A 115343-nucleotide genomic window follows, 5' to 3' on the forward strand; every position below is an offset into this window, starting at 1 on the left:
GCTCGCCCTCCGCTCGGGTCTGGGTCTCGTGAGTGGCGATGGTCGTAAGAACCACCAGCGCCACTCACGAGACCCAGCCCCCACCGGAACCGCAGGTGCTCGTCGCCAGGGGGACCACAGTTTCAATTGAAACTGCGGTTCGTCGGGGTGCAGTTTCAATTGAAACTGTGGTTTTCCGTGCGCCCGGGGAGGGCGGAACCATGCGGGTGGGACCATGCGGGGGAGGGCTGTCGACCGGGTAGGGGAGTTGCAGTGATCGGTCTGTTCGCGGTGACCGCGGCGGGACGGCGGGCCGCCGCTGAGGTCGCCGGACGGCTGGGGCCGGACGCGGTCGTCGCCGACGGGCCGATCGGATCCGCCGTGCGCCGCCTGTGGGACCACCTCGACGCAGCGGTGTTCTTCCTGGCCAGCGACGCGACCGTGCGATTGGTCGCACCGCTGCTGCGGGACGAGCGCGCCGACCCGGGCGTCGTCTGCGTCGACGAGGAGAAGCGCTTCGCGATCGCCCTGACCGGCGGCCAGGCCGGCGGCGCCAACGCCCTCGCCGAGCAGGTCGCCGACGTGCTCGACTGCGATCCGGTGGTCACCACGGTCACCGGCGCCACCGGTGTCACCCCGCTCGACGAGCTCGTCGAACAGCTCGACGCCACTGTGGACGGTGACCTGGCGTCCTGCGGTGCGGCGCTGCTCGAGGACCTGCCGGTGCTCCTGGTCAACCCGCACGGCTTCCCGCTGCCCGCCCTGCCGCCCAACGTGTCGCCGGACGTCGAAACGCCGCTGTGGACGGTGGTGATCGACGACCGCCGCCCGACCGAGGAGGAGGAGCGGACGCTGCGGCTGATCCCGCGCACGCTGGTGGTCGGGGTCGGCTCGACCAGCGGGATCTCCCGCACCGCGGTGATCGAGACGATCGCCCGGCTGGACAGCGAGCACGGCTTGGACCCGCGCGCGATCCGGGCGATCGCCAGCGTGGACCTCAAGGCCGACGAGGACGGCATCCTGGAAGCGGTGCAGGACCTCGGGTTCTGGCACTCCGCGGACGGCGGCGACGAGCTGTCGCTGCTGACCTACCCGGCCGAGGTGCTGGCCGAGGTCGAGGTGCCCAACCCCAGCGAGGCGGTGGGTGCGGAGGCCGGTACGTCCAGCGTGGCGGAGGCGTCAGCGCTGCACGCGGCGGCCGAGCTCGGTTACGGCGCCCAGGTCGAGCTGGTCGCGCCCAAGATCAAGGGCAACGGCGTCACCGCGGCGGCCGCCCGGATCCGCCCCAGGGGGCGGCTTGCGCTCATCGGCATCGGCCCCGGCGCGGCGGACCTGCGCGTTCCGCGCGCCGACGCCGAGCTGCGCCGCGCATCGGTCGTGGTGGGCCTGGACCAGCACGTCGACCAGGTGCGGCACCTGCTGCGACCGGGCACCGAGGTGCGGTCCACCGGCCAGGGCGAGGAGGAGGCCCGCGCGACCGAGGCGGTCGAACTGGCCCGCGAGGGACGCGCAGTGGCGTTGATCGGCTCCGGCGACGCCGGGGTGTACGCGATGGCGAGCCCGGCCCTGGAGCAGGCCGACGTCGACATCGAGGTAGTCGGGGTCCCGGGCGTGACCGCGGTGCTGGCGGCATCGGCCCTGCTGGGCGCTCCGCTCGGCCACGACCACGTGCTGATCAGCCTGTCCGACCTGCGCACGCCGTGGGAGGTCATCGAGCGCCGCGTGCGAGCGGCGGCCGAGGGCGACCTGGTGGTCTGCCTCGGCAGCCCGCGCCCCGACCAGCTGGGCCGAGCGCTGGAGATCCTGGCGGAACACCGCCCGGCGACGACCCCGGTCGGCGCGGTTCAGCACGCGACCCGAACGGGCCAGCGAATCTGGTGCGCCCCGATCAGCGAGTTCGACCCGGCCGACGTGGACGCGCACACCACGGTGGTCGTGGGCTCCTCCCAGTCCACAGTGGTCGGCCACCGGATGGTCACCCCCCGCGGCTACCGCTGGATGGCCACCGAAACCCCCTGACCCGAACCCCGGCCGCCGGATCTCCCGCCAGCTCTGGTCTGGGGTGGTCCGCGGTGAGAGGGTGGCTGGGTGGTTGGGCACATGTCACCCGAGGAGTTCCGGGCTTTCGGCAGGCAGGTCGTTGATTGGGTCGCCGACTACTACGCCGGCGTCGAGTCGCATCCCGTTCGGTCGCAGGTGCGGCCCGGGGAGGTTCGGGCTCAGCTTCCCGCGCACCCTCCTGAGCAGGGCGAACCGTTCGAGGAGGTGCTCCGCGATCTCGACGCCGTGCTGGTTCCCGGTGTGACGCACTGGCAGCACCCCAACTTCTTCGCCTACTTCCCGGCCAACGCCAGCGGGCCCGCCATCCTCGGCGACCTGCTCTCCAGCGGGCTCGGCGTGCAGGGCATGGTGTGGGCGACCAGTCCGGCCTGCACCGAGCTGGAGACCGTCGTGGTCGACTGGATGGCCGAGCTGCTCGGGCTGCCCGAGCACTTCCGGACCGATGCGGTCGGTGGCGGCGTCATCCAGGACTCGGCGTCGAGCGCCGCGCTGGTGGCGTGCCTGGCCGCGTTGCAGCGGGTCAGCGGTGGTGCCGTCGCGAGCAAGGGCATCACCCGGCGCCACACCCTCTACGTCTCCGAGCACACCCACTCGTCCTTGGCGCGGGCCGCGCGGATGGTCGGCATCGGCGCGGACAACGTCCGGATCGTCGACGTCGACCCGGACACCCTGGGCATGGACCCCGCGCACCTGGACGCCCTGATCGCCGAGGACCTCGCCGCCGGGGCCGTGCCGACCCTGGTGTGCGCGACCATCGGCACCACCTCGACCACCGCGATCGACCCGGTCCGCGCCGTCGGCGAGGTGTGCCGGGCGCGCGGCGTCTGGCTGCACGTCGACGCGGCTTACGCGGGCGTGGCCGCGGTGTGCCCGGAGCTGCGCTGGATCAACGACGGGGTCGCCGAGTTCGCCGACTCCTACTGCACCAACGCGCACAAGTGGTTGCTGACCAACTTCGACTGCAGCCTGCTGTGGATGGCCGACCGGGCGCCGATGATCGATGCGCTGTCGATCCTGCCGGAATACCTGCGCAACCCGGCCACGGCGTCCGGCGAGGTGATCGACTACCGCGACTGGCAGGTGCCGCTGGGGCGCCGGTTCCGGGCGTTGAAGCTGTGGTCGGTGCTGCGCTGGTACGGGGCCGAGGGGTTGCGCGAGCACATCCGCACCACCGTGGGACTCGCGCAGGAGTTCGCCGGGTGGGTGCGCGAGGACCCGCGGTTCGAGCTGTTGGAGCCGCATCCGTTCGGGCTGGTCTGCTTCCGGCCGCTGCTCCCGGAGCAGGACGACGAGCGCGTCTACCAGCTCATGGAGTCGCTGAACGAATCCGGTGAGCTGTACCTGACGCACACCAAAGTGGACGGTCGCACGGTGCTGCGGTTCGCGGTCGGCTCGCCGCAGACCGAGCGGCGGCACGTGCAGGCGGCGTGGAAGCGCATTCAGGAATCGATGGGCTGACGTACCCGGCGTTCGCGCGGGCGCACCGGGGCTGCTCGGTCCGGGCGGGTGCCGAGCACGCAGGACGCGGCGCCGAGCGCGATGCCGAGCGCTGTCGCGATCGTCGGGGTTTCGCCGAGCAGGGGCCAGGCCAGCAGCGCGGCGACCGGTGGCACGGCGCTGAACAGGGCGCTCGCCCGGCTCGCCCCGCCGACGCCGACCGCTCGCAGGTAGCACGAGATGCCGATGACGGATCCCGCCAGCACCAGCCACGCCAGCACCGCAGCGGCCTGCACCCAGTGCGTGACGTGTCCGTTCTCGAAGAGCGCGAGCACGCCGACCGCGGCAGCCGCAGCGGCGGACTGCACCGCTCCGCCGGCTCGCGGATCGATCGGCCCGCAGAACCGCTGCTGGTAGAGACCGCCGGCGGAGAAGCCCAGGAGTCCGACCAGGGTGAGCAGGATGCCCGGGTTCAACGTGCCTTCGGCGAGCACCTGGCCGCCGAGGGTGACGACCACGGCGAGCACGCCGACGACGAGTCCCGCCAGGCGGACCCGGCTCAGCCGCTCGCGCAGCAGCACGGCCGCCAGCGCTGCGGTGAGGACCGGGTTCATGGCGATCACCAGCGCGGTCACCGACGCCGGAACGCCGACGCTCATCCCGCCGTAGCAGCCGCCGAACTGCGCCCCGTAGGTGAGGATTCCGGACGCGGCCGCGTGCCCCAGCTGCCTGCCGCGCGGCCAGTCGGCGTGGGATGCGGTCGCGATCACCGCGAGCAGCGCGGCGGCCATCGCCAGGCGCACGGTGGTCAGCAGGAACGGGGGAGCGGCGGCGACGCCCAGCTTCCCGGTGGGGAATCCGCTGGCCCAGATGAACACGATCGGCGCTGCCAGCGACAGCGGGATCGAGCGCGCGGTCTTCATGATCCCAGGTTCGCCGCCGTCCCCCAGCCGCGTCCAACGACGATAAGCAATCGCGATCGATTGCGGACGCTTATCAGTTATTCTCGGAAGCATGAGCGCTGTGCTGGACGTCGTCGCGCTGCGGAGCCTGGTCGCGGTGGCCGACTGCGGCGGATTCCACCGGGCCGCCGCCGCGTTGTCGCTGACGCAGTCCGCGGTCAGCCAGCACGTGCGCAAGCTGGAGCGGGTGGTCGACCGGAAGCTGGTCAGCAGGGAAGGGCGGCAGGCGAGGTTCACGTCGTCCGGGGAGCTGCTGCTGGCCGAAGCGCGGCGCATCCTCGACGTGCACGACTCGGCGCTGCGCCGCCTCGGTGCTGAAGAGCCGCACACGCTCGTCTTCGGCTCCACCGAGCACGCCGCCGACCGGCTGCTCCCGGAGCTGGCCACCCGGCTCCGCGCGGCCTTCCCGGAGTGGGAGGTGCGGTTCCGGCTCGACCGGACGGCCCGGCTGGCGGACGCGGTCGACCGCGGCAGCATCGACATCGCGCTGCTGATCGACTACGCCAACAGCGGCCACGACCGCGAAGCCGGGCAGTTCCGCTTGGAGTGGTACGCCGCCCCGGACTGGGAACCGCCCGCGGCCGGCGAACCGCTGCCGATGGTCGTCTTCGACGAGCCGTGCATCACGCGGCGGCTCGCGGTCCGAGCGGTGACCGACACCGGTCAGCAGCCGGATCTGGTGTGCGAGGCCGCCGATCTGGCCGGGGTGCTCGCGGCCGTGCGCTCCGGACTGGGGGTGGCGCTGCTGCCGTCGGCGAAGCCGCGCCTGGAAGGGCTCGTCGTGCGCGACGACCTGCCGCGCCTCGGACCTGCTCCGCTGCGCGTCCGGGTTCGCCAGGGGTTGGGCGAGGACGTCGTGGACCTGGCTGCGAAAGCGGTCGGCGAAGCCCTCGCCGTGCACTCGTGAGGGTCGGCGATCTCACGCGAGAACGGCGCTCCGCGCGGGGTTCTCGCGTGAAATCGCCGTCGGTGTCAGGCTGGTAGGTGCACGCGGCGGTGGAGGCGTTCTCCGATGTCCTTGGCCGCGTTGTCCAGCAGTTTGTGCGCCAGTTCGAACAGGGCGCGGGCGATCGCGATCTCGTCGCCGATCTGCGGTACCTCCGGGTCGTCCGGGTGGCGTCGCGCGGTTCCGTGGCCGTGCAGCGCCTGACCGGCCGGAGTGGTGAACCCGACGTCGGCGGTGGTCTTCGACCCCGCCTCCACGACCTGCAGGTTCAACGTGATCGTGTGCGTCTCGTTCATGGTGGCCTCCTGGTCCCCGTCGGCCCGCTGGTGCAGGCCGTTTCAGGTCGCCGTAACCCCCAGCATGCGCGCGCTCCCGGGCCGGCGAAAGGCCGATGTTCATCCGTTCGGAGTAGTCGTGGACCACAGTTTCAATTGAAACTGCGGAAACCCGGTGATCGCATCCGCGGTACCGCCACGCACGGTAGGTCTGGAAAAACCTCACTTGAAACTGCGGCATTCCGGTGATCGCGGTCACCGGGGTTTGACCCGGGGGTGGTGATCGCGGAAGGATTCCGCCGCCGACAGTGCAGGAACCCGGTGCGAATCCGGGACGGTCCCGCCACTGTGACCGGGGAGCGGCCCCCGCTCGAGGCCACGGCTGCCACGCAGCTGGAAGGCCGGGGTGCCGCGTCGATCCGGGAGTCAGGAGACTGCGCGCCGGCCCCGCGTCGCACCGCGGCGCGCGGACACCGAGCCCCTCGGGCGGGAAACCCAGGAGGTCGGAGAACCCATGCACGGGGAATCCGGAACGGAACAGCAGCGCGCCGGTTGGGGCGCGGCGGAGCGGCGCAAAGCGGCGGTCGTGCTGGCCGCGGTAGGGGTGTTGCACCTGGTGGGCTGGGGTGCCTACCTGCTGCACCACGACAACTTCGGCATGGCGGGCGGGCTCGCCGCAGCGGGCACCACGGCGTACCTGCTCGGCCTGCGCCACGGCTTCGACGCCGACCACGTCGCGGTGATCGACGACGCCACGCGGCTGCTGATGCAACGCGGACGGCGTCCGGTCTCGACCGGCATGTGGTTCGCGCTCGGGCACGCCAGCGTCGTGCTCTTTCTCGCGTTCGCGGTCGCGTTCATCGCCGGGCCCGCCGCGCAGGAGTGGGCGGAGCAGGCCGGGGTGCAGGTCTCGACGGTCGTGGACCTGATCGTGATCGCGGTGCTGACCGCGCTGGCCGTGCTCAACGCGCTGGTCCTGCGCGACGCGGTGCGCCTGCTGCGCCGGGCGCGGCGCGGTGACGTCGACGAGGCCGAGGTCGAGATGGTGCTCGGTCGGCGCGGGTTGCTCGCGCGGCTGCTGCGCGGGCGGACGCGCACCATCGCCCGCTCCTGGCACCTGTTCGGGATCGGGCTGCTGTTCGGCCTCGGCATGCAGACCGCGACCGAGATCACCGTGCTCGCCATGGTCACGCCGGGGCAGCTTTCGCCGATCGCGGTGCTGAGCCTGCCGCTGCTGTTCGCCGCGGGGATGTGCACTGTGGACAGCGTGGACGGCATGCTGATGTCCCGCGCCTACACCTGGTCGCTGGCCCAGCCGCTGCGGCGGCTGTGGGTGAACGTGACCACCACCGCGTTGACCGTGGTGCTGGCGGCGGTCGTCGCGCTGGTCGTGCTCGCCGGGGTGCTCGACGAGCTCGGCGTGCCGAACACCACGCCGATCGCGGCGATCAGCGACCACTTCGAGCTGCTCGGCTATCTGACGCTGGCCGTTTTCATGGCAGTATGGGGCGGCGCCGCGCTCTGGTGGAGCCTGTCCTCCCACCGCGATCGGGCGGAGCGCGCGTGACCGACGTCCACGGGTTGGTTCGGGGTGGCGCCGAGCGGCCGGACCGGTGATCGTGAGCCACGACGAAGTGGCCAACCGCCCCTGTGAGCACGAATCCCCGGCGATGGCGTCGGGCGAGCACGACTGGACTACGGACATGACCAAGCACCTTGAGCACCACTACTTCGCCGGCCTGGACCTCACCGGGAAGCGGGTGGTCGTCGTCGGCGCGGGCACCGTCGCGCAGCGCCGGGTTCCGCGCCTGATCAACGCCGGTGCGCGGGTCGAGGTCATCGCGCCGGAGGCGACTCCCGCCGTTGAAGCGATGGCCGAGGCGGGCGAGCTGATCTGGCACCAGCGCCCTTACGCGACTGGTGATCTCGACGGCGCTTGGTACGTCGTGGCGTGCGCGACCGGAACCGAGGTGAACGCGGCGGTCGCGGCCGAGGCCGAGCAGAACCGGATCTTCTGCGTGCGCGCCGACGACGCCTCGCAGGGCACGGCAGTGACACCGGCGGTGGCGCAGCACGGCGGGCTGCTGCTCGGCGTGCTGTCCGGCGGCGAGCACCGGCGTTCGGCCGCCGTTCGCGACGCGCTCGTCGAGGCGTTGCGGACCGGCGTGGTCGACGAGCGCTCCGAGCCGCCGTCGCCGGGGGTGGCCCTGGTCGGTGGCGGGCCGGGCGATCCGGACCTGATCACGGTGCGCGGGCGTCAGCTGCTGGGGCGCGCGGACGTGGTGATCACCGACCGGCTGGCGCCGCGCGAGCTGCTCGAGGAGCTCGGTCCGCACGTGGAAGTGGTCGACGCTTCGAAGATCCCGTACGGGCGGGCGGCGAACCAGGACGTGATCAACTCGCTGCTGATCGAGCACGCCAAGGCCGGGAAGTTCGTGGTGCGGCTCAAGGGCGGCGACCCCTACCTGTTCGGGCGCGGCTTCGAGGAGCTGCTGGCGTGCGTCGAGGCCGGTGTCGCGGTGACGGCGGTTCCCGGGATCACCAGTGCTTTCGCGGCTCCGTCCGCGGCGGACGTGCCGGTGACGCACCGCGGTGTCGCGCACGAGGTCGTGGTCGTGTCCGGACACGTCGGACCGCACGACGAGCAGTCCCTTGTGGACTGGCCGTCGCTGGGACGGCTGCGCGGGACCATCGTGCTGATGATGGGCGTCAAGCGGATCGCGGAGTTCGCGGCGGTTCTGGTGGAGCACGGCCGCGACCCGAAGACCCCGGTCGCGGTGGTGCAGGAAGGCACCACGCGCAACCAGAAGACGCTCCGCACGACGCTGGGCGAGGCCGCCGAGGCGATCCGCGAAGCCGAGATCAAGCCGCCGGCGACCATCGTGATCGGCCCAGTCGCCGACCTGGCCCCCGAATCGCGCCGGTAGTTCTCGCTCGTCGACTGCCGCGTGTTCGACGGCTCGGCGCGAGCCTTCGCTTCTCCGCCGTTCCGGTGCCGGTGCCTGGGAGTGGATCGCCTTGCGGTCAGACCAGCCACTGGCCGGACTGCATCAGGGTCCTGCCGCTGAGCTCGGCGAAGGAGCGCCACGCTTGCAGGCGAGTCGGGGTGAGCTGGAGGTAGACGAATCCGGGTGTGTGCCGCGGGTCAGGACCGCCGCGCAGCAGTGCGGCGAACGGGTCGGCGATGGCCGGATCGATCGCGTCGGGCTCGATGATCTCCATCGTGCCGTCGATCATGACCACGTCGTAGTGCTGGCCGATGGCTGCCCGTGCTCGTGCGGTGGCGGCCACGTTGGTCACCGTGCGGCTGTTCGCGGAGGTCGCGAAGGTGAGCACCTCGCCGTCGTGGTGGAACAGGAGCGGGACGAGGTGCGGGCCGTCGGCATCGCCCGTGGCCAGCCACGCGGTGGTTTCCGAGCGCATCAGTTCGAGCGCATCGCTCTTGCGTTGCAGGGGTTCCCGGGGTGGTGGCATCGCGTCGCTGGTAGTGCCCGATGCCGCCATCAGCGGTCCCCGGGCAGCAGCTGGGCGTAGCGAGCGAGGTACATCGGCCAGCCGCCCTCGCCTCCCACGCCATCGCTGACGGCTTGCCAGCCAGGTCCGTGGCGATCGAGCTTGCGGTGTTCGAGTTCCACGCGCGTGCGCTGCGCAGCTTCGGCGATGAAGCGGACCTCGACCTCGCTCGTGCGCTCGTGGTCGGGTTCGATCTGCCATCGGGGGCTGATGTCCCAGCTGAAGACGACGCGGTGCGGGGGCTCGTAGGCGAGTATTCGGGCCCAGCGGCACTCGCTGCCGTCGGCCCCGCGGTCGAAGATGTGGCCGCCGACGTGGGGTTCGAACACCGTCTCGGTGATCTCGGCCTGGAGCAGGTTGTGCTCGGGTGGCTTGAAGTCGCCGAACCGCTCGGTGAAGACGGTGAAAGCTCGTTCGATCGGGGCGTTCACGACGACTTCCTTGCGGACCACCGTGCTCGCTGCCTCGGACATCGCTCAATCTCCTTCGGGCTGTTCGACGGCGTCCTCGTAGGCGGCCAGCGCACGGCTCCAGAAGGCGTCGAGCTGATCGCGCAACGCGCCCACGGCTGTCGGGTCGAGTTGGTAGATGCGCTTCGTGCCGGCGGGGCGGTCGGTGACCAGCCCTGCGCCTTTGAGGGCCTTGAGGTGCTGGGAGACCGCTGGTCGGCTGATCGGCAGCCCATCGGCGAGTTCGCGGACCGACTGCGGCCGCTCGGCCAGGCACTCGATGATCGCGCGCCGACTCGGATCCCCGAACGCGTTCCACGCGGCATCCGAGATTCGGTAAGTGTCCACGAACCGTAAGCGTAGACTTACGGAACAGCGGCGGCAACACCGGAGGACGCAGAATCGACTGGAGCCGGAGCTTCCTCGTGCGCGGACAGCCGTTCGGCAACTTCCGGGAGGCAGGAGCGTGGAGGGGAAAGCTCGCGCGCTGCACGACGCCCTGAGGTGTCGTGCAGCGCGCGGGATTCAGCGCTGGGGGCCGTCTTCCAGGTCGCCCTCGGCCTGCAGGTAGACCTCTTGGAGGGCCTGCAGGGTGTCCGGGTTCGGTTCCTGCCACATCTCCCGGTTGGCCGCTTCCAGCAGCCGCTCGGTGATGCCGTGCAGCGCCCACGGGTTGGACTCGCTGAGGAACTGCTGGTTCTGCTCGTCCAGCACGTAGGTCTCGGCGAGCTTCTCGTACATCCAGTCCGCCACGACACCGGTCGTCGCGTCGTAGCCGAACAAGTAGTCCACAGTGGCCGCGAGCTCGAAAGCGCCCTTGTAGCCGTGCCGGCGCATCGCGGCCAGCCAGCGGGGGTTCACCACGCGGGCCCGGAAGACCCGCGAGGTCTCCTCGGTCAGCGACCGGGTGCGGATCGAGTCCGGGCGGGTGCTGTCGCCGATGTAGGCCGCCGGTGCCTTGCCGGTCAGCGCGCGCACCGTGGCGATCATGCCGCCGTGGTACTGGAAGTAGTCGTCGGAGTCGGCGATGTCGTGCTCGCGGGTGTCGGTGTTCTTCGCCGCCACCGAGATCCGCTTGTACGCGCTCTCCATGTCGACGCGCGCCGGTTCGCCGTCCAGCTCGCGCCCGTAGGCGAAACCGCCCCACACCGCGTACACCTCGGCCAGGTCGGCGTCGTCGCGCCAGTTCCGGCTGTCGATGAGCGGCAGGATCCCGGCGCCGTACGCGCCCGGTTTGGAGCCGAAGATCCGCATGGTGGCGCGGCGTTCGTCGCCGTGCTCGGCGAGATCGGCCTGCGCGTGCTCGCGCACGAAGTTCTGCTCGGCCGGCTCGTCGAGGGCCGCGACCAGGCGCACCGCGTCGTCGAGCAGGGCGACCACGTGCGGGAAGGCGTCCCGGAAGAACCCGCTGATCCGGACCGTGACGTCGATGCGCGGGCGGCCCAGCTCCTCGAGCGGGATCACCTCCAGCCCGTTGACGCGGCGCGACGCCTCGTCCCAGGTCGGCCGGACGCCGAGCAGCGCCAGCACCTCGGCGATGTCGTCGCCGGAGGTGCGCATCGCGCTGGTGCCCCACACCGACAGGCCGACCGAGCGCGGCCACTCGCCGGTGTCGGCGCGGTAGCGGTCGAGCAGGGATTCCGCGATGGCCCAACCGGTTTCCCACGCGAGCCGACTCGGCACCGCCTTGGGGTCGACCGAGTAGAAGTTGCGTCCGGTGGGCAGCACGTTGACCAGTCCGCGCAGCGGCGATCCGCTGGGGCCCGCGGGCACGTAGCCGCCTTCGAGGGCGTGCAGCGTCGCGGTCATCTCGTCGGTCGTCGCCGCGAGCCGCGGCACCACCTCGTTCGCGGCGAACTCCAGCACCTGCACGACGGCGTCGTTGGTCTCGCCGAGGACCTCGCGGCAAACCTCGGCTGCCGCAGCGGTTTTCCAGCCGCGGTCCTCCATGCCCTGGACCAGGGCGTGCGCGCGGGTTTCGACGTCGTCGACGTGCTCGCGCGCCTCGCTGCCGTCCTCGGAGAGCCCGAGCGCTTCGCGCAGACCGGGCAGCGCGGCGCTCTGCCCGCTCCACATCTGGCGGGCCCGCAGCATCGCGAGCACGAGGTTGACCCGGGCTTCGCCGGTCGGGGCGTCGCCGAGCACGTGCAGGCCGTCGCGGATCTGGGCGTCCTTGACCTCGCACAGCCAGCCGTCGACGTGCAGCAGCATGTCGTCGAACTCGGCGTCGTGCGGCCGTTCGTCCAGCCCCAGGTCGTGGTCGAGCTTGGCGGCCTGCATCAGCGTCCAGATCTGGCTGCGGATCGCGGGCAGCTTCGCCGGGTCCATCGCGGAGATGTTGGCGTGCTCGTCGAGCAGCTGCTCCAGCCGCGCGATGTCGCCGTAGCTCTCCGCGCGCGCCATCGGCGGCACCAGGTGGTCGACGAGGGTGGCGTGCACGCGGCGCTTGGCCTGCGTGCCCTCGCCGGGGTCGTTGACCAGGAACGGGTAGATCAGCGGCAGGTCGGCCAGCGCCGCGTCGGGGGAGCAGGAGGCGGACATGCCCGCGGTCTTGCCGGGCAGCCACTCGAGGTTGCCGTGCTTGCCCAGGTGCACCATCGCGTGCGCGCCGAACTCGTCGATCAGCCAGCGGTAGGCGGCCAGGTAGTGGTGGCTCGGCGGCAGGTCCGGGTCGTGGTAGATCGCGATCGGGTTCTCCCCGAAACCGCGCGGCGGCTGCACCATGAGCACGACGTTGCCCGCGCGGACGGCGGCGAGCACGATCTCGCCGTCCGGGTCCTGGGACCGGTCGACGAACAGCTCGCCGGGCGGCGCTCCCCAGTGCTGCTCGATCTCGCCGCGCAGGTCCTCGGGCAGCGTCGCGAACCACTCCGCGTACCGGCGCGCGGGGATGCGGACCGGGTTGCCGCTCAACTGCTCCTCGGACAGCCAGTCGCGGTCCTGGCCGCCAGCGGCGATCAGCGCGTGGATCAGCGCATCGCCGTCCTGCTCGGCGACGCCCGGCAGCGCGTCGGGACCGTCGGCCGGGCCGATGTCGTAGCCCTGGTCGCGCAGCTCCCGCAGCAGGCGGACCGCGCTGACCGGGGTGTCCAGCCCGACCGCGTTGCCGATCCGGGAGTGCTTGGTGGGGTAGGCCGACAGCATCAGCGCCAGCCGCTTGTCCTGCGGCGGGATGTGCCGCAGCGCGGCGTGGCGGACCGCGATGCCCGCGACGCGGGCCGCGCGCTCGGGATCGGCGACGTAGACCGGCAGGCCTTCGGCGTCGTTCTCCTTGAACGAGAACGGAACCGTGATCAGGCGGCCGTCGAACTCGGGCACCGCCACCTGGGTGGCCATGTCCAGCGGGGACAGGCCTTCGTCGTTGTCCTCCCACGCGGCGCGGCTGCTGGTCAGGCACAGGCCTTGCAGGATCGGGATGTCGAGTTCGGCGAGCGCGCCGACGTCCCACGCCTCGTCGTCACCACCGGCCGAAGCGGTGGCGGGCTTGGTGCCCCCGGCGGCGAGCACGGTGACGACCAGCGCGTCCGCCTTGCCAAGCTGTTCCAGCAGTTCCGGGTCGGGTGCGCGCAGCGAGGCGCAGAACAGCGGCAGGGCTTGACCGCCTGCGTCCTCGATCGCCTCGCACAGCGCGTGGGCGAACGCGGTGTTGCCCGCCATGTGGTGCGCTCGGTAGTAGAGCACCGCGACGGTCGGGCCTTCGGTGCGCTGCGGGGTCCGCTCGAGCACGCCCCAGGAGGGCGTTTCGGCAGGCGGTTCGAAGCCGTGGCCGGTGAGCAGGACCGTGTCGGAGAGGAATCGGTGCAGCTGGGCGAGGTTGTCCGGGCCGCCGTGGGCGAGGTAGCGGTGCGCTTCGGCGCACACCCCGGCCGGCACCGTCGAGCACTCCATCAGCTCGGCGTCCGGGGCCTGCTCGCCGCCGAGCACGACCACCGGGCGCGGTCCCGCCAGCAGCGCGTCCAGGCCTTCTTCCCAGGCCCGGCGGCCGCCGAGCAGCCGCACCACGACCAGCTCGACGTCCTCCAGCAGCGGCGGCAGGTCGTCCACGCCCAGCCGGGCGGGGTTGCCGAGCCGGTAGTCCGCGTCGGCGGCGCGGGCGCTGAGCAGGTCTGTGTCCGAAGTGGACAGAAGCAGGATCATGCGGGGCGCTCCTCGGCTCGGCGAACGGCGACGCTGGGCCAGGGCGCGCTTGCGCGGCGCATGACGGCACCTCTCTCGGGGTTCCTCGCCCCGGTCGGCAGGTCCAGCGGCGACCGGAGTCTCCTGGCTCCCGGATCAGCGCTCGCTCCGCCTTCCCGTCCTGTTAGGACAGTGGCATCGTGGAGTTCGCTCCCCGGTGACAGTGGCGGGACCGCGCCGGATTCGCACCGGCTTCCTCCGCACATCGCCGCATGATGCTGCGGACCACTTTCCGCAACGGGGTGATCCTACGTCAAGGTTCGCGAGCATGACGCGCGTCGCACCGCGTTTGGTTTGCGTCCGCAACTACCCGGGTCCGTAGTATCTGCCGCGTGGTGCGAAGAGCTGAACGGGATGCGTGTCCTGGCGCGTTGCGGGTGCACGAGGCCGCCGACGGCGGACTGGCCCGGATCCGCGTCCCCGGCGGCGCGCTGAGCCCGTCCCAGGTTCGCGCGCTGGCCGAGGTCGCGGCGTTGGGGGACGGCGGGCTGGAGCTGACCTCGCGGGCGAACCTGCAGGTCCGCGGCCTGCCGGCCGGAGCGGCGCAGGAGCTCGCCGCGCGGTTGCGCGAAGCGGGGTTGCTGCCGTCGGACACCCACGAGCGGGTCCGCAACATCATCGGTTCGCCCTCGGCGGAGGGGCGCGAGCTGGTGGACGTGCGAGCGGTGGCGGCCGAACTCGACGCGGCGCTCTGCGCGACCCCGGAGCTGGCCGAACTGCCCGGACGTTTCCTGTTCGCGGTCGACGACGGCAGCGGCGACGTCAGCTCGCTCGGCGCCGACGTCGCGCTGCGAGCGGTGTCCGCGGACACCGTTGCGCTGCTGCTCGCCGGGGTGGATTCCGGTGTTCGAACGACCCCGCGGCGAGCCGCTGGAGCCGCCATCGCAGCCGCCGAAGCGTTCCTCGCGGAGAAGGCGGCGCAGGGCTGTTCGGCATGGCGATTGGCCGAACTCGACGGCGGGGCGCGACGGATCGCTGAACGGCTGGGCGCCGAGGTCGCACCAGCCGAGCCGACGCCCCCGGCGCCGACCACGCATGCGCAGGTCGGGCGCGTGATTCGGCGCGACGGAACGGTTTCCGTCGTGGCGGGCGCACCACTGGGCCGTCTGGCGCGGGACCAGGTGGATATCATCACCGCCGCATCCGACGCCGCGGGCGAACTGCGCCTGACGCCTTGGCGGACCGCGGTCCTGCCCGGCATGCGACCGGGCGAAGCCGGTCGGTGGGCGTCGGAACTCGGGGCGCGCGGCCTGCTCACCGACCCCGCTTCGGCCGGGGTCGGGGTGACCACGTGCGCTGGTCGGCCCGGGTGCGCGAAGGCGCTGGCCGACGTCCGGGAAGACGCCCGGCGAGGGGCCTCGCTCGGTGACCTGCCGGTGCACTGGTCGGGGTGCGAGCGGCGCTGCGGCCGTCCGCCGGGACGCGTCGTGGAAGTGCTGGCCACCGGAACCGGCTACGAGGTCGGACTCGACGGGGCGACGTGGACTTCCGAAGCCGATGTCGACCAGGTATCCGCCGCGCTCGGCGCGGCACGGAGGAAAGTGTGAACGAGAACAGCTCCCGCTACCGCGGGGTGCCCGAATACGTCCGGGAAGGCGCGGAGATCTACCGCCGCTCCTTCGCCACGATCCGCTCGGAAGCCCGGCTGGACGGCTTGCCGCCGGACGTGGCCGGCGTCGCGGTGCGGATGATCCACGCCTGCGGCATGGTCGACCTGGTCGAGGACATCGCGTTCTCGCCGGACGTGGTGGCCGACGCGCGTGCGGCGCTGCGCGGAGGTGCGCCGATCCTGTGCGACGCCGCGATGGTGGCCGCGGGCGTGACCCGGCGGCGCCTGCCGGCCGACAACCCGGTGATCTGCACGCTGTCCGACGAGCGGGTTCCGGACCTGGCCCGCGAGCTGGGCACGACCCGCAGCGCGGCGGCCCTGGAGCTGTGGCGCGATCAGCTGGGCGGATCCGTGGTCGCGATCGGCAACGCGCCGACCGCGCTGTTCCGGCTGCTGGAGATGATCGAGGACGGTGCCGACGCGCCCGCCGCGGTGCTGGGCCTGCCGGTCGGGTTCATCGGCGCGGCGGAATCCAAGGACGCGCTGGCAGCGCACCCGAGCGGTCTGGAGCACCTGGTGGTGCGCGGCCGCCGGGGCGGCAGCGCCATGGCGGTGGCCGCCATCAACGCGATCGCGAGCGAGGAAGAGTGAGCAGCAACGGCAAGGGCACGCTCTACGGCGTGGGCCTCGGTCCCGGCGACCCGGAACTGGTGACGGTCAAGGCCGCCCGGCTGATCGAGCAGGCCGAGGTGATCGCCTACCACAGCGCTCGCCACGGCCGGAGCGTCGCGCGGTCGATCGCCGAACCGTACCTGCGGGCAGGCCAGGTCGAAGAAGCGCTGGTCTACCCGGTGACCACGGAGACCACCGACCACCCGGGCGGCTACCAGGGCGCCATCGACGAGTTCTACGCCGACTGCGCGGACCGGCTCGCCGCGCACCTCGACGCCGGGCGGGACGTGGTCCTGCTCGCCGAGGGCGACCCGCTCTTCTACGGCTCCTACATGCACATGCACAAGCGGCTTTCGGGTCGCTTCCGCGCCGAGGTGATCCCGGGCATCACCTCCATCAGCGGTGCCTCGGCGACCCTGGGCCGGCCGCTGGCCGAACGCGACGAGACCTTCGCGGTCCTGCCGGGCACCCTCCCGCCGGACGTCCTCGCCGAGCGGCTCGCCCGGACCGACGCTGCGGCGGTCCTCAAGCTGGGCCGCACCTTCGAAGGCGTCCGGGAGGCGTTCGAGAAGGCGGGCCGCCTGGACGAGGCGTGGTACGTCGAGCGCGCGACCACGGATCGCCAGCGCTACCAACGCCTGGCCGACGTCGACCCCGAAACGGTCCCGTACTTCTCGCTGGCGCTGCTCCCCGGCCCGGCGAACAGCGGTGTTCCGGTTACGCGGGAAACCGTCACGGATGCCGAAACCGCAGGTCAGGGCGAGGTCGTCGTGGTGGGGCTCGGACCGGGTGGGCGCGAGTGGGTGACGCCGGAGGTTCAGGCGGCGCTCGCCGAGGCCGACGAGCTGGTCGGGTACGCGCCGTACCTCGCGCGCGTTCCGGACAATCCTCGCCAGCGCAAGCACGCGTCCGACAACCGCGTCGAGTCGGAGCGGGCGGAGTTCGCGCTGGAGCTGGCTCGGCGCGGGTCGAAGGTCGCGGTGGTCTCGTCCGGGGATCCGGGCGTGTTCGCCATGGCCAGCGCGGTGCTGGAGGTCGCGGCGGAGCGCGCGGACGTGCCCGTGCGGGTGATGCCCGGGATGACCGCGGCGCAGGCCGTGGCCAGCCGCGTCGGCGCACCGCTGGGGCACGACTTCTGCGTGCTGTCGCTGTCCGACCGGCTCAAGCCGTGGGAGGTGATCGTCGAGCGCCTGCGCGCCGCCGCGGCGGCCGACCTGGTGATGGCGATCTACAACCCCGCGTCGCGCAGCCGGACCTGGCAGGTCGCGGCCGCGCGGGACGCGGTCCTCGAGCACCGCTCGCCGGACGTGCCGGTGGTCATCGGGCGGGACATCGGTGGCGCGGAGGAGAGCATCAAGGTGGTGCGCCTCGCCGACCTCGATCAGTCCGATGTGGACATGCGGTGCCTGCTGCTGATCGGCTCGTCGACCACGCGGATCGCCAGCGGTGCCAACGGCGAGGACGTCGTGTTCACCCCGAGGCGCTACCCGGCGTGACCGCGCAGCACCTCGTCGAGCCAGGCCACGGCCTGCTCGACCGTCCCGGCCGACGGCGCGTCGGGCCGGGGCGGTCGCTGCACCATCACCACCGGCAGCCCGAGCTCGCGGGCCGCGACGAGCTTCGCGCTCGTCATCGAACCGCCGCTGTTCTTGCTGACCAGCGCATCGATGCGGTGCTCCCGCAGCAGCGCGAGCTCGTCGTCGACGGTGAAGGGCCCGCGCGCGAGCAGCACGGTCGTGCGCGGGGGCAGCGGTGGTTCGGGCGGATCGACGGTGCGCACCAGGAACCGGAGGTCGAGCTCGGCGAAGTGGGCCAGCCCCTGCCTGCCGGTGGTCAGGAAGATCCGTTCGCCCAGCTCCGGCAGCAGCGCGGCGGCCGCGGTCATCGAGGGCACCGATCGCCAGTCGTCACCGGCCTCCGGCTGCCAGGCGGGGCGGCGCAAGACCAGCAGTGGGCAGCCCGCGCTCCGGGCCGCCGCCACGGCGTTGCCGGTCATCGTCCGGGCGAACGGGTGGGTGGCGTCGATGACCGCGCTGACCTGCTCGTTCCGGATCCAGTCGGCCAGCCCGTCCGGACCGCCGAACCCGCCCACCCGCACCTCGCCGGGCGGGAGCTGCGGCTCGCGGACCCGGCCGGCCAGGGAGGATGTGACGTGCAGACCGGACCGCTCGACGAGCCGTTCGGCGAGCTTCCGGGCGTCGCCGGTGCCGCCGAGGATGAGCACGCGGGTCATCCGACCCACCCCGTTGCGAACCGCATGAGGAGCATTCTCCCGGTATGAGTGGACGAACGGAGGGATCGGGCCTCCGGTACGGCTGGACGACCGGCGCCTGCGCCACGGCGTCCACGGCCGCCGCCTACACGGCCCTGCTGACCGGGGATTTTCCGGATCCGGTGGAGATCCTGCTGCCGAAGGGGCACCGCCCGGCCTTCGCGCTCGCCCGGGAACGGCTGGGCGACGGGTTCGCGACGGCAGGAGTGGTCAAGGACGCCGGCGACGATCCCGACGTGACCCACGGCGCGCTCGTGTCGGTGACGGTCCGGCACGCGGAACCGGGCGCGGGCGTCGTCTTCCGCGCTGGTCAGGGCGTCGGAACCATCACCAAGCCGGGGCTGCCGCTGCCGGTCGGCGAACCGGCGATCAACCCCGTGCCGCGGCAGCTGATGAGAGAGGTCGTCGCGCGCGTGGCCGCGGAGCACGGCGGCAGCGGGGACGTCGTCGTCGAGGTGTCCGTCGACGGAGGCGAGGAACTGGCCCGGCGCACCTGGAACCCGCGGTTGGGCATCCTCGGCGGGCTGTCCATCCTGGGCACGACGGGCGTTGTCGTGCCGTACTCGTGCTCGGCGTGGATCGACAGCATCCGCCGCGGGGTCGACGTGGCGCGCGCGGCAGGCCTCGAGCACGTCGCCGGATGCACCGGCAGCACTTCGGAGAAGGTCGCCACCCAGCTCTACGACCTGCCCGACGAGGCGCTGCTGGACATGGGCGACTTCGCCGGTGCGGTGCTGAAGTACCTGCGGCGGCACCCGGTTCCGCGCCTCACCGTCGCCGGTGGCATCGGCAAGATCTCCAAGCTCGCCGACGGCCACCTGGACCTGCACTCCAAGCGCTCCCAGGTCAACTTCGCCCTGCTCGCCGAAATCGTCCGGGACGCGGGCGGCACCGCGGACCTGACCACCAGGATCACCGGCGCCAACACGGCCCTCGAAGCCCTCCAGCTCTGCACCGAGGCGAACCTCCCGCTCGGCGACCTCATCGCCGCCCGGGCCCGCGACTTCTGCCTCGAAACCCTCCGAGGAGCCCCGATCTCCGTGGACGTAGTTGTCATCGACAGAGCCGGAACCATCGTCGGCCGAGCCGGGGCCTAGCCCGGCGCGCTCCGACCCCGACGCAAATTCAATGGAAATCGGATGTTCGATTTCCATTGAATTTGCGGGAAGTCGTCCACAGGTCGGTGTGTCGTGCACCGACACACCGGCGGGTCGCAACATCGGTTGAACCGATGCGTGCGTGCTGCGCGACGGGTCAGTCCCGGCAGCGGTTCGGGGAGTAGAGGTGGCTGTCGGGGAACTCCGAGGCCGTCAGGACTTCGCCGACCACGACGACGGCGGTCCGGGTGATGCCCGCTGCTCGGACGTGCCCGGCGATGTCGGAAAGCGTTGCCCGGAGCACGATTTCGTCCGGTCGGCTCGCGTTCGCCACCACGGCGACCGGACAATCCGCACCGTAGTTGGGCATGAGTTCTTCGACGAGCTCCTCGATGCGGTTGACCGCGAGGTGCAGCACCATCGTCGCCCGGCTCTGGCCGAGCGTGGCCAGGTCCTCGTGCTCCGGCATCGGCGTCGCGCGGGCCGAAGTCCGGGTCAGCACCACGGTCTGCCCGACCCCGGGCACGGTGAACTCCCGGTTCAGCGCGGCCGCCGCAGCAGCGAACGCAGGCACGCCCGGCACGACCTCGTACGGGATGCCGGCGGCGTCGAGGCGGCGCATCTGCTCGGCGACGGCGCTGAACACCGACGGATCCCCGGAGTGCAGGCGCGCCACGTCGAGTCCGGCCTCGTGCGCGGCCGACATCTCGGCGAGGATGTCGTCCAAGGTCAGCTTGGCCGTGTCCACCAGCTTGGCGTCGGCGGGGCAGTGCTCCAGCAGTTCGTCCGGCACCAGGCTGCCCGCGTACAGGCACACCGGCGACGACGCGATCACATCGCGGCCCCGCACGGTGATCAGGTCCGCAGCACCGGGACCGGCACCCACGAAACGAACTGTCATCGCTTGCTCACCACCCACTGAGTCACCGGCATCGAGGGCCGCCAGCCGGTGAACCCGCCGATCGGCGCCGCCCGCTCCACCGAGATCCGGACCAGTTCACCGCCGACGCGGCGGTACCAGTCGGCCACCAACGCCTCCAATTCCAACGTGACCGCGTTGACCACCAGGCGTCCGCCCGGACGCAACGCGGCCCAGCACGCCTCCAGAACGCCTGGTGCGGTTCCGCCGCCGCCGACGAAGATCGCGTCGGGTTCGTCCAGGCCGTCCAGCGCGCGCGGCACAGCTCCGGTCACCACCTGGAGCCCGGGAACGCCCAGCGCTGCCGCGTTCGCGGTGATGCGCTGCGCCCGGTCGTCGCGGTGCTCGACGGCGACCGCGCGGCAGGACGGATCACTGCGCATCCACTCGATCGCGATGCTACCGGCGCCCGCACCGACGTCCCACAACAGCTGGCCCGGGGTCGGAGCCAGCCGCGCGAGCGTGACCGCCCGGACCTCGAGCTTGGTGATCTGCCCGTCGTGCTCGAACGCGTCGTCCGGAAGTCCGGGCGTGGTAGGCAGAACCCGCGCATCGGGAGCCGGTCGGCACTCGATCGCGATCACGTTCAGCGGACCCACCGACGATTCTTCCCAGCCATCAGCGGTGGAAGTGATCCGCTGCTCGTCCTCGCCGCCGAGATCGGACAGCACGGTCATGCTGCTCGGCCCGTACCCGCGCTCGCGCAGCAGCGCCGCGACGTCGTGCGGGGTGCTGCCGTCGGAGCTGAGGACCAGCAGCCGGTTTCCCGGCTGGACGCGGGGGTGCAGCAGTTCCACCGGCCTGCCGACCAGGCTCACGACCGCGGTCTCCTGCACCGGCCAGCCTATCCGCGCGCACGCCAGCGACAGCGACGACGGGTGCGCGACGATCCGAACCCGGTCCGGGCCCAGCAGCTTCACCAGGGTCGCGCCGATTCCGTAGAACATCGGATCGCCGCTGGCCAGCACGCAGATCGACCGGTCGGCGTGCTCGGCGAGCAGGCCGGGCAGCGCCGGCAGCAGCGGGCTGGGCCAAACCACCCGCCGACCGGCCGCTCCGGGGACCAGGCCGAGCTGGCGCGAACTGCCGAACAGCACCTCGGCGGAGTCCACAATGGACCGCGCGGTCGGGGACAGGCCCGCCGCGCCGTCCGCTCCGATGCCGACGACGTGGACCAGCTCCGGCTTCTCCTGCTGAACGTTCACCGCACCACCTCACCACGTCGTGGTCAGGCGTTGCCGAGGACCTTCGTCACGGAGATCTCGATCACCACGCGCGCCGGGTTCTCGCGGGGCTTCTTGTAGCGCTGCTCGTACCGGCGCTCGGCGTCGGCCACCGCTGCGGGGTCGTCGCGCACCACGGCGACCCCCTCCAGGGTGGACCAGCGCCGCCCGTCGACCTGGCAGACCGCGACCTTCGCCCCGTCCGGACCGGCCGCCCGGATCTGGCGAGCCTTGTGCGAGGTGCCGGAAGAGATCACCCGCGCGGTCGCCGTCTCGACGTCGAGGGTCACCCCGACCGGGACGACGTGCGGCGTGCCGTCGGCGCGCACCGTCGTCAACGTGCACAAGTGGCGTTCCCGCCAGAACTCCAGGAACTCCTCGCTCGCGTTGTCCAGCCTCCGGCTCACTGGATTCCTCCTCGTGCGGATCGTCGACGTGCCACCCATCGTCCAGGTCGGTCCGGGCGGGACCCCGTCACGCCCGGCGGGCTCCACCGCGATTGCCGCCGCGCCGGGCCTGGCCCTGTCCACGCCGGTCGCCGCCCTCCGAGCGCCTCCCGTCGTCCGACGGGCGCCGACGCCGGTTGCCCTGGGGCTCGTCGCGGCGCTTGTTGTTCCTTGGGGCATCGCCGCGCTTAGGACCGCGGTTGCGCGGGGTTTCGCGCGGCTGCTTCGGCGCGGCGAGCGAGACACCGCTGGGCTCGCGGGCACCGGTGACGCGGACCAGCTCAGCATCCTCCGGACGCACCGACGTCGTCTTGGCCTTGACACCGGCCTGGTTGGCCATGGTGCGGAAGGCGTCCCGCTGGTCGTCGGTGACCAGGGTGACCACCGTGCCCGTCGCGCCCGCGCGCGCCGTCCGCCCGGCGCGGTGCAGGTAGTCCTTGGGATCGGCCGGGGGCTCGACGTGGACGACCAGGCTCACGTCGTCGACGTGGATGCCGCGGGCCGCGACGTTGGTCGCCACCAGCGTCGTCGTCTCACCGCTGCGGAACTCGTCGAGGATGCGGGTCCGGGCGTTCTGCGCCTTGCCGCCGTGCAGGGCACCGGCGGGGATCCCGGCCGCGCGCAGCTTCTTGGCCTGGCGGTCGGCGTGGTGCTTGGTGCGCACGAACATGATCGTGCGGCCCTCGCGAGCCGCGATGCGCGCGAGCACGGCCTGCTTGTCCGTCGTCGACACCAGGAACTGGTGGTGCTCCATGCTGTCGACGCTGGCCGCGGGCGGCGCCAGCGAGTGCACCACCGGGTCGGTCATGTACCGGTCGACGAGCTTGTCGACGTCGCCGTCCAGGGTGGCGGAGAACAGCAGCCGCTGGCCGTCCGCCGGGACCAGGTCGAGCAGCTCGCGGACCTGCGGCAGGAAGCCCATGTCGGCCATCTGGTCGGCCTCGTCGAGCGCGGTCCGCTCCACTTCGGACAGCACGCAGGTGCCCTGGCGGACGTGGTCGGCGAGCCGTCCCGGCGTCGCGACCAGCACGTCCACGCCGCGGCGCAGCGTGTCGACCTGACGGTTGAACGAGGTGCCGCCGACGACCTCGCGGACGTAGAGCCCGAGGGCCTTGGCCAGCGGCTTCAGCGAATCGGTCACCTGGGTGGCCAGTTCGCGGGTCGGGACCAGCACCAGGCCGCGCGGGTGCATCGGGCGGGCGCTGCCCTGCTGCATCGCCAGCAGCGGCAGGCCGAACGCCAGCGTCTTGCCGGAACCGGTCTGGCCGCGTCCGAGCACGTCGCGGCCGGTCAGCGCGTCGGGGATGGTGGCGGCCTGGATCGGGAAGGCCTCGGCCATCCCGTTGTCGGCCAGCGCGCGCACCAGCCGGGTGGGCAGTCCGAGATCGGCGAACGGCGCGGGGGCGACCGCGGTCACACCGACCTCGTCGAACAGGCTGCGCTTGGTCTGCTGCGGCTTGCCCTGCGGTCGGCGGCGGCGCGGACGTCGAGACGAGCGCGCGGGCGTGGCGGACGAGCTTGATGGCACGAAGAACTCCCGGAAATGGCACGTCACGGGGAGGCTTCGCGGGAAGTCCGCGGGCGATCACGAGGACGAGCCCGGCGCGTCGGCGCCGATAGGTGGTCAAACGTGTCGCTGCGGACACGGGCCGGTGATCCCGGCTCTCGTTCTGGATTCTACCCTGATCGGCCCGGATGCCCATGGTTGGCGTCCGGGCCGACCGGGACGGCCTCATCGAGGCAGATTCCCCGCTGCGGCAAGGATTTCGACCAGCGCGTCCGGATCCGTCCGGGCCTCGTCGGCGCCGCGGGAGCGGAACCAGGCGGCGATGTTGTGTGCATCACGTCGCAGGTAGTCCCGGCCGAGCGGGTTGGCCACCAGGTCGACCGCCTGCGGCAGGTCGATCAGCACCAGCCGCCCGTCGTGCACCAGCACGTTGTACGCGGACAGGTCGCCGTGCGTGAAGCCGTGCTGGGCGAGCACGACCAGGGCCTCGACCAGCTGCGACCAGAGCTCGTCGAGCTCATCGGCATCCGGTCGCAGCGCCGCCAGGCGGGGCGCCGCCGTGCCATCGGGGGCGCCGAGGAATTCCAGCAGGATCTCGGTCCCGACCCGCTGCACCGGGTACGGCACCGGAGCCCCGGCCAGCCACAGCGCGGACAGCACGCGGAACTCCGCCACCGCCCACTGCTGGGCGATCATGCCGCGCCCGAACGACGTGCGCTGCTGGATCGCCCGCATCTCGCGGGATTTGCGCAGCCGCCGGCCTTCCAGGTAGCCGGCATCGCGCTGGAACATCCGGTGGTCGGAATCGCGGTACCGCTTGGACGCCAGCAGGCAGGACTCGGCGCCGGGCAACGAGCGCCGCAGCAGGTGGACGTCGGCTTCCTTGCCGGTCTTCAGGACGCCGAGCTCGTGGTCCACCGCCGCCAGCTCGGTCACCAACCAGGTCGGATGCGGTTGCGGGCCGCGCTCTCCGGTGTCCCAGGTGGACCAGCGGTCGGCACCGTCGGGCAGCGGCTGCGGTTCGGGCTCGTCGCGCAGCGCTGCGAGCCGCTCGCGTTCCTCCTCGGTGAGCCGACCGCGCCGGACCGGCTCGTCGTCGAAGCGCCGCCGCTTGGTGGATTTCGGTTTGCGTGCCTTGCTCTTCTTGGTGTTGCGGAACAGATCCGCGTCGTACTGCTCGTACGAGGACAAGGTCGAGTGCTCCTTCAGGGCGGACCTCCGCCCGAGCACCGAAGTTCAGCGCACGCGTGGCGGAGGGCAAGAGGTTCGAATCCATCGGTGCGCGAAAACGGCGCGCACAACCGTCACAACGGCCACCACGGCGAACCTCCCTTCCTCGGCGTGCTTTCGACGAGCACCAGCTTGACCGATCAGCACCTGCGGCGACAACCGGTTTTTGACCTGCGGTTTCGCGGTCGAGTTCAGGCCTGGACGACGACGCAGAGCTTGCGGTCGGCTTCGCGTTCCACCTGGAGGCCTGCGTCGCTCGCCACGGCGAGGACGTCCTCGATCGACTCGGGCTCGTCCGAGAACTGGGCGAGTGCCCGCGCGAGCTTGCCCTTGTGCGCCTTGTTGTGGTGGCTGACCACCTTGCGCTTGCCGGTCGCGTCCTCCGACAGCACGCGGACCTCCACGGCCCCCGGAACCTTCGCCAGCGCGGCGTAAGCCCCGGAGCGCAGGTCGACGACGAGATCGTCGGCAGCCGCCAGAACCGGCTCCAGCACGGGCCGCCACACGCTGCGCAACGTCCCCAGGCCGGGCAGCGAACTGCCGCCGGAGAGCCGGTAGGCGGGGATCGAGTCGGTCCCGCGCACGATGCCGAACAGCGCCGAGGCCACGGCCAGCCGAGTATCGGCCTGCTTGCGCTCGATCGCGGACAGCGACTGGACGTCGAGGGCGTCGTAGAGCACCCCGGTGTAGCGCTCCAGGGCCGGCGCGGTGGGCGCGGCCCAGAGCTCGGCGTTGCGCTGGACCTCCTCGACCTGGCGCTCGGACAACCCGAGCGCGTCCAGGCTCGCGGGCACATCATCGGCCAAAGTGGACAGTGCCTCGGCCAGCTGCTGCCGGGTGCCGGTCAACTCCGGATGCGAAAGCCCGCCCAAGTCCAGAGGCGCACCCGAACCACCGACCGACTTGGTCTCCGAAGGAGGCAGCAAAACCAACACCCCACCAGGGTAAGCACCCGCCGACCGAGCTCGACGACCCCTCACGGGGGACCGCAGTTTCAATTGAAACTGTGATCCCGTGCGCCTGGGATCTGCAGTTTCAATTGAAACTGTGGTTCTGCCGACGGGCGAGCGCGGAACGAATCGTCGTGGCGAGTCCGTCCAGCGACCCCTGCATGTCCTCGTTGGTGACCGTGATGACCAGCCATCCCGCTTCCCCCAGACGTCTCCGCCGGGCCTGGTCCTTGCGGATCTGGACCGGATCGGAGTGCCACTGCCCGTCGTACTCGACGGCAACCCGTTCAGCGGGGAAAGCCAGATCCACCCGAGCGACGAACCGGCCGCGGAAGAACACCTCGAACTGGGGGAGGGGCTCGAGGTTCCGCAGGTTGAGCTCGACGCGCAGCACGGACTCCGGGATCGACTCGGCGCGACCGTCCAGGTACGGGATCCGGAACCGAGCCCGCACCACACCGTTGTCACCGCGGCCGGAGAGGAACTTCGCGATCCGTTCGGGCGTGATCAGGCCTGCGTGCACCAGCGCGTCGCAGTGCGCGACCGACAGCGCGATCGATCGGCGTTTGATCAGGTCGAATGCGGTTCGTTCGATCCCCGCCAGCCGGATGTCGTGCCACGGGGTGTGTTCGAAGTCGTACATCCGCACCGCTGAGCAGTGAAGCCCCCGCCGGCGGTGCATTCCGGACTCCCGGGGCACGATCACGTCCACCGGTGTGGAGAAGTCGGCTATCGGCACACCGTGGAGCATCGCGGCCGAGAGCCCGGTCAGCATCGCAGTCGGGGGTAGTCGCATCGCGGCGGCGTGGCACTTCAGCTTGTGGGTGAGCGGAGTTTCGCTGCTCGTGTACACGCCGTGCAGGACTCTCCGGAACAACGGACTTCTGAGCTGGTTGTCCGTGAGCCCGGCGGCCAGTGCGTCGGCGCGGAGGAACAGTCCGTGCTCGTTCCCGATGTGAGGCATGTTGATCTCGTTCATGCCTATAAGGAGGAAGATCCCCTGCGCATGGATACACCGGACACCGGATCGGGTGGGGCAACTTCCTCCCGTGGTGGTCACCTAGACCGCAGTTTCAATTGAAACTGTAAATCCCAGGCACGGCGGATCGCAGTTTCAATTGAAACTGCGACGTGCCCCAGGTGCCGATCGGGGGATGGCGGGGACCGACATGGGCTGGGGTCAGGTGGGGGTGAGGGTGTGGTTGGTGGTTGCTGGGAGGGTGGCGAGGCCGTGGATGAGGGAGGTCGGGCGGGGCTTCGGGGCTCCTGCTCGGCGGAGGCCGGGGAGGCGGGTGGCCAGGTTGCGGAAGGCGATCTCGGCTTCCAGGCGGGCCAGCGGGGCTCCCAGGCAGTAGTGGATGCCGGAGGAGAACGCCAGGTGTTCGGCGCGGTCCGGGCGGTTGATGTCGAACCGGTCCGGGTCGGGGTGCACCGCCGGGTCGCGGCCCGCGGCGGCCAGCAGCGTCAGGACCGGGGTGTCCAGCGGTAGGTGGCGACCGGCCAGGTCGAGCGGTTCGTGGGCGATGCGCATGGTCATCTGGACCGGCGGGTCCCAGCGCAGGGTTTCCTCGACCACCGCCGGCGCCAGGTCCGGATCCGCGCGCAGCTGCGCCCACTGCTCCGGGTGCCGCAGCAGCGCGTGGGTGCCGTTGCCGATCAGGTTCACCGTCGTCTCGAAACCGGCGACCAGCAGCACGTCGCACAGCTGCACCAGCTCGGTGCCGGTGAGCTTGTCCTCGTCGAGCGCCGCGACCAGATCGCTGACGACGTCCTCGCCGGGGTTCGCCCGGCGCTGCTCGATCAGCCGGTCGAACATCGCGTCGAGCTCGGTGAACGACTCGCGCATCTGCCGCAGGTGGCGCGGCGAGCGGATCCCGTCCAGCGCTCCCGCCAGGATCCTGCCGTGGCGCGCCAGCCGTTCCGCGTCCAGCGGCGGCAGCCCCAGCAGCTCGCAGATCACCCGGATCGGCAGCGGCCCGGCGAAGTCGCGGACCACGTCGAACTCGCCGCGTGCGACCGCCCGGTCCAGCAGCTCGTCGGTGATCTGCTCGATGCGCGCCCGGTAGGTCTCCATGCGGCGGGGCCGGAACGCGGGGGCGGCGAGCTTGCGCAGCCGCGAGTGGTCCGGCGGGTCCAGCTCCAGCAGCGACAGCTGCAGCTCGACGGCCGACGCGGTGGGATCGCCGTACGCGCCGTCGCTGGTGCGCACGCCGAACCGCCGGTCCCGCAGCACCTCGTCGCACAGCTCGTGCGTCGTGGCGAGCAGAACGCCCAGCTTGCTGCGCACCAGCGGCCCCTGCTCGCGCAGCAGGCGGTGCTGCGGGTACGGATCGTTGCGCCACGGGGCGTGCAGCAAGCGCGCCATCGGGTCGCCGCGCTGGGCGAAGACCCAGGTCATCGCTCCCTGCGCGAACAGCCGTGCGCCCAGGGACAGTTCGGCCAGCCGACCGTGGCCGTCGCGGACGTGCGAAGCGGACATCGGGCCCCCTCGGTGGATCGGACCTGCCATCGAGGTAACCGCAGGGCGGGCGGCGCGGCAATGACCTGATCGGCTCAGTGGCCGCTGGCCACGCAGAACTCGTTGCCCTCCGGGTCGGTCAGCACGGTCCAGCTCAGTCCGCCCGGCGCCTCGTGCTCGCCGACTTCGGTCGCGCCCAGTTCGACCAGCCGGCGCACCTCGGCGGCGCGATCGGTGGTGCCGAGGTCCACGTGCACCCTGTTCTTCCCGGTGCGGGGCTCGGGAACCCGCTGCAGCCCGAGCGCCACACCGCCTTCCCGGTTCGGTGCGAGCATCATGAACTCGCCGACGTCGAGGACCACCGATGTGTCCAGCGCCCGGGTCCAGAACTCGGCGAGGGTCTGCGGTGAGGCGCAGTCGATGGTGACCATGCCGATGCTCAGCGTCATGATGCGAAGCTAGCGGCGATCACCGACACCGGCCCGCGAACCGGTAATCCGCTGGTGGTGACCCCGGGGGCACTCGATACGCTGCCGGTGACGAATCAGCCCGGATGAGGAGCCAGTAGCCGTGATCACGAGGATGTCGACGTTGTTCCTGCGTACCCTGCGCGAGGATCCGGCCGACGCCGAGGTGCCGAGCCACAAGCTGCTCGTCCGCGCCGGCTACGTCCGCCGCATCGCGCCGGGGATCTACTCCTGGCTGCCGCTGGGCCTGCGGGTCCTGCGCAAGATCGAGGAGATCGTGCGCGAGGAGATGGACGCCATCGGCGCCCAGGAGATCCACCTGCCCGCGCTGCTGCCCAAGGAGCCCTACGACGCCAGCGGCCGCTGGACCGAGTACGGCCCGCAGCTGTTCCGGCTGAAGGACCGCAAGGGCGCCGACTACCTGCTCGGCCCCACCCACGAGGAGCTGTTCACCCTCACCGTCAAGGGCGAGTACAGCTCCTACAAGGACTACCCGGTCATGCTGTACCAGATCCAGACCAAGTACCGGGACGAGGAGCGGCCGCGCGCGGGCATCCTGCGCGGGCGCGAGTTCGTGATGAAGGACTCCTACTCCTTCGACATCGACGACGAGGGCCTGTCCCGCTCCTACCAGCTGCACCGCGACGCCTACGTCCGGATCTTCGACCGGGTCGGGTTGCGCTACGTGATCGTGTCGGCGACCTCCGGTGCCATGGGCGGCTCGGCGTCCGAGGAGTTCCTGGCCGAGAGCGAGACCGGCGAGGACACCTTCGTGCGCAGCACGGGCTCGGGCTACGCCGCCAACGTCGAGGCCGTGATCACCCCGGCGCCGGCCGCTGAGCCGCTGGAGGGCAAGCCCGCCGCCGAGGTCCACCACACGCCGAACACGCCGACCATCGAGAGCCTGGTCGACTTCCTCAACGCCAACACCGACCGCAAGTTCACCGCGGCCGACACCCTCAAGAACGTGCTGGTCAAGACCCGCCAGCCCGGTGCGGAGGAGTGGGAGCTGCTGGCCGTCGGCGTGCCCGGCGACCGCGAGGTCGACATGAAGCGGCTCGAGGCGTCGCTGGAGCCGGCCGAGGTGGAGCTGCTCGAGGAGTCCGACTTCACCGCCAACACCTTCCTGGTCAAGGGCTACATCGGCCCGAAGGCGCTGCAGGACAACGGGGTTCGCTTCCTGGTCGACCCGCGCGTGGTGACCGGCACCGCGTGGGTGACCGGTGCCGACAAGACCGACCACCACGTGGTGGACCTGGTGTGCGGCCGCGACTTCACCCCGGACGGCACCATCGAGGCCGCCGAGGTCCGCGAGGGCGACCCGTCGCCCGACGGCCAGGGCACCCTGGTCGCCGCGCGCGGCATCGAGATCGGCCACATCTTCCAGCTCGGCCGCAAGTACGCCGACGCGTTCGGGCTGGACGCGCTGGGCCAGGACGGCAAGCCGAAGCGGATCACCATGGGCTCCTACGGCGTCGGCGTGTCCCGCCTGGTCGCCGCGATCGCCGAGCAGAGCCACGACGAGCAGGGCCTGGTCTGGCCGCGCGAGGTGGCCCCGGCCGACGTGCACGTGGTCATCGCGGGCAAGGACGAGAGCATCCGGGAGCGCGGTGAGGCGCTGGCGGCCGAGCTCGACGCGGCCGGTGTGCAGGTCATCCTGGACGACCGGACGGTCTCGCCGGGCGTGAAGTTCGCCGACTCCGAGCTGGTCGGCGTGCCCACGATCCTGGTGGTCGGCAAGGGCCTGACCCGCGGTGTCGTCGAGGTCCGCGACCGCCGCACCGGCGACCGCGCGGAGATCGAGGTCGACAACGCGGTCGAGCACGTCGTCAACGCGGTGCGCAGCTGACGCGATTTCACGAAGCCCCCGAGGACCGCTCCTCGGGGGCTTCGTGCTGCCACGGGCGGATTTCCAGCGGGGTGGACAGCAGCTTGCTCGGACTGAGGCCGAACATCGCGTGGAACGCCGAGCTGAAGTGCGCCGAGCTCGCGAACCCGGCGGCGGTCGCGGCCGCGGTCAGATCGGCGCCGTCGGCGATGTGCGCGGCAGCGCTGAGCATCCGCGCCCACAGCCGGAAGCGGCGCAGCGTGGTCCCGGTGTCGCGCTTGAACAGCCGGAGGAAGTGCGACGGCGACAGGTGGAGCTGTGCGGCGATGTGCGCGGCGGACAGGTCCGGGTTCGCGCTCAGCAGCTCCACCGCCGCCAGGATCCGCTCGTCCCGCGTCGTGCCGTCGTCGCCCGTCGCGAGCGCGACCCAGCGCTGCACGTCGTGATCGGTGAGCGCCCCGCTCAGCTCGGCGAGTTCCCGCTCCCGCTGGTGGTCGGAGCGGATCGCGCCGACCGGCCGCATCATCGCCGAGCAGGAGCGCTCGGGCGCCGAGCCCGGTTCGAGGAAGAAGGCCGCTATCCGCCCGGTCGTGGTGACCTGGCACGTCAGCCGCGGCGGGATGAAGGCGCTGCGCAGGCGGGCCGTGGTGCCGCCGACCGTCACCTGCAGCGGTTCGTCGATCCCGATCGCCAGGCAGGACGCGGCACCGGAGTGCGGGTCGAGCTCCAGCGGCGGCCCGCAGTAGAGCGCTTCGCCCGGCAGCAGCCACACCACGCCGCGATCAGCTGAGCACGTTTTTGGAAGCGCCCCGGCCGCCGCCTCCCGCATCGTTGTCGATGATCTCGTTGGGAGGAACGACATGGGTGCAGCGCTCCTGGTCATCGTGGCCACCTTCTTCGCCGGGCTGGGCGTGTTCGGGCTGGTAGCACCGGCTGCGCTGGTGCGGCCGTTCGCGATCGAGCTGAACGCCCCGGAGAGCCGTTCCGAGGTGCGCGCGGTCTACGGCGGGTTCGGCATCGCGATCGCTGCCGTGCTGGTGGTGGCCGTGCTGGACACCGACCTGCGCCGCGGCATCGCGATCGCGGTCGCCGCCGCGTTGCTCGGGATGGCGGCGGGGCGGGTGGTGTCCGGGCTGGCCGACCAGCGCACCCGGTTCTACCCGGTCTGGTTCTACTTCCTGGTCGAGCTCGCCGGCGCCGGTCTGCTGGCGCTGGTGCGGTGAGCTCACGACAAGGCGGTGAGCACGGCGTCGGTGTCGGCGAGGTCGGGGAGGACCGCGTGGGCACCGGCGGCGTGGAGCTGGGTTTCGGTGCTGTGGCCGGTGGCCACGCCGACCGCGATCGCGCCGAAGCTCAGCGCGCCCGCGACGTCGTGCGGGGTGTCGCCCACGACCACGACCGAGTCGGGGGAGATCATCGCGCCGCGCCGGTCCGCGGCCTTGGCGACGGAGTCCGCGATCAGGTCGTGTCGGTGCACCGAGTCGGCGCCGAAGCCGCCGATCTCGAAGTCGACGTGGTGGTGCAGGTCGAAGGACTCGAGCTTGTGGAAGGCCACCTCGGCGAGGTTCCCGGTCACCAGCGTCTGCTCGAACCCGGGTTCCAGCGACAGCGCCTTCAGCACCTGCGCTGCCCCGGGCCGCGCGCTGCCGCGCTCCGCGAGCTCGTCGCGGGTCTCGGCGACTGCGCTGGTCAGGGCGGTGAACATGGCCGCGATGGTGGTCTCGTCGGCGGGGACGCCGTGGTTCTCCAGGACGTCGGTGGTGATAGCCAGCTCGGTGCGCCCCGCGGTGTCGGGCATGTTCTCCAGCGCCCGTCCGGTGACCGCTGCCAGCGCTTGGCGGTACCAGCGGGGGCCGAAGCCCCTGGCGTCGACGAGCGTCAGGTCGATGTCCCACAGCACGAGTCGAGTCACGGACCCATCGTGCCAGCTCGCCCGTGTCGTCAGGACGTCAGTTCTCGGCGGGCGGTTTCGGGGACGATCAGCATGCCCACCGCGGTCAGCGCCAGGCAGGCGATCAGCAGGACCACCACCGGGGTCGGGGAGTGCGTGGCGCGCAGCAGCGCGGTGCCCGCGAGCGGCGCTGCGGCACCGGCCAGGACGGTGGCGGCCTGGTAGCCGAGGGACACCCCGGAATAGCGCACCGAGGTGCCGAAAAGCTCGGCGTAGAAGGCGGATTGGGCTCCGGTGAGGGTGCCGTGCAGCAGCAGGCCGACCGCTACCGCGAGGAACACCAGGGCCGATTCGCCGCTGGCGACCAGCGGGAAGAACACCATCGTCCACAGTGCACACACCAGGGCCGCGCCGACCGCCACCGGGCGGCGTCCGAGCCGGTCGGACAGCGCACCGCCGGCCAGCATCGCCGCTGCCTGCACGAGCGAACCCGCGGTGACCGCTGCGGTCGTGATCGCCGTGGGCACGCCGATGCTCCCCGCGTACACCAGCAAGAAGATGGTGAACACGTAGAAAGCCGCGTTCTCGCCGACGCGCGCGGCGAAGGCCGCGAACACCTCGCGCGGGTACTGCCGCAGCGCCTCCAGAACTGGTGCCCGGGCCTCGCGGCGTTGCTCGGTGACGGCTCGGAACAGCGGCGACTCGGCGACCTGCAGCCGGACCCACAGGCCGACGACGACCAGCAGGATCGACGCCAGGAACGGGATCCGCCAGCCCCAAGCAGAGTACTGCGCGGCCGTCGTGCTCCCGGCGACCGCCGCGAGGGAGGCGGTGGCCAGCAGGTTGCCCAGCGGTCCGCCGGTCTGCGGCCACGCGGTCCAGAAGCCGCGGCGCCGGCGAGGTCCGTGCTCGGCCACCAGCAGCACAGCGCCGCCGAACTCGCCGCCGAGGGCGAAACCCTGCACCAGCCGCAGCAGCGTCAGCAGCAGCGGCGCGGCGATCCCGATCTGCGCGTAGCCCGGCAGCACGCCGATCAGCACCGACGCCGAACCCATCATGAGCAGGCTGATCACCAGCAGCCGCTTGCGCCCGATCCGGTCGCCGAAGTGCCCGAACACCAGCCCGCCGAGCGGTCGGGCGGCGAAGCCGACGGCGTAGGTCACCAGCGCGAGGAGGACTCCGAGCAGCCCGTCCGCGTGCGGGAAGAACACCGGGCCGAACACGGTCGCCGCGGCCGCGCCGTAGAGGAAGAAGTCGTAGAACTCGACGGTCGTCCCGACCACGCCCGCCGACACCACCCGGCCGAGCCGCCGCCCGCTGCCCACTGTCGTCGCCACGAACGCAAAGAGTGCGCGCACGAACACGCACAGCGCAAGATTTCGCGCCCCGATCGTCCACTTCCAGCCACGAGCGACCCCTGCGGGAAGTGGTCAATTTCGTGCGAAATCGACCGTCACCGCGTGCCGGATCAGCCGGGGAGGAAGCTGAGGCGGACCCGGCGGACCGGGTTGTCCACATTGGTGTCCACCAGGCAGACCGACTGCCAGGTGCCCAGCGCCATCTCGCCGCCCAGGACCGGGATCGTCGCGTACGGCGGGACGATCGCGGGCAGCACGTGGTCCCTGCCGTGACCCCGCGAGCCGTGCCGGTGCTGCCAGCGGTCGTCCTTGGGCAGCAGTTCGCGCAGCGCCGCGAGCAGGTCGTCGTCGCTGCCCGCGCCGGTCTCGATGATGGCCAGGCCGGCGGTCGCGTGCGGCACCCAGACGTTGAGCAGACCGTCCTCGGCCGACGCCGAGCGCAAGAACCGGTCGCACTCGGCGCCCAAGTCGTAGACGACCTCCACGGATCCGGTGCGGACCTCGATCTCCTCGCTGCGCATGGCTCCCACCGTATCCGTCGTGGACGTTGCCGGTGGTCTGCGCCCGTCCCCGAAAAACCGTTCCGCGAGGGCTGATCCGGTGCGAGGATGCGGGAATGCGAAAAGCATTCGGCGCGGAGTTCGACGTCCCCGACGGCTACCTCAACACGGCGAGCATCGGGATCCCGCCCGCCCGCGTGGCCCGCGCGGTCGCCGAGTCGGTGCGCAGGTGGGGGAGCGGGCTCGACGGTCCCGGCGACTTCGAACCCGCCGTCGCCACCGCCCGCGCCGCCTTCGCCCGGCTGATCGGCACCACCGCGGACCGGGTCGCGCTCGGCACCACCGCGTCCCAGCTCGTCGGCCTCGTCGCGGCCAGCGTCCCGGACGGCACGCGGGTGCTGGTCGCGGAGGGCGACTTCACCAGCGTGCTCTTCCCGTTCGCCGCGCAGCAGGACCGCGGGGTGAAGGTGACGGAGGTCGAGCTGGGGGAGATCGCCGCGCACGCCGCCGATCACGACGTGGTGGCGGTCAGCGTGGTGCAGTCCAGCGACGGCCGCATCGTCGACCTCGAAGCGCTGCGCGCCGTCGCCGAGACGACCTCGACGCGGGTGCTGCTCGACGCCACGCAGGCGGCCGGCTGGCTGCCGCTGCAGCTGGACTGGGCGGACTGGGTGGTCAGCGCGGCCTACAAGTGGCTCATGGCGCCGCGCGGCGCGGCCTGGCTCGCGATCCACCCCGATGCGCCCGAGATCCGCCCGCACAGCGCGAACTGGTACGCCGGTGAAGACCCGTGGACGACCACCTACGGGCTGCCGCTGCGGTTGGCCGGTGACGCCCGTGCGCTCGACCTCTCGCCGACGTGGTTCTCCCAGGTCGGCGCGGCCGTGTCGCTGGAGTGGCTGGCCGGGCTGGACATGGCCGAGGTGGCGGCGCACTGCACCGGCCTGGCCGACGAGTTCCGGGCCGGGATCGGCCTGCCGCCGGCCGGTTCGCCGATCGTTTCGGTGCAGGTCGCCGATGCTGTGCCGAAGCTCACCGAAGCCGGGGTGGCCTGCGCGAAGCGCGCTGGTCGCGCGCGCCTGGCGTTCCACCTGTACAACACCCGCGCGGACGTCGAGAAGGCGGTCCGGGCACTGGGAGGTACGTCCGGGGTGTCCGTCTCGTAATGCGCAACGGCTACCGTGGGTTTCGTGCCCGATGGAACAGGTGCGCCCGACGACATGACGGGTGAACGAGCCGACACGCAGCGCGAAACCGCTCCGCTCCGCCGCGACAACTCGCGGATTCAGCCGGATCGGGCACCGGTGGACCCCGGAGTCGGGCAAACCACCCGCCCGGTGTTCCCGCCCCCGCCGCAGCATCCCCAGCAAGCGCCGATGCCGCCGCAGCAGCCCCCGCCGCCGCGCCCGGTGCGCCAGCAGACCAACCCGCAGGTGCAGCCCGCGGTGAACCCGCCGACCAACCGGCAGCCGATGCCCGGCTTACCGCCGTCCGGGAAGAAGCGGATCACGCCGATGGGCTGGGTCGCGCGCGGCGCCGGGCTGTTCGCCATCTCCGTGGTGTCCGGGCTGATCTGGATGGCGCTCAAGCCCGCTGCTCCCGAGCCGGAGGTGCCTGCGGAGACGCCGCTGAAGTACCAGTTCGACCCGATCCGCCGCGAGGACGGGTTCCGCGGCTGCCAGAACGTCTCGGACTACAAGATCCAGCAGTTCTTCCAGGGCGAGGAGTGCGAGCACCTCACCCGCGCGCTCTACGACACCAAGCTGCCCGACGGCACCCGCGTGCTGACCTCGGTCGTCACCGTGCGAATGCCCAACGCGGACAGCGCGCAGCGGCTCGACGACCTGACCACCCAGGACAGCACGGGCAACATCCGCGACCTGGTCGACGACGGCAGCGAGGACACCAAGGGCCTGCCGGAGCTCAAGGACAAGGCCTACGCCTCGGACCGCCAGAACGAGCTCGTGGTGATCGGCGACTCGGCCTACTACGACAAGGCGACCCCGAACAAGGACCCGCTGCTGCTCGACGTCTCCAGGGAAGCCCTCAAGCTCGGCTGGCCGCAGGAGGGCGCCCCGCGCTGACCCCCGGCAAGAGTCTGTCGGCGTATGCCGTCCGCGCTTGTGGAAGCGGCGTCAGCCGCTTGGGCCACCTAATGCGGTTGACCACCCGCGGGTTCTGAGCGGTTTCCTGGCGAGGACGGCCCCTCCGCCGTGTATTGGGCATACATCAGGAGGGGCACCCGCAGTCCAGGGAACCGCTCAGGTTCCGCTAAGCGACCACCCGAGCAACGCAACCCCCCAACAGGCTTTTCAGGCTTGGCCGGGGAAGGCCTGCGCGGCGGGCTGCTGACCGATGGTGAGGCGCCACCGCGTCGCGCGGGTCGCCGCGGTGGTCAGCCCGTCCAGCGCGGTGCTGCGCAGCCCCGGGTCGTCGGTGTTCTCCAGCACCGAACGCCATCCGGTCTGGCAGTCGGTCTCCGCCTTGACCAGCAGCTCGATCGCCGAGCCCTGGTCGGTCACCTGCGCGCCCACGTCGTACGCGGGCTGTGCCGACGGCGCGGTCTGACCCGCGCCGCGGATCACCTTCACCGCCGTGTCGCGCACCCGCTTGTGCTGCTCGATCGCGTCGTTGATCGCGTTGTGCACGCGCGATTCGGTGGCGTAAGCGGTCGTCAAGCCGTACACCCACACCGCCGCGTGCTCGGCGTCCAACGCGCTGCGCAGCGCGTTGCCCGCTTCTTCCGAGAGCTCGGTCACCCCAACACCTCCAGCAGGCTCGCGCAGCTCGCCGAGATCGATCCCACCAGTCCCGCCCGGTAGCCCGGCAGGCCCGGCACCAGCTTCGACGCCTGGTCCTGAGCAGCGCCCAGCGCATCGGACAACGCCTGCGACGCCGCGCCGGCCGACCCCGGAGCCTGCTGCGGAGCGGCTTCCGGCACCGACGGCGGGTCCTCGGGATCGCGCGGGTTGACCCGGTCGATCTCCTGCTGCAGGGCGTCCGCGTGCGTGCTGCGCGCGTTCGCGATCTCGTTGGCCACCTCGGCCAGCTTCGCGTGCGCCTGCGCCACCGCCTTGGCCAGCTGGGCGTCGGACTTCGCCGCTTCCGCCAGCGCCAGCAGCTGGTCGGGCTCGTCGGGAGCGGAGCTGCACGCCGTGGTCAGCGCGGCGACGACCGGGGCTGCCGCGATCAACCGCAGGACGCTGCGCCGGCCCAGCACCGACCGGTCTCGCGAGGGGGAATCCACGCCGACCTATCCTGCCAGGCGACCAGGTCGACCGGTGTTCGGGCACCGGCCCCCGGCATGATCCGAACGGTCCCCGCCACGATCCGCCGATCGTAGGGATCCCACGGCGCGCTCGGGTGCGGACGGACGCGATACCCTGGGCGACCGCGACCAGCACGTGCAGCACTGGTCGCGGACCTCGCGCGCGCCGACCGGCGCCGCGCGACTCCGCCAGGTCTGTGAACGGACCGCGATCGAAACTTGGGAGTGTGCCAACGTGTCCAGCCCGCCGCGTGGTGAGATCACCGCGCAGCTGGAGCCCGTCGTAGCCGAGGTCTTGACCCGGATGGGCTTCGACCTGGAGGAGCTCGGCGTGCAGCAGGCCGGCCGCCGTCGCCTGGTCAAGGTCGTCATCGACTCCGACGAGGGAGTCGGGCTCGACGAGATCTCCGTCGTCAGCCGTGAGGTCGCGAAGGTGCTGGACGCGCACGAGCACGTCCTGGCCGGTTCTTACACGCTCGAGGTCACCTCGCCGGGCGTGGATCGGCCGCTGACCCGTCAGCGGCACTGGCGCCGCGCCCGCAACCGCCTGGTCAAGATGCGTCTGGCCGACGGCGAGCAGTTGGTGGCGCGGGTCGGGGAAGCCGATGATGACGGTGTCACCGTGCTGGTCGGCGGTGAACTGCGCCGGGTGGCCTTCCGCGACGTGGAGCGCGCGGTGGTCGAGGTGGAATTCCAGCAGCCACCGGCGGAGGATTTGGTCAAGCTGGAGCGGGCTGCGGGCGGCGCCTCCCAGCAGGGAGACGACCGGGAAGACACGGAGGAGTCGAGGTGAACGTCGACATCGCGGCGCTGCGTGCGATCGAACGCGACAAGGAAATCCCGTTCGAGACGGTCCTTGAAGCGATCGAATCGGCACTGCTCACCGCTTACCGCCACACCGAGGGGCACGAGCCGCACGCCCGGGTGGAGGTGGACCGCAAGACCGGCGTCGTCCGGGTCCTGGCGCACACCTTGGCCGCCGACGGCAGCGTGCAGGACGAGTGGGACGACACCCCGGAGGGCTTCGGGCGGATCGCGGCGACGACCGCGCGGCAGGTCATCCTGCAGCGGTTGCGCGACGCCGAGCACGAGCGCACCTTCGGCGAGTTCTCCACCAAGGAGGGGGAGATCCTCGGCGGTGTCATCCAGCGCGACGCGCGCGCGAACTCGCGCGGCATGGTCGTCGTGCAGGTCGGGGACAGCGAGGGCGTGATCCCGTCCGCCGAGCAGGTCCCCGGCGAGAACTACGACCACGGCACCCGGATCAAGTGCTACGTCTACGGCGTCTCGCGCAGCGCGCGGGGCCCGCAGATCTCGCTGTCGCGCACCCACCCGAACCTGGTTCGGAGGCTGTTCGCGCTGGAGGTCCCGGAGATCGCCGACGGCACCGTGGAGATCCCCGCGGTGGCGCGCGAGGCCGGGCACCGCTCCAAGATCGCGGTGCGCTCGACCGTGCCCGGCGTCAACGCCAAGGGCGCCTGCATCGGCCCGATGGGCGCGCGGGTGCGCAACGTGATGAGCGAGCTCGGCGGCGAGAAGATCGACATCATCGACTACTCGGACGACCCGGCGACCTTCGTCGGCAACGCGCTGTCGCCGGCCAAGGTAGTCTCGGTGGAGGTCGTCGACGAACGCACCAAGACCGCGCGGGTGGTCGTGCCGGACTTCCAGCTCTCGCTGGCGATCGGCAAGGAAGGCCAGAACGCCCGGTTGGCGGCGAGGCTGACCGGTTGGCGCATCGACATCCGCAGTGATGCAGACCCCACCACGAGCGCTGCCCCAGCGCACCCGGAGGATCTGGACCCCGCGGTGGACGGTGTGCAGACCGCGGGTTCGGCCGAGTGACGTCGTCGGGTTAGAATCGATGGCAGGCTGACGCGAGGGAGCAACGATCCGCACACGTGTGTCCGGCGAGCACGGCGAGAGCCGTGGGCCGGTTCGTACCTGCGTGGGGTGTCGTACCCGGACGTCGCCAGTTGAGCTGCTGCGCGTGGTCGCCGAGGTCGACGGGGATTCTCCCGTCGTCGTTCCCGATCCGCGACGTCGGCGGCCGGGCCGGGGAGCCTGGTTGCACCCCGATCCGGCATGCCTGCGTCTGGCAGAGCGGCGCCGGGCGTTCCCGCGAGCACTTCGCGTGCGGGGATCACTCGACACCTCGGCCGTGCACGAGCACTTCGGTGCCGAGCAACCGCAGCAGGCGGCTCAAGACAGGACCGACGCGGGATCCGTCCCGCGCCAGGCAACTGAAGGAAAGCAGGTCGACCCGTCATGAATCAGCCGTGAAGCTGAAGCCATGAACGCGCATCGGCGATAGGACGAGGTCGAGCGGGACTGCCGCCCGGCCTCACCCAGATGAGGAGAGCAGTGGCAGGCAAGGCCCGCGTACATGAGCTCGCCAAAGAGCTCGGTGTTACCAGCAAGGAAGTACTGAACAAGCTCGCCGAGCAGGGCGAGTACGTGAAGTCTGCGTCGTCCACCGTGGAGGCCCCGGTGGCCCGCAGGTTGCGCGACGCCCTCAACAAGTCGTCCAAGAAGAGCGACGGCGGCAAGCCCGCTTCGGCAGAGCCGAAGCCCGCGCGCCCGGAATCGGGTGCACCGAAGCCCGGCCCGAAGCCGGGCCCCAAGCCCGGTCCGCGTCCGGAAGCTCCCGCTGCGGAGCGCCCGAAGCCGGGTCCGAAGCCCGGTCCGCGTCAGCCCGAGCCGCAGGCCAAGCCCGCCGAACAGGCTCCGGCCGCTCCGGCGGCGAAGGCCGAGCAGGCTCCGGCCGCTCCGGCGCCCAAGCCCGAGCAGGCCCCGGCCCCGGCGGCCCGGTCCGAGCACAAGCCGGGCCCCAAGCCCGGTCCGAAGCCCGGCCCGAAGGCTCCCAAGCCCGGCCCGCGCCAGCCGCGCGTCGGCAACAACCCGTTCGGCGTCGGCAGCGGTGCGCCGCAGCAGCGCCCGCCGCGTCCGGGGCCCGGTCCCCGGCAGCAGGGCGGTGGCCAGGGCGGCCCCGGTCGTCAGGGCGGCGAGCGCCGTCAGGGCGGCGGCCAGGGTGCCGGTTCCGCTCCGGCGGCGGGCAACGCGCCGCGCGGTGACGGTGGCTCGCGTCCGAACCCGGGCATGATGCCCCCGCGCCCGAACCCCGGCATGATGCCGCCCCGTCCGCCGCGCAGCGGTGGCGGTCCCGGTGGTGGCCGTGGTGGCGGTGGCCGTGGTGGCCCCGGTGGCGGCGGTCGTCCCGGCGGTGGCGGCGGTGGCCGTCCCGGTGGTGGCGGCGGCTTCCGCGGTGGCGGCGGCGGTGCGCCCGGTGGCGGCGGCGGTGCCCCGGCAGGCGGTGGCTTCCGCGGTCGTCCCGGCGGCGGTGGCCGCCCGGGTGGGCCCGGTGGCCGCGGTGGTGCGGCCGGCGCGTTCGGCCGTCCCGGTGGTCCCGCGAAGCGCGGCCGCAAGTCGAAGCGGCAGAAGCGCCAGGAGTACATGGAGAACATGCAGGCGCCGTCGGTCGGCGGCGTCCGCCTCCCGCGCGGTGGCGGCGAGACCGTTCGCCTGCGCCGCGGTGCTTCGCTGACCGACTTCGCCGAGAAGATCAACGCCAACCCGGCTTCGCTGGTGCAGGCGATGTTCCACCTCGGTGAGATGGTGACCGCGACCCAGTCCGTCTCCGACGAGGTGCTGGAGCTCCTCGGCCAGGAGATGAACTACAAGGTCGAGATGGTCTCGCCGGAGGACGAGGACCGGGAGCTGCTGGAGTCGTTCGACATCAGCTACGGCGACCCGAACAGCTCCGAGGAGGAGCTGCAGGCGCGTCCGCCGGTCGTGACCGTGATGGGTCACGTCGACCACGGTAAGACGCGACTGCTCGACACCATCCGGAAGGCGAACGTGCAGGCCGGTGAGGCGGGTGGCATCACCCAGCACATCGGCGCCTACCAGGTCGTCACCGAGCTGGAGGGCAACGAGCGCCCGATCACCTTCATCGACACCCCGGGTCACGAGGCGTTCACCGCCATGCGTGCTCGCGGTGCCAAGTCGACGGACATCGCCGTGCTGGTGGTGGCCGCTGACGACGGTGTCATGCCGCAGACGGTGGAAGCGATCAACCACGCCCAGGCGGCCAACGTGCCGATCGTGGTCGCGGTCAACAAGATCGACGTCGAGGGTGCGAACCCGCAGAAGATCCGCCAGCAGCTGACCGAGTACAACCTGGTCGCCGAGGAGTACGGCGGCGAGACCATGTTCGTCGACATCTCGGCGAAGCAGGGTGTCAACATCGAGAGCCTGCTCGAGGCGATCCTGCTGACCGCGGACGCCACGCTGGACCTCCGGGCCAACCGGAACATGCCGGCGCAGGGTGTGGCGATCGAGGCGCACCTGGACCGCGGTCGCGGTCCGGTGGCCACGGTGCTGGTCCAGCGCGGCACGCTCCGCGTCGGTGACTCGGTGGTCGCCGGTGACGCCTACGGCCGCGTCCGCCGGATGATCAACGAGAACGACGAGGACGTCGTCGAGGCGCTGCCGTCGCGGCCGGTGCAGGTCATCGGCTTCACGTCGGTGCCGGGTGCCGGTGACACCTTCCTGGTGGTCGACGAGGACCGGGTGGCGCGGCAGATCGCCGACCGCCGCGGTGCTCGCATCCGGGAAGCGCAGAACGCGGCCAAGCGCAAGCGCGTCAGCCTCGAGGACCTGGACAAGGTGCTCAAGGAGACCAACCAGCTGAACCTGATCATCAAGGGTGACAACTCGGGTACCGTCGAGGCGCTCGAGGAATCGCTGATGAAGATCGAGGTCGGCGACGAGGTCGAGCTGCGGGTCATCCACCGCGGCGTCGGTGGCATCAACGAGTCCGACATCAACCTCGCAACCGCGGAGAACACCATCGTCCTGGGCTTCAACGTCCGGGCCGAGGGCAAGGCGGCCGAGGTCGCCAACCGCGAGGGCGTGGAGATCCGGTACTACTCGGTGATCTACCGGGCCATCGAGGACATCGAGCAGGCGCTCAAGGGCATGCTCAAGCCGGAGTACGAGGAAGTCGAACTCGGCAAGGCGGAGGTCCGCGAGGTCTTCAAGTCCTCCAAGGTCGGCACCATCGCCGGTTGCATGGTCACCGAGGGCATCATCAAGCGCAACGCCAAGGCACGTCTCCTGCGCGACAGCGTGGTGGTCGCCGAGAACCTCAGCGTCAACTCGCTGCGCCGGTTCAAGGACGACGCCACGGAGGTCCGCGAGGGCTTCGAGTGCGGTCTGACCCTGGGGTCGTACAGCGACATCAAGGTCGGCGACATCATCGAGCCCTACGAGATGCGCGAGAAGCCGCGCGACTGATTCGCAGTCCGCAGGGGGTCGTCGTCCGACGGCCCCCTGCGTTCTCGCGGTGGGGGACCCCATGTATGTCGGTGTGCTCGAACTCGACGTGCTGCTCGGCGACGTCCGCTCGCTGAAGCAGAAGCGCGCCGTGGTGCGGCCGGTGGTGGCCGAGCTGCGGCGGCGCTTCGAAGTCGCGGTCGCCGAGGCCGGGAACCAGGACCTGCACCGCCGTGCGCTGGTCGGCATCGCGGCGGTGTCCGGCGACGCCTCGCACGTGCGCGAAGTGCTGGACGCCTGCGAGCGGTTGGTCGCCGCCCGCCCCGAACTCGAACTGCTTTCGGCCCGGCAGCGCATGCTCGGCCCGGAGGACTGAAGAGGTGGTCCGCGGATCCCCGCGACCTCGTCCTGAGAAGGACTCCCCAGAACGTTCCGCTCCTCGTGCGGGCGGCTGAGCGGCCCGTGCCGCTCCCCAACTGAACTGAACTTTCCCGAAGGAGGTGCGCCGTGGCTGATACGGCGCGCGCCCGCAGGCTCGCCAAGCGGATCGCCCAGATCGTCGCGTCCGGGCTGGAGTACGAGGTCAAGGATCCGCGACTGGCGATGGTGACGATCACCGACGCCAGGGTCACCCCCGACCTGCGGGACGCAACTGTCTACTACACGGTCTTCGGCGACGACGCCGACTACGCCTCGACCGCCGCCGCGCTGGCCAGCGCGACCGGGGTCCTGCGCTCCCGCGTCGGCCAGCAGACCGGTGTGCGGTTCACGCCCACGCTGAAGTTCGTGGCGGACACGGTCCCGGACCAGGCCCGGCACATGGAGGAGCTGCTCGCGAAGGCCAAGGAGGCCGACGCGGAGGTGGCCCGGTTGGCGTCCGGCGCGGAACACGCCGGGGACGCCGATCCGTACCGCGAGACCACCGTCGATGATGAGATCGACACCGACGGTGCGGAACCGGAGTCGATTTCCGACGCCGATGTGCGTCGTGGGCCACAGAGTGGTTGAGTCGCAGCGCATCATCAGGTGCGTTGTGCACGGGTGACCGCAATGGTCGCCGTTGCCGTGGAGGTGAACCGGGTGCGCGGGCTGTCCGAAGCAGAGGGTGCGGGCGAGAGGCCCGGTGCCGTTGCAGATCCGGTGGCGTCAGCCGTGTCGGAGGCCGCGCGCAAGCTGGCCGATGCCACGGACGTGACGCTGTTCGCCCACGTCAACCCCGATGCGGACGCGCTCGGCAGCGCGCTCGCGCTGGGGCGGGCGTTGCGGCGGCGGGGATGCCGGGTGCGCGTGTCGTTCGGCACGCCGGACCAGCCGCCGGCCTCGCTGCGCGATCTCGACGTCGACGGCCTGGTCGTGCCCGTCGACGAGGTGCCCGCGGCGCCGCCGACCCTGGTGGTGTGCGACACCGGCAGCCTGCAGCGGCTCGGGCGGTTGGCCGATCGGGTCGGCGCGACCATCGCGGCCGGTGGCGACGTCATCGTGATCGACCACCACGTCTCCAACACGCGCTACGGCACGCTGCACGTGGTGGACGAGCGCGCCGAGGCGACCGTGATGATCGTCGTGCGGCTGCTCGACGAACTCGGCGTGGAACTGGACCTGCCGACCGCGCGCTGCCTGTACGCGGGGCTGGTCACCGACACCCGTTCCTTCCGGCACGCCAGTGCCAGCACGCACCGCGTTGCGGCGCGGCTGCTGGACGCGGGCGTGGATCCCGAGGCGACCACGCGCCCGCTGCTCGACACCCATCCGTTCGGCTGGATGGGCATGCTCTCTGGTGTGCTCGGTGCGGCTGAGCTCGAGCCGGCCGCTGCGCGCGGGATGGGGTTCGTGCACGCCACGGTCCGCCTGACCGACTCCGACGGCCTGCGCAGCGAGGAGCTCGACAGCGTCATCGACGTGCTGCGCACGACCAGCGAGGCCGAGGTGACTGCGGTGCTCAAGGAGATGGCACCGCGGCACTGGTCGGTGTCGCTGCGCGCCGACAGCCTCCTGGACGTGGGCCACGCTGCGGCGGCTTGCGGCGGTGGAGGACACCACCTCGCCTCGGGCTTCACCGCCCAGGGCGAGCCGGAGGACATCATCGACTCGATCCGCAAGGCCCTCGACGAGGCTCCGCTGCTCGACTGATCCGCCGGTTCGACGAGGTCTCCCACCTCCCGGTTCCGGAGCCGGTCACACTCAAAATTCCATTGAAATCGGACGTCCGATTTCAATGGAATTTGCGGGAGTTCTCCGCAGGCGTCGGAACCTGTGCTCAGGTCCTGACACGCCGGGTCCCGACACGCCGGTGGGGCGCAGTTTCAATTGAAACTGTGATTCACGTTCGGCGGCGGGCTCGGAAGGCCGCGACGTGCATGCGGTTCGCGCAGCGCGGGGAGCAGAAGCGTTTGGCCTGGTTGGTCGAGGTGTCCAGGTAGTAGGTGTCGCAGCCGTCGGCTTCGCAGCGGCCCCAGCGGGTCGTTCCGTGCTGGACGACTCCCTGCGCCAGACCCCACGCCGCGGCGGCAGCGACTTCGTCGACCGCCGGTGCGTCCGGGCCTGCGACGTGGAGGTGCCAGTTGGGGATGCCGTGGTGTCCGCCGTGGCTGGAGAGCCGCGGCCGGGGCGGATGCGCGGAGAGCAGGGCGTTGATCTCCGCGAGCGCGGCTTCGCCATCGTTGGTGACCAGGGCGTCCAGGGTTCGGCGCAGCCCATCGGCGACCGCGCGCAGCACCGGGAGGTCCGGTTCGGCGAGTCGGTCGGCCCACCAGGGTTCGTCGTGGACCGCGGCGCGGACGGCGTCGAGGCTGCTCAGGTCGGCGTTGGCGATCCGCAGCGCTACGTCGACGTAATCAGCGTTGTCCATCAGCGGTCCTTACCGTAGCCTGGCATGTCAGGGGCGAAACTGTACTTCGTAGCTTATCCCGCCGAGCCGGGGAGCCGCCCTGATCGATCCGAGCACGTGCTGATCTGGAGGAAGTGTGTCCGAGCAAGCGGAGCGCGTCGCGCCGCGGAAGTTGTTCGCGCTCGCGGTACCGGCGCTGGGCGTGCTCGCCGCCGAACCGCTGTACGTGCTCGTCGACACCGCGGTGGTCGGACACCTCGGTGCCGTCCCGCTGGCCGGTCTCGCGCTCGGCGGCACCCTGTTCACGCTGATCTCCAGCCAGCTGACGTTCCTGACCTACGGCACCACGGCGCGCACTGCGCGGCTGCACGGTGCCGGACGTCGCAAGGACGCCGTCGCGGAAGGCGTCCAGGCGACCTGGCTGGGCATCGCGGTCGGCATCGTGCTCCTGCTGCTGGCCCAGCTGGTGGCGGTGCCGGTCGCCGAGCTGCTCGCCGGGCCCGGACCGGTCGCCGACGCGGCCGCGACCTGGCTGCGCATCGCGCTCTGCGGCGCTCCGCTCGTGCTGATCACGATGGCCGGCAACGGCTGGATGCGCGGGGTGCAGGACACCGCGCGCCCGCTGCGGTACGTGCTGGTCGGCAACGGTGTGTCGGCCGTGCTGTGCCCGCTGTTCGTCTACCCCTTCGGCTGGGGGCTGGAGGGTTCGGCGATCGCGAACCTGGTCGGCCAGACCATCGCCGCCTCCCTGTTCGTCCGAGCGCTCGTCGTGGAGCAGGTCGCGCTGAAGCCGCAGCCGGCCATGATGCGGGCCCAGCTCGGCCTCGGGCGCGACCTGGTGCTGCGCACGCTGGCCTTCCAGGTGTGCTTCCTGTCGGCGACGTCGGTGGCCGCCCGCACCGGTGCCGAAGCCGCAGCCGCGCACCAGGTGGTCTGGCAGCTCTGGACGTTCCTGGCGTTGGTGCTGGACTCGCTGGCGATCGCCGCGCAGTCGCTGGTCGGGGCGGCGCTGGGCGCGGGTTCGGCGCCGCGCGCCAAGGCGATCGCCAAGCAGGTCACCTGGTACGGCCTGGCGTTCGGGATCATCCTGGGCGTCCTGTTCGCGGTGCTCACGATCCCGCTGCCTGCGGTGTTCACCTCGGACGCCGCAGTCCTGGCGACGATCCCGCACGCCTGGTGGTTCTTCGTCCTGCTGCAGCCGGTGGCCGGTGTGGTGTTCGCCCTGGACGGGGTGTTCCTCGGCGCGGGCGACGCCGCCTACCTCCGCACCGCAACGCTCCTGAGCGCCTTCATCGGCTACCTCCCGCTGATCTGGCTCTCCCTGGCCTTCGACTGGGGCCTGGCGGGCATCTGGACCGGTCTCTCGATGTTCATGGTCCTGCGCCTGATCACCCTGCTGCTGCGGGCCCGCTCCGGACGCTGGGCGATCACCGGCGCCACCAGGACCCAGCCCGCCACCGCCTGAACGCGGATCAGCGCTGCCAGAACCATTCCTGGTCGCGGATCTGGCTGAACGCTTCGCGGCGGGTCTCGGGGTCGAGGCGCTGGATGTAGACCTTGCCGTCGAGGTGGTCGGTCTCGTGCTGGAGGCAGCGGGCCATCAGACCGGTGCCCGACACCGTGACCGGCTCGTTCGCCATGTCGACGCCGCGCACCACCGCGCGCTGCGCCCGGCGGGTGTTGAAGCCGAGGTTGGGCAGGGACAGGCACGCTTCGACGCCGTCCTGCGTCTCCTCGGACAGCTCCACGAGTTCCGGGTTGAGCACGTAACCGATCTCGCCGTCCACGTTGTAGCTGAACGCCCGCACGCCGATGCCGATCTGCGGCGCGGCCACCCCGGCGTGGCCGGGTGCGTCGACGGTGTCCAGCAGGTCGGTGACGATGGCGCGCAGCCGCTGGTCGAACTCGGTGATCGGTTCGGCCGGCATGCGCAGGATGGGATCGCCGAATCGCCGGATCGGTCGGAACGCCACTTCAACCTCCTCGCTCGCCTCCCACCGTATCGCCGGCGCGACCCAGGCGATGGTCGTCCAACCAGGTCGGGGAAGATGGTGCGTCGTGTCCGAGCACTCCCGTAAAGCACGTCCCACCGTTCCGCCCGGCCTGCTCGTGGTCGACAAACCGGCGGGGATGACCTCGCACGACGTCGTCTCGCGGGTCCGCCGCATCATGGGCACCCGCAAGGTCGGCCACGCCGGAACCCTGGATCCGATGGCCACCGGCGTGCTGGTGCTGGGCCTGGAGCGAGCGACCAAGCTGCTCGGCCACCTGGCCCTGGACACCAAGGCCTACCTGGCGACCATCCGGCTGGGCGCGACGACCACCACCGACGACGCCGAGGGCGAGTTCCTGTCCGAAGTGGACGCGTCCACGGTGGACGAGTCCGCGATCCGCGCCGGGATCGCCGAGCTGACCGGGGACATCCAGCAGGTGCCCAGCGCGGTCAGCGCGGTGAAGATCAACGGCCGCCGGGCCTACGACCTCGTGCGCCAGGGCGAGGAGGTCGAGCTGGCGGCCCGGCCGGTCACGGTCTCCCGCTTCGACGTGCTCGGCCTGCGCCGCACCGAGCGCATCACCGAGCTGGACGTGCTGGTCGAGTGCTCGTCCGGGACCTACGTGCGGGCGCTGGCCCGCGATCTGGGCGCCGGCCTCGGCGTCGGCGGTCACCTCGGCGAGCTCCGCCGCACCCGGGTCGGCCCGTTCGGGCTGGCCACCGCGCGCACCCTGGACCAGCTGGAGGCCGAGCCGGGGCTGTCGATGAGCCTCGACGAGGCGGTGGAGACCGCTTTTCCGCGCCGCAACGTGGACTCGACCGTGGCTCGCGCACTTTCGCACGGCCAGCTGGTGCCGGCCGCCGGTGTCGAGGGCACCTACGGGATGTTCGATCCGGAGGGGCGCGCGGTCGCGCTGGTCCGCGATCGCGGCCGGACCGCCAAGCCGGTGCTGGTGATCATCCCGGGGAATTGACCGGTATTTCTCCCTTCGCAAGCGTTCTCGGTGACCTGGGCCACATCGCAGGAACCCGTCCCGACGTGAGCCGTCCCACGACTAGTCCGAACGAGCGACGAGGAAGTGGGGACAGCATGCGCAAGCGATTAGTCGGGGCGACCGTCGTGCTGGCGGCGGGTTTGGCGCTGAGCGGATGCTCTGGAGGAAGTGGTTCGGGGCATGTCATCGGCAGCGCGGATCCGCAGGTCGACAACCAGACGGTCGCATCCGACGCCGCTCAGCCCGAGACCGATGCGCAGCAGCCCGAGGGCAAGACGGAGAGCTCCGGCGACAACGGGTTGTCCGGTGAGGACCGGCCCTGCACCGGCCGGGACCTGACCGTTGCGTACCAGTCCGGAGAGGTGGCCCCGTCGGGCGGCGAGGGCAAGCTGACGGCGACCAAGAAGGACGCGAACGACCCCTGCGTCCTGAGCAACTACCCCGAGCTCCGGCTGCTCGACGAGAGCGGCAAGCCGGTGTCGACGACGGTGCAGCACGGCCTGCAGCCCGCGCCGTCCCGGGTGCCCATGCCGGGCCCGGCCTACGACATGGCGATGGCCTCGTTGAAGTGGACCACCTCGGAGGGCTGCGGGACGACCCCGGCCAAGCTCGCGGTGAACTTCACCGCCTCCGACGACTGGAGCGACGCCGCCGAGGTCCCGGTGAACACCAGCGAGCAGGACGCCTTCAGCGCGCTCTGCGCGGGCTCGGCCGTGGACGTCTCCGCCTTCGAAGCCGGCGTCAGCTGACCTGCCGGGGGCGCGAGCGCGGTGACGGCCATGCTCGCGCCCCGTGCTGTGAGTCGCGGCACGGGCGATGGCTTTCCGTCGTTCGGTTGGTCGAGCAGTAGGCTTCGTGGTCGTGCAGCGATGGCGTGGTTTGGAGCAGCTTCCCGGCGGCTGGGGACGGTGCGTGGTCACCATCGGTGTCTTCGACGGCGTGCACCGAGGGCACCAGCAACTCATCTCGCACGCGGTGCGGCAGGCGCGGCGCCGCGGCGTGCCGTGCGTGCTGATGACCTTCGACCCGCATCCGTCGGAGGTGGTGCGGCCGGGCAGCCACCCGGCGCAGCTGACCACCCTGCGGCGGCGGGCGGAACTGGCCGAGCAGCTCGGCGTGGACGTGTTCTGCGTGCTGCCGTTCACCCGCGAGGTCTCCCGCATCCCGGCGGAGGAGTTCGTGCACGAGATCCTGGTCGAGAAGCTGCACGCGGCCGAGATCGTGGTGGGGGAGAACTTCACCTTCGGGCACAAGGCGGCGGGCAACATCGAGCTGCTGGCCAAGCTGGGGGAGCGGTTCGGCTTCGACGTCGAGTCCGACGCCCTGGTGTCCGGCCCGGTCGAGCGGACCGACGACCCGTCGGGGGCTTCGGTGACGTTCTCGTCGACCTACATCCGGTCGTGCATCGACGCCGGTGACGTGGTCGCTGCGGCGTCCGCGCTGGGCCGCGACCACCGCCTGGAGGGCATCGTGGTGCGCGGGGCCGGGCGCGGCGGCAAGGAGCTCGGTTTCCCCACCGCGAACCTGTCCACCCCGCCGCACGCGGCGATCCCCGCCGACGGCGTCTACGCCTGCTGGTTCACCCACCGCCGCCGCGGCTCGAAGGAGCCCGGCCGCACGCTGCCCGCAGCCGTCTCGGTGGGCAGCAACCCGACGTTCTCCGGCACCGAGCGCACCGTCGAGGCCTACGTGCTCGACGTCGACGCCGACTTCTACGGCGAGCACGTCGACCTGGACTTCGTGCGGCGGCTGCGGGCGATGGAGCGCTTCGACAGCGTCGAGGCGCTGATCGAGCAGATGAACCTCGACGTCGCCGAGACCCGCCGGATCCTGGCGGCGGACGGGTGAATCCGGGCAAGTCGGGTCCCCGAACGGAGCAGCCGCGCCGTCCGAGCGGACCAGGGCGCGCCGGGCGGATTTCCGATTCTCGCTCGCGTCCGGCCAATGACCTGGCAGTATTCAGTGCCGGAGCGGCCAGGCGTGATCAGGTCGGCGCCGAGATTGGGGGACCGAAGGTGGCGGAGAGCAGCAACGTCCAGCGGAATCTGGCCCTGCAGCGGCAGTGGTACGGCGAACCGCTGGGCGATCGCGTGCGCCGCTTGGTCGTCGCCTTCCGCATCTCGCAGGCCCAGCTCGCCGACGTGCTCGGCATCAGCGCCCCGATGCTCAGCCAGGTGATGAGCGGCCGCCGCGCCAAGATCGGCAACCCGCAGGTGCTGGCCCGGCTGGTGATGCTCGAGCGCAAGGTGCTCATCCCCGGCGTCGTGTCCGGTGAGGCCGAGGCGATGAAGCAGGCGCTGGAGGACGTCCGCCAGTCGCAGCCGTCGGTGGGGCGGGACGACCTGCCGGTCAAGCACGTCGCCAACGGCGAAGAAGCGGCCTGGCCGGTCCTGCGCGAGGTGGCCAAGCCCAACGAGCTCGAAGCCGCGGCGTCCATCCTGGAAGGCCGCTACCCGCGCCTGGCGGGCCTGCTCCGCCGCGCCGCCAACGGCGACTGACCCGCCCCGCCCACCGGGCGCTGCGCCTTGCGGGGATCCGCAGTTTCAATTGAAACTGCGACCCAAGGACCGCAGTTTCAATTGAAACTGTGGTTCCCACCCGCGGCGAATCGCGGTTTCAAGTGAAACTGCGGGGCGCGGGGTCGTGAGTAGTTTGGGTGGTGGGACGCGCGCCTGGAGGTGGGTATGCGCCTGTTCACCGCGCTGTGGCCGTCGGCTGAGGCGGTGCGGCACCTGGCCGCCGCGGTCGATCGGCTGGACCCGGAGCGGTTGGCCCGGGCGACGGAGGGACTGCGGAAGTTCCGCTTCGTCGAGCCCGAGCGCTGGCACCTGACGTTGTGCTTCCACGGTGACGACGCCGATCAGGAGCAGGTGACCGAACGGCTGGAGCACCGGGTGGCGCGGCTGCGGAACACCGATCCCGCGCCTCCGCGGCTGCGGTTGGCGGGCAGCGGGGTGTTCCGCGGCGTGCTGTGGGTCGGCGTCGAACCGGCCGATGAGGACGATGAGCGGGGACTGCGCGACCTCGTGCACGCGGCCGGCGGGAATCCGCGCGGGTACCGGGCCCACCTCACCGTCGGCCGGTGGGTGGCCGGGCGGCCGGACCGGGAGCTGCTGCCCGGGCTGTTCGCCGGTTACGCCGGGCCTTGGTGGCAGTCGCGCGAACTGGCCGTGGTGTGCAGTGACCTGCGGGAAGGCGGCCCGACGTACCGGACCGTGCACCGGGTCGGGGTGACGCGCGAGTCATCGGGTTGACCCGGTAGTAGCAGGCCGTCCTGATATCCTGACCGGTGGAGCGGCTGCAGTCCGTGGTGGCCGTCTCCGGCCCGGTGTTCGATTCGGGCGCCGGACCCGTTCCCGGCCGGATCGGCCGGGTGCACTTGACACGGGACATCGAAGGAGTCAACTCGTGGCTTTGTCCACTGCAGAGAAGAAGCAGATCCTGGCCGAGTACGGCCTCAAGGACGGCGACACCGGTTCGCCCGAGGCCCAGGTGGCCCTGCTCACCAAGCGGATCATCGGTCTGACCGAGCACCTCAAGCAGCACAAGCACGACCACCACTCGCGTCGTGGTCTGCTGCTGATGGTCGGTCGTCGCCGCCGTCTGCTCAACTACCTGACCAAGGTGGACATCGAGCGCTACCGTTCGCTGATCAAGCGACTCGGCCTGCGCCGTTGACGAACGCCGAGGGGAGTGGCCAGCGGGCCGCTCCCCTCGGTGCATGAACCGGCGCTGAGGCGCCGTTGCAACAGAAGAGCGCTCACGGTGGTACGCACCGGGCAGGCGTCCGCCGGTCCTCGGTAGTGGCTGCCGGGCAAGTCGTCGCAATGACGTTCCCGGGGGCTTCGATCGATGGCCGGCCTCGTCGGACCACGACCCGGATGCACCTGCCGTGGGCCTCGTGAGGATGAGGAGTCATCTTGACCGAACCCCAGATCGACGAGGGTGTTTACGAAGCGACCGCCGTGCTCGACAACGGCGCCTTCGGCACCCGCACCGTCCGCTTCGAGACCGGACGGCTGGCCAAGCAGGCCGCGGGCAGCGTCGTCGCCTACCTCGACGACGAGACCATGCTGCTGTCGGCCACCTCGGCCTCGAAGCAGCCGAAGGAGCACTTCGACTTCTTCCCGCTGACCGTCGACGTCGAGGAGCGGATGTACGCTGCGGGCCGCATCCCCGGCTCGTTCTTCCGCCGCGAGGGCCGTCCCTCCACCGACGCGATCCTGACCTGCCGGCTGATCGACCGGCCGCTGCGCCCGTCCTTCGTGGACGGTCTGCGCAACGAGATCCAGGTCGTCGTCACCGTGATGAGCCTGGCCCCGGGCGACCTCTACGACGTGCTGGCGATCAACGCCGCGTCGGCGTCCACGCAGGCCTCCGGTCTGCCGTTCTCCGGCCCGATCGGCGGCACCCGGATGGCGCTGATCGACGGCCAGTGGGTCGCCTTCCCGACCCACGAGCAGCTCGAGCGCGCCGTGTTCGACATGGTCGTCGCGGGCCGCATCGTCGGTGACGACGTCGCGATCATGATGGTCGAGGCCGAGGCCACCGAGAAGACCGCGCAGCTGGTCGGCGAGGGCGCCCAGGCCCCGACCGAAGAGGTCGTCGCCGCTGGTCTGGAGGCGGCCAAGCCGTTCATCCGGACCCTGTGCCAGGCGCAGCAGCAGCTCGCGCAGGCGGCCGGCAAGGCCGCCCAGGAGTTCCCGGTGTTCCCGGCCTACGCCGAGGACGCCTTCACCGCCGTCGAGCAGGCCGTTTCCGCGGACCTGGCCGAGGCGCTGAAGATCGCCGGCAAGCAGGAGCGGGAGTCCCGGCTCGACGAGATCAAGGCGTCGGTGCTGGAGAAGGTCGCCACCGGTGCGGGCGAGCAGTTCGAGGGACGCGAGAAGGAGCTCGGCGCCGCCTTCCGCTCGCTGACCAAGAAGCTGGTGCGCCAGCGCATCATCCGCGACCAGGTCCGCATCGACGGCCGCGGTCTGACCGACATCCGCAGCCTGTCCGCCGAGGTCGGCGTGATCCCGCGGGCCCACGGCTCGGCGCTGTTCGAGCGCGGCGAGACCCAGATCCTGGGCGTCTCCACGCTGAACATGCTGCGGCTGGAGCAGACCATCGACTCGTTGTCCCCGGAGACGACGAAGCGGTACATGCACCACTACAACTTCCCGCCCTACTCGACCGGTGAGACCGGCCGGGTCGGCAGCCCGAAGCGGCGCGAGATCGGCCACGGTGCGCTGGCCGAGCGCGCGCTGATGCCGGTGCTGCCGTCGCGCGAGGAGTTCCCGTACGCGATCCGCCAGGTCTCCGAGGCGCTGGGCTCCAACGGCTCCACCTCGATGGGCTCGGTCTGCGCCTCGACGCTGTCCCTGCTCAACGCGGGTGTGCCGCTGAAGGCGCCGGTCGCGGGCATCGCCATGGGTCTGGTCTCCGACGAGATCGACGGCAAGACCCACTACGTGGCGCTGACCGACATCCTCGGTGCCGAGGACGCCTTCGGCGACATGGACTTCAAGGTCGCAGGCACGAAGGAGTTCGTGACCGCCCTGCAGCTGGACACCAAGCTGGACGGCATCCCGTCCGAGGTGCTGGCGCAGGCGCTCGGCCAGGCCCGCGACGCCCGGTTCACCATCCTCGAGGTGATGGCCGAGGCGATCGGCAAGCCCGACGAGATGAGCCCGCACGCCCCGCGCGTGACCTCCATCAGCATCCCGGTGGACAAGATCGGCGAGGTCATCGGCCCGAAGGGCAAGATGATCAACTCGATCACCGAGGAGACCGGCGCGGAGATCACCATCGAGGACGACGGCACGATCTACGTCGGTGCCGCCGACGGCCCGTCCGCGGAGGCCGCGATCGACAAGATCAACGCCATCGCGAACCCGCAGCTGCCGAAGGTCGGCGAGCGCTTCCTGGGCACCGTGGTCAAGACCGCGGCGTTCGGCGCGTTCGTCTCGCTGCTGCCGGGCAAGGACGGCCTGGTGCACATCTCCAAGCTGGGCAACGGCAAGCGCATCGGCAAGGTCGAGGACGTGGTGAACGTCGGCGACAAGCTGCGCGTGGAGATCGCCGACATCGACAGCCGCGGCAAGATCAGCCTGGTGCTGGTCAGCGACGAGGACGAGAAGTCCGAGGCCGCGGCCGAGCCGGAAGGCGAGAAGTCGGAGCAGTGATCTGCGACTGACCGTTCGACGCGGCCCGTCCCGGCAAGCCCGGGGCGGGCCGTATCGTTTGAGTGCACCAATCCGCCCGAACACTCTCGTGGGGACATGAAGCAGCAGAAGCAGATCGTCGGTGGCCACCTGCAACGCCCCGGGACCACCCGGGTCCTCGGGCGCAGCGGTGACGCCGCCGTGCGGCGCACCGTGCTACCGGGCGGATTGCGGGTCGTGACCGAGCCGGTGCCCGGCGTCCGCTCCGCCTCGGTCGGGATCTGGGTCGGGGTGGGCTCGCGCGACGAGGGCAAACCGCAGGCCGGTGCCGCGCACTACCTCGAACACCTGCTGTTCAAGGGGACCGCCAAGCGCACCGCGGTGGACATCGCGCAGCAGATCGACGGCGTCGGCGGTGAGCTCAACGCGTTCACCGCCAAGGAGCACACCTGCTACTACGCGCACGTCCTGGACCGCGACCTGCCGCTGGCCGTGGACATGCTCTGCGACGTGGTCTTCGACGCGGTGAACGCGAAGTCCGATGTGGACGTCGAGCGCAGCGTGGTGCTCGAGGAGATCGCGATGCGCGACGACGACGCCGAGGACCTGCTGCACGAGCTGTTCAGCTCGGCGGTGCTGGGCGACCACCCGCTCGGCCGGTCGGTGCTGGGCAGCGAGGAATCGATCACCGGCATGACCCGGGCGCGGGTGCACGGCTTCTACCGCAGCCGCTACGAGATGCCGAAGATGGTGATCGCGGCGGCCGGCAACGTCGAGCACGGTCGCGTGCTGCGCCTGGTCCGCAAGGCCCTCGGCGACCGCTTGACCGGCGAGGAGCTGCCGGCGCCGCCGCGCGCCGGGCGCGCCCGGTTACCGAAGCAGAAGCGCGTGGTGCTGCAGCCCGACGACACCGAGCAGGCACACCTGCTGATGGGGTGCCGCAGCTTCGACCGCTACGACGAGCGCCGCTTCGCGCTCGGGGTGCTCAACGCCGCGCTCGGCGGCGGGATGAGCTCCCGGCTGTTCCAGGAGATCCGCGAGCGGCGCGGCCTGGCCTACTCGGTCTACTCCTCGACCACGGCCTACTCCGACGCCGGCACGTTCTCGGTGTACGCGGGCTGCACGCCGGACCGGCTCGGCGAGGTCGCCCGGGTGATCCGCGGCGTGCTCGCGGGCGTCGCCGCGGACGGTCTGAGCGAGGACGAGGTGGAGCGCGGGCGCGGGCAGCTGCGCGGTGGCCTGGTGCTCGGCCTGGAGGACAGCGCGGCGCGGATGAGCCGCATCGGCAAGACCGAGCTGAACTACGGCCGCCACTTCACGGTAGAGCAGACCCTCGAGCGCATCGACGCGGTCACCACCGAGGACGTCGCGGAGCTCGCGGCGGAACTCCTCCGCCGCCCCCTCACCACGGCCGTCGTCGGCCCCTACAACACCCTCGAAGAACTCCCCGACGGCGTCTGAGCCCCGGTCCGACGCAAATTCAATGGAAATCGGACGTCTGATTTCCATTGAATTTGCGGACCTCCGCGGGCGGCGGGTGGCCAGGGGCTGGTGCCGGTGTGGCCGCAGTTTCAATTGAAACTGCGGTCCGGCGTGGGGGAGATCTGCAGTTTCAATTGAAACTGCAGATCGGAGGCCGGGAGTCGGAGCGCCGGAGGTGGGCCTGGTCGGGGTGTGTCCGGTCGGGGTGAGGTGCGCGCATAGACTCGGGGTGGTTCGGTGCCGGGGTGGAAAGGTAGTCGTCACGTGAGCATCAAGGTCGGTGTGCTGGGCGCCCGCGGGAGGATGGGTTCCGAGGCGGTTCGCGCCGTCGGCGAGGCCCCCGACACCGAGCTGGTCGCCGCGATCAACCGCGAGGACGACCTGTCCGGGCTGGTCGCGGCCGGTGCGCAGGTGGCCGTCGACCTCACCCACCCGGATTCGGTGCTGGACAACGTCAAGTTCTGCGTTGAGAACGGCATCCACGTCGTGGTCGGCACCAGCGGCCTCGGGGAACCGGAGCTGGCGCAGATCCGGTCCTGGCTGGCCGAGCGCCCGGAGGTCGGGGTGCTGGTCGCGCCGAACTTCGCCATCGGCGCGGTGCTGTCGATGCGGTTCGCCGAGCTGGCCGCGAAGTTCTTCGAGTCCGTCGAGATCGTCGAGCTGCACCACCCGAAGAAGGCCGACGCCCCGTCCGGGACGGCCGCGCGCACCGCGCAGGTGATCGCGCAGGCGCGCGCCGAAGCCGAGCTGGGCGAGGTTCCGGACGCGACGACCAAGGAGCTCGACGGCGCCCGAGGTGCCGACGTCGACGGGGTGCGCGTGCACTCGGTTCGGATGACCGGGCTCGTCGCCCACCAGGAGGTGCTGTTCGGCACCGAGGGCGAGACGCTGACGATCCGGCACGACTCCTACGACCGCCGCTCGTTCATGCCGGGCGTGCTGCTGTCGATCCGCGAGGTCGGCAACCGGCCCGGCGTGACCGTCGGGCTCGACGCGCTGCTGGGGATCTGAGTTGGCCGAGTCGAAGCAGCGCAAGTTGCTGACCGCGCGGACCTCGGCGTTCGTGGTGGCGGCGGTGCTGCTCGTCTACCTGGTGATCATGGGTGAGCGCGCCGTCACGATGATCGTCAGCGGACAGCCGGTGTTCATCGCGCTCGGCGTGGCGATCTTCGTGCTGCCGGTGCTCGGCGCGGTGCTCGTGGTGGACCAGCTGCGTTTCGGCGCGAGCACCGAGCGGCTGGCCCGGCGGCTGCACGACGAAGGTGCCCTGCCGGACGTCTCGCACCTGCCGCTGCGGCCGTCCGGTCGCGTCGAGCGGGAAGCCGCGGACGCGTGGTTCGACGAGAAGCAGACCGAACTCGAGGCGGAGCCGGGGGATTGGCGCCGCTGGTTCGCCCTCGCGCAGGCCTACGACCTGGCCGGTGACCGCAACCGCGGCCGCAAGGCGATGCGCCGCGCGATCGAGATGGAACGCGGGGACGCGCCGAGCTAGACACGTCGGCGGCGGGCGCGCTGCCGGCAGGTCGGGCCGCGGTAGCGCGGTGGATCGGATGCGCAGGCGCATGCCGCACTCGAGGCAGCGCTCCTCGGTTCCGTGACGCCGCTGCGAAGACGTGTCGCGGAACGAGCCGCCTTCCGTGACGGCCGAAGATCGCACTCCTCGTCACCGGTCCACCGGCAAGCAGGGCAACGCCACCGCGCGTGTCGGCTGCTGGCCGACGGTCGGCCGGTTCGAGCCCTGGTTCGCGACGCGACCGCACCGGCCGCCGCGGCGGGGATCGAGCGGGTCGTGCTCAGCACGGTCGCCACGGCGTCGACCGAATTCCCCGGCGCGGCGGCGAAAGCGCAGATCGAGCAGTACCTGCGCGACCGGGTCGCGATGCCCACCGTGAGACCAAGAAGAGCTGGGAGGCGGGCTGCCGCTGGCACGCCGACATCGAAGCACTGCGCGTGATCCACCCCGGACTGCGCACCTTCACCGACTGGCTCGCCGAATGCGGCGCGGCAGCACTTCGCGCCCACCTCAGCTGGTCTCCGCACGTGAGCGCGGAATAGCTTTTCGCGCCCACGAGCGCAGTTTCGGCGATCCGTTCGCGGGCGGTGGAAATGTTTCCCGTGTTAAATCCACGACCTCTGTCCGGGTGAATTCCGATGAGCGCGGGGAATTCGTCGGCGAGGAACGGGGATGATCTCATCCAGTGGTTCGGCGTTGACACTTCGCGTTGCCGTGCCGATGATTTCAGCCATGTCGAGGTTCGGCACTCTCGTCGCTCGCCTGCACGTCGATCTCGTGCAGCAGGCCAGCGCGCTCTGTCGCGCGCGTTGATCCCCCGCCACTTCTGCGCAGCAGCAACCCGAATTCGCCGGTGATTACCGGCTGCGCAGCCGGGCGCACCATTCCCGGTCCCGAGCGGGGCTAGGCGAACAAGCGCTCTTGGCCTTCGGCGTCGAGAGCTCGGCAGCTATTCGCTCCATTTCCGGTCGTGCCGCCATTTCCGGCCGCACGGCGGTTCAAGCACGCCCGAAGCCGGGCACCCCACCGATTGTTCGGAGCACTGATGAAAAGCAGATATCGAAGACTGTTCACCGGGCTGGGCGCTGCACTGGTGGCCGTCGGCGCGGTCACGCTCCCGGTGCCGGACGCCTACGCCGACGTCGAGGTGTCCACCCAGTCGATCAAGGGCGCCGACGGCAAGGACTACACGGTCACCAACCACCTGGTGAAGAGCGCGTTGGAGAAGTCCCAGTCCGACGGCAAGCGCAAGGAATGGTTGCTGGTGTGGGCCGGCGACGAGAACATCGCCGACACCGCGGTGCCGAAGGTCCGCGACCTGCCCGGTTCGCTGACCGGCGGCATCGACGACGTCGCGGATTCCCTGCCGGGGCCGGACTTCCTCGCGGTCATCGACGCGACTCCCGGATCCCCCGGGTACGGCGAGGTCGTCAACACCATCACCGTCGGACCGCTGGTGGAGAACGAGCCGCACCACATGCAGTACGTGTGGCACAAGGGCGACACGATCTACGCCGGTGCGCTCTTCGGCGCGGCGACCTACGCCTTCGACGTCGCCGCGCTGCCGAACGTGAAGCTCAAGGGCATCAGCCTGCCGTCGCAAACCCTCGGTGGTTCCGTGCCCGACGCGTACTGGGTGCTCAAGGACGGCACCGCGTACGCGACGTACATGGGCGGGCCGGTCGCGCCCGGGCCGTACCGGTACGACGACGGTTCGGTGCACATCGGCAACGGTTTCGCCGGGAGCCCCGGTGAAGTGGTGCGGTTCGACGAGAACGCCAAGGTGCTCTCGCAATCGCCGGCCGCGACACCGGGCGGCGACAACGAGAAGCTCTGCGACAACCTGCCGCGGCTCGGCCAGCCGACCTGCGCCAACCCGCACGGGATCCAAGCCCGCGAGGACCTGAACACCCTGGTCACCGCGGACTACGTGGAGCCGCGCAACATCATCCTGGACCCGGTGAAGGCGCCGTCGCCGTACCTGCGGCGCCCGACCGTGCGGACCTGGGACATCTCCGACCGCAACCACCCGAAGCTCAAGGCGGTGTCCTACCTGCCGAACGGCCCGCGCGGTGATGAAGCGGATCCGCTGCACCAGGAGAGCCGCGCGGTGATGGAAACGACCGTCACCAACCTGCCCGGTCACAAGGGCGCTTTCGCCCAGACCATGCAGGGCGGTGCGGTGTTCTACACGCCGGACATCACCGCTGCCGAACCCAAGTGGCGGCAGGTGTTCGACGACGGCGCCGCGAACCAGGGCTTCGACCCGGCCAACGACCGCAACGGCGGCAGCTCCAACGGCGGCTGGATCCAGACCAGCCCGGACGACCGCTTCCTGTACCGCGCGATCGTGGGCCGCCAGCCCGGCACGTTCGGCCCCGACGACCCCGGAACCACCGGTGGCGTCTACACGCTGGACATCTCGAAGCTGGTCGACGCGGGCACCGACGTCCAGTGCTCGATCGACACCAAGCCGGAGGCCGAGCAGGGCGGTGCCGAATCCGACTGCCCGACCTTGTCGGGGGCGACGCCGATCAACCCCGGCCAGCCGGGTGCCGGGCCGCACTGGGGCGCCTACGACAACTTCGTCCGAGGCGCGGATGGTTTCTACCGCGAAACCGACCAGCCGCAGCGGCTCGCGGTGTCGAACTACTTCGTGGCCCGGTCCGGCCTGGACGGTGACCACAAGGTCAACGTCGTGCGCCTCGGGAAGGACGGGAAGGTCGAGGTCGACGACACCTTCCGCGACGAGGTCACCGGGGAGGTGGGCGTGAACTTCAACCGGAAGTCCTGGCCGCACGGCCAGTTCGGCAACGCCAAACCGCACTCGGAGTTGTTCGTGGTCGCCGACCAGGACCTCAAGGGCTGATCGCGAACCCGCCGCGCGGCGATGCCGGTCGCGCGGCGGGACCTCCGGACCACCCGACCCCGCCTGGAACACGAGAAAGCGGTGGAGCACATGCATTCCCACGTCGCAGCAGCGTCCGGTGTGGACCTGTTGAGCCTGGTGCTGCGGGTGGTGCTGCTGACCAGCACCGCGCTGGTGGCCGGTATCGGCCTCCTGCGGTCGGCGGTGGCGGCCTCGCCGCGGCTGGCTTGGGCTGCGGGTCTGGTCGCCGCGGTGACCAGCGCCGGCTCCGCTGCCGTGCTGGACATCAACATCGGTTTCGCCGTCGTGCACGCGGTCCTCGCGCTCGCGGTGCCGATCTCGCTGCGCTGGAGAGCAGCGGCAACATACCTGGGGTTCGCGCTGGCCTTGCTGCTCATCGCCGAGGCCGCGCTGCAGCACTCTTCGTTCGAGTTCTTCCTCGACACGCTCTTCGCCGCTGTTGCGGTGGTCTGGTTCGGCATCGCCGCGGGGGAGTGGCGATCCGGCAGCGGTCTGCGTCCCGGACCGGTGGCGCTGACCGCCGCACTCGCGCTGGCCGGGGCGGGGACAGCGCAGCTGCTGGCCTCCGGTCTGCTCGACCGGAGGCTGGTGGAAAGCGCGCACGGCCTGGTGCTGCTCGCCCTGGCCGTTTCGGCGCTGGCAGTGCTGGTGCTGACCGTCGTGCTTCGCGACGTGCGCCAGCGCTACCGGTTCGGGGCGGTGGGGGTGCTGGTCGCCGTCGTCGCGTGGACGGCGCTGCCCGGCCTCCCGCCGCCCGGCGACCTGCCCGCTCCCGGAGTGCCCAGGGTGGTGACCGCAGCGGGCACATCTGTGCTGGTCAGCCCGCATCGGCCGGGGCGGAACCTGGTGCACTTCCCGGCGAGCGCGGGGCTGGACGTGGCGGTGGAGACCGCAGCTGGACGTGTTCGCGCGGTGCCTCGCCCGGGCAGTTCCGGGACTTGGGCGGAGGTCGACCTGCCCGCCGGGCGCAGCGACCTCGTCGTGCATCGAGGCGACGACGAGGCGTCGGTGGACGTCGACGCGGGAGAGCTGCCCGCACTGCCCGATGCCGTCGGTCCGGACGGGGCTGAGTGCGCCAGCGCTGGACTGGGCATCTTCGTCGCAGAGGCGCCTCAGGTGCTCGACAGCTGCCCGTCGTCCGGTCTGTCCGAAGAGGACGGTGATGCGCTGCGGAAACTGGTCGGATACCTCGCTTCGGCCTCGGTCCCGACGATCAACGTGGTCGGCGACGAGTCGCCTCGGGGACGTGCGGCGACCGAGCTGGTGACCGCTGAAGCCCAGCAGCGCGGCATCGCCGTTCGCGACGATCCGGACGGTGCGCTGGTCGTGGTGTCGGGGTGGTCGCGCGCGGCTGAGGCGCTGGACGAGGCCAAACGCGGCGAGAACTACCTCTACGGCGTGCAGCTGGCGCCATGGCTGCTGCACGGGCCGGTGGTGAACCAGGTCGCCGGCGTTTCGCTGCCGCTGCGGTTCGACCCCCGCGACCAGCGGTCGCTGATCTACGGGATGACCCTGGCCGCGCGCTTCGGCGGCGAACCGCCGTCGCTCGGCGGGTTCCACCGCTGGCTCGCGGCCCGCGGCGACGGAGTCACCGGGCCGGTCTCCATGTACGCATCCGCGCAGGTCGACGTGATGCAGATGTCCAACCACCCGCACGGCAGCACCGCAGCCGGCCAGTGGATCCCGCAGGGCACCATCGTCGCCGTTTCCGGCCCGCTCGGGCTGGGCAACGGCTGATCGAACTCGGCCGGACCAGCAGGAACCGGCCCGACAGGAGGAGGAAAACCATGTCCGCAACCATCCGCCGATTCGCCGCGGTCTCAGCCGCCGCCATCGCCGCCTGCCTGTTCACCAGCGGGGTGGCCACGGCCGAGCCGATCTGGGTGCTCCCCGGCGTCGACCTCGGCACGCTGCTGGAACCGAGCGTGCAGCTGCCAACGCAGCTGCTGGCGCCCGTAGTCGACATCCTCAACCCCTGATCTGAGAGAGGAACTGCCATGACCAAGCGGAACACCTATCGCGCTCTCACCGCTGCGGTGCTCACCGGTGCTGCGTTGTTCAGCGCTGGACCTGCTGCGTTCGCCGAGGCACCTCGCCAGGACGGCGTGGCCATCGTCGATGAGCCGGACACCAGCGAGCTGAACAACAAGTGGACCTTCGCGCCGTTGGGCGTGCCGATCTTCGGGCTGATCGACTCCGTCAGCGGGGTGCCGAAGAGGTTGGGGCTGGTCTGACCCCGATCGCCGGGCCCGGCGCTTTCCCGTCGCGGGCACGGTCCGCGTGGCCGGCTCGACCTCGGGAAGCGCTGGGCCCGGTTGTTCAGCCCCCGTGCGTCTTTTGGGTCGTCATAGCAGCCCAAAAGACTCACGGTCTTGCTCCGCGGTCAGATCCAGGTGGCGATCACCGCCGGGGCGATCGCCAGGGCGCCGAAGCGGACGAAGCGTCCGACGAAACCGGTGATCAGGAACATGCTCAGCGAGACCTTCGCCCACCCGGCGATCACCGCCACCGCCGCGTACGGCGGGACGCTCAGCGCCGCGCTGAGCAGCATCACCACTGCGGTCCACAGTGGACGCCGTTGGCAGTTGGTGCGGAACTTCTCCAGCCATCGGCGCCACCGACCGGGCTGCTTCTCGCTGCCGTCCTTGCTGAGGAAGAGGCCCGGCAGCTTGATCGCGCCGCGGGCGGCGTAGAAGTGCAGCAGCTTGCCGCCGATCTGGCCGGCTGCGATCACCGCGGCCAGCAGCCACCACGGGACGTCCGTGCCGTTGAGCACCACGCCGATCGCGAACACCTCGACGCTGATCACCGGGATCAGCGCGGAAGCCACCGACACCCCGAAGGTGGTGGACAACAAGCCGATGGTGGCCAGCACGTTCGCTCCCAGCGCGTTCAGACCAGCTGACGGGAGGTCTGCAATCCGAGCACGCTGGCGGACGCGGTCACGGAGTCTTGAGCTGCAGTTCCAGTGGGCCGGACAGGCGGAGCTCCCGCAGCGGGCGTCCACCGGCGTCCAGCGTCCGTACCGTACCGTCCGGTGCCCATCCGGCGGTGCCGAAGAACGACATCGAAGCGGTGTCGGCTTCCGGAACCCAGACGATGCCGCGAGTGGCGCCAGTCGCGGCCAACCGCTGCGCCATCTCGCCCAGCAGCCGGCCGCCGTGGCCGCGGCGTCCCCAACGCGGTTCCACCAGCAGTGCGCTGACCAGTGCAACAGTGCTCGCGTCGGAGGGCACGGTGCCGTTGGCCGCGGCGACTTCCGGTTCCGGTGCGGGGCCGGCGGCGCAGAACCCGACGATCCAGGAGCCTTCGGTGGCGACCAGCACGGTGACCGGCCCTTCGGTCAACGCCTGCTGCCACTCCTGCTCGGCGGCAGCCGGGTCCAGACCGTCCAGCACCTCGGCGGGCAGCAGTTCGGTGTACGCGGTCCGCCAGGTCGTCAACTGGATGCGTGCGATCTCCGCAGCATCGGACGCCACCGCTTCCCGCACCTCGGCATCAGCCATGCGATCAATCTAGAGGTTCCCGCAGTAGCTGTGCGTGGCGGTTCGCGAACTGAACGACGTCACCCCGCGCTGGGTTGTCAGTCCTCGCTGGCACCATCGGGCGGGTGCAGACCATGAGTCCCGACACCGCTCGTCGAGTTGCTTTGGCCGCCCAGGGGTTCGCCGATCCTCCGCCTCGCGGCGAGGTGACGCGGCGACACCTGCAACGCGCGCTGTCCCGGACAAAGCTCCTGCAGATCGACTCGGTCAACGTGGCCGTCCGTGCTCACTACATGCCGCTGTTCAGCCGGCTGGGCGCTTACGCTCCCGAGCTGGTCGACACGGCGGCTTGGTCGCACAGCGCACGACAGCCGCGCCTGCTGGTCGAGTACTGGGCGCACGAGGCGTCGCTCATCCCGATCGAGGACTGGCCGCTGCTGCGCTGGCGCATGCGCGAGTACGGCGGCGCTTGGCGTCGGCGCAGCCGGGAACTCCTCGAACGCTCGCCCGAGCTCGTCGACGACGTCTTGGCCGCGGTCAAGGACCTCGGGCCGATCGGTGCCGGTGCGCTCGAACGCGAGCTCGGCGGTGGTGAGCGCCAAGGGCGTGGCCCCTGGTGGAACCGCACCGACACCAAGCGGGTGTGCGAGCTGCTGTTCGCGATGGGGGAGTTGACCACCGGCACCCGACGGGGCTTCGAACGCCTCTACGACCTGCCCGAACGCGTCCTTCCTGCGGAGGTCCTCGGTCATGAACCCGAGGACGACGAAGCGATCCGGGCGCTGGTCGAGCGGTCCGCCCACGCGCTCGGCGTGGCGACCGAGACCGATCTGCGGGACTACTACCGGCTTTCCCCGGGCCCGTCGAAGCAGGCGGTGGCCGAACTGGTCGAGGACGGCGTGCTCGAGCCCGTCTCGGTGCGCGGTTGGCGGCAGCCCGCGTACCGGTACTCGGCAGCGCGCATTCCGCGCAAGGTCCTCGGCAGAGCGCTGCTGTGCCCGTTCGACCCGCTGATCTGGGAGCGTTCCCGGGCTCAGCGGCTGTTCGACTTCCACTACCGCATCGAGATCTACGTCCCGGAACCCAAGCGGCAGTACGGCTACTACGTCTTCCCCTTCCTGCTCAACGGTGAACTGGTCGCCCGAGTCGACTTGAAGGCCGACCGAGCCTCCGGCGTGCTGCGGGTGCCGGGAGCGTTCGGCGAACCGGACTGCGACCTGGCGGAGGTCGTCCCGGAACTCGCCGCCGCACTCCGCGACATGGCGTCCTGGCTGGGCCTCGACGACGTCGCCATCGGCGACCGCGGCGACCTGTCCAAACCCCTCCGCGCGGTCGTCCGCTAGCCCGCCACTCGCCAGGAGATCACCCCACTCCACCCCGCAGAGCTGCGTCGTCAACCTTCGCAGTCTCCCCGGTGGATCACCCACGTCGAGTGGTCGCCCGGGTCGACGCCTGCCCAGCGCAGAGCCGCAGCTTCGATCGGTAGCAGGCCGTCCACCGGGCCTCCGCACACCGGGCCGCAGTTGCGGACAAGCTCCTTGGACGCCTGGACGGCGATGTCCGTTGCGACCAGCTCTGCATCATCACTGCGGAAGTGCTTGGCCCCAGCTAGAAGTCGTCTCTCGACCTTCTCGCGGAGTAGGAGCATCCGATGTTCGTGCTCCAATGCGTGGCGCTCGGCACGGGCGATCCGTTCGGCGTCCCGACAGGTTCGTTCAGCGAGCAGCGCCACGAACCACTCGGGGGCGGTCTCCGGACTCGCCTTCCATGTCTTGGCTTGGCCGACGGTCAACTGCTGCGTTGCGCCAGCGGCGCGCATCGCCCGTGCAACCTCGTAAACTTTCAACTGCAGAACGTTGGACACGGGTACGGGGCAAAGCGCCCGGTCCGCTTTCTGCTGCGGGTTGGGCTTCGACTTGGCCATTTGTCGACCTGCTCAGTCGCTGTGGGCGGGGAGACCTGGGCTAAGTCCCTTCGGCGGTTGTCCGCTGACGCGTTCAGCGGATTTGTACACAGTGGACTCATGTTGATGGGTTGCGCTGGAGCTTGAGCGTTGCGGGGTGGTGTCGGTGGGCCTGGTCGGGGGAGGCAGGTCCACCGACACCGCAGGTGATCGCCGGGTTCTGTTGCCGCAGTCTTGGTTTCGATTCCGTCAGGTTGCGGTCGTCAGCACGGCATCACCCGTTCCTGTTCGGCCGAAGACCCGGAGCTTCGGCTCTTCTTCCGGGGGTTGGTCGGACACCACCAGGTCGCTGCTCGCGCTGCCGGTGGACGAGGTGAGGTCCACTTCTGCGGCGGTGCCGCGGTGGATCGACACCTGCAGTTCGCCGGAGCCGGTGATCAGCTCGACCTGGCCCTCGGTCGCGTCCGCGATCGTCAGGTCGCCGCTGCCGGAGCGGACCAGCACGTCGGCGGACACCGCGCCGAGCCAGACGTTCCCGCTTCCGGTGGCGACCGACGACGGTGCCTCGAGCGAACTGATCTCGATGTCACCGCTGCCGCTGCGCGCGTGCACGCCGCCGGTCATCGTGCCGAGCCGGAGCTGACCCGAGCCCGACCGAACGGTGGCTCGGTCGGAGGCCTGCTCGATCGACACGGTGCCGGAGCCGGCCTGGACGCCGACCCGGCGCGCTGGGCCCGACACGCGGACCTCGCCGGAGCTGGTGTTCACCGCGACCTCCGAGTCCAGCGGGGCGCGCACCTTCACCGACAGCGGGACGTTCCGCAGCGGCGACGTGGCCGGGGTTCGGATCGCCAGCCGATTGCCGGTCAGGTCGACCCGGGTCCGGCGCACGGCTTCGGCGATCGGCTCCTGCGGCCCGCGGACATCGCCGCCGGAACGGATCCCGGTGTCGAACTGCTCGCTGACCCAGTTCAGCAGGCCGGTCAGTCCGCTCCGCCAGTCCGGTCCGGACGCCGCCGGGTCGTGCCGGACCTCGACGTAGGTCGCCTCGGTGTCGGCCAGTTCGACCGTGACGGGGCCGAGGCTGTTGCCGATGTCGATGCGGATCGGTCCGGAGGTGTCGAAGTCCTGGCTGCGCACCAGTTCCGCGAGCCTCTCCTCGGCTGCCGACCAGCCCTCGTCGCCGGTCGGTCCGACGTCTTCGGGGCCGCGTGGTTCCTCCGGTCCGGTGCCGGAGCTGTCGTTGTTCGTCATCGCGTGCACCGCCTCTCAGCCTTCGACCCAGCCGCGGATGCGCGAGCCGGGCTCACCGCGCCAGCGTCCGCGCGGGCCACCGCCGGGCGGGCCCCACTGGCGTCCGCCGCGCCCGTGCCGCGGGTGGTCCCACGGGCCGCGCGGGCGTCCGGTGTGCAGCGCACCCTGGACCGCTTGGGCGACCCAGGTGTTCAGGGACACGCCCTGGCTCGACGCGGCCTGCTCGGCCTGCGACTTGATCTCCTCGAGCAACCGGAGCGTGATGCGGCTGATGTCACCGCTGTCGCCGCTCGGTGGCGGGGGTGGTGGTTCCTCCTCCTCTTCGTCGTCCACGGCCGGTGGTGGGGCGGAGCCGCTGACCACCACTCGGACATCGCGTCCGTCCAGGCGGATGTCGACGACCGGTCCGTCGAGCTGGGTCGTCACCTCTGCGGCGAGGTCGGACAGGGCGTTCATGATGGCCAGCCGCGCGGCAGGCTCGATCGCGCCGGACAGCACCGCCGCGGTCTGCCGGGTCTGGTCGTCGCCGGCGGATGCGGCCGAGGTCAGGTCTTCGCGAAGCTGGTCGATGTACGGGTTGAGATCCATGACGCCATGGTGGCACCAGAGTTGACGTCATGCAATGACTCGATGGTGTCATCCGGCGTCACGGGATCTCGTCGGGCTCGCCGGATAGGCTCGGAGGGCACGTCGGGGAGTCGTCGTGCGGCGGTCGTCGACCGCTGGACGGGAGCAAGGAAGGGGTCCGCTCGTCGTGACCGAGATCGTTCGGCCCAAGGTGCAGCTGATCGGCAAGACCGAGTTCTTCCCACCGGAGGACGTGGACTGGTCGACCGACGCCGACGGCGGGCAGGCGCTGGCCGAGTTCGCCGGTCGGGCGTGCTACCAGTCCTGGCACAAGCCGAACCCGGCCACCGCGACCAACGCCGGCTACCTGAAGCACATCCTCGACGTCGGCCACCTGTCCGTGCTGGAGCACGGCACGGTGTCGTTCTACCTGTCCGGGATCTCGCGCTCGCTGACCCACGAGCTGATCCGCCACCGCCACTTCTCCTACTCGCAGCTGTCCCAGCGCTACGTGCCGGAGAACGACGCCGCGGTGGTGGAGCCCGACATCATCGCGAACGACCCGGAGCTGCACGAGAAGTTCGTCGAGGCGGCCGAGGCCAGCGCGGCGGCTTACGACGAGCTGCTGGCCGCGCTGGAGGAGCGGTTCGCCGACGAGCCGAAGGCGACGCTGCGCCGCAAGCAGGCCCGGCAGGCCGCCCGCTCGGTGCTGCCGAACGCCACCGAGACCCGCATCGTCGTCACCGGCAACTACCGCGCCTGGCGGCACTTCATCGGGATGCGCGCGTCCGAGCACGCCGACGTCGAGATCCGCGCGCTGGCCGTGGAATGCCTGCGCCAGCTGCAGAAGGCGGCGCCGAACGTCTTCAGCGACTTCGAGATCACCGAGCTGGCGGACGGCACGGAGGTCGCCTCCAGCCCGCTCGTCACCGAAGGCTGACCCCGTCACGCAAGTTCTCGCCGCTCTGAGTGGAACCCGTTGCGGTTCCGCGCAGTCCAACTGAGCGCCTCGGTCATCTGATTGGATGAAAGAGGGGTTCGGATCGTTTGCGCTGCGTGGTCGCGCGTGCGCACGGGTGTGAGGACATCGCAGTGGTGGAGCAGGTCGGGTCGGGCGCGCAGACCAGGCTGATCGGTGGTCGGTACCAGGTGGTCCAGGAGCTCGGCCGCGGTGGCATGGGCATCGTCTGGCGGGCGTGGGACCAGGTGATCGGCCGGGAGGTCGCGATCAAGGAGCTGCACCTGCCCGACGGCGTGCCGCCGGCGGAACGCCAGGTCTACGAGGAGCGGGTGCTCCGCGAGGCCCGCACGGCGGGGCGGCTCAACGACCCCGCGGTGGTCACGGTGCACGACGTGCTCGCCGAGTCCGGCACGACCTACATCGTGATGGAGCTGGTGCAGGCGGTCACGCTCAACCAGCACGTCGCCCAGCACGGTCCACTGCGCCCGGAGCAGGCCGCTGACCTGGCTCGACAGGTGCTCTCCGCGCTGGAGAGCGCGCACGCGGCGGGCATCGTGCACCGCGACGTCAAGCCGAGCAACATCATGGTCGCCGACGGCCGCGTCAAGCTGGCCGACTTCGGCATCGCGCAGACCCTCGACGACCCGCGGCTGACCACCAGCGGCGCGATCGTCGGTTCGCCGTCGTTCATGGCGCCGGAGCGGTTGCAGGGCGCGGACGCGAGCCCGGCCAGCGACCTGTGGTCGTTGGGCGCGACGTTGTTCTTCGCGGTGGAGGGCTGGATGCCCTTCGAACGCCAGACCACCGCGGCCACCTTGAACGCGGTGCTGAACGAGCACCCGCAGCTCTCCCGTCCGCACGGCGTCGTCGGATCGGTGATCGCCGGTCTGCTGATCAACGACCCGCGTGCGCGGTTCACCGGCCCGCAGGTCCGCGCGCTGCTGGACAGCGTGCCCGCCAACGGCTCGCCCGAGCAGACGCGGCCGGCCACTCGCGTGGCGTCACCGCAGCAGCAGAAGAGGAGCCTGAAGCCGTGGCTGATCGGCGGGGCCGTCACCGCGGTGGTCCTGTTCCTCGCCGGTCTGCTGGTCGGGCGGTTCGCGCTGGTCGGCGGTGGTGATCCGATCGCGATGGAGCCGACGCTGACCTTCGGCAAGGGCGGTGACGTCGAGGCCCTCGCCATGGACAGCGACAAGTGCGGAATCGGCAAGGTCGCGGCCGGGGCCAACCTCACCCAGGGCACGTCGTGCACGGATCCGCACGACTTCGAGCTGTACGCGGAATCCAGCGTGTTCGGGTCCGGTGACTACGACCTGCCCTACCCGGGCGAGGAAGACCTGGCCCGCTTCGGCGAGGCCTACTGCTCGGTCTACTTCAACTCGAACAAGGTCCTCACCCCGGGCAAGCAGACGGCGCTGCGCTTCGTCGCGCTGATCCCGTCCGAGCAGAGCTGGAAGGACCGGGCGGTCAGCGCCACCAGCGGCGAGACCCTGGGTGACCAGGACGTCCACTGCGCCGCCTACAGCGCGAACGGCGACAAGCTGCAGACCTCCATCACCGGCTGACCGGCGGCTCCGGGCACCTCGCGCTCGGAGCACGGGACGACATGCCGGGGCGTTCGGGGCGGAAGGCCGGAAGTGGATCACCGGTACGCACTAAGGTGGGCTCATGGGTGTCGCCAGCGATGAACGCCAGCAGTTGTGCGATCTGTTCGAGCAGCTCGGTCCGGACGCGCCGACGCTGTGCGAGGGGTGGGCGACCCGGGACCTCGCCGTGCACCTGGTGGTGCGGGAGCGCCGACCCGACGCGCTGGCCGGGAAGTTCCTGAAGTCGCTGTCCGAGCGCAGCGAGCGGATCGAGGACGAGCTGCGGGCCCTGCCCTGGCCCGAGCTGGTCGACCAGGTGCGGCAGGGGCCGCCGAAGTGGAACCCGATGGGCCTGGCGGGCGTGGACGAGGCGGTCAACGCCGCCGAGTTCTACGTGCACCACGAGGACGTCCGCCGCGCCCAGCCGGACTGGCAGCCCAGGCCGTCGGAGCCGGAGCGCGAAGAGGCGCTGTGGAAGTCGCTGGGCCGGATGGCGCGCATGTTCTACGGCCGCAGCCCGGTGGGCGTGGTGCTGCGCCGTCCGGACGGCACGGAGATCGCGGCCAAGCGCGGTCCGCGCACGGTCCGGATCCTCGGCGAGCCGAGCGAGCTGGTCCTGCACGCGTTCAGCCGACGTGCTGCGAAGGTCACGTTCGACGGCAACGAGGCCGACGTGCTCGCGGTCCAGGATTTGCGCCGTTCCCTCTGACCCCGGAGACGGAAACTCCGCCGCAACAGGCCCGTCGAGCCGGAAGATGCACGGCTGAGAACGGGCTCAGGTGAGGGGTTTTCGGAATGTGCCGTGATCCCGGTCCGGGCGCTTTGAGCAGGGAAGTCACCAGGTAGCGTCGGGGGCATGACCGCCTGCCCCACTGCGATTCCGGGCCGCCCGTTCGGCCGCGTCCTGACCGCCATGGTCACGCCGTTCGACGAGGACGGGAAGCTCGATCTCAAACTGGCCCAGGAGCTGGCCACGTACCTGGTGGACAGCGTCGGGAACGACGGGTTGGTCGTCAACGGCACCACCGGCGAGAGCCCCACGACCAGCGACCACGAGAAGGAGCAGCTGCTGCGCGCCGTGGTCGAGGCGGTGGGGGACCGCGCGACCGTGGTGGCCGGTGCGGGCACCAACAACACCGAGCACTCCGTCGAGCTCGCCCGCTCCGCGGAGAAGGCCGGGGCGCACGGTCTGCTCGTGGTCACGCCGTACTACTCGCGGCCGCCGCAGGAGGGCCTGTTCCAGCACTTCTGGACGGTCGCCGACGCCACCGAGCTGCCGGTGATGCTCTACGACATCCCGCCGCGCTCCGTCGTGCCGATCCAGGTCGACACGCTCAAGCGGCTGGCCGAGCACCCGCAGATCAAGGCGGTCAAGGACTCCAAGCACGACCTGCTGGCGGGCAGCGAGGTCCTGGCGGCCACCGACCTCGCCTACTACTCGGGCGAGGACCCGCTGAACCTGCCGTGGCTGTCGGTCGGCGCGGTCGGTTTCGTCAGCGTGATCGGCCACGTCGTGGGCGACCGCCTGCGCAGCATGCTCGACGCCTACGAGGCCGGTGACGTCGCGGGCGCCCGGGAGATCCACAACGGTCTGCTTCCGGTGTACCGGTCGATGAACTTCGTCGGCGGGGTCATCTTCTCCAAGACGGCATTGCGGTTGTGCGGGTACGAAACGGGCCAGCCGCGGCTGCCGCTGCCCGCCGCCACCGAGGAGCAGGTTCGGTTGATCACCAGCGACCTGTGGGATGCTGGCCTGGTATTGGTCAATCCGGACGCCGCACAGAGGTGAACCAGCGTTGAGCGCAAAGGCGACAGCCACCGAGTACCACCCGGTGACGCCGATTTCTTCGGCCCCACCGCCCCAGTTGGCCGAGGGTGGGCTGCGAGTCGTTGCGCTCGGCGGCATCGGCGAGGTCGGTCGGAACATGACCGTCTTCGAGTACGACGGCCGGCTGCTGGTCGTCGACTGCGGTGTGCTGTTCCCCGAGGACGACGCGCCGGGCGTGGACCTGATCCTGCCGGACTTCGCGGCGATCGAGAACCGGCTCGAGGACATCGAGGCGCTGGTGCTCACGCACGGCCACGAGGACCACATCGGGGCGGTGCCGTTCCTGCTGCGCCTGCGCCCGGACCTGCCGGTGGTGGGTGCGAAGTTCACCCTCGCGCTGCTGGCGGCCAAGTGCCGCGAGCACCGGCTGAACCCGGTGCTGGTGGAGGTCTCCGAGGGCGAGCGCAGCAAGCACGGCGCGTTCGACCTGGAGTTCTTCGCGGTCAACCACTCCATCCCGGACGCGCTGGCGGTGGCCATCCGCACGCCGGCCGGGGTCGCGCTGCACACCGGTGACATCAAGCTGGACCAGCTGCCGCTGGACGGCCGGCTGACCGACCTGGCCGGGTTCTCCCGGCTCGGCGACGAGGGCGTGGACCTGTTCCTGGTCGACTCCACCAACGCCGAGGTGCCCGGGTTCGTCACGCCGGAGCGCGAGATCGGCCCGGTGCTGGACAACGTGATCGGCAAGGCGACGCAGCGGGTTATCGTGGCCTGCTTCGCCAGCCACGTGCACCGCGTGCAGCAGGTGCTCGACGTCGCCGAGGCGCACGGCCGCAAGGTCTGCTTCGTCGGCCGCTCGATGGTGCGCAACATGGGCATCGCAGCGGACCTGGGCATGCTGAACGTGCCGGACGGCCTGCTGGTCGACCTCGACGAGGCGCTGTCCATGCCCGAGCACGAGGTCGCGTTCGTCTCGACCGGTTCGCAGGGCGAGCCGCTGTCCGCGCTGTCCCGGATGGCGCGCGGCGAGCACAAGCAGATCCGCATCCGCGCCGGTGACACCGTGGTGCTGGCCAGCTCGCTGATCCCGGGCAACGAGACCGCGGTGTTCGGTGTGGTCAACGGCCTGGTGCGGCTGGGTGCGCAGGTGGTGCACCAGGGGCACGCGAAGGTGCACGTGTCCGGGCACGCCTCGGCCGGTGAGCTGCTGTACCTCTACAACGCGGTGCGCCCGAGCAACGTGATGCCGGTGCACGGCGAGTGGCGGCACCTGCGGGCGAACGCCGAGCTCGCGCGGCTGACCGGTGTGCCCGCGGACCGCGTGGTGATCGCCGAGGACGGCGTGGTGGTCGACCTGCTCGACGGGATCGCCAGCATCGCCGGGCGCGTCGAGGTCGGTCACGTCTACGTCGACGGCCTGTCCGTCGGCGACGTGGGGGAGTCGACGCTGTCCGATCGCCTGGTGCTGGGCGAGGGCGGGTTCATCGCGATCACGGTCGCGGTGGAGGCCGCGACGGGCCGCGCGGTGTCGTCGCCGACGATCTCCGGGCGCGGCTTCTCCGACGACCCGAAGGCGCTGGACGACGTGGTGCCGCTGGTCGAGATGGAGCTGGCCCGCACCGAGGCGGAGGGCATCACCGACACCCACCGGATCGCGCAGGCGGTGCGCCGCGTGGTCGGCCGCTGGGTCGCCGAGACCTACCGCCGCCGTCCGATGATCGTGCCCAACGTGCTGCCGGTCGGATCCTGATCCATCCACCGTACGAGCGGTCGTTTCGGCCACTCCATCCCACTTTTCCGATTACTCCGCGTTGTTCGGTTCGCCACCGGGTGGTCTGCGGTCCTCGTTGGAGGGACACGGCAGGCCCCGGTGGAGATCCGCTGGGACTGTGGTGACGCCGGTCCGGAGGTGCCCACCCCGACGCGGGGGCGCGGCGGGCCGGCGGAACCGCCAAATCGGAGGATTGGGGTCTTCAGGTGCGTACTTCAACTCGACTTCTCGGTGCAGCGGCCGCAACGGCTGCGATGCTGGCGATCGGTTCCCCGGCCTTCGCCGACAGCGCCGACAACGACGGGATCAACCTGCTGAACGACAACAACGTCAGCGTGCTGCCGGTCCAGTTGTGCGGCAACAACGTCGGCGTCCTGGCGCTGGTCGTCCCGATCGCCTCGCCGCAGGCCAACGCCTGCGTCAACGCACCGATCTGGGACCACTGACCCAGAACCTCGCGCACCAGAAGGGCCGAGCTCCCACCGGAGCTCGGCCCATCTGCACGTCGGCATCCACCAGGCCCGTGAGCACTTTGGGTCGCTGCAGCAACCCAAAGTGCTCACGGGTCTGGAACCGGGCGTCAGTGCCAGGTGGATTGGAGGGCCTTCTGCAGGGCCTCCGGTTGTTGGGAGCGCTTGGTCGTCATCGTTGTCGGGCCGGTCTCCGGGGTTGGCTTGGGTAGCGGGTCGCACTTGGTGTCCGGGCCGTTGCCCGGTTGGCGCGGTGGGAGCTTTCCCGTGGCCAGGTAGTCCGCGATCTGGTCGTCCAGGCAGGTGTTGCCGCTCAAGGAGCCCGAGTGGGTCGTGCCGCCGGGGAGGCTGATCAGGCTGGCGCCGGGGAAGCGCTTGCGGGCTTCCAGGGCTCCCGGGAACGGGGTTGCCGCGTCCAGCTCTTCGCTGATCAGGAGGGCGCTGTCGACCTTGCTGCCGTCCACCTCGACCGGCTTGCCGGGCTTGGCCGGCCAGGACAGGCACGGGGCGTTGTACCAGGTGTTGGACCAGGTTTCGAACGGCGCCTTCTCGTGGATGTCCCAGCTGTCCTGGCGCCACTGCTCCCAGCTCTGCGGCCACTTCACGTCCGTGCACTGGACCGCCAGGTAGACCGCGAAGCCGTTGTCGTCGCCCGGCGTGTTGGAGCCGTCGTAGATCTTCTTCAGCGTTTCCCAGTCGCCGTTGTGCACCCAGCCCGCGAAGGCCTTGGCGCGGCTGTCCCACGCCGACTGCGAGTAGCCCGCGGTCAGGAACACGTCGACCCACTCGTCGGGCCCGATCACGCCACCAGCGGGTTCTTTGTCGAGTGCGGCCTGCTGCTCGTAGAACAGCTTCTCCACGTCCGCACCGGTCTTGCCCAGGTGGTAGACGTCGTCGTGCTCGGCGACCCAGTCGAAGAAGATCTTGATGTTGCGGTCGAAGGCCACGTCCTGGTTCAGGTTCGCGTCGTACCAGACGTCCTCGACGTTCACCACGCCGTCCATCACCACGCGCCGCATCCGGTCCGGGTGCAGGGTGCCGTAGACCTGGCCGAGGTAGGTGCCGTAGGAGAAGCCGTAGTAGTTGATCTGGTCAGCACCCAGCGCCTTGCGGATGCTGTCCATGTCCTCGACGGTGTCGGTGGTCTTGACGTGCTCGAGGAGCTTGCCGTTGTTGCCGCAAGCGCGGGCGTACCCCTCGGAGCGGTCCAGCCAGGTCTTCTCCAGCTCCGGCGTCGTGGGCACGTAGTTCGGCCGGTCGTAGGAGAAGTAGTTCGGATCGCAGGAGATCGCCGGCAGGCTCGAGCCGACGCCGCGCGGGTCGAAGCCGATCCAGTCGTAGGCGGCGCCTGCGCCCTTGGGCACGTACGCGCCGAGCGTGGACAGGCTCAGCCCGGAACCGCCCGGGCCGCCCGGGTTGACCAGCATGACGCCCTGGTACTGGTCGTCGGGCACGGTGTGCTTGATCCGGGAGACCGCGAGCGAGATCTGCTCGCCCGCCGGGTCGGCGTAGTCCATCGGGACCTGCAGCATCCCGCACTCCGCGCCGGCCTTCTGCAGGTCCTCGTCGGAGCACTGACCCCATTGGATCGGCGTCGGGTCGAACCCAGGTGGTGCCGGAGCCGCGCTCGCGGCCGCCGGTGACAGACCTGCGAGCAGCCCGACCGCCATCGCAGCGGTGACGACTTTTCTCACGAATGTCCCCGTCCGTCCGGTTGTGCCCACTACCAGCGGTGAGCAATGTGGACAGTAAAGGGGATCAGCCGCGCGGTGGCCGCATGCTTGGCGAGAATTGGTCTACCCGGGGGAATTTCGGCGTGGGAGCTGCGCTCGATCGCCCGCGCAGCGTGATCGTGCCGTTACCAGGGGCGATCGGGTCCGATGTGGAGGCCCTGCTGAAAGGCCGCCCGGATGCGGCTGATCGGAGGAATCAGCCGCACGGTTCCAGTCCTCGCGCGCGGATGAGCGGAGACCGCTCTGGGCCGGGCGATCGGACGCCGATCAGGGGCGCCAGGGGCTGGGTTTGTCCGTGGCCGGGCGGGTGGGGTCGAGGTGGTGCGGTGCGCCGAGTTCGCCGGTGCGGAGGGTGGTCAGGCCTTCGGCGATGGCGCGCATGATGCGGTCGCGGGCCCGGGCCGCGTCGCCGACCCGGTCGGCGGAGAGGTCGCTGAGGTCGACCGGGGATCCGAAGTGGACCCGCAGCCTCGGCCGGCGGCGGACCGCGCGCAGCCACGAGGCGAAGAGAATCCACAGGTCGCGGGCGCTTTCCACGGTGACCATGCCGTAGCACATCGCCTCGTGGGCACCCCACTGGCTGATCGGCACCACGGTCGCGCCGGAGGCCAGCGCCATGCGGGCCACGCCGGTCTTCCCGCGCTCCGGCCACATGTCCGGTTCGAGGGTGATGCGGCCCTCCGGGTACAGCAGCACCGGGTGATCGTCGCTGGTCAGCGCGGCGACCGCCTTGCCCATCGCCTCGGCCGCCGTGGCCTTGCCGCGGTCGACGCGGACGTGGCGGCAGCGGCGCAGCAGGCCGCCCAGCACCGGGGTCTCGAACAGACCGGCGGTGGCCATGAAGCGGGGCGCCAACCTGCGCGTCCGGCAGGCCGCGATCAGGACCAGCGGGTCCAGGTTGCCGATGTGGTTGGCGGCCAGCAGCAGCGGCTTGCCGCGCAGTTCGTCCGGCACGTCACCGGTGACCTCCAGGCGGCCGGTGACGGCGACGACGGCGCGATCCACCCGCATCAGCGCACGCCACAGCAGCGGCGCGGCGCGGAACAGCTTCTCGCGGTCGGTTCGGCGTGTCGGCTCGTGCTGACCGGACGGGAGGGCAACCATGATGTTCGAGGATCTCACGCCAGGTGCCCCGTTCGGGGCACAACACCCGAGAAAACGTCCGAACCGCCATCTGCAGTGGCTGTTGTGACCGGAGGGACGGGTGCGGATACCGTGTGGGGCATGGCGAGCCGGACATCGAACGGGGGACGTGGCTCGGCGCGCAGCAAAAGCGCCACCAAGAGTAGCGGCTCCGGATCCCGCAGTGGCGGATCGACTCAGAGCAAGTCCCGCGCGAAGTCGGGCACCAGCAGCCGGAAGAGCACGGCGAAGCCGCGCGGCTCGACGCATGCGCCGCGGCGGCAACCGGCGAAGCGCAGCACGCGGTCCCGCGGTGGCGGGGGAGTGGCGCGCGGCGTCGGCAGCGTGGTGCGGGCGATGGGCAAGACCCGGGAGCTCGACCCGGCGCACCGGCGCGACGGACTCGCCCTGATCTTCCTGGCCACCGCCGTCATCGCCGCCGCGGGCGTGTGGTGGCAGGCCGGTGGCCCCGTCGGGCACGGGTTCGACCTGGCGCTGCGCTCGGTCATCGGTTCGGCCGCGGTGGTGCTGCCGCTCGTGCTGCTGGTCACCGCGATCCTGCTGATGCGCACCGAGAGCACCGCCGAAGCACGGCCGCGGGTGGTGATCGGGTCGCTGCTGCTGATCCTCAGCACGCTCGGTGTCCTCCACATCGCCAAGGGTTCCCCGCTGGAGCCGGAGAAGTGGCCCGAGGCCGGGGGTGCGCTCGGATTCGTCGCGGGCGGACCGCTGGAGTACGGGCTCACGCCGTGGGTCGCCGTACCGGTCCTGGTGCTGTTCGGGCTGTTCGGGTTGCTGGTGCTCACCGGTACTTCGGTGCGCGACATCAGCGACTGGATGCGCGGCGTCGGGTACGAGGACGAGGACGACGAGCCCGCCGAGCCGAAGAAGAGGTCGAAGCGGGCGAAGGCGGAGGACGCGGAGCCGACCGACGTCAAGCTGCGCCGTCCGTCGCGGCGGCGGCAGGCGGCGATGGCCGAGGACCAGGACCCGCAGCTGTCGCTCGAAGACGTGCCGGAGGAGCCGGCACCGGCGCCCAAGCCGAAGGCCGCCGCTGCCGCGGTGCCGGCCCAGTCCGCGCCGGAGAAGCCGAAGAAGAGCGACAAGCCGCAGATCAGCCGCAGCGTCGAAGGCGACTACAACCTGCCGCCGCTGGACGTGCTCACCGACGGCGAACCGCCGAAGAACCGCAGCCGCGCCAACGATCAGATGATCGAGGCGATCACCGCGGTGCTCGAGCAGTTCAACATCGACGCGCAGGTCACCGGCTTCACCCGCGGCCCGACCGTCACCCGCTACGAGGTCGAGCTCGGGCCGGGCGTGAAGGTCGAGAAGATCACCGCGCTGACCAAGAACATCGCCTACGCGGCGGCCACCGACAACGTGCGGCTGCTGGCGCCGATCCCCGGCAAGTCCGCGGTCGGCATCGAGGTGCCCAACACCGACCGCGAGATGGTGCGCCTCGGCGACGTGCTGCGCTCCGACCAGGCGACCAAGGACGGTCACCCGCTGGTGATGGGCCTGGGCAAGGACATCGAAGGCCACATGGTCACCGCGAACCTGGCCAAGATGCCGCACCTGCTGGTCGCCGGTTCCACCGGTTCCGGTAAGTCCAGCTTCGTCAACTCCATGCTGGTGTCGCTGCTGGCGCGGGCGACGCCGCAGGAGGTCAGGATGATCCTGATCGACCCGAAGATGGTGGAGCTGACGCCCTACGAAGGCATCCCGCACCTGATCACGCCCATCATCACCCAGCCGAAGAAGGCCGCCGCCGCGCTGGCCTGGCTGGTGGAGGAGATGGAGCAGCGCTACCAGGACATGCAGGCCAACCGGGTGCGGCACATCGACGACTTCAACAAGAAGGTGAAGTCCGGCGAGATCACCGCCCCGCTGGGCAGCGAGCGCGAGTACCGGCCGTACCCGTACATCCTGGCCATCGTCGACGAGCTCGCGGACCTGATGATGACCGCGCCGCGCGACGTCGAGGACGCCATCGTGCGCATCACGCAGAAGGCGCGCGCCGCGGGCATCCACCTGGTGCTGGCCACCCAGCGGCCGTCGGTGGACGTGGTGACCGGTCTGATCAAGACCAACGTGCCGTCCCGGCTGGCGTTCGCCACCTCGTCGCTGACCGACTCGCGGGTCATCCTCGACCAGCCCGGCGCCGAGAAGCTGATCGGCATGGGCGACGCGCTGTACCTGCCGATGGGGGCGTCGCGGCCGGCTCGCGTGCAGGGCGCGTTCGTCGCCGACGACGAGATCCACCGGATCGTCTCGTTCGCCAAGGACCAGGCCGACCCGGAGTACACCGACGGGGTCACCGCGGCCAAGGCGGCGGACAAGAAGGAGATCGACTCCGACATCGGCGACGACCTGGACGTGCTGCTGCAGGCCGCGGAGCTCGTGGTGACCAGCCAGTTCGGTTCGACCTCGATGCTGCAGCGCAAGCTGCGGGTCGGGTTCGCCAAGGCCGGGCGGTTGATGGACCTGCTGGAATCGCGCGGCGTGGTCGGCCCGTCGGAGGGTTCGAAGGCGCGCGAGGTCCTGATCAAGCCGGACGAGATGGAGAACGCGCTGTACGCGATCCGCGGTGGGCCTTCTCCCGACGAGGACGAATGATTTCCGCTGGTCATGTCCCGTGAGCACTTTGGGTCGCCATAACAACCCAAAGTGCTCACGGGCACTCGGCAGGCGGATCAAGAGGGCTTCGTTCTTCGCGTTTTCACCAGCATTTTCCGATCGCGTTCCCATTTGATTCGCGCTACTCCGAATGCGCTCGTCGGATTGCGCTGAATGGAATTCTCGCGCGGTCCGAATTTCACGATCTTTGAGATAGTCTCCGGCGCGCTGACGGTATTCATCCCGCCGCGATTTCGTGAGGTTCGCGCATGCTGGTCCGGAAATTACGCGCTGTTCTGTCCGTTTCGCTGTCGGTGCTGCTGCTGGTCGGGTTCCAGCAGCTGGCGACCGGCGATCCGGGGCCAGGCGTCGAACCGTCCGATGTGGACCGCGGTGAGCTGGTGCGGGAAGGCGGCAGCAGCTATCCCCGGTTGGTGCGGCTGCAGAACTCCGGCGATGCGAACGGTCGGGTGCTGGTCAGCATGACGACCTACGCGGACAAGGCGGGTTTCGCCGTCATCTACGGCAGCGACGACGACGGCGCCACCTTCGAGCCCGTCGGCGAGATCCGCGACCCGGAAGGCGCGGACGAGAAGGGGATGTGCTGCTCGACGCTGTACGAACTGCCGCAGCAGGTCGGTGACATGCCCGCCGGGACGCTGCTGTGGGCGGGCACCGCCGGCGTCGGCGCGGATCCCGAGGAGCGGCGCAGCAGCATCCGCCTGTGGCGCAGCGACGACCACGGCAAGACCTGGAACTTCCTGTCCACCATCGTGCAAGCCCCGCAGGGACCGGGCGTCTGGGAACCGGAGTTCACCGTTTCCGAGCAGGGCGACCTGGTGGTCTTCTACTCCGACGACGGCGATCCGAAGCACGACCAGAAGATGGTCCAGATGCGCTCCGCCGACGGCCGGAACTGGACCGATCTGCGCGAGACGATCGTGAACGACAAGTTCACCGTGCGGCCCGGGATGGCCGGTGTGCGGAAGCTGCCGGACGGCACGTACGTGATGGGCTACGAGGTCTGCAACTACGACCCGGTGCACATCTGCACGATCTGGACGCGCAAGTCCCAGGACGGTTGGGACTTCGGCGACCCGTACGACCTGGGCACCGAGGTCGTGTCGGACACCGGCGGGCAGCCGCTGGGCACGCCGACCATCGCCTGGGCGCCGGGCCCGAACCCGAACGGCCGGATCCTGCTGGCCTACCAGATGCTGGCCAACGAGGGCGGCGGCTGGGCACCGGGCAACGGGCGCACGCTGCTGGTCAACGACGACCCGTCCGACCTGAGCCGCGGTTGGCGGGAGATCCCGTCGCCGGTGCAGATCAGCTACAACCAGGGCAGCGTGTGCCGGAACTTCAGCCCGACGCTGCTGCCGACCCGCGACGGCAAGTCGGTCATCCACGTCACCACGGACTTCGAGAAGTACATCGGCGGCCCCTGCGAGGCCTTCCACGCCACGGGTCCGATCGACGGCGCCACGACCGCCGCACCGCCGCAGGCCCACCCGATCGACCCGCGCCCCGACCGCTGAGCAGGTGAAGGGCCCTTTCGGCCTGCCCGCCAGCCGCCCCGAGGAAGCGCGGTATCGGCAGGTCGAAAGGGCCCTTCGCGTTGCGCGTTCAGCGGCGCAGCGTCGCGTGGGTGTGGTTCAGCTCGGAGATCGAGTGGACGCCGAGCAGCTGGAGGGTGCGGACGATCTCGGTGCGGAGGACGTCCACCGCCTTCTCGACGCCGCGTTCGCCACCGGCCATCAGGCCGTAGAGGTAGGCGCGGCCGATCAGGCAGGAGTCGGCGCCCAGGGCGATCGCGGCGACGATGTCCGCACCGCTGGTGATGCCGGTGTCCAGCATGATCTCCGCGCGGTCGCCGATCGCTTCGCGCACCGCGGGGAGCAGCTCCAGCATGGTCGGCGCCCGGTCGAGCTGGCGGCCGCCGTGGTTGGACAGGATCACGCCGTCCGCGCCCAGCTCGACCACGCGGCGGGCGTCGTCGGGGTTCTGGATGCCCTTGACGATCAGCGGACCGTCCCAGAGCTCGCGCAGCCACTCCAGGTCCGAGTAGTTCAGCGACGGGTCGAACATCGCGTTGATCAGGTCGTGCGCGGTGCCCGACCAGTGCTGGAACGACGCGAACGACAGCGGCTCGGTGGTGAGCAGGTTGAACCACCAGGCCGGGTGCATCGCACCGTCCACGATGGTCTTGAGCGTCAGCTCGGGCGGGATGGTCAGGCCGTTGCGGGTGTCGCGCAGCCGCGCACCGCCGACCGGGGTGTCCACCGTCAGCAGCAGCGCCTCGTAGCCCGATTCCTGCGCGCGCTGGACCAGGTCGCGGCTGGCCTCGCGGTCCTTCCACAGGTAGAGCTGGAACCACTTGCGGGCGTCCGGGGCCGCCGCGGCCAGGTCCTCGACCGAGGTGGTGCCCATGGTCGACAGCGCGTAGGGGATGCCGGCGCGTTCGGCGACGCGGGCCACCGCAGGCTCGCCCTCGTGGTTCATCATCCGCGTGAAACCGGTGGGGGCGAAGGAGAACGGCAGCTTCGAAGGGCGGCCGAGGATGGTGGTCGAGGTGTCCACCGACGACACGTCGCGCAGCACCGACGGGCGGAACTCGACGTTGCGGAAGGCGTGGCGCGCGCGGCGCAGGCTGATCTCGGCCTCGGCGGCGCCGTCGGTGTAGTCGAACACCGCGCGGGGAGTGCGCAGGCGGGCGATGGTCCGCAGGTCGGCGATGGAGTGCGCGGCGGACAGCCGACGCCTGGTGGGGTTGAACTGCGGTGGTTTGACCCGCAGGAGAGGACGCAGTTCGGACCAGCGCGGGAGTTGCCGCTTGACCATTCGAGCTCCCTTCGTCGCGCAGCGACGTTACCCCCGCGAACGAGTGCGGTGCGTGTGGTTTTCACCGCAGGAACCCAGCGGCAGCCCGGCCGTCCGAACAGGACGGCCGGGCCGGTGGCGTCAGCTGTTCGGCCCGAGGTGCACGACCTGGCCGGCTGCGTTGATCGCCTGGAACTTCGGCAGCTCGCCCGCGATGGTGGGCAGCTGCTGGATCTGCGCGTGCTCGACGGCTTCGGCGGTGGACCCGCTGACGCCGCCGAACTCCCGCACTGCGAAGTAGTAGATGTTCGCGGTGCCCTTGCAGGCCACGTTGGTCCCGCAGGCCGAGTACATGTCGGCGCGGAAGTTGTCGTCGATCTTGCGGCGGTTGGCCTCGGTGAACCGGTCCTGCTTCTTGTAGTTGCGGTAGCCGAAGTCGTGCCGGTCGCAGCTGGTGCGGAACTTGAAGCCCAGCGGCTCGTCGGGTGACATGGTGCAGCCGTCGGAGGACCAGTCGAGCTGGTCGGCGTGCGGCTGCTCGGCGCGGGTCTGGGTGAAGGCGTCCAGGGACAGCGAGAACAAGTACTCGTCGGTGGTGGCTCGCAGCTCACCGGGGCTGAGGTCGGCGTGCGCGGTGCCGGCGGTGAGCAGCAGCGCCCCGGCGGCGACGGCGCTGGTGACGAGGCCACGGCGAGCAGGGGATCGTTCCACGGCAGGGCTCCTCGGATCCGAAGTGATCACTCACCGTGTTATAGCCGTTACGAGTGATGTTCGCGGGGTACCTGAGCAACCTGCACGAGAAAGGTGGAACCGCTGCGGGGCCGGTCGGTGGCGCCACCGGGGCGTGCGGCCGCCGGTCGGACCCCGCCAGGCGCGGACCTGATCGGCGTCGACGACGGCGAAGAGCTCAGGTGAGGGTGAGGAGCATTCGGGTGTTGCCGAGGGTGTTGGGCTTGATGTTGGCCAGGTCGAGGAACTCCGCCACGCCCGCGTCGACCGAGCGGCGCATCTCCTCGTAGACCTCGGGGCTGACCGGCGCACCGTCGACGGTCTGGAAGCCGTGGCGGCCGAAGAAGTCCGTTTCGAAGGTCAGCACGAACAGCCGGGGCAGGCCCAGCTCGCGCGCCAGCTCCACCAGCCGGCGCACCAGCCGGTGCCCGATGCCGGAGCCCTTGACCGAGGGGTCGACGGCGACGGTGCGGATCTCGGCGAGGTCCTCCCACAGCACGTGCAGCGCGCCGCAGCCCACGATGCGGGCCGGCTGGTCGGCTTCGGTCAGCTCGGCGACCCAGAACTCCTGGATGTCCTCGTAGAGCGTGACGAGGTTCTTGGCCAGCAGGACCTCACCGGCGTAGGTGTCGACCAGGGCCTTGATCGCCTTGACGTCGGCGATCCGCGCCCGCCGAATTGCTATCGCCGACGACGCATAATCATTCATGGAGGCATAGTAGCGCCGCGGGCCGGTGGATCGCGCATCACGCGCCGAGGTGCAGCAGCATCCGCGTGTTGCCGAGGGTGTTCGGCTTGACGTGCGCCAGGTCGAGGAACTGGGCCACGCCCTCGTCCGGCGAGCGCCTGATCTCGTCGTAGACGTCGGGCGGAACCGGGGTGTCGGCGATCGGGAGGAAGCCGTGGCGGCCGAAGAAGCCGGTCTCGAAGGTCAGCACGAAGATCCGGGTCAGGCCGAGGTCGGCGGCTTCTTCGACGAGCCGGGCGACGATCGCGTGCCCGACGCCGCGACCCTTGGTCGTCGGGTCGACCGCGACGGTGCGGATCTCGGCGAGGTCCTCCCACAGCACGTGCAGGGCGCCGCAGCCGACGACCTCGCCGCCGGATTCGGCGACCCAGAACTCCTGGACGTCCTCGTAGAGCGTGACGAGTTCCTTGCCCAGCACCACCTTTCCCGCGTAGTGGTCGATCAGCGCCTTGATGGCGCGGACGTCGCGCACTCGGGCCGGGCGGATCTCTACCGGAGCATTCACGTTAGGTAAGCCTAACCACAATGATCGCTGCGGGGTATCGTCGCGGCCGTAATCTCGGCCACGGGCCGGGTGAACGTCTGCTGCGCGAGAAATCGGGGCGAACACCGGGTTCGAGCAGGGTGTCCGCACCCGGACGTTAGGCTCGAGGCATGTCAGCCGAGCAGAATCACCGCCGAGTCGCCATGGTCACGCTCGGTTGCGCGCGCAATGAAGTCGACTCCGAGGAGCTCGCCGGCAACCTGCACAGCCGCGGGTGGGACCTGGTCGACACCGAGGACGCCGCCGACGTCGTGGTCGTGAACACCTGCGGCTTCGTCGAATCGGCCAAGAAGGACTCCGTCGACACGCTGCTCGCCGCCTCCGACACCGGCGCGAAGGTCGTCGCCGTCGGCTGCATGGCCGAGCGCTACGGGTCCGAGCTCGCCGAGCACCTGCCGGAAGCCGACGCGGTGCTGGGCTTCGACCACTACGGCCAGCTCGCCGAGCGCCTCGACGACGTCCTCGAGGGCAAGGCGATCCAGGCGCACAAGCCGCAGGACCGCCGCAAGATGCTGCCGATCAGCCCGGTCTCCCGGCCCGCCGCGGCCGCCGACGTCGCGGTGCCCGGCCACGGCTGGGTGCCCGCCGCGCGCGCGGTGGCCCGCCGCCGCCTCGACGACTCGCCGGTCGCCGCGCTGAAGCTGGCCTCCGGCTGCGACCGCCGCTGCTCGTTCTGCGCCATCCCGTCCTTCCGCGGCTCCTTCCTGTCCCGGAAGCCGGAGGAGGTGCTGGGCGAGGCGATGTGGCTGGCCGAGCACGGCGCCAAGGAGCTGTTCCTGGTCAGCGAGAACTCCACCTCCTACGGCAAGGACCTCGCCGATCCGCGCGCCCTGGAGCTGCTGTTGCCGCGGTTGGCCGAGGTCGAGGGCGTCGAGCGCGTCCGCGTCTCCTACCTGCAGCCCGCCGAGACCCGACCCGGGCTGGTGCGCGCCATCGCCGGCACGCCGGGCGTCGCGCCCTACTTCGACCTGTCCTTCCAGCACTCCAGCGAGTCGGTGCTGCGGCGGATGCGCCGGTTCGGCTCCACCGAGTCGTTCCTGGAGCTGATCGCCCAGATCCGCGAGCTGGCGCCGGAAGCGGGCATCCGCAGCAACTTCATCGTCGGCTTCCCCGGCGAGACCGAGGAGGACTTCGCCGAGCTGCAGGACTTCCTCACCCGCGCCCGGCTGGACGCGGTCGGCGTGTTCGGCTATTCGGACGAGGACGGCACCGAGGCCTCCGAGTTCGCCGACAAGCTCGACTCCGACACCGTCGACGAGCGCGTCGAGAAGCTGTCCGACCTGGTCGACGAGCTGATCGCGCAGCGCGCGGAGGACCGCATCGGCACCGAGGTGCGGGTGCTGGTCGAGCGCATCGACGACGACGAGTGCGTCGGGCGTGCCGACCATCAGGGGCCGGAGGTGGACGGCGAGTGCATCGTCGCTGATGCTGGAGAGGTCGGCGTGGGCGATGTGCTGCGCTGCCGGGTCGTGGACAGCGAGGGCGTGGACCTCGTCGTCACCCCGGTGGGGAGCACGCCCGCGGAGGACCGGTCCGGGGAGCAACCATGACGGCCGATGGTGCGTCGTCCGATCCGCAGGTGGTGCGGGCGGAGCCGGTGCCCGTGGTCAACATCGCCAACGCGCTGACCGTGTCCCGGTTGGTGCTGGTGCCGGTGTTCCTGGTCGCCCTGTTCTGGAACGGCGGGCACGACGAGCTGTGGCGCTGGATCGCCACCGGCGTGTTCGCGCTGGCCTCGATCACCGACCGCATCGACGGCGACATCGCCCGCCGCCGCGGCCTGGTCACCGACTTCGGCAAGGTCGCCGACCCGATCGCGGACAAGGCGCTGACCGGTGCCGCGCTGATCGGGCTCAGCATCCTCGGCGATCTCGGCTGGTGGGTCACGCTGGTGATCATCGGCCGCGAGCTGGCCATCACGCTGCTGCGCTTCTGGGTCATCCGGCACGGCGTGATCGCGGCCAGCTACGGCGGGAAGATCAAGACGCTGCTGCAGGCGCTCGCGATCGGCCTGTACCTGCTGCCGTTCGGCGCCTGGGCCGACCTGCCGCGCTGGATCCTGATGGGCGCGGCGCTGCTCGTCACCGTCGGCACCGGGCTCGACTACGTGGTCCGGGCCATCCGGCTGCGCGCGGCGGGGCGGGCGAAGGCCGCCGCATGATCCTGGAGTCGATCGGACTGCCGTTCTCGCAGGTGGGCGAGCTGCTGGACACGCTGCGCAAGCGCGGTGAGACGGTCGCCACCGCGGAATCGCTGACCGCCGGGCTGGTCGCCGCTGCGCTGACCGACGTGCCCGGCGCCAGCGACGTGGTCCGCGGTGGGCTGGTCGTCTACGCCACCGATCTGAAGGCGGAGCTGGCCGGCGTCGACCGCGACCTGCTCGCCGAGCACGGCGCGGTGCACCCGCGGGTCGCGGAGCTGCTCGCCGACGGCGCGCGCACCCGGTGCCGGGCCGACTGGGGCATCGGGCTGACCGGCGTGGCGGGGCCGGATCCGCAGGACGGCGTGGCACCTGGGACCGTGCACCTGGGATTCGCCGGTCCCGGCGGCGCGACCGTGCACTCGGTGCGCTTGGCGGGGGACCGGCACCGCGTGCGGGCTGCGGCCGTTCGGGTGGCTCTGGAACACTTCGCGGACCTCTTGCGTTGATCCGGGAGGGTACCGTGCGCTGGCGGAACGCGGTGTCCTGCGGAACGAGCCCGGTCGATCACCGGACGTTCGCCCTCGGCGGACTTGTCCACGATCGTTCTCGTTCGGGCCGTCGGATGAGTAACGTAGGGAGCGTTCACGCGTGGTGCACGCGGTAGGCGACGAAGGAAGGGAGGCGCGCGATGACCGTATTGTTGCGGGAGGCGGTCGGTGAACGACTGCGCCGCGCCCGGACCGCACAGTCTCGGACGTTGCGGGACGTTTCGCGCGCTGCCCGGGTGAGCCTCGGATATCTCTCCGAGGTCGAACGGGGCCGCAAGGAGGCGTCCAGCGAACTGCTCGCCTCGATCTGCGACGCCCTCGACCTGCCGTTGCCGGAGCTGTTGGTGACCGTGGCCGGTGACCTGGACGAGACGATGGTCGTGCCGTCCGGTGTCGACCGCGCGGCGGATGCGGACCGCCTGGTGCCCAGCCTCATCGGCGCCGAGCTCACCGAGACCGAGATGGCCCAGCAGCAGCTGGCCGGTGCCGAGGCGGGCGACGGCGAGCCGCGCGCCTGCGCGGACCGCCTGCAGCCGGTGCTCAGCCAGCGCATCAGCGCACCCGTGCGCAAGCCGGGCGGCGTTGTAGTGGCGGCGTAAGGCCTCGTCAGGCAGGGTCGAAACCGAAAATTAGACGTCTGGTCGTGGGCGCTGGAACGGACCGTGTCCGTTTTGGTGCTCACGACCCTTTTTGGTACCCGGTGCGCGCCGCCCGGGGGTGGGCTGGTTCGATCTTAGGCGTGGCTCCGGGGCAATCCCGGAGATCTACCGTGTTTGGTGGAAGCGGACACAACTACCTGACACGATGGAACCAGCCGACACGCCCGGTGCGTTGTGTCGGCAGTGGGGCAGCCGAGCAGCAGAAGAAGGCAGGCGGAGGAGATGGCCAATCCGTTCGTGAAGGCGTGGAAGTACCTGATGGCGGCGTTCTCGTCGAAGGTGGACGAGCACGCCGACCCCAAGGTGCAGATCCAGCAGGCCATCGAGGAAGCCCAGCGGCAGCATCAGGCGCTTTCCCAGCAGGCCGCCTCGGTGATCGGCAACCAGCGGCAGCTGGAGATGAAGCTCAACCGCCAGCTCGGCGAGGTCGAGAAGCTGCAGGCGTCGGCCAAGCAGGCGCTGGTGATGGCGGACCAGGCGCGGGCCAACGGTGACGAGGCCAGCGCGCAGAAGTACGAGGAGACCGCGACCCAGCTGGCCAGCCAGCTGGTCACTGCGGAGCAGGGCGTCGAGGACCTCAAGACGCTGCACGACCAGTCGCTGGGTGCGGCTGAGCAGGCCAAGCAGGCCGTCGAGCGCAACGCCCAGGTCCTGCAGCAGAAGATCGCCGAGCGCACCAAGCTGCTCAGCCAGCTGGAGCAGGCGAAGATGCAGGAGCAGGTCTCGGCCTCCATGCGCCAGATGACCGAGGTCGCCGCGCCGGGCAACACGCCGTCCCTGGACGAGGTGCGCGACAAGATCGAGCAGCGCTACACCACCGCGCTCGGCCAGGCGGAGCTGGCGCAGAACAGCGTGCAGGGCCGCATGATGGAGGTCGAGCAGGCTTCCATCGACGCCGCCGGTGCCAGCCGGCTCGCGCAGCTGCGCGCTTCGATGGGTTCGGGCCAGCAGCAGATCTCCGGTGGTGCGCAGGCTCCGGCCGAGCCGGCCACCAACCCGCAGCAGCAGCAGAACCCGCAGGCCGGTCAGGCCTGAGCGAGCGCAGGGTGGGGGCGTCGCGGAAGAACGAGCTGGCGCAGCTGGGCGAAGCCGCGCTCGAGCAGCTGCGCGGCCCCGTCCTGTCCGAAGTCCGCCGGAAGATCGCCAGGTGGCGTGATCCGCGGGCGCGGGCTCTGCGCCAGCGCAAACGCGTCAAGCGGACCGCCACGGCCAGCGCTGCGGGTGCAGGAGTGTTCGGCGCCGGGGCGGTGACCTCGGCGTCCGCCCCGGTGCTGTGGGAGTGGGGCGGATCCGTTGGTTTCTTCCTGCAGGACGTGACGACGTTCGGGCTCGGTGGCCTCGCTGTGATCGGCGGGGCCACCGCTGTCGGTGCGGGCGTGAAGTACCGGCGCCTCAAGAGGACACCGCTGCCCGAGGCGCCGCCGGAGCCGGTTGCGCTGCCGGCGTCCGGATCGGCTGCCCGGGCGCCGATGCAGCGCTTGCGCGATGCCGAGCAGAGCTTGCACGGAGCCCTGCAGCAGCTGACGTCGGCGGGCGCGGGCAGCGCCGCAGCCGACGCGCGCGGAACCGCGGACAGCGCGGCAGCGGAGCTGCGGCGGGGCGCGGAGCGGCTGGTCGCCGTGGAAGCGGCGATCCCGCACGCGCCGGCGGGGGAGCGGGCCGCGTTGCGGTCGGACGTCGAGCGGCTCCGCCAGGAGCTCGACGAGGGCGTTGACGGGTACGGCGCGCTGGTGGCCGCTGCGGGACGCGCGGTCGCGGCCAGCGGGGCGTCCGAGCAGAAGCACCTGTTGCAGGACGCAACCGACCGGTTGGCCGGGTTGGCTGACGGGTTGCGGGAGCTGTTCGGTCCGGAGAGGCGCGAGTAGATCCGTGCGACACGCCATCATCGCTGGTAGCGATGGTTCTGCTGGTGCACGTCTTGATTGTGCGATGCGAAATAGTAATCTTCCCTCGTCATCACAGGCCGTGACATGAGACCCGCCTGATCGGGTGAGTCGGGGGAGGCGACGTGGCGTTGTGGACCGTGCACGGCAACGGTCGACGCCTCGTGCGCGATGCCGTGGTGGCCTCCGAAGAGCGGCTGAGCTGGCCGTTGACCATCGGTTTCGGCGTCCAGCACCTGCTCGCGATGTTCGGCACAACGACGTTGGTGCCGCTGCTCACCGGGTTCCCGGTCGGCACCACGCTGCTGCTGTCAGGCCTCGGGACCCTGCTGTTCCTCCTGTTCACCCGCAACCGCGTGCCCAGCTACCTGGGTGCCTCGGTGGCCTTCGTGGTCCCGCTGAACGCCGCCGCGAAGGAGGCCGGAGCGACTCCGGCCGCGCTGCTCGGCGGCATCGTCGTGGTCGGCATCGTGGTGTTCAGCGTCGGCGTGGCGGTCAAAGCGCTCGGCGTGCGGTTGCTGGAGACGGCGATGCCGCCGGTGGTGACCGGCGCGATCGTGCTGATGATCGGGTTGAGCCTCGCCCCGCAGTCGGTGTCGTCCTTCGACCAGCAGCGGGTGCCTGCCGCGCTGACCCTGGGCACGGTCGTGCTGCTGATCGTGATCAGCCGGGGTATGGCGGCGCGGATCGCGGTGCTGATCGGCGTGCTGGTCGGCTGGTGCTACGCCGCGATGTCCGGTCGGCTCGTGCCGGAGCGCCTCGCGGAGCTGGCCGACGCGCCCTGGGTCGGTCTGCCGCAGCTCATCGCGCCGCAGGTGCACGTCGCGGTGATGCCGTTCGTGCTGCCGCTGGTGATCGTGCTGGTCGCCGAGCACGTCGCGCACCTGAAAGCGGTGGCGGCGATGAGCGGGCGCGACCTCGACCCGCACGTCGGCGATGCGCTGATCAGCGGCGGGCTGGCGACCACGCTGGCGGGGGCGGCCGGTGGATCGTCGCTGAGCAGCTACGCGCCGAACGTCGGCGTGATGGCGGCGACCCGGGTGTACTCCACGGCGGCCTGCATGGTGGCCGCGATCGCGGCGGTGGTGCTGTCGTTCTCGCCGAAGCTGGCGGCCCTGATCAACACCATCCCGATGGGCGTGCTCGGCGGGGCGACGCTGGTGCTGTTCGGGATGCTGGCCCTGGTGGGCGTGCGGATCTGGCTGGACGCGCGGGTGGACTTCGCGGACCCGGTGAACCTGGTGGTGCTGGGCACCGCGGTGATCGCCGGAGTCGGCGACCTGACGCTGCACGTCGGGGAGCTCCGCGTGACGGGCATCGTCTGGGGCTCGGTGGGCATCGTCCTGGTCTACCCGCTGCTGCGCAGCATCGCCGACAGCCGCAACCGGGCTCAAGAAGCCTGACGGTCAGCCCTGGATCGCGAGCTTGAGGCCCAGACCGACCAGGACTGTCGCCGTGATCCGGTCCAGCCATGCGCGCACCCGGCGCCGCTGGAACAGCGCTCGTGCGCGGCCGGCGACCCACACCAGCGCGGTCGACCAGAGCAGGCCGATGGAGATGTGCGTGGCCACCAGCAGCGGACCCAGGTGAACGCGGCAGCGCCCGCGGGCAGGAACTGCGGCAGCAGGCTGATGTAGAACACGCCGACCTTGGGGTTGAGCAGGTTCGTGGTCAGCCCGGAGCGCAGCGCGGTCCAGCTCGTCAAGTTCGCCGGTGCGGCCGGAACGTCCTCGGTCTGCGCGACCTGGTTGCGCGGCAACGACTTCCAGAGCGCCGAACCGCCCAGCCACAGCAAGTACGCGGCACCGGCCACCCGCACGACGTCGTAGGCCAGCTGGGACGCGGTGAGCAGCGCGGTCAGCCCGGCGATGCTCGCGGTGCCCCAGACCAGGCAACCGAGGTTGATGCCGAGGAACGTCGCCACCCCGGCCCGGCGCCCGCCCAGCAGCGAGTGCCGGAGGATCAACATCGTGTCCAGCCCGGGCGTCAGCACTCCGATCACCGCGACCAGCGCAAAGGCAGTGAAAGTCGTCGTGCTCACGGTGCCGCCTCTCCGCGATTCACAGTGGTGGTTGCGTTCTGCTTGATCCTGCGGTTTCGCGGTTTCTTGTGGCTGGGTTGCGTCACGGTCCCCTGAGGTGCGGTTGAGCAGGGGTGGGGTTGGTGCAGGGGACTCATTCGTCGTCGTCCTCGTCCACCTCGTCGTCCGCGCGTTGTTTGCGGCCGGCGCGGAGTGCGCGGGCGAGGACCAGGTTGAAGGCGAGCGCCACTTCTCGCGCGCCCGGCGTGCCCCACTGGTGGATCGGCATGCACGCGCCTTGGGCCTGCTGCACGGCCAAGCGGTCCGGCAGGGCGACGGGCATGACCAGCGGGCCGAAGATGTCGCGCAGTTCGTCGATGCGGAACTGGTGCTCGTGCGACCGAGGCCGCACCCGGTTCACGATCACGCCGAGCGGCTGCAGCTTCGGGTTGGTGGACTTGCGCTCGGCCTGCACCGCCTCGAAAGCCCGCTGCACGCCGGAAACCGCGAAGATCGTCGGTTCGGTCACCAGCAGCGCCCGGTCCGCGGCGACCAGCGCGGAGCGGGTCAGGCGGCCGAGCGAAGGCGGGCAGTCCAGCAGGACCAGCTGGTAGGGCAGCTCACCGTCCTCGATCAGACCGTCCAATGCGGACAGTGCGGTGGTCAGCCGGGACAGGTGCTCGTCGTCGTGGTGCCCGTTGTGGCTCTCGGCGTCCTCGGAACCGACCAGGACGTCGACCTCCTCGCCCCACGAGCTGCCGGTCACGGCCGCCCGCAACACCTCCGGGCTCGGATCGGCGAGCACATCGCTGAGCCCCTTGGCGGTCTCCGCGGGCTCCAGGCACGAGGTCGCGTTGCACTGCGGATCGAGGTCGACGACCAGCGTCCGAACGCCACGACGCATGGCGGCTGAGGCGAGACCGAGCACCACGGTCGTCTTCCCCACACCGCCTTTGAGGCTCAGCACTGCCACGGTCTGCACGCACGTAGCCTACGTAACCCGAAACCGCCCAAGAACCAGTCCTGGGATTTCGCCGACCGATTCCACTGGTTGCTCCGCTCCGCGGTGCAAGTGGCGGAACCTCGGAGGCCGCCCGGCTGCCGGGAACAGGGCTGGTCGGCTGAGAGGGGGCGGCGACCCGGCATTACGCTGCTAGGCATGAGATCCGACGCCGTCCACCAGGTGCTGGAAACCGAACTCGCCGACGCCCGGCGGCGACGTGGCGGGGAACCGCCGCGCGTGCTCGACGTCGGTGGCGGCAGCGGGGTTTGGGCGGTGCCGCTGGCTTCCGCGGGATGCGCGGTGACGGTGGTGGATCCGAGCCCGAACGCGCTGGCCACGCTCCAGCGGCGGGCCGACGACGCCGGGGTGGCCGACCGGATCACACCGCTGCAGGGAGACACGGACGCGTTGTCGGCGCTGAGCCCGGAGGGCGGTGCGGACCTGGTGCTCGCGCACGGCCTGCTGGAGGTCGTCGACGACGTCGCAGCGGCGGTCTCCGCGCTGGCCGCCGCGACCGCGCCGGGCGGCGTGCTGTCCGTGCTGGTCGCCAACCGCTACGCGACGATCATCGCGCGGGCGCTGGCCGGCCGGGTCTCCGATGCGCTGCAGCTGCTCCAGGACGCCGACGGCCGGCTCGACGCCGCCTCGGACACCCTCCAGCGGCGGTTCGACGTCGACGGTCTCGAACAGGTGTTGACCGCCGGTGGGCTGAAGGTCGAGCTGATCCAGGGGCAGGCCGTGCTCAGCGATCTGGTGCCCGGCTCGGTGCTCGACAACAACCCGCGGGCGGCCGACGAGATGGCCGAACTGGAGCGGATCGCGGCCGTGCAGCCGCCGCTGCGCGACATCGCCACCCGCCTGCACGCCGTCGCCCGCGCCTGATCGTCCGTCGCCCGGTGTGCCGCCTGGATCGGTCGCGGACCGCATATCGGCCGGGTGAGCTGGGACGATGCGTTCCGGGCGGGGAGCGGGCGCGACGAGATCGCTGCCCCGAGGGGATGATGTCGGCAACCTCGCACAGCTACCTGCCAGGACCGGGTAGTACTCGCGTCGCCGGAACCGTATCCTCAGTGGTGACGCCCCCAAGCGTTCGCCGGTCCCCAGCCGAGGTGAGTCGATCACTCCGGTCCGGCGCCACTGAGACCCCTGTGCCGGAGGAGGAGTCATGCCACTCTCCGAGCACGAGCAGCGACAGCTCGAACAAATCGAGCGCGCGCTCTACGCCGAGGACCCCAAGTTCGCCTCCACCGTGCGCGGAGGACGGCTGCAACGCCCATCCCGACGTCGTCGACTGCAGGGCATCGCAGTCTTCGTGCTGGGGTTGGCCTTGCTGGTCATCGGTGCGGTGATCCCGGCTCTGCGGCCGGCCGACATCCCCGTGTTGAGCGTGGTCGGCTTCCTCGTGATGTTCGGCGGAGCAGTGATCGTCCTGTCCGCGTTGCGCGGAGGTGGGGACGACAACGAACCGGTGCCGGAGAACGGTGGTGGGCGCCCGAAGCGGGGCTCGAACCGCGGCAGCGCCGGACGGAGCTCCTTCGCCCAGCGCATGGAAGAACGCTTCCGCAAACGCTTCGAGCAGTAAGACCTCCGAACGAGCGATGATCGCCGCCAGGCCACGCACCTGGCGGCGATCATCGCTTCGTGCTGCCCGGACCCCGTGAGCACTTCGTGGTGCTCTGGCCCCGGAAAGTGCTCACGGCCCACCACCTGCCGAAATGCCGCCCGTACAGCCAGGTTCGGACTTCCGCGCCACCGCGGGTCAGGGCTGGGGGCGGAGGAGCTGCAGGACCGAGCGGGGGAAGGCTCGGGAGCGGAGGTCGAGCGGGCTCGCCCGGCGGAGGCTGTCGAGGACGGTCCGCAGCGTTTCCGGCAGGGACTCGTCGGACCGGCCGTTCGCCGAGTACCACTCGCGTTCGACCGCCACGACCAGCGCCCGCATCGCCTTCGCCCCGGACTCGTCGAGGGCGTGGTGCTCGAGCAGCTTCGTCGCGACCTGGCGGGCCGTGTCCGTCGCGGCCGGCTGAGCTCCGCGGTCCCGGAACTCGTCGAGCACTTCCTGCCAGGCCAAACCGGCCGATCCCGCCGCTCCGCCGGAGATCGCGCGCACGCGCTGCCGCCGCCGCACCTCGCGCACCACGGCCGGAGCCGCGAGCAGCGCGAGGGCGAGGACCAGGACGCCGATGGCGATCGGCCACGGGTTGCTCTGCTCGGTCTCCCGCGGATCCACCGGGGCCGGGCGGGCGCCCTGGTCGTCCTGCGGGCCGCCGCCGGGGGTGGAACCGTCGGTGGGCGGCGTGCTCGGCTGCGCCGGGTCGGGGGCCGACGACGGCTGCTGGGCCGGGTGCAGCTCGCTGTTCAGGTACTGCGGCAGCGCGGACCGGCCGTCGCTGAGCGGCGTCGGGTCGAAGGTCTGCCAGCCCCAGCCGGGGAAGTAGGCCTCCACCCAGGCGTGCGCGTCCTCGGTGGTGATCACCCGCTCGTCGCCCTGCCGGTAGCCCGCGGTGAACCCGATGGCCACCCGCGACGGGATGCCGACCGCGCGCAGCAGGGCCGCCATCGACGAGGCGTACTGCTCGCAGAACCCGCGCTTGCCGCGGAAGAGGAACTCCGAGAGCGCGTCGCCGCCGCCCGCCGGGGCGGTCTGCAGGTCGTAGCGGAACCCGTTGCTCGGATCGGTGAAGTACCGGTTGAGCGCGACCGCCTTGTCGAACTCGGTGCCCGCGTCCGCGGTCAGCCGCTGCGCCAGGTCGGTGACCTGCGGTGGGATCCCCGTGGTGTCCAGGTACTCCGGCGCCACCCGCATCGGGCCCCGCGCATCGCGCAGCTGCTCCGGGGTCGGCTTGGGCACGACCAGCTGCTGGACGTAGGGGCGGCTCTCCTGGTTGGTCTGGGTGAAGACGATCCCGGAGGCCGGGTCGTAGCGCCAGTTCACGCCCATCCCGGACAGGAAGCGCGGCACGCCGAACACCGGCAGCCACGGGTCCCGGTAGCCGATGGGCTGGATCTCGACCCGCTGGGCGTCGCCCTCGCCGATGTCGGTGCCCTCCGGCAGCGGGAGCTGGGCGTTGGCCTCGACGCCCTGCGTCAGGCCCTCCAGCTCCCAGCCGCGCTCCGGGTCGAACTTGCGCAGCGTCAACGCGCGCAGGTACGTCGGCTCCTTCAGGCCGCGGACGCGGAAGAGCTCCACCTCCTTGTCCCGGTTGAGCTGGCCGCGCAGCGAGGTGAACGGCTGCAGCCCTATCCCGTCGGTCCCGCCGAACTGCTCGGGCACCGATCCGGGCAACCGGCCCTCGGTTCCGACGCCGGTGAACACCACGCCGGTGAGCAGCGCGATCACCCCGGCCGTCCCGGCCACCGCGGTGCTGGTGGGGCCGAACAGGGCGCGCGTGACCTGCTCGCGGTCCTCGTGCCTGCGCCACCGGCGGTGCTGACCGCCCGAGGCGAGCAGCACGGCGAAGCCGACGCCACCGGCGACGAAGGTCCACCACGGCAGCATGGTGTCGGACAGCGATGCGGGGATCGCGAACACGCACAGCAGCAGCAAGCCGCTGACCGCCGGGCTGCGCAGACCCACCACGACCAGGTCGACGACGATCGCGACCAAGCCCAGCCCCAGGCAGACCAGGGCCTGCAGGGCGGGCTCGGCGGGGACCGGTGGAACACCGGTGCGCACCACGTCAGCAGCACCGGACAGCAGCTCGCCGAGCTCGGAGATCGCGGCCGGTCCGGGCAGCAGTCCGAGCACGGCGTGCTCGGCGAACTGGGAGCTGAGCACCACCAGCACCCCGGCCACCTGGGTGGAGGCGGTCGCGTAGAGCGGCCAGTGCAGCCGTCGCCCCAGCACCCCGAGGGCTGCCACGACGACGACCACGAGCAGCGCGGGGAACACCCACCGGCTGTCGGCCAGCACCCCGGCGAACGACGTCGACGCGCACAGCACCGAGAAGGCAGCGGCGGCCGTGGCCACCAGCGACGTGTCGATCGCGGCCACCATCCGGCGCTCGGTCACGGCAGCACCTCCGATTCCGGCGCGGTGGAGGTGCGGCACAGGTCCTGCCAGATCTCGCCGATCGAGGTGTTCGGGCCGGACGCGACGACCGCGGTCCAGCCCGCCGCGCGCAGCCTACGGGCGGCCGGTTGCGGGTCGTAGCCGCCGTCGCCGTTCCAGGCGCCGACGTCGAGCAGCACCACGAGGCTGCGGGTCTCCTGCGGGCGGAGCTTGGTCAGCTCGTCCACCGCCGCGGGCGTGGCCTCGCCCAGCACCGCGATCAGCTCCTGCCCGGAACCGGGGTCGTGGCTGAACACCAGGTCGCGCTGAGACGACGCGCGCACCGCCGCCAGCGCGTCCAGCACCGCGTCGTCGTACCCGTCGCCGGAGGTCGCAGCACCGGCGGCCAGCTGCGCGCCGTCCTCGGTGCTCACCTGCACCTGCTGCCCGTGCTGGTGCAGGTGCAGGCAGAAGCTGGCCACCGCGGAGACCGCCCACTCCAGGCTGCTGCGCGCGCCGCTGCCGCGGTGCGCCGCCGAGCGCCGGTCGAGCAGCACCGTCACGCCTGCGTGCCAGGGGCGTTCCTCGACGCGCACCATCAGCTCGTCGCGGCGCGCGGTGGACTTCCAGTGCACGCGGCGGATGTCGTCGCCGTGCCGGTACTGCCGCACCACCGCGTCGTCCTCGCCGTGCCCGGCGCGCAGCCGGGTCGCGCCGTCCTCGCCGGTGCCCAGCCCGGAACCGGCGGGCAGCCCGTTCAGCGCGACGACCTCCGGCACCGCGACGAGCCGGCTGCGACCGGCCAGCTCCCGCTCGAACTCGGCCAGCCCGAAGGGGTCGTCGATGCTGGTGCGCAGCGGCCCGATCTGGTGGACGCCGCGCAGCACCGGCGACACCGGGTACTCCAGGACCGCGCCGCCGTGCTTGGGCACCGCCTCCAGCTGGAACCGGTGCCGCCCGCCGAGCGCGTGGGGCGTGTTGTCCTCCAGCATCAGCCCGCCGATCGGCATCCGGCCGCTGGCGGAGACGTGCAGCTGGACGGTGGCCCGGCCACCGACCGGGATCCGCGCGGGCACCACTTCGCGCCGGGCGGCGACGCCGAACCGGGTTCGGCTGGTGAGCAGCAGGGCCAGCAGCGGCAGCGCGATCACGAACGCCGAGACCCGCAGGAGGTCCCGCTCGTCGAGGACCAGCGCGCAGATGCCGGCGGCCACGCCCGCCGCCAACAAGCAGCGCCCGCGGATGGTCAGGCCGGAGAGCATCCTTACCTGCGTTCGCGTTCGGTGTCGCCGCGCGGCACCGGAGTCCGGCTCAGCAGCTGGCGCACCAGTTCGGTCGTCGAGCGGCGCGCGGCGCGGGCCTCGCTGGTCAGCACCAGCCGGTGGGCCAGCACCGGGATCGCGACCGCCTGCACGTCGTCGGGGATCGCGAAGTCGCGCCCGGCCAGCGCGGCCTGCGCGCGAGCGGCCCGCACCAGCTGCAGCGTCGACCGGGGCGAGGCGCCCAGCCGCAGCTCGGGCAGCTGGCGGGTCGCGGTCACCAGCGCGACCGCGTAGCGGCGGATCTCGCTGGAGACGTGCACCTCGCGCACGGCTCGCAGCAGGTTCTGCACCTCGGCGCCGTCGGCGACCGGGCGCAGGTCGGCCAGCGGGTCGTGCCCGGCGTGGTCGTCGACCATCGCCAGCTCGGCCTCGACGTCCGGGTAGCCGATCGACACCCGGGCGGTGAAGCGGTCCCGCTGGGCTTCCGGCAGCGCGTAGGTGCCTTCCATCTCGATCGGGTTCTGGGTGGCGATGACCATGAACGGCGAGCTCAGCGGGTAGGTCTCGCCGTCGACGGTGACCTGCTTCTCCTCCATGCACTCCAGCAGCGCGGACTGCGTCTTGGGGGAGGCGCGGTTGATCTCGTCGCCGACCACCACGTTGGCGAACACCGGACCGGGGCGGAACTCGAAGTTCTCGGTCTGCCGGTTGTACACCGACACGCCGGTGATGTCGCTGGGCAGCAGGTCGGGGGTGAACTGGATGCGGCTCACCGTGCAGTCGATGGACTTGGCCAGCGCCTTGGCCAGCGAGGTCTTGCCGACCCCGGGCACGTCCTCGACCAGCAGGTGGCCTTCGGCGAGCATGGTGACCAGCGCCACCCGGACCACCTCGGGCTTGCCCACCAGCACCTGCTCCACGTTCGCGGCGATGCGCTGAACGGTGCTGTGCAGCTGGTCCACGTCGGGCTTCTCCGGCGAGTCGCCGTCGTCGGTCGCCGGGGCACCGGACAGCTCAGTCCTGGGCGTCACGCCACCTCCTGGTCGTCGCGGTGCCCGGGGAGGCCCGAGCGGGTTTCCACCGCCACTCGCGGGGCGCCCGCACGAGCGGGAAGCGCGCGAGTGCCGCTCAAGACGCCTCCATGTGCTCTGCCGGGCAGACCCCGCACCCGGTGCTCGGCCGATGGCAGGTCCGGGGCGGCGTGCACGTGCAGTGTGCCAAACCGGTGGGGTCCGGCGGGACACCCGCACCGATGCGGTGCCGGCCGCCCCACTCCTCCCCACCGATCGGTCGAGATCGGGGTCCGGGCGGGACGGGCACTGAGCATAACCGCGCACCCGAAGGGGTTGATCAAGGTCGGCCCTGCGAAACCCCCCACTTCGGACCCACCGGGCACTACCTGCGCAAACGGGGTCGGCGGGGGTTGCCGGGACGGGGTGATTCGTGTTGACGGTGGAGCGAAGTGGGGTACTGTGGGGCGAGGTGGGGCAAACGGGGGTCCCGCCGCTTTCGCCGGGCGCCGCTGATCACGGCCGGTGAGGGTTTCGGCCCGGGCGGTTCGCCCGGGGCGGAGTGCCGCTGCGGCGGGTCCGGGGCGCAGGACGAGCGGCCCGGGGCGGGGGAGGTGCACCGGGATGTTTCTCGGTACCCATCACCCGAAGCTCGACGACAAGGGGCGCTTGACGCTGCCGGCGAAGTTCCGGGAAGCCATGGCGGGGGGGTTGATGGTCACCAAGGGACAGGACCACTGCCTCTACGTCTTCCCGCGCGACGAGTTCGAGCAGATGGCGCGCAAGGTCGCCGAGGCCCCGTTCACCAACGAGGCGGTCCGCGCCTACCAGCGCTACCTGTTCGCCGGGACCGACGAGCAGGAGCCGGACGGCCAGGGCCGCATCAAGATCGCCACCGAGCTGCGCCGCTACGCCGGGCTGACCAAGGAGTGCGTGGTCATCGGCGCGATCAACCGGTTGGAGATCTGGCAGGCGGAGAGGTGGCAGAGCTACCTCGACGACCACGAGGAGGGCTATGCGCAAGCGCGCGAGGAGGTGTTGCCGGGCGTCTTCTGATCGGTGCGCGTGTTGACAGCGGGGGATTCGGGTTTCGTGAGGCCTCGGTCCGCTCGGCTATCGCATGCCTGGTGCATCTTCCCCGGCACCAGGACGCGACGGGCGGGCGGGGACCTGACGGGATCCGGACGTCCACACGAGACACTGGGATGCCAGAACATGTCCAGCCGGATCCCGGCACCGCCGAGCCCCTGAGCGGGCCGGCAATACCGACATCGCCACGCGCGGGCCTGCGGGCCCGCGCGTGCCGGTTGGCGGAGCACGACGGGAACGGCACGCGGGAGGGAGGGACCGCCGTGGCCGAACAGCGGTATGAACAGGGCGGATCCGCCCGCGACAAGCACGTGCCGGTGCTGTTGGACCGGACGTTGGAACTGCTCGAACCCGCGCTGTCCCGCGAGGGCGCGGTGGTCGTCGACGCCACGCTCGGGATGGGCGGGCACTCCGAGGCGATGCTGGCCGCGCACCCCGGGCTGACGCTGGTCGGGCTCGACCGCGACCCGGACGCGCTGCGGCTGGCCGGCGAGCGGCTCCAGCCGTACGCCTCGCGGATCCACCTGGTGCACGCCGTTTACGACGAGTGGGCCGAGGTGCTGGTCGACCTGGGACTGTCCGAGGTGGACGCCGCGCTGTTCGACCTCGGGGTCTCCTCGCTGCAGCTCGACGAAGCCGCCCGCGGTTTCGCCTACGCCCAGGACGCGCCGCTCGACATGCGGATGGATTCGGGCGCACCGCGCACCGCCGCGGACGTGCTCAACACCTACTCGGCGGAAGAGCTGGCGCGGGTGCTGCGCGCCTACGGCGAGGAGAAGTTCGCGGGCAAGATCGCGTCCGCGATCGTCCGGGAGCGGCAGAAGGAACCGTTCAGCAACAGCGCTCGACTGGTGCAGCTGCTCTACGACACGGTGCCCGCGGCCAGCCGGCGCACCGGTGGTCACCCGGCCAAGCGCACCTTCCAGGCGCTGCGCATCGAGGTCAACGCCGAGCTCGACGTGCTCGAGCGGGCGCTGCCCGCGGCGCTGGACTCGCTGGCGGTCGGCGGCCGGATCGCGGTGATGTCCTACCACTCGCTGGAGGACCGGATGGTCAAGCGCGCGCTCGCCGAGCGGGTGAAGTCGCGGACCCCGGTCGACCTGCCGGTGGAACTGCCCGGGCACGGGCCGGAATTCCGCCTGCTCACCAGGGGCGCCGAAGTCGCCGGTGAGCAGGAGGTCGAAGTCAATCCGAGGGCTGCGTCGGTGCGGTTGCGCGCCGCGGAGCGCATCGGCGGGGGGAAGACATGAGCAGCCGGGGGCGCGCGGGAGACGCGCCCCTGACTGCTCGGGACGTCGGCGTGCGGGTACCGGCGCGGGCGTCCACTGAGGAACGGGAGGCGGCATGACAGCACCTGCACGCGCCAAGAAGGCCGCTTCGCGGTCGGGGTCCGAGGAACGCGCGCAGTCGGCCGCCAAGAAGCCCGCGGCGAAGAAGACGACGGCGACCAAGACCACCGCGAAGTCCGCCACCAAGACGGACAAGCCGCGGTCGCGGTCGGCCGCGGCGGAACGCGCCTACGCGCGCCGCGAGGAGCGGCGGGAGCGCTCGACGCGGGAGCCGTCCGTGCGGCGACCGCGCCAGGTGCGCACCGGCTCCGAGGACCGCCGTCCGACCACGGCGAAGGCGAAGACCAGGGCGAAGCAGCTGCAGGAGCGGGTGGCGCTCGCGCGGCTGCCGCTGGTCGTCATGGTGATGTCGGTGCTGGCCGTCGGTCTGGCCGCGACGCTGTGGCTGTCCATCGCCGCGGTCAGCGGCAGCTACGAGCTGCAGCGCGGTGACGCCGAGATCGCGCAGCTCAACGAGCGCCGCGAGCGGCTGCTGCGCGAGGTCAGCTCGCTGGATTCGCCGCCGGCGATCCAGCGGCGCGCCACCGAGGACCTCGGCATGGTGCCCGGGCCGACCCCGGCGCACCTGGTGATGCAGCCGGACGGTTCGGTGCTGGTGGTCGGCGAGCCGGAGAAGGCCACGGTCCCGCCGCCCCCGGCGCCGCCCGCGCCGCCGGCGGGGGAGCAGCCGGCGGACCAGCAGCCAGTTGATCAGCTACCTGCGGAGCAGCAGCCCCCGGCCGGGGAGCAGCCGCCCGCTGAACAGCCGCCAGGGGTGGCGGCGGAGGGACGTTGATGGCCCGCAGGTCGACCAGGATCATCCGCGGCCGCACCGCGCGCACCAACGTCGCCGGCAGCAACCGGCGGCTGCGCGTGGGGCGGCTGCTGATGGTGGTCGCGCTGGTGCTCGCCAGCGCGAAGCTGATCCAGGTGCAGGGTTTCGAAGCCAGCGCGCTGTCCGAACAGGCCTTGAAGCAGCGGTTGGACCGCTCGGTCATCCCGGCCGAGCGCGGGTCCATCATGGACCGCGGCGGCAACGTGCTGGCGTTCAGCAGCGAGGCCCGGCAGCTCTACGCCAACCCGCGCCTGCTCAACAAGGAGCTCGACGAGCAGCACGCGAAAGACCCGAGCAAGCCGACCGCGGCCGAGTACAAGCAGGAGATCGCGCGCTTCATCGCGCAGGAGCTGCCGGGCGTGATCACCGAGCAGGAGGTGCTCGACGCGCTGTTCCGCGACGTCGGGTTCACCTACTTCGGCCCCAAGATCGACCCGGGCAAGGCGCGGGAGATCACCACGAAGTACCCGCAGATCGGCTCGGAGTACCAGGCCACCCGCGAGTACCCGGGCGGTGATCTGGCGGCGAACATCATCGGCGCGGCGAACTGGCGCAAGGACGAGGTCCCCGGCAAGCTGCGCGGCCAGATCGGGCTGGAGTCCTCGATGGACTCGGTGCTGGCGGGCAAGGACGGCCAGCAGGTCTCCGACACCGCGCTCGGCTCGAACCTGGTCATCCCCGGCACCCGGGAGCTGGAGCCGGCGGTTCCGGGGTCCAACGTGGAGTTGACCATCGACTCCGACGTGCAGTTCATGCTGCAGCGCGAACTCGCCGACTACGCCCGCACGGCGCAGGCCAAGAACGCCAGCGCGGTGGTGCTGGACGCCAAGACCGGTGAGGTCTACGCGCTGGCCAACGACAAGACCTTCGACCCGAACGGCCAGTGGGGCGAGGACATCGGCAACCCGGCGGTGACCACGCCCTACGAGCCGGGTTCGGTGGCCAAGCTGATCACCGCGGCCGGGGCGATCGAGGACGGGATCATGAAGCCCGACACGGTGCTCCAGGTGCCGGGCAGCATCAAGGTCGCGGACCGCACCGTCAGCGATGCGTGGCAGCACGGCACCATCCCGCTGACCTTCACCGGTGTGCTGGGCAAGTCCTCCAACGTCGGCACCCTGATGGCCGCCCAGCAGCTCGGCGAGCAGCGCTGGTACGACTTCGCCCGCAACTTCGGGCTGGGCCAGCGCACCGGCGTCGGACTGCCGGGCGAGAGCGGTGGAACCCTCCCGCCGCCCGACCAGTGGTCCGGCTCGTCGTTCGGGAACCTGCCGATCGGCCAGGGCCTTTCGATGACCGTGCTGCAGATGGCCAGCATGTACCAGGCGATCGCCAACGACGGTGTCCGAGTGCCGCCGCGGATCATCTCCGCGGAGATCGGCCCGGACGGCAACCGCGTCGAACGCCCCCGCCCGGAGGGCGTCCGCGTGGTCAGCCCGGAAACCGCGCACACGGTGAAGGACATGCTGCGGTCGGTGGTCCAGGAGGGCCCGAAACCGAACAACGGCACCGGCCCGGGCGCGGCGCTGCCGGGCTACCAGGTCTCCGGCAAGACGGGCACGGCCCAGCAGTACGACCCGGCCTGCAAGTGCTACAGCAACTCGAAGCACTGGATCACCTTCGCGGGAGTCGTCCCAGCGGACAGCCCCCGCTTCGTGATCGGCCTGATGCTCGACCGCCCGGCCTACGGAACCCAGGAGGGCTCGTCGGCGGCGCCCCTGTTCCACAACATCGCGTCCTTCCTGACCCAGCGCTACCAACTACCGCTGTCCAAGGAGCAAGCCCCGATCCAAACCCTCCAACTCCCCACCCCGTGACATCCCACGCGGCTACGGCGGCCAACTGCAGATGAGGGGCGTGCTGCTCGGCAGCACGCCCCTCATGCACATGGTCCCTGCTAGGGACGGAGCAAGCGCCTGGACGGAGCGGGTTGTCCTCGCCAGCTGCCCCGCACCCGGTCGACCAGGTCTGCGACGCCGTCAGCTCGGGATTCGGCGCAGATCTCCATCGCCGGCCGGGGGTACCGCCGTTCCTTCTCCGCAGCAGCTTCCTCAGCCCGGATTCGAGCAGCCACCTCCGTGCTGTCGAGGCGGGGCAGCGCGGTGAGGAAGTGGAGCTTGTCCGGGTGCAGCCCTCGGCCAGGTTCGCGGGGCGGGACATGCTCGGCTGCTGACGAGTCGACTTGCGATTCGCTCGGGTCGCTCAGCCGCATCTCGACTCGGGTGTGCAGCAGTTCTCGCAGTTCAGGGTCGATCTCGGCCCACCTTTCGGCGGTGATGAACACGTGGATGCCGTACGCCGCGCCAGCTTCGACCAGGTGGTGCACCTCGTTCTCCAGGACCCCGAACGCCGTGCGGAACGCTTGCCAGTTGTCCACCAGCCAGAACACGTCGCCGTACGGGTCCTGGGGCAGAGCGCCGCGCAGCTTGCGCGCGCGGAAGTCCGCCATGCCGTTCACCTGCAGTTGGCAGAAGCCCTTCTGCCGCATGGTCAGCAAGGCCTTCAACTCGAAGATGATCTGCTGCACCGGGTGGATATCGGGTTGCTCGATGGCAGCGCCGACGTGCGGCAGATCGCGCAACTGCGCCAGCGAACCGCCTCCGAGGTCGACGCAGTAGAGCTGGACTTCTCGAGGCGTGTGGGTCAAGGCCAGCGACGCCGCGAGAGTGCACATCGCGGTGGACTTCCCCGAACCGGCAGCGCCCACGATCGCGCCGTGCCCGTCCAGGTCCAGCACCATCGGGCTCTGGCGGTGGTGGAACGGGACGTCGAGCAGCCCCACGGGCACTCGCAACGGGCCGAGCTTCGGGCGCACATCTACCGGGCAGCCCCGATCATCGGTGTGCCGCAGCGGCGGGAGCAGAGCGTCCAACGTGAGCGGCGCGGCCAGCGGTGGGAGCCAGATGCTCCGCGATGCAGGAGCTTTGCCCCGGACGTCGGACAGCACGTTGCTCAGCAGGGTCTGGTCGGGCGGTCCGTGGGAGACATGAGCGGTCTTGAACTTCGTGATGCCGTTCGAGGTGCGGAGGTATCCGAGCCCCGGTTCTGTTGGCAGAGTCGAGGCATCGGGGACTCCGATCGCCGAGCGGGATTCTCCGGCGCTAAAGGTCCGCAGGGCGATGCGGCAGGTGATGAAGTGCTCGAATGCCTGGTTCTTCGCCTCCTCGAGCCGTTGTGATGCGAGGAGCATGTGAACCCCCAGCGAATTGCCCAACCGACCGACTACCTGCAGGACGTCGGCGAGCATCGGATGCATCGCCAGCATCTCGCTGAACTCGTCGAGGACCACGAACAGCGCAGGCAACGGTTGTGCGCAGGCAGGATCGCCGAACTGCCGCTTCTGTCGGTATTCCCCGAAGTTCTCCGCTTGGGAGGATTCCAGCAGCTCCGTGCGGCGGTTCAACTCGCCGCACAGCACCTCGCACAACCTGGCGACCTGCGACGGCGCGCTGCACAAGTCGGAGGCGACGGCGGGTACGTGCGGCGTGTGCTCGAACTCCGAGAAGGTGGCGGCTCCCACGAACTCGGCCAGCACGAAGCTGACGTCGGTCGGCGGATGCGTGGCCATCAGGCCGAGCACGATGGTGCGCAGCAGTTCCGACTTGCCGGAGCCGGTGGCACCGATGCACAGGACGTGCTGAAAGTCCTTGAAGTCGAGCTCGACCGGTCGTCCTGCGTCATCCACCCCGAACGGGATCCGGTGGAGATCGGGGGTGGGACGTGGTGCCCAGGCTCGGTCCACGTCGAAGCATTGACCCAGGTTCCACAGCTCGTTCGGATCGGCGTTGCAGGCCGACGCCTCGGTCATGCACGTCCCCCCAAGCCTTCGCGGTGCGAGCCAGGTATATCAAGCCGCGCTGTGCCTGAATGCTCGGACGTCGGGTCAGGGTTTTGTTCTGATATGGGGGTTCTCGGCCGGGGTTTTGGTTCGGGAGAGGGTGAGGAAGAGGGCTGCTGCTGCGAAGCCGCAGCCGGACAGGAGGTAGAGGCCTGCGGAGGGGGAGTTGAGGGTGGTTTGGACCCAGTTCTTGGCGACCGGGGCCACGAAGCCGCCCAGGTTGCCCAGCGAGTTGATCAGGCCGATGCCCGCTGCTGCCGCCGTTCCCGTCAGGTAGGCCGCCGGGAAGGTCCAGAAGACCGGTTGGACCGAGATGTATCCGGCTGCCGCTATCGACAGGCCGGCTATCGCCAGGACCGGGCTGGCGAAGTAGGCCGAGGCCGCGATGCCGACCGAGCCGCCCGCCACGCACGCCGCTGCGACGAAGCGCTTCTTCGGTTGGGCCAGGCGGTCGGCGCTGGTGGACACCGCGATGTTGACCAGCAGCGCGATGGTCCACGGGATCGCCGTGACCAGGCCGACGAGCAGTCCGACCTTGCTGCCGACCGCGTCCGCGACCTGCGTCGGCAGGTAGAAGGTCATGCCGTACACGCTGCACTGGATGAGGAAGTAGATCAGGCAGAAGTACAGCACCCGCGGATCGAGCAGTGCGCTCCGCAGCCGGTGCGGGCCGTGCGCCTGCTTCGCCTCCGCTTCCCGGTCGACCGCGTTCTGCAGCGCGTCGCGCTGGTCCGGGGTCAGCCACTTCGCGTCGGCCGGCTTGTTGTCCAGGTAGAAGAACGCCCACACCCCGACCGCGCAGGCGATCAGGCCCTCCACCGCGAACATCCACTGCCAGCCGAGGACACCGGCCACGCCGTCGAGTTCCAGCAGCAGCCCGGACAGCGGTCCGCCCAGCACCGAGGCGAGCGGGATGCCGAAGTAGAACAGCGCGTTGCAGCGCGCCCGGTAGGCGTGCGGAACCCAGTGGGTGATGAACAGGATCACGCCGGGGAAGAAACCGGCTTCGGCCACGCCGAGCAGGAACCGCAGCAGGTAGAACAGGAACTCGTCGTTGACCAGGGCCATCGCGGCGGAGATCAGGCCCCAGGTGACCATGATCCGGCACATCCACCAGCGGGCGCCGACCCGCATCATGATCAGGTTGCTGGGCACCTCGAACAGCGCGTACCCGATGAAGAACAGCCCGGCGCCGAGCGCGTAGGACGCTTCGGAGATGCCGGTGTGCGCCTGGAACTCCTCCTTGGCGAACCCGATGTTCACGCGGTCCAGGAAGGCGATGACGTACATGAACAGCAGGAACGGCAGCAGCCGGACCATGACGTGCCGGATTGCGGTGGTCAGCGCCTCGTCGGACGCCCGTTCGCCGGTGTGCACCCTGCCTCCTCGTCGAGGTAGTGGTACGAAATTTCGAACACTGTCCGTAATGCGGATCACGAGCCTAGGGGTGCCGTTCGGCGCGAGTCAATCGGCCGTTCGGTATAGCAATCGCTGTTCGAAATCGCGGATGGGCCGTTGCGTCCTGCTGGTCGAGCTGGTTACGTCGCAGCCAGGTACTCGGCGAGGAGGGGTGCATGCCGCGGCGCAGCGCGAGTTGGTTCGGAGCGCACGGGAGGGCCGGGATGACCGCCCGGTCCTGGGTGAAGAACCAGGGCTACAGCGAGGAGGTCTTCGACGGGCGTCCGGTGATCGGCATCGGGACCACCTGGTCGGAGCTCGCGCCCTGCAACGCCCACCAGCAGCGGATCGCCGAGGCGGTCAAGCGCGGGGTGTGGCAGGCCGGCGGGTTCCCGCTGGAGTTCCCCAACATGGCGTTGGGGGAGACGTTGATGCGGCCGACCACGATGCTCTACCGGAACCTGCTGGCGATGCAGGCCGAGGAGACCATCCGCGCCAACCCGCTGGACGGCGTGGTGCTGCTGTCCGGCTGCGACAAGACCACGCCGGGTCTGCTGATGGCCGCGTCCAGCGTCGACCTGCCGACCGCGATGCTCACCGGCGGCCCGATGCTCAACGGCAAGTACCGGGGCACCGACATCGGCTCGGGAACCGCGGTGTGGCAGGCGGAAGCCGACCTGGTGGCGGGGCGGATCACGCAGGACGAGTGCTACTTCATCGAGGGCTGCATGTCCCGCTCGAACGGGCACTGCATGACCATGGGCACCGCCTCCACGATGGCGTGCATCGTGGAAGCCCTGGGCATGCAGCTGCCGTACGCGGCGTCCTGGCCCGCGGTCGACGCCCGCCGCTACGCCGCCGCGCAGCAGACCGGCCAGCGCATCGTCGAGATGGTCGAGGAAGACCTCAAACCGTCCGATGTGCTCACCCGCGACGCGTTCCGCAACGCCATCCGCGCCAACGCGGCCATCGGCGGGTCGACCAACGCCGTCGTGCACCTGATCGCGATCGCCAAGCGGGTCGGCGTGGAGCTGACCGTCGACGACTTCGACACCGACACCCGCGACGTGCCGACGCTGGTGAACCTGCAGCCCAGCGGCAAGTTCCTGATGGAGGACTTCTGCTACGCGGGCGGGTTGCCCGCGGTCCTGAAGGAGCTCGGCGACCTCGTGGAGCGGTCGGCGATCACGGTCAACGGCCGGTCGATGGGCGAGAACATCGCAGACGCGGAGGTGCACAACCGCGAGGTGATCACCCCGTTCGACGAGCCGTTCCAAGCCGTCGGCACCGGGACCGCCGTCCTGCGCGGCTCGCTGGCGCCTGGCGGTGCGGTGATCAAGCAGTCCGCGGCGTCGGCCCGGCTGCTGAAGCACTGCGGCCCGGCGATGGTGTTCGAGGACGTCGACGAGTACTACGCGGTGTGCAAGGACGACGACCTGGACGTCGACGAGAACACGGTGCTGGTCGTCCGGAACGCGGGCCCGAAGGGCTACCCCGGCATGCCGGAGGTGGCGAACGTGCCGGTGCCGAAGAAGCTCCAGGACCGCGGTTTCGACGACATCGTGCGCATCTCCGACGGCCGGATGAGCGGAACCGCCTACGGCACGGTGATCCTGCACGTCACCCCGGAAGCGGCGGCGGGCGGCCCGCTGGCCTTCGTCCGAACCGGCGACCTGATCAGCATCGACGTCCCCAACCGCCGCCTCGACCTGGAGATCCCGGACGAGGAGCTGGAGCGCAGGCGAGCGGAGTGGCAGGAGCCGGACAACCCGCACCCGCGCGGCTACCAGCGCCTGTACCACGACCACGTCCTCCAGGCCTCGGAAGGAGCGGACCTGGACTTCCTGGTCGGCAAGACCGGCAGCTACGTCCCCCGCGACGGCCACTGAGACGCGGGTGGGAGTCCCCGGGAGCCGGGGACTCCCCATCTGTCCGATGTGGACTTTTAGCGCACGTCAGCCGCGGCCTGGGACCTGGGGGTCGCTCCAGCCGAGGTAGTTGTCGTAGTAGGAGACGTCGTCGCCGTGGCCGATCGCGCCTCCGACGCTGGTGGCGTAGAAACCGCCGTTGCCGTCGGCGATGCCGACGTGGCCGTACTGGCTGATGTTCCAGTAGACGAACGCGCCCTTGGGAGGTGTGGAGCCGTCGGTGTGGGCCTTGCCGGCGTTGACGGCGCCGTTCCAGTGGTCGATGGCGGACGGCCAGACGCCGGTCGTGCCGTAGGAGTTCTCGGCGGCCATCTCGCAGTAGCCCTCGAGGGAGCTGTCGCCGATGCGGGCCTTGTACCAATCGATGGCGCCCTGCGCGGTGCCGTCGCCGGGTGAGGCGACCTGAACGGCCTGCGGAGCGGGCTCGGCGAGCACGGCCGGGCTGGCGAGCGGGGCGAGGGCCAGTGCCGCACCAACACCGCAGGCGCCGGCTAATCGCGCAATACGTCGAATCTTCACGAGAACCTCCCGAAAGTTGTTGATAGGCAACATTCAGGAGCCACACGCTAGCGATCACCCCGGCCGAACACCAGCAAGATGCCCTGAACAGCCGATTAACACCACAAACCGGTCAGTTCGGGGCACCCCCGCCTGGTCGACTCCCATTCCCGTCTTTCCCAGTCGGCTTCGGTGTCGGGGAATCCGTTGTCGGGCATTCCGGGGCGGGAGAGGGCGAATTTCAAGATCGTGCCGCAATCTCCGGCGGGATCTCTGCGGTGTCGATGAAAATCCCGTCGGGTCAGTTCTCGTTCCGTTGTTCGCGGGATTCCCCTGGCTGAATCAATTCCTTCTCGTGGCCGTAGGTCACGCGGACGTCGGGGCCCAGTTCGGCCGCCAGTTCGCGTGCCAATTCCTTTCCGCGTTCAACCCATCGGTTCTCGGCTTCTTCGCTGGGGAATGCGGCTGATGCCGGGTCGTTCGGGTCCCAGATGGCTTGGAACTCCTCGTCCCATTCATCCAGCTCGCGGAGGAGGGAGTCGGATACTCCGCAGTCCTTCGACAGCGCGGAATACGGGGGATTGTCCCGTACCGCGTCGTCCGATGTGATCGTCCAGCACGGGTAGGCCCGCCATTCGGGGGCCACGTGGACTTCCAGCAAATCCGACTTCGGGTTGACCGCTTTTCCGGACGTCCGGTCTTCGGCGTTGTCGTTCGTGCCTGGTTCCCCTCGAATCGCCTCGAGGTGGCGCTGATGCTCTGGTGCAGGTGCCTCCGGGAAAGCGGCGGCCGGTGCCGTTCTACTCGTCCTGCGATCGGCCCAGTGGCGAACCGGGTGAGGTTGGTCCTTTCGGTTCAGCCGGGGTGGGGTGGGTGGTGGGGCGACCATGGGGATGCGGGCTCGGGGGGTACCGGTAGCCTGTCGCGACGTGCCTTCCGCGGTTGCCACAGCTCCGCCGCGCCCTTCCCACGTGGAGCCGGTGGAGATCGAGAAACTCGCCGATCACATCGGTGCGCGCGTGCTTCGCGCCCCTGGTCGGTCCACTGCCCACGTGCCGGTGTCCGGGGCGACGCTGCGTGCTCAGCACGTTCGTCCCGGTGACCTGTTCGCCGCCTTGCCCGGTACTCGCGTGCACGGTGCGGACTTCGCCCAGGGCGCGCTGGAATCCGGTGCTGTGGCGGTGCTCACCGACCAGGCCGGCGTCGACCGGGCCGAGCTCGCCGAGCACCCGGCCGTCGTCGACGGCAGCGTGGCCGTGCTGGTGCACGACGATCCGCGCGGTGTGCTCGGGACCGCTTCGGCGCTGATCTACGGCGATCCGTCGAGCCGGCTGAAGATCCTCGGGGTGACCGGCACCTCGGGCAAGACCACCACCTCCTACCTGCTGGAGTCCGCGCTGCAGGCCGCCGGGTTCTGCACCGGGCTGGTCGGCACCGTGGAGACCCGCATCGCCGGGGAACGCCTGGACAGCGCGTTCACCACCCCGGAAGCTCCCGACCTGCAGGCGCTGCTCGCGGTCATGGTCGAGCACGGGGTCACGTTCGTGCCGATGGAGGTCTCCAGCCACGCGCTGGCCATGGGCCGGGTGTCCGGCACCCGCTTCGCCGTCGGGGCGTTCACCAACCTCTCCCAGGACCACCTGGACTTCCACCGCGACATGGAGGACTACTTCCAGGCCAAGGCGCTGCTGTTCGACGGCCGCGCCGAGCACGAGGTGGTCTGCGTCGACAGCGACTGGGGCCGCCGCCTGGTCAAGGACAGCACCATCACAGTGTCCATCGAGGGCAGCGCGAGCTGGTCGGCCACCGACGTGCAGGCCTTCGCCACCGGCGAGCAGACCTTCACCGCGCACGGACCCGACGAGCTCAAGCTGCACATCCGGCTGCGGCTGCCCGGTCCGTTCAACGTCGCCAACGCGCTGCTGGCCATCGGTGCGCTGCACGCGGCGGGCGTGCCGACCTGGGCGATCGAGCGCGGGCTGGCCGAGGTCGACGTGCCCGGCCGGATGGAGCGGGTCGCGCTCGGGCAGGACTTCACCGCCGTCGTGGACTACTCGCACAAGCCCGGCGCCGTGTCCGCGGTGCTCGACGCGGCGCGCGCGCAGGTCGACGGCAACGTGATCGTCGTGCTGGGCTGCGGCGGCGACCGGGACGTGGCGAAGCGGCCGCTGATGGGCGAGGCCGCCGCGCGCCGGTCCGAGCTCCTGATCGTCACCGACGACAACCCGCGCAGCGAGGACCCGGCCGAGATCCGGGCCGCCATGCTGGCCGGTGCCGAGGAGGTGCCCGCCGGCGAACGCGGCGAGGTCCTCGAGATCGGCGACCGGCGCGCCGCCATCGCCGCCGCGGTCGAGCGGGCCGCGCCCGGGGACATCGTCGTCGTCGCAGGCAAAGGCCACGAAACCGGGCAGGAGGTGGCGGGGGTCGTGCACCCGTTCTCCGACCGGGAGGAACTGGCCGCCGCGCTCCGCCATAGGCTTGGGGGCCCAGAAGGGACCGATGTTCGTCGGGGGCAGGTCCACGAGGAGGCGTAGCGGGCGCGGAGTCGCGTTCGCGCAAGCCGACCGGGTGCGGGTGAGCCCGCAAGACGGAGTGGAGGCAAGTTGATCCGGCTCAGCCTCGCTGACATCGCGCGTGCGGTGGGTGGCGGGCTTCATCGTGCGGAAGGTTCGGAGACCGTCACCGCGGGCGTCGAGTTCGACTCCCGCAAGGTCGAGACCGGCGGGCTGTTCGTGGCCGTGCCGGGCGAACGGGTCGACGGGCACGACTTCGCCGCGCAGGCCGTCGCCGACGGTGCGGTGGGTGTGCTCGCCGCGCGCGAGGTCGACGCGCCGGCGGTCGTGGTGCCGCCGATCCCCGACTCGGACCGCTCCGGCGCGCTGGCGCTCGCCGGGGACGAGGACGGCTCCGGTGCCGCGGTGCTGACCGGCCTGGCGAAGCTGGCCAGGTACGTGGTCGACCGCCTGCCGCAGCTCACCGTGGTCGGCGTGACCGGCTCGTCCGGCAAGACGTCGACGAAGGACTTGATCGCGCAGCTGCTGGCACCGATGGGGCCGACGGTCGCGCCACCCGGCTCGTTCAACAACGAGCTCGGGCACCCGTGGACCGTGCTGCGCGCCGACGAGAACACCAAGCACCTGGTGCTGGAGCTCTCCGCGCGCGGCGTCGGGCACATCGCGAACCTGTGCGAGGTCGCGCCGCCGCGCATCGGCGTGGTGCTCAACGTCGGGCACTCGCACGTCGGCGAGTTCGGCTCGCAGGAGGCGATCGCGCAGGCCAAGGGCGAGCTGCCGGAGGCGCTGCCCGCGGACGGCGTCGCAGTGCTCAACGGCGACGACCCGCTGGTCGCGGCGATGGCCGAGCGGACCAAGGCGCGCGTGGTGCTGGTCGGGGAGCGTCCCGACGCGCACGTGCGGGCCGAGGACATCGCGGTCGACGAGCTGGCGCGGCCGACGTTCACGCTGGTCACCGCCGAGGGCTCGGCGCGGGTGACGTTGCCGCTGTTCGGCGAGCACCACGTCGGCAACGCGCTGGCCGCCGCCGCGGTCGCGCTGGAGCTCGGCGCGAGCCTCGAAGAGGTCGCCGCGCGGTTGGGCTCGGTGCGGCGGATGTCGGCGCGGCGCATGGAGGTCAGCAAGACCTCGGACGACGTCACGGTCGTCAACGACGCGTACAACGCGAACCCGGAGTCGATGCGCGCCGCGCTGAAGACGCTGGCCGCGATGACCCGCGGCCGTCCCGGCCGGGCCTGGGCGGTGCTCGGGCCGATGGGCGAGCTCGGCGAGGCCGAGACCGAAGCGCACGACGAGATCGGACAGCTGGTCGTCCGGCTGAACATCGACCGGCTGGTGGTGGTCGGCGAACAGGCCCAGGTGATGCACCAGTCGGCATCGCTGGAGGGGTCGTGGGGAGAGGAGTCGGTTCTGGTGCCGGACGTCGATGCGGCTGTCGCGCTGCTGCGCGCCGAGCTGCGTCCCGGTGACGTTGTCCTGACCAAGGCGTCGAACGCCGCCGGGTTGTGGCGGGTCGCGGAGGCCTTGCTGGCTGCTGGTGGGACGGAGGGGCAGGCGACGTGAAGCCGATCCTGGTGGCGGCCGCGGTCGCCCTCGTTGTCTCGATCCTGTTCACCCCGTACCTGATCCGGGTCTTCTCCAAGCAGGGCTTCGGCCAGGAGATCCGCGAAGAGGTGCAGAGCCAGCACGCCGCCAAGCGCGGCACCCCGACCATGGGCGGCGTGGCGATCCTGGTCGCCATGTGGTGCGGCTACCTGGCCACCCACCTGATCATGGGCGACCAGCCCACGGTCACCGGTCTGCTGGTGCTGGGCCTGACCACCGCGCTGGGCATCGTCGGGTTCCTGGACGACTTCATCAAGATCCGCAAGCAGCGCAACCTCGGGCTGAACAAGACCGCGAAGCTGGTCGGCCAGCTGGTGGCCTCGGTGCTGTTCGCGGTGCTGGCCATCCGGTTCCCGAACGAGCACGGCGTGACGCCGGCGTCGACCGAGCTGTCCTTCCTGCGCGACATCTCGGTGATCTCCTTCGGCGTGATCGGGTTCGTGATCTTCGCCTACGTGGCGATCAGCGGCTGGTCGAACGCGGTGAACTTCACCGACGGCATGGACGGCCTGGCCGGTGGTACCGCGGCGATGGTGCTGGCGACCTACGTGCTCGTCGCGTTCTGGCAGCTGCGCAACGACTGCTTCGCGCTGTCCGGTCCGGCGCCGGGCTGCTACACCGTGCGCGACCCGCTGGACATCGCGGTGGTGGCGGCTGCGGCGATGGCGGCCTGCGTCGGCTTCCTGTGGTGGAACGCCGCGCCGGCGAAGATCTTCATGGGCGACACCGGTTCGCTGGCGCTCGGCGGTCTGCTCGCCGGGCTGTCGATGGCCACCCGCACCGAACTGCTGATGATCATCATCGGTGGCGTGTTCGTGGTCGAGGCGCTGTCGGTGGTGCTGCAGATCGTGGTGTTCCGGACCACCCGGCGCCGGTTGTTCCGGATGGCCCCGTTCCACCACCACTTCGAGCTGGCGGGCTGGGCCGAGACCACGGTGATCATCCGCTTCTGGGTGCTGGCCGGGATCAGCTGCATGTTCGGCGTGGGCCTGTTCTACGCGGATTGGCTTTCCGCCGCCTTGACGCGGTGACCACCTCGTGAGCGGCGATGGTCGCAAGAGCCACCATCGCCGCTCACGAGCGGACTGACGAGATTGGGAGACGACGGCGTGGCAAGCCGGTTCCAGGGATTGCAGGTGCTGGTGGCCGGGGCCGG

The 115343-nt window shown here is 70.8% G+C and carries 107 protein-coding genes and 2 riboswitches (1 of these 109 running past the window's edge); of the genes, 62 read left to right on the top strand and 45 right to left on the bottom strand.

Going from position 1 to position 115343, the window contains the following annotated elements; translation table 11 throughout:
- Positions 1-252 precede the first annotated feature (252 nt).
- Together OU415_RS02615 and OU415_RS02620 are read left to right on the top strand one after the other, a co-directional pair.
- Entirely contained in the window at positions 253-1998 is a 1746-nt protein-coding gene (locus tag OU415_RS02615; protein WP_270946880.1) for a cobalamin biosynthesis protein, read from the top strand.
- Positions 1999-2079: 81 nt separating this feature from the next.
- On the top strand, positions 2080-3498 hold the full coding sequence (locus OU415_RS02620) for a pyridoxal-dependent decarboxylase (protein WP_270946881.1): 1419 nt from the start codon (positions 2080-2082) through the stop codon (positions 3496-3498).
- Here the strand turns inward: OU415_RS02620 and OU415_RS02625 are convergent.
- A complete protein-coding gene (locus tag OU415_RS02625; protein ID WP_270946882.1) occupies positions 3480-4400 on the bottom strand; it encodes a DMT family transporter in 921 nt (306 codons plus the stop codon). The two genes, OU415_RS02620 and OU415_RS02625, sit on opposite strands and share 19 nt — an antisense overlap.
- Positions 4401-4491: 91 nt before the next feature.
- On the opposite strand from OU415_RS02625, the gene OU415_RS02630 reads away from it, so the two are divergent.
- A complete protein-coding gene (locus tag OU415_RS02630) occupies positions 4492-5346 on the top strand; it encodes a LysR substrate-binding domain-containing protein (protein ID WP_270946883.1) in 855 nt (284 codons plus the stop codon).
- A gap of 65 nt (positions 5347-5411) precedes the next feature.
- Here OU415_RS02630 and OU415_RS02635 read toward each other — a convergent pair whose 3' ends face one another.
- Positions 5412-5681, bottom strand: a complete 270-nt coding sequence (locus OU415_RS02635) for a DUF1876 domain-containing protein (protein WP_270946885.1) — start codon at positions 5679-5681, stop codon at positions 5412-5414.
- A gap of 290 nt (positions 5682-5971) precedes the next feature.
- Positions 5972-6097: riboswitch (cobalamin riboswitch) on the top strand.
- A 77-nt stretch (positions 6098-6174) separates the two neighbouring features.
- Between OU415_RS02635 and OU415_RS02640 the strand changes: the two genes are divergently transcribed.
- Both OU415_RS02640 and cobA read left to right on the top strand, forming a co-directional pair.
- The gene (locus OU415_RS02640) at positions 6175-7227 is read left to right on the top strand and encodes a HoxN/HupN/NixA family nickel/cobalt transporter (protein ID WP_270946886.1); all 1053 of its coding nucleotides are present in this window, start codon (positions 6175-6177) and stop codon (positions 7225-7227) included.
- Between the two features lie 136 nt (positions 7228-7363).
- A complete protein-coding gene (gene cobA / locus OU415_RS02645) occupies positions 7364-8587 on the top strand; it encodes a uroporphyrinogen-III C-methyltransferase (protein ID WP_270946887.1) in 1224 nt (407 codons plus the stop codon).
- Between the two features lie 97 nt (positions 8588-8684).
- Here the strand turns inward: cobA and OU415_RS02650 are convergent, their stop codons facing one another.
- From OU415_RS02650 to cobN, 4 genes are all read right to left on the bottom strand, one after another.
- Positions 8685-9164 (bottom strand): pyridoxamine 5'-phosphate oxidase family protein, encoded by a 480-nt coding sequence (locus OU415_RS02650; protein WP_270946888.1) that lies wholly within the window; start codon positions 9162-9164, stop codon positions 8685-8687.
- Positions 9164-9646: an SRPBCC family protein gene (locus OU415_RS02655; RefSeq protein WP_270946890.1), complete on the bottom strand. Its 483-nt coding sequence runs from the start codon at positions 9644-9646 to the stop codon at positions 9164-9166. Before OU415_RS02655 ends, OU415_RS02650 begins: the two co-directional genes overlap by 1 nt.
- Positions 9647-9649: 3 nt before the next feature.
- Positions 9650-9970, bottom strand: a complete 321-nt coding sequence (locus tag OU415_RS02660) for an ArsR/SmtB family transcription factor (RefSeq protein WP_270946891.1) — start codon at positions 9968-9970, stop codon at positions 9650-9652.
- A 177-nt stretch (positions 9971-10147) separates the two neighbouring features.
- Positions 10148-13759, bottom strand: coding sequence for a cobaltochelatase subunit CobN (gene cobN / locus OU415_RS02665; protein WP_270946892.1), 3612 nt, complete (start codon positions 13757-13759; stop codon positions 10148-10150).
- A 116-nt stretch (positions 13760-13875) separates the two neighbouring features.
- Positions 13876-13997, bottom strand: a riboswitch (cobalamin riboswitch).
- Positions 13998-14130: 133 nt separating this feature from the next.
- On the opposite strand from cobN, the gene OU415_RS02670 reads away from it, so the two are divergent.
- From OU415_RS02670 to OU415_RS02680, 3 genes are read left to right on the top strand one after another with little or no spacing between them, the layout of a single operon-like run.
- Positions 14131-15345, top strand: coding sequence for a precorrin-3B synthase (locus OU415_RS02670; protein ID WP_270946893.1), 1215 nt, complete (start codon positions 14131-14133; stop codon positions 15343-15345).
- Positions 15346-15371: 26 nt separating this feature from the next.
- Positions 15372-15998, top strand: coding sequence for a precorrin-8X methylmutase (locus OU415_RS02675; protein WP_270947108.1), 627 nt, complete (start codon positions 15372-15374; stop codon positions 15996-15998).
- Positions 15995-17515, top strand: coding sequence for a precorrin-2 C(20)-methyltransferase (locus tag OU415_RS02680; RefSeq protein WP_270946894.1), 1521 nt, complete (start codon positions 15995-15997; stop codon positions 17513-17515). Before OU415_RS02675 ends, OU415_RS02680 begins: the two co-directional genes overlap by 4 nt.
- Here OU415_RS02680 and OU415_RS02685 read toward each other — a convergent pair.
- On the bottom strand, positions 17503-18252 hold the full coding sequence (locus OU415_RS02685) for a cobalt-precorrin-6A reductase (RefSeq protein WP_270946895.1): 750 nt from the start codon (positions 18250-18252) through the stop codon (positions 17503-17505). The two genes, OU415_RS02680 and OU415_RS02685, sit on opposite strands and share 13 nt — an antisense overlap.
- 44 nt (positions 18253-18296) lie before the next feature.
- Here OU415_RS02685 and OU415_RS02690 point away from each other — a divergent pair, with 44 nt between their 5' ends.
- On the top strand, positions 18297-19388 hold the full coding sequence (locus OU415_RS02690) for a cobalt-precorrin-5B (C(1))-methyltransferase (protein ID WP_270946896.1): 1092 nt from the start codon (positions 18297-18299) through the stop codon (positions 19386-19388).
- A gap of 157 nt (positions 19389-19545) precedes the next feature.
- Here OU415_RS02690 and cobM read toward each other — a convergent pair whose 3' ends face one another.
- From cobM to OU415_RS02735, 9 genes are all read right to left on the bottom strand, one after another.
- Positions 19546-20289, bottom strand: a complete 744-nt coding sequence (gene cobM, locus OU415_RS02695) for a precorrin-4 C(11)-methyltransferase (protein ID WP_270946897.1) — start codon at positions 20287-20289, stop codon at positions 19546-19548.
- Positions 20286-21512 (bottom strand): precorrin-6y C5,15-methyltransferase (decarboxylating) subunit CbiE, encoded by a 1227-nt coding sequence (gene cbiE / locus OU415_RS02700; protein ID WP_270946898.1) that lies wholly within the window; start codon positions 21510-21512, stop codon positions 20286-20288. The genes cobM and cbiE overlap by 4 nt, the downstream gene beginning before the upstream one ends.
- A gap of 23 nt (positions 21513-21535) precedes the next feature.
- Positions 21536-21937 (bottom strand): pyridoxamine 5'-phosphate oxidase family protein, encoded by a 402-nt coding sequence (locus tag OU415_RS02705; protein ID WP_270946899.1) that lies wholly within the window; start codon positions 21935-21937, stop codon positions 21536-21538.
- Positions 21938-22004: 67 nt separating this feature from the next.
- Positions 22005-23504: a DEAD/DEAH box helicase gene (locus OU415_RS02710; protein WP_270946900.1), complete on the bottom strand. Its 1500-nt coding sequence runs from the start codon at positions 23502-23504 to the stop codon at positions 22005-22007.
- Positions 23505-23708: 204 nt separating this feature from the next.
- A complete protein-coding gene (locus OU415_RS02715; protein ID WP_408641766.1) occupies positions 23709-24674 on the bottom strand; it encodes a serine protein kinase RIO in 966 nt (321 codons plus the stop codon).
- A gap of 230 nt (positions 24675-24904) precedes the next feature.
- Positions 24905-25648: a peroxide stress protein YaaA gene (gene yaaA / locus OU415_RS02720; RefSeq protein WP_270946901.1), complete on the bottom strand. Its 744-nt coding sequence runs from the start codon at positions 25646-25648 to the stop codon at positions 24905-24907.
- Positions 25649-25748: 100 nt separating this feature from the next.
- A complete protein-coding gene (locus tag OU415_RS02725) occupies positions 25749-26627 on the bottom strand; it encodes a DUF559 domain-containing protein (protein WP_270946902.1) in 879 nt (292 codons plus the stop codon).
- Between the two features lie 216 nt (positions 26628-26843).
- On the bottom strand, positions 26844-28142 hold the full coding sequence (locus OU415_RS02730) for a cytochrome P450 (protein ID WP_270946903.1): 1299 nt from the start codon (positions 28140-28142) through the stop codon (positions 26844-26846).
- Positions 28143-28216: 74 nt separating this feature from the next.
- Positions 28217-28570, bottom strand: a complete 354-nt coding sequence (locus OU415_RS02735) for a VOC family protein (RefSeq protein WP_270946904.1) — start codon at positions 28568-28570, stop codon at positions 28217-28219.
- Positions 28571-28691: 121 nt separating this feature from the next.
- Here OU415_RS02735 and OU415_RS02740 point away from each other — a divergent pair, with 121 nt between their 5' ends.
- Positions 28692-30437 (top strand): proline--tRNA ligase, encoded by a 1746-nt coding sequence (locus OU415_RS02740; RefSeq protein WP_270946905.1) that lies wholly within the window; start codon positions 28692-28694, stop codon positions 30435-30437.
- A 7-nt stretch (positions 30438-30444) separates the two neighbouring features.
- Here OU415_RS02740 and OU415_RS02745 read toward each other — a convergent pair whose 3' ends face one another.
- The gene (locus OU415_RS02745) at positions 30445-31191 is read right to left on the bottom strand and encodes an AraC family transcriptional regulator (RefSeq protein WP_270946906.1); all 747 of its coding nucleotides are present in this window, start codon (positions 31189-31191) and stop codon (positions 30445-30447) included.
- 85 nt (positions 31192-31276) lie between these two features.
- Here OU415_RS02745 and OU415_RS02750 point away from each other — a divergent pair, with 85 nt between their 5' ends.
- Positions 31277-31639 (top strand): DUF4345 family protein, encoded by a 363-nt coding sequence (locus tag OU415_RS02750; RefSeq protein WP_270946907.1) that lies wholly within the window; start codon positions 31277-31279, stop codon positions 31637-31639.
- A gap of 2 nt (positions 31640-31641) precedes the next feature.
- On the opposite strand, the gene OU415_RS02755 is transcribed toward OU415_RS02750, so the two are convergent.
- The 3 genes from OU415_RS02755 to OU415_RS02765 form a co-directional block, all read right to left on the bottom strand.
- Complete coding sequence (locus OU415_RS02755) at positions 31642-32328, bottom strand: HAD family hydrolase (protein WP_270946908.1); 687 nt, start codon at positions 32326-32328, stop codon at positions 31642-31644.
- Between the two features lie 29 nt (positions 32329-32357).
- Complete coding sequence (locus OU415_RS02760) at positions 32358-33644, bottom strand: MFS transporter (protein WP_270946909.1); 1287 nt, start codon at positions 33642-33644, stop codon at positions 32358-32360.
- Positions 33645-33775: 131 nt separating this feature from the next.
- Positions 33776-34186 carry a YjbQ family protein gene (locus OU415_RS02765; protein WP_270946910.1) on the bottom strand — a complete coding sequence of 137 codons (411 nt, stop codon included), beginning with the start codon at positions 34184-34186 and terminating at the stop codon, positions 33776-33778.
- Between the two features lie 95 nt (positions 34187-34281).
- Here OU415_RS02765 and OU415_RS02770 point away from each other — a divergent pair, with 95 nt between their 5' ends.
- Positions 34282-35331 (top strand): aminotransferase class V-fold PLP-dependent enzyme, encoded by a 1050-nt coding sequence (locus OU415_RS02770; protein WP_270946911.1) that lies wholly within the window; start codon positions 34282-34284, stop codon positions 35329-35331.
- Between the two features lie 24 nt (positions 35332-35355).
- On the top strand, positions 35356-36249 hold the full coding sequence (locus OU415_RS02775; RefSeq protein ID WP_270946912.1) for a hypothetical protein: 894 nt from the start codon (positions 35356-35358) through the stop codon (positions 36247-36249).
- Between the two features lie 228 nt (positions 36250-36477).
- On the opposite strand, the gene OU415_RS02780 is transcribed toward OU415_RS02775, so the two are convergent.
- Both OU415_RS02780 and OU415_RS02785 read right to left on the bottom strand, forming a co-directional pair.
- Positions 36478-36924 carry a ferritin-like domain-containing protein gene (locus OU415_RS02780; RefSeq protein WP_270946913.1) on the bottom strand — a complete coding sequence of 149 codons (447 nt, stop codon included), beginning with the start codon at positions 36922-36924 and terminating at the stop codon, positions 36478-36480.
- Complete coding sequence (locus OU415_RS02785; RefSeq protein WP_270946914.1) at positions 36921-37412, bottom strand: ferritin family protein; 492 nt, start codon at positions 37410-37412, stop codon at positions 36921-36923. The genes OU415_RS02780 and OU415_RS02785 overlap by 4 nt, the downstream gene beginning before the upstream one ends.
- A gap of 256 nt (positions 37413-37668) precedes the next feature.
- Here OU415_RS02785 and rimP point away from each other — a divergent pair, with 256 nt between their 5' ends.
- The 7 genes from rimP to OU415_RS02820 all read left to right on the top strand — a co-directional run bounded on the left by rimP (position 37669) and on the right by OU415_RS02820 (position 44840).
- On the top strand, positions 37669-38226 hold the full coding sequence (gene rimP, locus OU415_RS02790) for a ribosome maturation factor RimP (RefSeq protein ID WP_270946915.1): 558 nt from the start codon (positions 37669-37671) through the stop codon (positions 38224-38226).
- Positions 38223-39278: a transcription termination factor NusA gene (nusA, locus tag OU415_RS02795; RefSeq protein ID WP_270946916.1), complete on the top strand. Its 1056-nt coding sequence runs from the start codon at positions 38223-38225 to the stop codon at positions 39276-39278. The genes rimP and nusA overlap by 4 nt, the downstream gene beginning before the upstream one ends.
- A gap of 145 nt (positions 39279-39423) precedes the next feature.
- Positions 39424-39705 (top strand): YlxR family protein, encoded by a 282-nt coding sequence (locus tag OU415_RS02800; protein ID WP_408641767.1) that lies wholly within the window; start codon positions 39424-39426, stop codon positions 39703-39705.
- Positions 39706-39797: 92 nt separating this feature from the next.
- The gene (gene infB, locus OU415_RS02805) at positions 39798-42731 is read left to right on the top strand and encodes a translation initiation factor IF-2 (protein WP_270946917.1); all 2934 of its coding nucleotides are present in this window, start codon (positions 39798-39800) and stop codon (positions 42729-42731) included.
- A gap of 61 nt (positions 42732-42792) precedes the next feature.
- A complete protein-coding gene (locus OU415_RS02810; RefSeq protein WP_270946918.1) occupies positions 42793-43086 on the top strand; it encodes a DUF503 domain-containing protein in 294 nt (97 codons plus the stop codon).
- Positions 43087-43217: 131 nt separating this feature from the next.
- Positions 43218-43718, top strand: coding sequence for a 30S ribosome-binding factor RbfA (rbfA, locus tag OU415_RS02815; protein WP_270946919.1), 501 nt, complete (start codon positions 43218-43220; stop codon positions 43716-43718).
- Positions 43719-43760: 42 nt separating this feature from the next.
- Positions 43761-44840: a DHH family phosphoesterase gene (locus tag OU415_RS02820; protein ID WP_270946920.1), complete on the top strand. Its 1080-nt coding sequence runs from the start codon at positions 43761-43763 to the stop codon at positions 44838-44840.
- A gap of 190 nt (positions 44841-45030) precedes the next feature.
- Here the strand turns inward: OU415_RS02820 and OU415_RS02825 are convergent, their stop codons facing one another.
- Positions 45031-45558 carry a CGNR zinc finger domain-containing protein gene (locus tag OU415_RS02825; RefSeq protein WP_270946921.1) on the bottom strand — a complete coding sequence of 176 codons (528 nt, stop codon included), beginning with the start codon at positions 45556-45558 and terminating at the stop codon, positions 45031-45033.
- Between the two features lie 115 nt (positions 45559-45673).
- On the opposite strand from OU415_RS02825, the gene OU415_RS02830 reads away from it, so the two are divergent.
- The gene (locus OU415_RS02830; RefSeq protein ID WP_270946922.1) at positions 45674-47002 is read left to right on the top strand and encodes an MATE family efflux transporter; all 1329 of its coding nucleotides are present in this window, start codon (positions 45674-45676) and stop codon (positions 47000-47002) included.
- Positions 47003-47009: 7 nt separating this feature from the next.
- On the opposite strand, the gene def is transcribed toward OU415_RS02830, so the two are convergent.
- On the bottom strand, positions 47010-47510 hold the full coding sequence (gene def, locus OU415_RS02835) for a peptide deformylase (protein WP_270946923.1): 501 nt from the start codon (positions 47508-47510) through the stop codon (positions 47010-47012).
- 49 nt (positions 47511-47559) lie between these two features.
- Between def and truB the strand changes: the two genes are divergently transcribed.
- The 14 genes from truB (at position 47560) to OU415_RS02905 (ending at position 62790) form a co-directional block, all read left to right on the top strand.
- A complete protein-coding gene (gene truB / locus OU415_RS02840) occupies positions 47560-48504 on the top strand; it encodes a tRNA pseudouridine(55) synthase TruB (RefSeq protein WP_408641768.1) in 945 nt (314 codons plus the stop codon).
- A 116-nt stretch (positions 48505-48620) separates the two neighbouring features.
- Positions 48621-49274, top strand: a complete 654-nt coding sequence (locus tag OU415_RS02845) for a DUF4232 domain-containing protein (RefSeq protein WP_270946925.1) — start codon at positions 48621-48623, stop codon at positions 49272-49274.
- A gap of 112 nt (positions 49275-49386) precedes the next feature.
- Entirely contained in the window at positions 49387-50373 is a 987-nt protein-coding gene (locus OU415_RS02850) for a bifunctional riboflavin kinase/FAD synthetase (RefSeq protein WP_270946926.1), read from the top strand.
- Positions 50374-50540: 167 nt separating this feature from the next.
- Entirely contained in the window at positions 50541-51023 is a 483-nt protein-coding gene (locus OU415_RS02855; protein ID WP_270946927.1) for a helix-turn-helix domain-containing protein, read from the top strand.
- A gap of 186 nt (positions 51024-51209) precedes the next feature.
- Positions 51210-51779 (top strand): RNA 2',3'-cyclic phosphodiesterase, encoded by a 570-nt coding sequence (gene thpR / locus OU415_RS02860; RefSeq protein WP_270946928.1) that lies wholly within the window; start codon positions 51210-51212, stop codon positions 51777-51779.
- A 154-nt stretch (positions 51780-51933) separates the two neighbouring features.
- The gene (gene rpsO, locus OU415_RS02865; RefSeq protein ID WP_270946929.1) at positions 51934-52203 is read left to right on the top strand and encodes a 30S ribosomal protein S15; all 270 of its coding nucleotides are present in this window, start codon (positions 51934-51936) and stop codon (positions 52201-52203) included.
- Positions 52204-52445: 242 nt separating this feature from the next.
- Complete coding sequence (locus OU415_RS02870) at positions 52446-54692, top strand: polyribonucleotide nucleotidyltransferase (protein WP_270946930.1); 2247 nt, start codon at positions 52446-52448, stop codon at positions 54690-54692.
- Between the two features lie 96 nt (positions 54693-54788).
- Positions 54789-56132: a M16 family metallopeptidase gene (locus OU415_RS02875; RefSeq protein WP_270946931.1), complete on the top strand. Its 1344-nt coding sequence runs from the start codon at positions 54789-54791 to the stop codon at positions 56130-56132.
- Between the two features lie 285 nt (positions 56133-56417).
- Positions 56418-57164, top strand: a complete 747-nt coding sequence (gene dapB / locus OU415_RS02880) for a 4-hydroxy-tetrahydrodipicolinate reductase (protein ID WP_270946932.1) — start codon at positions 56418-56420, stop codon at positions 57162-57164.
- Positions 57165-57192: 28 nt separating this feature from the next.
- Positions 57193-57645 carry a hypothetical protein gene (locus OU415_RS02885; RefSeq protein ID WP_270947111.1) on the top strand — a complete coding sequence of 151 codons (453 nt, stop codon included), beginning with the start codon at positions 57193-57195 and terminating at the stop codon, positions 57643-57645.
- Between the two features lie 1066 nt (positions 57646-58711).
- The gene (locus OU415_RS02890; RefSeq protein WP_270946933.1) at positions 58712-60535 is read left to right on the top strand and encodes a hypothetical protein; all 1824 of its coding nucleotides are present in this window, start codon (positions 58712-58714) and stop codon (positions 60533-60535) included.
- Between the two features lie 90 nt (positions 60536-60625).
- A complete protein-coding gene (locus OU415_RS02895; RefSeq protein WP_270946934.1) occupies positions 60626-62293 on the top strand; it encodes a hypothetical protein in 1668 nt (555 codons plus the stop codon).
- 50 nt (positions 62294-62343) lie between these two features.
- Entirely contained in the window at positions 62344-62535 is a 192-nt protein-coding gene (locus OU415_RS02900) for a hypothetical protein (RefSeq protein ID WP_270946935.1), read from the top strand.
- 18 nt (positions 62536-62553) lie between these two features.
- A complete protein-coding gene (locus OU415_RS02905) occupies positions 62554-62790 on the top strand; it encodes a hypothetical protein (RefSeq protein WP_270946936.1) in 237 nt (78 codons plus the stop codon).
- Positions 62791-62939: 149 nt separating this feature from the next.
- On the opposite strand, the gene OU415_RS02910 is transcribed toward OU415_RS02905, so the two are convergent.
- The gene (locus tag OU415_RS02910) at positions 62940-63431 is read right to left on the bottom strand and encodes a YqaA family protein (RefSeq protein WP_270946937.1); all 492 of its coding nucleotides are present in this window, start codon (positions 63429-63431) and stop codon (positions 62940-62942) included.
- A 67-nt stretch (positions 63432-63498) separates the two neighbouring features.
- Positions 63499-64062: a GNAT family N-acetyltransferase gene (locus OU415_RS02915; protein ID WP_270946939.1), complete on the bottom strand. Its 564-nt coding sequence runs from the start codon at positions 64060-64062 to the stop codon at positions 63499-63501.
- A 104-nt stretch (positions 64063-64166) separates the two neighbouring features.
- Here OU415_RS02915 and OU415_RS02920 point away from each other — a divergent pair, with 104 nt between their 5' ends.
- Positions 64167-65384 carry a winged helix-turn-helix domain-containing protein gene (locus OU415_RS02920; RefSeq protein ID WP_270946940.1) on the top strand — a complete coding sequence of 406 codons (1218 nt, stop codon included), beginning with the start codon at positions 64167-64169 and terminating at the stop codon, positions 65382-65384.
- Positions 65385-65434: 50 nt separating this feature from the next.
- Here OU415_RS02920 and OU415_RS02925 read toward each other — a convergent pair whose 3' ends face one another.
- The 3 genes from OU415_RS02925 to OU415_RS02935 all read right to left on the bottom strand — a co-directional run bounded on the left by OU415_RS02925 (position 65435) and on the right by OU415_RS02935 (position 67786).
- A complete protein-coding gene (locus tag OU415_RS02925; protein WP_270946941.1) occupies positions 65435-65965 on the bottom strand; it encodes a hypothetical protein in 531 nt (176 codons plus the stop codon).
- A 228-nt stretch (positions 65966-66193) separates the two neighbouring features.
- Positions 66194-67198, bottom strand: coding sequence for a DUF4097 family beta strand repeat-containing protein (locus tag OU415_RS02930; protein WP_270946942.1), 1005 nt, complete (start codon positions 67196-67198; stop codon positions 66194-66196).
- A gap of 15 nt (positions 67199-67213) precedes the next feature.
- Complete coding sequence (locus OU415_RS02935; protein ID WP_270946943.1) at positions 67214-67786, bottom strand: toxin-antitoxin system HicB family antitoxin; 573 nt, start codon at positions 67784-67786, stop codon at positions 67214-67216.
- Between the two features lie 166 nt (positions 67787-67952).
- Between OU415_RS02935 and thyX the strand changes: the two genes are divergently transcribed.
- The 6 genes from thyX to OU415_RS02965 all read left to right on the top strand — a co-directional run bounded on the left by thyX (position 67953) and on the right by OU415_RS02965 (position 74300).
- On the top strand, positions 67953-68705 hold the full coding sequence (gene thyX, locus OU415_RS02940; RefSeq protein ID WP_270946944.1) for an FAD-dependent thymidylate synthase: 753 nt from the start codon (positions 67953-67955) through the stop codon (positions 68703-68705).
- 152 nt (positions 68706-68857) lie between these two features.
- Positions 68858-70291: a serine/threonine-protein kinase gene (locus tag OU415_RS02945; protein ID WP_270946945.1), complete on the top strand. Its 1434-nt coding sequence runs from the start codon at positions 68858-68860 to the stop codon at positions 70289-70291.
- A gap of 103 nt (positions 70292-70394) precedes the next feature.
- Positions 70395-71021, top strand: coding sequence for a TIGR03085 family metal-binding protein (locus tag OU415_RS02950; RefSeq protein ID WP_270946946.1), 627 nt, complete (start codon positions 70395-70397; stop codon positions 71019-71021).
- Positions 71022-71168: 147 nt separating this feature from the next.
- Complete coding sequence (gene dapA / locus OU415_RS02955) at positions 71169-72101, top strand: 4-hydroxy-tetrahydrodipicolinate synthase (protein WP_270946947.1); 933 nt, start codon at positions 71169-71171, stop codon at positions 72099-72101.
- Positions 72102-72108: 7 nt separating this feature from the next.
- Positions 72109-73833, top strand: coding sequence for a ribonuclease J (locus OU415_RS02960; RefSeq protein ID WP_270946948.1), 1725 nt, complete (start codon positions 72109-72111; stop codon positions 73831-73833).
- A gap of 227 nt (positions 73834-74060) precedes the next feature.
- The gene (locus tag OU415_RS02965) at positions 74061-74300 is read left to right on the top strand and encodes a hypothetical protein (protein ID WP_270946949.1); all 240 of its coding nucleotides are present in this window, start codon (positions 74061-74063) and stop codon (positions 74298-74300) included.
- A gap of 134 nt (positions 74301-74434) precedes the next feature.
- Here OU415_RS02965 and OU415_RS02970 read toward each other — a convergent pair whose 3' ends face one another.
- From OU415_RS02970 to OU415_RS02980, 3 genes are all read right to left on the bottom strand, one after another.
- On the bottom strand, positions 74435-76018 hold the full coding sequence (locus OU415_RS02970; RefSeq protein ID WP_270946950.1) for an alpha/beta hydrolase: 1584 nt from the start codon (positions 76016-76018) through the stop codon (positions 74435-74437).
- Between the two features lie 306 nt (positions 76019-76324).
- Positions 76325-77161, bottom strand: a complete 837-nt coding sequence (locus OU415_RS02975; RefSeq protein ID WP_270946951.1) for a lysophospholipid acyltransferase family protein — start codon at positions 77159-77161, stop codon at positions 76325-76327.
- A gap of 215 nt (positions 77162-77376) precedes the next feature.
- Positions 77377-77544 (bottom strand): hypothetical protein, encoded by a 168-nt coding sequence (locus OU415_RS02980; RefSeq protein WP_270946952.1) that lies wholly within the window; start codon positions 77542-77544, stop codon positions 77377-77379.
- Between OU415_RS02980 and OU415_RS02985 the strand changes: the two genes are divergently transcribed.
- Together OU415_RS02985 and OU415_RS02990 are read left to right on the top strand one after the other, a co-directional pair.
- Entirely contained in the window at positions 77537-79798 is a 2262-nt protein-coding gene (locus tag OU415_RS02985; protein WP_270946953.1) for a DNA translocase FtsK, read from the top strand. The genes OU415_RS02980 and OU415_RS02985 overlap by 8 nt on opposite strands.
- Before the next feature lie 269 nt (positions 79799-80067).
- The gene (locus OU415_RS02990) at positions 80068-81336 is read left to right on the top strand and encodes a sialidase family protein (protein ID WP_270946954.1); all 1269 of its coding nucleotides are present in this window, start codon (positions 80068-80070) and stop codon (positions 81334-81336) included.
- A gap of 88 nt (positions 81337-81424) precedes the next feature.
- Here the strand turns inward: OU415_RS02990 and OU415_RS02995 are convergent, their stop codons facing one another.
- The 4 genes from OU415_RS02995 to OU415_RS03010 form a co-directional block, all read right to left on the bottom strand.
- Positions 81425-82639, bottom strand: coding sequence for an alpha-hydroxy acid oxidase (locus tag OU415_RS02995; protein ID WP_270946955.1), 1215 nt, complete (start codon positions 82637-82639; stop codon positions 81425-81427).
- Between the two features lie 120 nt (positions 82640-82759).
- Positions 82760-83329: a phospholipase gene (locus OU415_RS03000; RefSeq protein WP_270946956.1), complete on the bottom strand. Its 570-nt coding sequence runs from the start codon at positions 83327-83329 to the stop codon at positions 82760-82762.
- A gap of 196 nt (positions 83330-83525) precedes the next feature.
- Positions 83526-84056 (bottom strand): amino-acid N-acetyltransferase, encoded by a 531-nt coding sequence (locus OU415_RS03005; protein ID WP_270946957.1) that lies wholly within the window; start codon positions 84054-84056, stop codon positions 83526-83528.
- Between the two features lie 37 nt (positions 84057-84093).
- Positions 84094-84600: an amino-acid N-acetyltransferase gene (locus OU415_RS03010; protein WP_270946959.1), complete on the bottom strand. Its 507-nt coding sequence runs from the start codon at positions 84598-84600 to the stop codon at positions 84094-84096.
- A 149-nt stretch (positions 84601-84749) separates the two neighbouring features.
- On the opposite strand from OU415_RS03010, the gene rimO reads away from it, so the two are divergent.
- From rimO to OU415_RS03045, 7 genes are all read left to right on the top strand, one after another.
- Positions 84750-86189, top strand: a complete 1440-nt coding sequence (gene rimO / locus OU415_RS03015) for a 30S ribosomal protein S12 methylthiotransferase RimO (protein ID WP_270946960.1) — start codon at positions 84750-84752, stop codon at positions 86187-86189.
- Positions 86186-86800 carry a CDP-diacylglycerol--glycerol-3-phosphate 3-phosphatidyltransferase gene (gene pgsA, locus OU415_RS03020; RefSeq protein ID WP_270946961.1) on the top strand — a complete coding sequence of 205 codons (615 nt, stop codon included), beginning with the start codon at positions 86186-86188 and terminating at the stop codon, positions 86798-86800. Before rimO ends, pgsA begins: the two co-directional genes overlap by 4 nt.
- Positions 86797-87288, top strand: coding sequence for a CinA family protein (locus OU415_RS03025; RefSeq protein ID WP_270946962.1), 492 nt, complete (start codon positions 86797-86799; stop codon positions 87286-87288). Before pgsA ends, OU415_RS03025 begins: the two co-directional genes overlap by 4 nt.
- 182 nt (positions 87289-87470) lie before the next feature.
- Positions 87471-87929 (top strand): helix-turn-helix domain-containing protein, encoded by a 459-nt coding sequence (locus OU415_RS03030; protein ID WP_270946963.1) that lies wholly within the window; start codon positions 87471-87473, stop codon positions 87927-87929.
- A gap of 282 nt (positions 87930-88211) precedes the next feature.
- Positions 88212-89024 carry a PspA/IM30 family protein gene (locus tag OU415_RS03035; protein ID WP_270946964.1) on the top strand — a complete coding sequence of 271 codons (813 nt, stop codon included), beginning with the start codon at positions 88212-88214 and terminating at the stop codon, positions 89022-89024.
- An 11-nt stretch (positions 89025-89035) separates the two neighbouring features.
- The gene (gene pspM, locus OU415_RS03040) at positions 89036-89854 is read left to right on the top strand and encodes a phage shock envelope stress response protein PspM (RefSeq protein WP_270946965.1); all 819 of its coding nucleotides are present in this window, start codon (positions 89036-89038) and stop codon (positions 89852-89854) included.
- 143 nt (positions 89855-89997) lie between these two features.
- Positions 89998-91275, top strand: coding sequence for a uracil-xanthine permease family protein (locus OU415_RS03045; protein ID WP_270946966.1), 1278 nt, complete (start codon positions 89998-90000; stop codon positions 91273-91275).
- On the opposite strand, the gene OU415_RS03050 is transcribed toward OU415_RS03045, so the two are convergent.
- Both OU415_RS03050 and OU415_RS03055 read right to left on the bottom strand, forming a co-directional pair.
- A complete protein-coding gene (locus OU415_RS03050) occupies positions 91263-91913 on the bottom strand; it encodes a LysE family translocator (RefSeq protein ID WP_270946967.1) in 651 nt (216 codons plus the stop codon). The two genes, OU415_RS03045 and OU415_RS03050, sit on opposite strands and share 13 nt — an antisense overlap.
- Before the next feature lie 133 nt (positions 91914-92046).
- On the bottom strand, positions 92047-92874 hold the full coding sequence (locus OU415_RS03055; RefSeq protein ID WP_270946968.1) for a ParA family protein: 828 nt from the start codon (positions 92872-92874) through the stop codon (positions 92047-92049).
- Between the two features lie 177 nt (positions 92875-93051).
- Here OU415_RS03055 and OU415_RS03060 point away from each other — a divergent pair, with 177 nt between their 5' ends.
- Entirely contained in the window at positions 93052-93777 is a 726-nt protein-coding gene (locus OU415_RS03060; protein ID WP_270946969.1) for a class I SAM-dependent methyltransferase, read from the top strand.
- A 283-nt stretch (positions 93778-94060) separates the two neighbouring features.
- The gene (locus OU415_RS03065) at positions 94061-94477 is read left to right on the top strand and encodes a DUF3040 domain-containing protein (protein WP_270946970.1); all 417 of its coding nucleotides are present in this window, start codon (positions 94061-94063) and stop codon (positions 94475-94477) included.
- Positions 94478-94654: 177 nt separating this feature from the next.
- Here OU415_RS03065 and OU415_RS03070 read toward each other — a convergent pair whose 3' ends face one another.
- The 3 genes from OU415_RS03070 to OU415_RS03080 are packed head-to-tail and all read right to left on the bottom strand — an operon-like array spanning position 94655 to position 99158.
- Positions 94655-96904: a transglutaminase family protein gene (locus tag OU415_RS03070; RefSeq protein WP_270946971.1), complete on the bottom strand. Its 2250-nt coding sequence runs from the start codon at positions 96902-96904 to the stop codon at positions 94655-94657.
- Positions 96901-98145 carry a DUF58 domain-containing protein gene (locus OU415_RS03075; RefSeq protein WP_270946972.1) on the bottom strand — a complete coding sequence of 415 codons (1245 nt, stop codon included), beginning with the start codon at positions 98143-98145 and terminating at the stop codon, positions 96901-96903. The genes OU415_RS03070 and OU415_RS03075 overlap by 4 nt, the downstream gene beginning before the upstream one ends.
- 2 nt (positions 98146-98147) lie before the next feature.
- Entirely contained in the window at positions 98148-99158 is a 1011-nt protein-coding gene (locus tag OU415_RS03080; RefSeq protein WP_270947112.1) for an AAA family ATPase, read from the bottom strand.
- 621 nt (positions 99159-99779) lie between these two features.
- Between OU415_RS03080 and mraZ the strand changes: the two genes are divergently transcribed.
- The 4 genes from mraZ (at position 99780) to OU415_RS03100 (ending at position 104224) form a co-directional block, all read left to right on the top strand.
- On the top strand, positions 99780-100211 hold the full coding sequence (gene mraZ, locus OU415_RS03085) for a division/cell wall cluster transcriptional repressor MraZ (protein WP_270946973.1): 432 nt from the start codon (positions 99780-99782) through the stop codon (positions 100209-100211).
- 296 nt (positions 100212-100507) lie between these two features.
- The gene (gene rsmH / locus OU415_RS03090; protein ID WP_270946974.1) at positions 100508-101494 is read left to right on the top strand and encodes a 16S rRNA (cytosine(1402)-N(4))-methyltransferase RsmH; all 987 of its coding nucleotides are present in this window, start codon (positions 100508-100510) and stop codon (positions 101492-101494) included.
- Between the two features lie 94 nt (positions 101495-101588).
- Positions 101589-102368 (top strand): FtsB family cell division protein, encoded by a 780-nt coding sequence (locus OU415_RS03095; RefSeq protein WP_270946975.1) that lies wholly within the window; start codon positions 101589-101591, stop codon positions 102366-102368.
- Positions 102368-104224 carry a peptidoglycan D,D-transpeptidase FtsI family protein gene (locus OU415_RS03100; RefSeq protein ID WP_270946976.1) on the top strand — a complete coding sequence of 619 codons (1857 nt, stop codon included), beginning with the start codon at positions 102368-102370 and terminating at the stop codon, positions 104222-104224. Before OU415_RS03095 ends, OU415_RS03100 begins: the two co-directional genes overlap by 1 nt.
- A gap of 80 nt (positions 104225-104304) precedes the next feature.
- Here the strand turns inward: OU415_RS03100 and OU415_RS03105 are convergent, their stop codons facing one another.
- Both OU415_RS03105 and OU415_RS03110 read right to left on the bottom strand, forming a co-directional pair.
- A complete protein-coding gene (locus OU415_RS03105; protein ID WP_270946977.1) occupies positions 104305-106215 on the bottom strand; it encodes an FtsK/SpoIIIE domain-containing protein in 1911 nt (636 codons plus the stop codon).
- Positions 106216-106290: 75 nt separating this feature from the next.
- A complete protein-coding gene (locus OU415_RS03110; RefSeq protein WP_270946978.1) occupies positions 106291-107622 on the bottom strand; it encodes an MFS transporter in 1332 nt (443 codons plus the stop codon).
- A 197-nt stretch (positions 107623-107819) separates the two neighbouring features.
- On the opposite strand from OU415_RS03110, the gene OU415_RS03115 reads away from it, so the two are divergent.
- Positions 107820-109532: an IlvD/Edd family dehydratase gene (locus tag OU415_RS03115; protein ID WP_270946979.1), complete on the top strand. Its 1713-nt coding sequence runs from the start codon at positions 107820-107822 to the stop codon at positions 109530-109532.
- A 66-nt stretch (positions 109533-109598) separates the two neighbouring features.
- On the opposite strand, the gene OU415_RS03120 is transcribed toward OU415_RS03115, so the two are convergent.
- Positions 109599-110090, bottom strand: coding sequence for a CHAP domain-containing protein (locus OU415_RS03120; RefSeq protein WP_270946980.1), 492 nt, complete (start codon positions 110088-110090; stop codon positions 109599-109601).
- 280 nt (positions 110091-110370) lie between these two features.
- Positions 110371-110715 carry a hypothetical protein gene (locus OU415_RS03125; RefSeq protein WP_270946981.1) on the bottom strand — a complete coding sequence of 115 codons (345 nt, stop codon included), beginning with the start codon at positions 110713-110715 and terminating at the stop codon, positions 110371-110373.
- A gap of 247 nt (positions 110716-110962) precedes the next feature.
- Here OU415_RS03125 and OU415_RS03130 point away from each other — a divergent pair, with 247 nt between their 5' ends.
- From OU415_RS03130 to murD, 4 genes are all read left to right on the top strand, one after another.
- Positions 110963-112603, top strand: a complete 1641-nt coding sequence (locus OU415_RS03130; protein ID WP_408641773.1) for a UDP-N-acetylmuramoyl-L-alanyl-D-glutamate--2,6-diaminopimelate ligase — start codon at positions 110963-110965, stop codon at positions 112601-112603.
- 69 nt (positions 112604-112672) lie between these two features.
- Entirely contained in the window at positions 112673-114145 is a 1473-nt protein-coding gene (locus tag OU415_RS03135) for a UDP-N-acetylmuramoyl-tripeptide--D-alanyl-D-alanine ligase (RefSeq protein WP_270946983.1), read from the top strand.
- Complete coding sequence (mraY, locus tag OU415_RS03140) at positions 114142-115218, top strand: phospho-N-acetylmuramoyl-pentapeptide-transferase (protein WP_270946984.1); 1077 nt, start codon at positions 114142-114144, stop codon at positions 115216-115218. The genes OU415_RS03135 and mraY overlap by 4 nt, the downstream gene beginning before the upstream one ends.
- A gap of 78 nt (positions 115219-115296) precedes the next feature.
- Positions 115297-115343 carry the 5' end (the start) of a UDP-N-acetylmuramoyl-L-alanine--D-glutamate ligase gene (gene murD / locus OU415_RS03145; RefSeq protein WP_270946985.1) on the top strand. It continues 1351 nt past the right edge of the window, so 47 of the gene's 1398 nt are visible here — the first part of the coding sequence; the start codon lies at positions 115297-115299; its stop codon lies beyond the right edge, outside the window.

This window comes from Saccharopolyspora oryzae, assembly GCF_027853915.1.
Classification (GTDB): domain Bacteria; phylum Actinomycetota; class Actinomycetes; order Mycobacteriales; family Pseudonocardiaceae; genus Saccharopolyspora; species Saccharopolyspora oryzae.

What these genes read in the sequence shown, in the direction of transcription:
- OU415_RS03030 (WP_270946963.1), top strand. Translation starts at nt 87,471, where the DNA reads ATGACCGTATTGTTGCGGGAGGCGGTCGGTGAACGACTGCGCCGCGCC.
- OU415_RS02930 (WP_270946942.1), bottom strand. Translation starts at nt 67,198, where the DNA reads ATGACGAACAACGACAGCTCCGGCACCGGACCGGAGGAACCACGCGGC.
- OU415_RS02890 (WP_270946933.1), top strand. Translation starts at nt 58,712, where the DNA reads ATGAAAAGCAGATATCGAAGACTGTTCACCGGGCTGGGCGCTGCACTG.
- mraZ (WP_270946973.1), top strand. Translation starts at nt 99,780, where the DNA reads ATGTTTCTCGGTACCCATCACCCGAAGCTCGACGACAAGGGGCGCTTG.
- OU415_RS02625 (WP_270946882.1), bottom strand. Translation starts at nt 4,400, where the DNA reads ATGAAGACCGCGCGCTCGATCCCGCTGTCGCTGGCAGCGCCGATCGTG.
- OU415_RS02915 (WP_270946939.1), bottom strand. Translation starts at nt 64,062, where the DNA reads ATGGCTGATGCCGAGGTGCGGGAAGCGGTGGCGTCCGATGCTGCGGAG.
- OU415_RS02935 (WP_270946943.1), bottom strand. Translation starts at nt 67,786, where the DNA reads ATGGATCTCAACCCGTACATCGACCAGCTTCGCGAAGACCTGACCTCG.
- cobN (WP_270946892.1), bottom strand. Translation starts at nt 13,759, where the DNA reads ATGATCCTGCTTCTGTCCACTTCGGACACAGACCTGCTCAGCGCCCGC.
- OU415_RS03130 (WP_408641773.1), top strand. Translation starts at nt 110,963, where the DNA reads ATGCGGGCTCGGGGGGTACCGGTAGCCTGTCGCGACGTGCCTTCCGCG.
- OU415_RS03025 (WP_270946962.1), top strand. Translation starts at nt 86,797, where the DNA reads ATGATCCTGGAGTCGATCGGACTGCCGTTCTCGCAGGTGGGCGAGCTG.
- OU415_RS02985 (WP_270946953.1), top strand. Translation starts at nt 77,537, where the DNA reads ATGGGCAAGACCCGGGAGCTCGACCCGGCGCACCGGCGCGACGGACTC.
- OU415_RS03060 (WP_270946969.1), top strand. Translation starts at nt 93,052, where the DNA reads ATGAGATCCGACGCCGTCCACCAGGTGCTGGAAACCGAACTCGCCGAC.
- OU415_RS02770 (WP_270946911.1), top strand. Translation starts at nt 34,282, where the DNA reads ATGCGAAAAGCATTCGGCGCGGAGTTCGACGTCCCCGACGGCTACCTC.
- cobM (WP_270946897.1), bottom strand. Translation starts at nt 20,289, where the DNA reads ATGACAGTTCGTTTCGTGGGTGCCGGTCCCGGTGCTGCGGACCTGATC.
- OU415_RS03115 (WP_270946979.1), top strand. Translation starts at nt 107,820, where the DNA reads ATGCCGCGGCGCAGCGCGAGTTGGTTCGGAGCGCACGGGAGGGCCGGG.
- OU415_RS03100 (WP_270946976.1), top strand. Translation starts at nt 102,368, where the DNA reads ATGGCCCGCAGGTCGACCAGGATCATCCGCGGCCGCACCGCGCGCACC.
- cobA (WP_270946887.1), top strand. Translation starts at nt 7,364, where the DNA reads ATGACCAAGCACCTTGAGCACCACTACTTCGCCGGCCTGGACCTCACC.
- OU415_RS02895 (WP_270946934.1), top strand. Translation starts at nt 60,626, where the DNA reads ATGCATTCCCACGTCGCAGCAGCGTCCGGTGTGGACCTGTTGAGCCTG.
- OU415_RS02875 (WP_270946931.1), top strand. Translation starts at nt 54,789, where the DNA reads ATGAAGCAGCAGAAGCAGATCGTCGGTGGCCACCTGCAACGCCCCGGG.
- OU415_RS03105 (WP_270946977.1), bottom strand. Translation starts at nt 106,215, where the DNA reads ATGACCGAGGCGTCGGCCTGCAACGCCGATCCGAACGAGCTGTGGAAC.
- rimO (WP_270946960.1), top strand. Translation starts at nt 84,750, where the DNA reads ATGTCAGCCGAGCAGAATCACCGCCGAGTCGCCATGGTCACGCTCGGT.
- OU415_RS03075 (WP_270946972.1), bottom strand. Translation starts at nt 98,145, where the DNA reads ATGCTCTCCGGCCTGACCATCCGCGGGCGCTGCTTGTTGGCGGCGGGC.
- OU415_RS02640 (WP_270946886.1), top strand. Translation starts at nt 6,175, where the DNA reads ATGCACGGGGAATCCGGAACGGAACAGCAGCGCGCCGGTTGGGGCGCG.
- OU415_RS02750 (WP_270946907.1), top strand. Translation starts at nt 31,277, where the DNA reads ATGGGTGCAGCGCTCCTGGTCATCGTGGCCACCTTCTTCGCCGGGCTG.
- OU415_RS02975 (WP_270946951.1), bottom strand. Translation starts at nt 77,161, where the DNA reads ATGGTTGCCCTCCCGTCCGGTCAGCACGAGCCGACACGCCGAACCGAC.
- OU415_RS02655 (WP_270946890.1), bottom strand. Translation starts at nt 9,646, where the DNA reads ATGTCCGAGGCAGCGAGCACGGTGGTCCGCAAGGAAGTCGTCGTGAAC.
- OU415_RS02950 (WP_270946946.1), top strand. Translation starts at nt 70,395, where the DNA reads ATGGGTGTCGCCAGCGATGAACGCCAGCAGTTGTGCGATCTGTTCGAG.
- OU415_RS02730 (WP_270946903.1), bottom strand. Translation starts at nt 28,142, where the DNA reads ATGTCCGCTTCGCACGTCCGCGACGGCCACGGTCGGCTGGCCGAACTG.
- OU415_RS02845 (WP_270946925.1), top strand. Translation starts at nt 48,621, where the DNA reads ATGCGCAAGCGATTAGTCGGGGCGACCGTCGTGCTGGCGGCGGGTTTG.
- dapA (WP_270946947.1), top strand. Translation starts at nt 71,169, where the DNA reads ATGACCGCCTGCCCCACTGCGATTCCGGGCCGCCCGTTCGGCCGCGTC.
- OU415_RS02630 (WP_270946883.1), top strand. Translation starts at nt 4,492, where the DNA reads ATGAGCGCTGTGCTGGACGTCGTCGCGCTGCGGAGCCTGGTCGCGGTG.
- OU415_RS03005 (WP_270946957.1), bottom strand. Translation starts at nt 84,056, where the DNA reads ATGAATGATTATGCGTCGTCGGCGATAGCAATTCGGCGGGCGCGGATC.
- OU415_RS03065 (WP_270946970.1), top strand. Translation starts at nt 94,061, where the DNA reads ATGCCACTCTCCGAGCACGAGCAGCGACAGCTCGAACAAATCGAGCGC.
- OU415_RS02995 (WP_270946955.1), bottom strand. Translation starts at nt 82,639, where the DNA reads ATGGTCAAGCGGCAACTCCCGCGCTGGTCCGAACTGCGTCCTCTCCTG.
- OU415_RS02990 (WP_270946954.1), top strand. Translation starts at nt 80,068, where the DNA reads ATGCTGGTCCGGAAATTACGCGCTGTTCTGTCCGTTTCGCTGTCGGTG.
- OU415_RS02650 (WP_270946888.1), bottom strand. Translation starts at nt 9,164, where the DNA reads ATGGCGGCATCGGGCACTACCAGCGACGCGATGCCACCACCCCGGGAA.
- OU415_RS03095 (WP_270946975.1), top strand. Translation starts at nt 101,589, where the DNA reads ATGACAGCACCTGCACGCGCCAAGAAGGCCGCTTCGCGGTCGGGGTCC.
- OU415_RS02690 (WP_270946896.1), top strand. Translation starts at nt 18,297, where the DNA reads ATGAGTGGACGAACGGAGGGATCGGGCCTCCGGTACGGCTGGACGACC.
- OU415_RS02825 (WP_270946921.1), bottom strand. Translation starts at nt 45,558, where the DNA reads ATGGACAACGCTGATTACGTCGACGTAGCGCTGCGGATCGCCAACGCC.
- OU415_RS02765 (WP_270946910.1), bottom strand. Translation starts at nt 34,186, where the DNA reads ATGCGCAGCGAGGAGATCGAGGTCCGCACCGGATCCGTGGAGGTCGTC.
- OU415_RS02685 (WP_270946895.1), bottom strand. Translation starts at nt 18,252, where the DNA reads ATGACCCGCGTGCTCATCCTCGGCGGCACCGGCGACGCCCGGAAGCTC.
- OU415_RS02725 (WP_270946902.1), bottom strand. Translation starts at nt 26,627, where the DNA reads ATGCCTCACATCGGGAACGAGCACGGACTGTTCCTCCGCGCCGACGCA.
- OU415_RS02735 (WP_270946904.1), bottom strand. Translation starts at nt 28,570, where the DNA reads ATGACGCTGAGCATCGGCATGGTCACCATCGACTGCGCCTCACCGCAG.
- OU415_RS03035 (WP_270946964.1), top strand. Translation starts at nt 88,212, where the DNA reads ATGGCCAATCCGTTCGTGAAGGCGTGGAAGTACCTGATGGCGGCGTTC.
- OU415_RS02925 (WP_270946941.1), bottom strand. Translation starts at nt 65,965, where the DNA reads ATGGCCAAGTCGAAGCCCAACCCGCAGCAGAAAGCGGACCGGGCGCTT.
- OU415_RS02620 (WP_270946881.1), top strand. Translation starts at nt 2,080, where the DNA reads ATGTCACCCGAGGAGTTCCGGGCTTTCGGCAGGCAGGTCGTTGATTGG.
- thpR (WP_270946928.1), top strand. Translation starts at nt 51,210, where the DNA reads ATGCGCCTGTTCACCGCGCTGTGGCCGTCGGCTGAGGCGGTGCGGCAC.
- OU415_RS02635 (WP_270946885.1), bottom strand. Translation starts at nt 5,681, where the DNA reads ATGAACGAGACGCACACGATCACGTTGAACCTGCAGGTCGTGGAGGCG.
- OU415_RS02820 (WP_270946920.1), top strand. Translation starts at nt 43,761, where the DNA reads ATGGTCGCCGTTGCCGTGGAGGTGAACCGGGTGCGCGGGCTGTCCGAA.
- truB (WP_408641768.1), top strand. Translation starts at nt 47,560, where the DNA reads ATGGTCGTCCAACCAGGTCGGGGAAGATGGTGCGTCGTGTCCGAGCAC.
- pgsA (WP_270946961.1), top strand. Translation starts at nt 86,186, where the DNA reads ATGACGGCCGATGGTGCGTCGTCCGATCCGCAGGTGGTGCGGGCGGAG.
- OU415_RS02905 (WP_270946936.1), top strand. Translation starts at nt 62,554, where the DNA reads ATGACCAAGCGGAACACCTATCGCGCTCTCACCGCTGCGGTGCTCACC.
- OU415_RS02810 (WP_270946918.1), top strand. Translation starts at nt 42,793, where the DNA reads ATGTATGTCGGTGTGCTCGAACTCGACGTGCTGCTCGGCGACGTCCGC.
- OU415_RS02900 (WP_270946935.1), top strand. Translation starts at nt 62,344, where the DNA reads ATGTCCGCAACCATCCGCCGATTCGCCGCGGTCTCAGCCGCCGCCATC.